Raw genomic sequence first — 113,232 nt, forward strand, 5'->3', positions numbered from 1 at the left:
GGCGATAGAACCGCGGGCGCGAGCGGGCGGCTCGGCAACCTTATCCTTAAAGTCGACCTTCATGGCGCACTGGCCGTACTGGCCTTCGCCGCCGTTCCACTGGCCATACATAAAGTTGGCGCGGTCGCCGTTAACTTCGCCCACCGCCGGCTGCAGGTTGTGCATATCGCTTTCCATCTTGCGATAGACCGGATCTTTGGCGCAGTTTTTCCGTCCGCCGTCCTGCCAGCACTGGCGCTGGTGGCCAAACTGCCAGGCTGGAACGACGTGTTCCCACTCGACCCGACTGGCGCGGTTTTCATTTTTACGCACTTTATAACCGCAGGACTCCAGATCGATAACGCCTTTTTTCCCCTGCCAGTCAATTTTACAGCCGCAGTAGAAATCGCCGGGGACATCGGCATTGACCTTTACCCCGGCGGCTTTCGCCTGGGAGAAACTGTTGATTCCTTCGGCCGCGACCTGGCCGCTACAGGCGGCGGTCAGAAACGCCGCGGCAAAAATATAAATACGGGACATCGTGAACTCCGTGTCAAAACGAGCCCGCAACGTAGCGAATGCGATTGTCAGATGCAATCAGTCAGATCAGAAAATTTCCAGTTGTACCCGATATTTACTCTTCAGCGACCAGCAGATCGCCGCAGCGAACGCAGCGGTAAGTCGCTTCTCCCCGCACGACGCGGTTGTGGCGACGGACGGTAAGCTGATGCTGCTGGCACTGGCAGCGGTAGGGAAAGGTGTTCTGGCGAACGGAGTCGAGTTCGAAACGATGGGTGCGGCGGGCGGCGACGCCGAGCACGCTCTCCATCATCCATTTCCACTCTTTGCCGTGCGGCGCCACGCGGCCGAAGTGTTTCCACACCAGCAGGTGCGCCAGTTCATGCGGGACGACCTCATCGATAAAGGCCTGCTGGTTTTCCAGCAGCAGTACCGGGTTGAGGCGAATTTCGTTCTTTTCCAGCCATGCGGTACCGGCGGAGGTGCCGCGCTGCTGATAGACCAGGCTCGGTTCCGGGTACTGACGGCCAAGCCTGAGGTTGGCCTGGGCGAGCTTTTCCCGCAGGCTGCGCATAATGGCCTGCTGAATGGCGATGGGAATTCGGGGCGTTTTCATAGCGCCAGAGGATAGTGCGCCGTGAAGGGGAGAGCAAGAGGCAGACGCTTCCTCCCGCGAGAGGAGGAAGCGTTAACGGTCAGTCGCGAGCGCCGATTTCGCGCAGCGGGCGGCCTTTCATCAGGTTACGTTCGATGTGTTCCAGCGACACGTTTTTGGTTTCCGGGATAAGCCACAGGGTCAGGAGGATGAACAGGACGTTCAGACCGCCGTAGACCCAGAAGGTGTTGGCGCTGCCCAGCGAGTTAAGCATGGTCAGGAAGGTGGCGCCGACGATCATATTGGCAATCCAGTTGGTTGCCGTAGAGCAGGTGATGCCGAAATCGCGGCCTTTGAGCGGCTGAATTTCGGAGCACAGTACCCAGATCAGCGGACCGGCGCTCATGGCGAAGCCAACGATAAACATCAGCAGCATCAGCACGGAGAAGTACTGAGCGGTGGCTGAGTGAATACCCACGTGCATCATGGTGCCCAGAACGCCCATGCCGGTGGCCATGACGATAAAGCCAAGGATCAGCGTCGGTTTGCGGCCCCAGCGGTCAACCAGCCCGATAGCGATGAAGGTCGCCAGCACATTGGTCAGACCGACGATCACGGTCCCCCACATCTGTTCGGTGGTGTTGGTATAACCCGCCAGTTCAAAAATCTTCGGCGCGTAATACATGATGACGTTCATCCCGGTGAACTGTTGCATCACCTGCAGCAGGATGCCGAGGAATACGGCACGGCGGAAGTTGCTGTTTTCTTTAAACAGTTCCCAGCCAGACTGCTTGATCTTCAGGCTTTCACGAATCTCATCCAGTTCACGTTTGGCTTCGGCGCTGGTATCACGCAGGCGCATCAGTACGCGTTCCGCATCAACAAAGCGGCGTTTGGCTGCAAACCAGCGCGGGCTATCCGGCAGAAAGATAACGCCAATCAGCAGCAGAATCGCCGGGATGATAATCACGCCCAGCATCCAGCGCCATGCGCCGCTGTAGCTGAAGGCGGTGTCCGACAGATAGGCGCCGAGGATCCCGATGGTGATCATCAGCTGATACATGGAGATCATGCTGCCGCGGATTTTTTCGGGTGCAATTTCCGACAGGTACAGCGGAGCGGTGTACGACGCGACGCCAACGGCCAGGCCGAGCAGCACGCGGGAGACGAGCAGCACTTCAACGTTCGGGGCGGCAGCAGAGAACAGCGAACCGGCGACGAACAGGATCGCGCCGATCATCAGGCTCTTTTTCCGACCGAGACGGAAGGAGAGCCAGCCGCTGCCGACGGCGCCGACCGCAGCGCCGAACATCATGGAGCTTACCACCCACTCCTGAGTGTGAGCGCTAATCTGGAACTCGTTGGCAATAAAGGGTAAGGCACCCGCAATAACACCGATATCAAGGCCGAAAAGCAGACCTGCCAGCGCGGCGAGGAAACAGACAAAGAACGTCATCGTTTTGTTCGAGCGCCCTTGTTTTTTGTTGTCAGGCATAACGCCCTCCAGTTGAGTTATTGATTCTGTCGATGCTTAGGGTAGGGGAGTCTATCGCAAAAAAACGTGATATCAGTCACGGCTGTGTAATCGGTTACACTAAGGTAAAGAAACGTAATCTATTAAAATAGATTAATTTCAAATAGATAGGTGATTATAAAACCTCCTGAGGAAAGCGATAATCAGATAACCCTGAAACATAATGCAATATGGTGAAAAATTGTTTCACTAACTCATTATCGTGCATGATTTCTGGCTACAGCTCTAATGTAATCGCTTTCATTGAATGGTGGAAAGGTTCGGCGGCAATGCGGGAGTGGCGGGCGTAAGGGGGAAAGTGTGGAAGGGGGGAAAACAAAAAGGCCAGCGCGAGGCTGGCCATGGCAGGAGAAAAACGTCGGGATTATTTCAGGCCGGCAGCTTCACGCAGCAGAGCGGCTTTGTCGGTTTTTTCCCACGGGAAATGTTCACGACCAAAGTGACCGTATGCCGCCGTCTCTTTGTAGATCGGGTGCAGCAGATCCAGCATCTGGATCAGACCGTAAGGACGCAGGTCGAAGAATTCACGCACCAGCAGAGTCAGCTGCTCGGACGGCACTTTTTCGGTACCGAAGGTTTCCACCATAATGGAGGTCGGCTCTGCCACGCCGATAGCGTAGGAGACCTGAATCTCACAACGGTCAGCCAGGCCTGCCGCAACGATGTTTTTCGCGACATAGCGTGCGGCATAGGCTGCGGAACGGTCAACTTTAGAAGGATCTTTACCAGAGAACGCGCCGCCGCCGTGACGAGCCATGCCGCCGTAGGTATCCACGATGATTTTACGGCCGGTCAGACCGCAGTCGCCCATCGGGCCGCCGATAACAAAACGACCGGTCGGGTTGATGAAGAATTTGGTCGCGCTGCTCAGCCATTCAGTCGGCAGAACCGGCTTGATGATCTCTTCCATCACCGCTTCCTGCAGGGATTTCTGATCGATGTCTTCCGCGTGCTGAGTAGACAGAACCACGGCATCGATACCGACGATTTTGCCGTCGTCGTACTGGAAGGTCACCTGGCTTTTCGCATCCGGACGTAGCCACGGCAGCGTGCCGTTTTTGCGCACTTCAGCCTGACGCTGCACCAGACGGTGAGCATAGGTGATCGGCGCCGGCATCAGGACGTCGGTTTCGTTAGTGGCATAGCCAAACATCAGGCCCTGGTCGCCCGCCCCTTGCTCCAGCGGATCGGCGCGGTCAACGCCCTGATTGATATCCGGGGACTGTTTGCCAATGGCGCTCAGTACGGCACAGGAGTTGGCATCAAAGCCCATATCGGAATGCACGTAGCCAATTTCACGAACCGTATTACGGGTAATCTCTTCGATATCAACCCATGCGCTGGTGGTGATTTCACCGCCGACCAGCACCATGCCAGTTTTGACATAAGTTTCACACGCGACACGCGCTTTCGGATCCTGTTCGAGGATCGCATCCAGCACGGCGTCGGAGATTTGGTCAGCAATTTTGTCTGGATGCCCTTCTGATACGGACTCGGACGTAAAGAGGTGTTTTGCCATGTTTTATTTTACCTGTGGAGTATTCGTGTAGCTCATACTGTTGTGTGGATTAGCTGTGGTAGATGATTCTACCAAAACTTGCAGGTAGTGACACGAGCAGTCTGAGTGTTAATCAGTATAGACGGATTAACTTCTGGATGGCTATTTTAGGTCAAATCTTAATCCCATTTCCAGCCTTTTTTGATGCAGATCGCATTGACGAAAAATAGAGGGTGGCAATTTTTCCTGCCATTCGCGGCAACTCGCCCATTTTTATTTTGCATTTTAGCCGGCTTATCGGTATAAAACGCCGCGCGCGGCTCATTAAAAAAGCGCACGAAGCCCATCTCGTGACGCCACTTCCAGCCGGGTTAAGCAGTCTGTTTTTACAGAAATCTGCAGCGGTGTTTTGGCACCTGCTGTGGTATGTCTAGCTTTGGCTTATCGCTGGCCCGTATCGGGGCAGTGTGGAGGTGATATCAGATAATGAACCCACGTTTTTCATCCGACTCGTCGCGTCGTTCCGTCGCGCGTCGCTATCCCGCAATCTGCATCTCTTTCATGCAAATCAGCCGATGTTCTACCCGTCTCGGCGCTTCTCAGGATTCCAGGGCCGGCAGGCTATCTGAAAACTGAACAAGGGCGCTCTTGCTGTCGCAAGGGTTTTCTCGTGGTTTCTCCGGACTGTCATACTACGTTCGGGTATGTGTTTTACTATGATATGAATAAGAAACCGGTCGCGCAGTCGCAAAGCCAGCACTATCTGCTGGGGTTTAGGACTGTTCATGGGTTGTTATCGCGTCTTCGGACTGCGATAGTAGTCAATATTACAATTTGAGGTTCGCTATGTCTGACGACATTTCTTCAGTTTCGCCTTCGTCAGCAGGCGAACACGGCGTACTACGTTCCATGCAGGAGGTTGCGATGAGCTCCCAGGAAGCCAGCAAAATGCTACGTACTTACAATATTGCCTGGTGGGGTAATAACTACTACGACGTTAACGAACTGGGCCATATCAGCGTTTGCCCGGATCCTGACGTCCCGGAAGCGCGCGTTGACCTTGCAGAATTAGTGAAAGCACGCGAAGCGCAGGGGCAGCGCCTGCCGGCACTGTTCTGCTTCCCGCAGATTCTGCAACACCGCCTGCGTTCGATTAACGCCGCGTTTAAACGCGCGCGTGAGTCCTATGGCTATAACGGCGACTACTTCCTGGTCTATCCGATCAAGGTTAACCAGCACCGCCGCGTGATTGAGTCGTTGATCCATTCCGGTGAACCGCTGGGTCTGGAAGCCGGTTCCAAGGCGGAGCTGATGGCGGTACTGGCGCACGCCGGTATGACCCGCAGCGTGATTGTTTGTAACGGCTACAAAGACCGCGAGTATATCCGTCTGGCGCTGGTCGGCGAAAAGATGGGCCACAAGGTCTATCTGGTCATCGAAAAAATGTCGGAAATCGCCATTGTGCTGGAAGAAGCCGAGCGCCTGAATGTCGTGCCGCGCCTTGGCGTGCGTGCGCGTCTGGCCTCGCAGGGCTCCGGTAAATGGCAGTCTTCCGGCGGTGAAAAATCGAAGTTCGGCCTGGCGGCAACGCAGGTTCTGCAGCTGGTTGAGATTCTGCGTGCGGCAGGGCATCTGGAAAGCCTGCAGCTCCTGCACTTCCACCTCGGCTCGCAGATGGCCAACATTCGCGATATCGCCACCGGCGTGCGTGAATCGTCGCGTTTCTATGTTGAGCTGCATAAGCTCGGCGTTAATATTCAGTGCTTCGATGTCGGCGGCGGTCTCGGCGTGGACTATGAAGGTACCCGCTCACAGTCTGACTGTTCGGTGAACTACGGCCTGAACGAGTATGCTAACAACATTATCTGGGCGATTGGCGATGCCTGTGAAGAGAACGGCCTGCCGCACCCGACGGTGATTACCGAATCCGGGCGCGCGGTGACCGCTCACCACACCGTGCTGGTCTCCAACATCATCGGCGTTGAACGTAACGAATACACCGAAGCGACCCCGCCTGCGCAAGACGCGGCGCGTCCGCTGCAGAGTATGTGGGAAACCTGGCAGGAGATGCACGAGACCGGCAACCGCCGCTCGCTGCGCGAATGGCTGCACGACAGCCAGATGGATCTCCACGATATTCATATCGGCTACTCGTCCGGTACCTTCAATCTTCAGGAGCGCGCCTGGGCAGAACAGCTGTATCTGAACATGTGCCATGAAGTACAGAAACAGCTCGACCCGAGCAACCGTGCGCATCGACCGATTATCGACGAACTGCAGGAACGGATGGCGGATAAGATTTACGTCAACTTCTCGCTGTTCCAGTCGATGCCGGATGCATGGGGTATCGATCAGCTGTTTCCGGTGATGCCGCTGGAAGGGCTGAACATGGTGCCTGAACGCCGCGCGGTGCTGCTGGATATCACCTGCGATTCCGATGGCGCGATTGACCACTATGTGGATGGCGACGGGATTGCCACCACCATGCCGATGCCGGAATACGATCCTGAAAATCCGCCGATGCTGGGCTTCTTTATGGTTGGCGCCTATCAGGAGATCCTCGGGAATATGCACAACCTGTTCGGCGATACCGAAGCGGTGGACGTATTCGTCTTCCCTGACGGCAGCGTTGAGGTTGAGCTCTCCGACGAAGGGGATACCGTGGCGGATATGCTGCAATATGTGCAGCTCGATCCGAACACGCTGCTGACCCAGTTCCGCGATCAGGTGAAAAACTCCGGTCTCGACGAAGCGCTGCAGCAGCAGTTCCTCGAAGAGTTTGAAGCGGGGCTGTACGGATATACTTATCTGGAAGACGAGTAACCGTTGTTGCCCGGCGGCGCTGCGCTTGCCGGGCCTACGGACGCTGGCCGGATAAGACGAAGCGTCATCCGGCAGCAACAAGCTACGGTTCGGTATTTGCTATACTCTCTTGAACCCGTAGACATTAACGGCGATAATTCGCCTATATAAGCAGCAACCCTATTCAAACCCTTCCTCGTCGGGCCTAACGACGCGGAAGGGTTTTTTTATATCTGTAGTTACATACACCGACTGTAAAAAGAGGTCATACCCATGAGCACCTTAGGTCATCAATACGATAACTCCCTGGTATCTAACGCGTTTGGTTTTCTGCGTCTGCCGCTGAATTTCCAGCCGTACGACAGCGATGCTGACTGGGTCATTACCGGCGTACCTTTCGATATGGCGACTTCCGGGCGCGCGGGCGGCCGTCATGGCCCGGCGGCGATCCGTCAGGTCTCTACCAACCTGGCGTGGGAACATAACCGCTTCCCATGGAACTTCGACATGCGCGAGCGCCTGAACGTGGTTGACTGCGGCGATCTGGTTTACGCCTTCGGCGACGCGCGTGAGATGAGCGAGAAGCTGCAGGCGCATGCGGAAAGACTGCTGGCGGCCGGTAAGCGTATGCTCTCCTTCGGCGGCGACCACTTCGTGACCCTGCCGCTGCTGCGCGCCCACGCGAAGCATTTCGGTAAAATGGCGCTGGTGCACTTTGATGCCCATACCGACACCTACGCCAACGGCTGCGAATTCGACCATGGCACCATGTTCTTCACCGCGCCGAAAGAAGGGCTGATCGATCCGAACCACTCTGTGCAGATCGGTATTCGTACTGAGTTCGACAAGGATAACGGCTTTACCGTCCTGGATGCCGGCCAGGTGAACGATCGTACCGTCGATGACATCATCGCCCAGGTGAAGCAGATCGTCGGCGATATGCCGGTGTACCTGACCTTCGACATCGACTGCCTGGATCCGGCGTTTGCCCCGGGCACCGGTACGCCGGTGATCGGCGGGCTGACCTCCGATCGCGCGATCAAGCTGGTACGCGGTCTGAAGGATCTGAACATCGTCGGGATGGACGTGGTGGAAGTGGCTCCGTCTTACGATCAGTCCGAGATCACCGCGCTGGCAGCGGCGACCCTGGCGCTGGAAATGCTCTACATCCAGGCGGCGAAAAAAGGCGAATAAACCTTACGCGCTCACTGCTGCTGCGCGACGCATGCGCAGCAGCAGCATTCCCCCGGCCAGCAGCGTTATCACCTGCGAGGCCACCAGCACGGAAAATCCTGAACTCACCGATCCCGCCGACTTCATCACCATTCCCATTAGCAGCGGAATAAATGCCGCACAGATGTTACCCACGCCGTTAATAATGCCGTAGGCGCTGCCCACCGCCTGGCGCGGCGCATGATGCTGTACTACCGCCGGTATCGCCGCCCCCTGCAATCCCCAGAAGATATTGGCCGACAGCATGAACAGCGCCAGCAGGGCCGGCTGCTGGCTAAGCATCAGCGCCACGACCGAGCAGGCGGTCAGCGCGCCGCCGATGATAAACAGCAGCGGCGCCTGTTCCGGGCGTAACTTATCGAGCAGCACGCCGCCGAGAAATTTTGAACCGAGGCTGAGCAGAAATGGGATCGCGGCCAGCAAACCGGTGGCCTGCAGCGAAAAGTGGTGTTCATCACGTAGCCAGGCCGGCAGCCAGGCGCTGCTGCCCCACAGATAGCTGAGAGTGGCAATCTCAACCAGCAGGATCCAGCCGAGAAGCGGCGTATGCCAGGCCAGCAGAAAGGTCCGCTGCAAGCCGGGACGCGCGCTGTTTACCGGGGCTGCCGGCGCCGGCAAAAAGCGCCAGATAGCTCCGCCGCCGAGTACCAGGTTGAGTCCCGCCAGGCTATAAAACGATCCCATCCACCCCTGGTGCTCGACTAAAAAAGTCACCAGCGGAAAGCCCACCGCCAGGCCCAATGAGACCCCCAGGGCGGTGACGGCGTTCGGCTTGCCGATCTCTTCGGCAGAGAAGTTATCGCTGATAAAGCGCGTTTTAAGGGAAAACAGCGGACCTTCCGCGATCCCAAGGATAATCCGGGCCAGCAGCATCCCCATTAGTGAGCCCAGCAGCGGCGAGATGGCGCAGACCAGCGCCCATATCACCACGCTGCTTAACAATCCCTGTCGGTAATGCAGCTTACTTTCTATAACTGGTGTTAATAATAACGCCGAGAATCCATAACCCAGAAGAAAGCAGGTCATCAGCATTCCCTGTAACATTCTGTTTTCATTTAAATGAAAGTGGGCGGCGAAATCGGGGTTAAGAATCATGACCGAAATATTTACCCGGTCAATGTAAGAAATAATGATAAGTAACAATAATGCGATTGTTCCCTGCCATTTTGCGGTCATTGTTATTCTTCTTCCTCGCTCATTGATGGATCGTTCTTGTTATTTTTAAATCGCAGTGATAATCACGGGTGTAAAATGGTTCATTAGTGAAACTAGTTGATTTAAATGAATAATTTAATCTTTTGTTTCACCAGTGAAACTTGATGGCGCGCTGCCTTTATCATTTTTAATGATCATTGAGAACGAAAGTCAATAGCTATTAACGAGGTTTTTAGCGACAGCTTAATTTAATTTCATATCACTCTTTAAATATCACAATTTCATATTGCCACTTTTTTTCGTGATCAATTGCACACTTAGATAATTAAACAGCCTCTGGTTAACAAATTCTTCACATTGCCGCTTGACGAAAGATTGAACGCTTTTATATTGACCGTATTAAATAAGAAACAGAGTTTCATATATGAAACAAAAGCCTGGAGGATCGTGATGAGCTGGATAGGCGTATGTGACGCAGAGCAGGTACAGGAAGATTTCCCTTATAGCGGCAACATCGACGGTAAAGAAATCGGTATTTATCTGATTGATGGTGAGTACTACGCGCTGGAAGACGTGTGTCCACATGCCTATGCGCTGTTAAGCCAGGGGTTTGTGGAAGACGGCAAAGTTGAATGCCCGCTGCATGAAGCGGTATTCGACGTGAAAACCGGCCAGTGTCTGCATGGTCCCGGCGGGCGCAACCTTAATCGTTATCCGGTGCGGGTATACGACAATCAGATCCAGATTACCTTTATCGAGGAGAACGTGGCATGAGCGAATCCCTGGACTTTAACCCGGCGCTGCCGGAAAGCCGCCAGTTTACGCCGCCTGCGGAAGGCGGGAACGGCAACATCCATAAGCCTGGCGATTATCACAACCTTATCTGGCAAACCCGCAGTCGCGTTGCGGAAAGCTGGGAGCTGGAACTTATCGCGACCCTTGAAACGCTTTTCGAGCAGGGGGCGGAGAGCCTGACGCAGCTGGTGGACGGGCTGAATACCCTGAAGATGCACGATCGGCAAGGCGATGCCTGGAGCGAAGAGAGCTTTCGGGTGTTTTTGCAGGTAAACGGATACTGAGGGCACGGCGATGACGACAACGGTACAAAACTATCTCGATAAAGGTTTACGTGGCCTGTGGTATCCGGTTCTGGCGAGCTGGGAAGTGCAGTCCGCTCCGGTGGGCATTACCCGTCTCGGCGAACAAATTGTGGTGTGGCGTAATAAGGACGGAGAGCTGCAGGCGCTGGAAGACCGCTGCCCGCACCGTGGTGCTCGTCTGTCGATGGGCTGGAATCTCGGCGATCGTATCGCCTGCTGGTATCACGGCGTGGAAGTGGCAGGTAACGGCGAAGTGAAAGATGTTCCGGCGGTCGACAAATGTCCGCTGGTGGGCCAGCAGTGCGTGCGCAGCTACCACGTTCAGGAAGCGCATGGCGCGATATTCCTGTGGTTTGCGGCCACGGCCGACCAGCAGCCCGAACCGCTCACCTTCCCGGAAGAGCTGGCCGATAGCGACAAATACAGCAACTTCCTCTGTACCGCAGCGTGGAAATGCAACTATCAGTACGCGCTGGAAAATGTCATGGACCCGATGCACGGCACCTACCTGCACTCCTCTTCGCACTCAATGGCGGAAGGCGATCGCAAAGCCGACATGGTGCTGCAGCCAACGAAAACCGGCTTTATCTTTGAGAAAAAAGGCCAGAGCGGCGTCAACTTCGACTGGGTCGAGCTGGGCAACAGCGGCGCTTACTGGATGCGCCTGTCTATCCCGTACCAGAAGCGTTTTGGGCCGGGCGGCCACTTCTGGATCGTCGGCATGGTGGTGCCGGAAGATAACGACAACTGCCGGGTCTTCTTCTGGCGTATTCGCGGCGTGCAGGGCTGGCAGCGCGATCTGTGGCGCTTTATGTATCGCAACCGTCTGGAAAAACTGCACTGGGAAGTGCTGGAGCAGGATCGCGTGGTGCTCGAAAGCCTGGCGCCGAACGCCCGCGATCACGAATACCTGTATCAGCATGACGTCGGCCTTTCCCGTCTGCGCCGGATGATGCAAAAAGCGGCGAAAGAGCAGCTGGCAGCTCGGGAAGAGCAGCAGGGAGCGGCCTGATGAACGGGCTGTTAACCGGCAAACGTATGGTGATTACCGGCGCGGCACGCGGCCTGGGCTTTCATTTTGCCAAAGCCTGCGCGGAGCAGGGCGCTGACGTCGTGATGTGCGACATCCTGCAGGGCGAACTGGCGGAGAGCGCGCATCGTCTGCGCGAGCAGGGTTATCGCATTGAATCACAGACTATCGATCTGGCCGATGCCTCATCCATCGAGGAGGCGTTCCTCGCGATCGGCGAACGAGGAAAGATCGACGGCCTGGTCAATAACGCGGCGATGGCCACCGGCGTCGGCGGTAAAAATATGATCGATTACGATCCGGATCTGTGGGATCGGGTGATGTCGGTAAACGTCAAAGGCACCTGGCTGGTGACCCGGGCGGCGGTACCGCTGTTGCGTGAAGGGGCCGGGATCGTCAACGTCGCCTCCGATACCGCGCTGTGGGGCGCCCCCCGGCTGATGGCCTATGTCGCCAGCAAAGGAGCGGTGATCGCCATGACGCGCTCGATGGCCCGCGAACTGGGCGAAAAGCGTATTCGGATCAACGCGATCGCCCCCGGTCTGACCCGGGTTGAAGCGACGGAATATGTGCCTGCTGAGCGTCATCAGCTGTACGAAAACGGGCGCGCGTTAAGCGGCGCCCAGCAGCCGGAAGATGTCACCGGCAGCGTGGTGTGGCTGTTAAGCGACCTGTCGCGGTTTATTACCGGGCAGCTGATTCCGGTCAACGGCGGATTTGTTTTTAACTAAAGAGGCGAGGCGGTATGGCAAACGTTCAGGAAGTGAAATACCTGGTGCCGGGGCTGGAGCGGGGACTGCAGCTGCTGCTGGCATTTGGCGAGCAACATCGCGATCTGACCTTTGCCGAGCTGCATCGGCTGGTGGATATGCCGAAAGCAACCGCCTATCGCGTGGTGCAAACGCTGGAGTATATGGGGTTTCTGGAGCGCAACGCGCGTACCAATACCTTCTCGCTGGGGATGAATGTCCTGCGTCTGGGCTTTGAATATATTGCGTCGCTGGATGTGGCGCAGGTTGGCCAGCCGGTGATCGAGCAGCTGCGTGATACCAGTCAGTGCAGCAGTCATCTGGCGATCCGCGACGGTCGGGACATTATTTACATTGCCCGCGTCAGCGCCGCCGGTTCACGGATCAATCAGGTCAGTATCGGTACCCGCCTGCCGGTTCACTGCACCTCGCTGGGCCGCATGCTGCTGACCGATGTCTCGCGCGGCGAGTTTGAGCAGCTGTTTCCCGATGAACGGCTGCCGGGCAATACGCCGGGGCAACTTCACGATCGCGAAGCGCTATGGCAGATGGTGCAGCAGGATAAAGCGCGTGGCTATGTGATTGGCGAATCTTTCTACCGCCACGGCATCTCTTCCATCGTCTACCCGGTCTACGATCGCAGCGGTCGGGTAGCGGCGGTGGTCAGTATTCTGGTGCCGTCGGATGAGATCCCGCAAAGCGATCGGGAACGGCTGCAAAGCGATGTCAGCCTGGCGGCGGACAAAATTTCTGGCTTTTTAGGCTACCTGTCACAAGCTAGTTAAATCAATAACTTAACATCAGGCGCTTGCGTGCGTCGGGGATGTTTTACGCCCAAATCAGGGCGACAGAACGGTAAAGAGGCTACCAACGATGAGCGTAACCGGAATTGAAAAGCTGGAATTTGGCGTCGACGACCTGACTCATTGCGCCAGGTTTATGCGTGATTTTGGCCTGGCGGGCGACGCCAGCGGCCAGCGTTTTACCACCTTAAGCGGCGCGCGGGTGGAACTGAATCCGATCCATAGCCCGGATCTGCCGCCGGCCTTTGAAGCGGGTAACACCCTACGCCGTATGACCTGGGGCGTGGCGGATCGGGCGGCGCTGGATGCTCTGCGGCCCAAATTGTCCCGCCAGCCCGCCTTTCGTGAGATTGACGGTGCCCTCGAGTGCCAGGATCCCAACGGCATGACGCTGCGGGTGCAGGTCACTCAACAAGTCGCGGTGACGCTGAACGTTGAGCCGATTAACCAGTGGGGCGATATGCGGCGGATTGATACGCCAAGCCCGGTGTATGACGGCGCGCAGCCGATCAACGTAGGCCACGTGGTGTTCTTCGTCGAAGAGCTGGCGGCGGTCGAGGCCTTCTATCGTGAGGTGCTCGGTTTCCAGGTTTCCGATCGCTACATCAATCGTGCGGTATTCCTGCGCTGCGGCGTACGCGGTGGTCACCACAATCTCTTTTTATTGCAGCTGCCCAACCGCAAGCGCGGCCTGAACCACGTGGCCTTTACCGTGCGCGATATCCATGAAGTGATTGGCGGCGGCATTGCGATGAATAAAAACGCGTGGAGCACCTTTATTGGTCCCGGCCGTCACCCGGTCTCTTCCGCCTATTTCTGGTACGTCAACAGCCCGACCGGCGGCGCTTTTGAGTACTACACCAACGATGATTTCCTGACGGAGAACTGGCGCCCGCGCGAGCTGGAACACTCGCTGGTCTCCTTTACCGAGTGGGCGGTGGAAGGGGGGATCGACCACGATACCCGCCGCCAGCAGAAAAAGCCGGAGGCGGTATGACGGCGCGAATAGTCATTATCGGCGGTGGCCAGGCGGGCGGCTGGGCGGCGAAAACCCTGCGTGACGAAGGCTACGACGGCGAGATTTGCGTGGTGGCGGAAGAAGAGTGGGATTTTTACGAGCGTCCGCCGCTGTCAAAAGCGACGCTGCTGGAGGCCGATGCGCCGCTGCCGCGTCTGTTCAGCGAAGAGGTGCAGCAGGCGTTAAACCTGCGCTGGTTCCGCCCGCTGCGCGCTGAGGCCATCGATCGCCAGAGCAAAAGCGTTCATCTGAGTAACGGCGAACAGCTCGGCTATGACCAGCTGCTGATCGCCACCGGCGGTCGCGCCCGCCTGCCCGGCGAAGCCTGGGCGAAACAGCCGCAGGTTTACACGCTGCGCCACTGGCAGGACGCGCAGCGCCTGAAGCAACGGCTGGCGACCACCGCGCGGCTGGCGATTGTCGGCGGCGGCTGGATTGGTCTTGAGATTGCCGCCTCGGCGCGAAAAAGCGGCGTCGCGGTCACCTTATTTGAACAGCAGCCGCTGCTGTGCATGCGTTCGGTAAGTGCGGAAGTGTCGCAGGAACTGGCACGGATCCATCGCGATCGGGGCGTCGATATTCGTCACGGCTGCGGTGCGCTGGAGCTGGAAGATGATGGCGGTCTGCCGGTTATTCACTGCGACGGTCAGCGGGAAACCTTTGATGCGGTGGTGGTAGGGATCGGCGTCGATCTCAACCTCGAACTGGCGCGGGACGCGGGACTGGCTGTCGATCGCGGGATCGTTGTCAACGCCCTGGGACAGACCAGCGACCCGGCGATCTTCGCGGCCGGAGATGTGGCGCAGCATCACCAGTATGGCCTGTGCATCCAGTCGTGGGCCTTTGCCCAGAACCAGGCGGTGGCGACGGCGAAAGCGATGCTGAACCCGCAGGCGGCCGGCTACGCCGACGCGCCATGGCTGTGGTCGGATCAATATGCCGACAATATTCAGATCCTCGGCATTCCGCAGCCAGGCAGTCGGACGGTGACGCGCCGGGATCCGCAGGGAGCGCTATTTTTCTCGATAGACGCTGACGGTCGCCTGACTCAGCTGGTGGCGTTTAACGACGCTCGCACCGTCAAGCTGGCGAAACGCTGGATGGCTGCGGGGAGAGATCTTTCCGCCGTACCGCTCGATGACCTGGCCTTTTCGCTGATGTCATTGCGATAAGACCCGCGCACCCTTAAGGGGGAGAGATGACCACATTAGAGACAAACACCGCGCCGCTTGAGGCAGGCGGTGAGGGCGTCCATACGCCTGAAAAGGCGGTCCGCTGGGCGATTCCGCTGTCGCTGCTGGCCTGCGTACTGCTGGCGTTCTTCGACAAAATCAGCATTGCCGCCTTGTTTTCCGATAGCCATTTCCAGCAGGCGATGGGGATGGATTTTGACACCACGCGGTTGGGCATTCTGATGAGTGCCTTCCTGCTGAGCTACGGTTTTTCCTCGGTGCTGCTCAGCGGATTGGGCGATCGCATCGCGCCGCTGCGCCTGCTCACCGGCATGATGATGGTGTGGTGCGTTTTAATGGTGATGATGGGCTTCACCCATAACTACACGGTGATGGTCACCTTGCGCATTCTGCTCGGCATCGCCGAAGGGCCGCTGTTTCCGCTGGCGTTCGCCATCGTCCGCCACACCTTCCCGCAGCGGCTTCAGGCGCGGGCCACCATGCTGTGGCTGCTCGGAACACCGGTCGGCGCAGCAATTGGTTTTCCGCTGTCGATTTGGCTGCTCAATACCTTTGGCTGGCAGAGCACCTTCTTTGTGATGGCGATGCTGACGGTGCCGGTGCTGATTTTCGTGCGCATCGGCCTGCGCGGGGTGCAGCTGGAGAGCAAAGCGTCCGGCGAAAAGGTATCCCAGGAGGCGCGCCGCGCCGCGCGGCGGGAGCTGTTCGTCAGCGCGCATTTCTGGATGATTTGCGTGTTTAACATCGCCTTTCTGGCCTATTTGTGGGGCATCAACGGCTGGCTGCCGGGCTATCTGATTAAAGGTAAAGGGATCCATCTGGAGCATGCCGGTTGGCTGTCGTCGATGCCGTTTATCGCCATGCTGCTGGGCGAAATAATTGGCGCCTGGCTCTCCGATCGTCTTGATAAACGCGCCGCCGCCTGCTTTGTCTCGCTGGCCGGGGCGGCGGTTGGCCTGGCGGCGGTGATGCACTTCGCCACCCCGCTGACGGTCATTGCGGCGATGAGTTTCAGCACCTTTATGTGGGGCACCGGCGCACCCAATATTTTCGCCCTGCTGGCCAAGGCGACCCATCCCCGGGTCAGCGCCACGGCGGGGGGCATTTTCAACGGGCTGGGGAACTTTGCAGGCGCCCTGTCGCCGGCGGTGATGGGGGCGCTGATCGCCTTCACCCACAGCATGGATTCCGGGCTGATTTTTCTGGCGGTGATGGCGGCGGTGGGCTGCGTCCTGTTACTGCCGCTGCTGAGACGTTACTGAGGAGAAAACGATGACTGATTCAACCGTGACTGCAAAACCGGGTATCAAACCTGAACATCTGACGATGGAAGAGTGGGTAGAGTCGCGTATCGCGCGCTTTGAGGGACGGAAATATGACTGGAACGCGCTGAAGTTCCAGGCTGATTTCGACCCGAAATACCGTCGCGCTCAGATGCGCTATATCGGCACCGGCGCCACCGGCGTGGCGAGCGATACCAATACCGTGGCGGCGGAAAACTTCACCTTCTCCACCATGGTGCTGCCGGCGAAATGTGAGGGGCCGCTGCATCTGCATGATGATGTGGAGGAGGTGTTCTTCATGCTCAAAGGGCAGATAACGCTGATGATTCAGGATGGCGACAGCTATACCGAAACCGTGCTGCGCGAGCGCGATCTGATCTCCGTCCCGGCGGGCATCTACCGCGGGCTGTTTAACCACGGTGAGGAAGAGGCGCTGATGTGCGTGATGCTGGGCACCAGGAAGCCGAATATTCCGACCTATCCGGAAGATCACCCCCTGTCGAAAGTAAAACGTAATTAAGGAGGCGGTATGACGGGTTTTCGTGAACAAGGGCACGGCACGCCGCTGGTGCTGTTACACGGCATCAGCTCCGGCGCGGCTTCCTGGCATAAACAGATGGCGCTGTCCGGCTATCGTGTGCTGGCCTGGGATATGCCCGGTTATGGCGAAAGCCCGATGCTGCCGGTTGCGCAGGCGAATGCGGGTGATTATGCCGATGCGCTGGCGCGCATGCTGGACCACGCCGGCGTTGAGCAGGCGGTCGTGGTGGGGCATTCGCTCGGTGCGCTGGTGGCCAGCGCCTTTGCGGCGAAATATCCCCGCCGCGTGCGCTACCTGGTGTTAGCCGATGCCGCACAGGGGTACGGCCAGGCGGAGGCGGAACAGCGGGAAAAAGTCTGGCGCAGTCGCCAGCAGCAAATGGCGTCAGGAGCAGAGCGGCTGGCGCAAACCCGGGCGGCGAAGCTGCTGCATCCCTGTGCGGCGGAGGCCGATATCGCCACCGTTGCCGCCGGAATGCGCAAGCTGCGTCGTGAGGGCTATCTGGCCGCGGCGTGGATGCTGGCGCATGACGATATTCACCGCTGGCTTGGCGATTATCACGGCCGGTTTGAGGTGTGGTGCGGTGAGCAGGACGCTATCACTCAACCAGAGCTGGTGCGCGGTCTGGCGCTACGCTACGGCATGCCGTACACCGCGATTCCGCACGCGGGTCACGCCAGCTATCTCGATAATGAAACCTTTTTTAATCAACAGCTTTTACGGGTAGGGGAAGAGGTGCGCGATGAATGCACAAATTGAAGGCCGTGTAGCGGTAGTCACCGGAGGATCGTCAGGGATCGGCTTTGAAACGCTGCGTCTGCTGCTGGGCGAAGGGGCGAAAGTCGCTTTCTGCGGCCGCAATCCCGACCGGCTCGCCAGCGCGCATGCCGCGTTGCAGAACGAGTATCCCGGAGCGGAGGTTTTCTCTTACCGCTGCGACGTCCTGAAAGAAGACGAGGTGCAGGCCTTTGCCGATGCGGTGGCGGCACGTTTTGGCGGCGCGGACATGTTGATCAACAACGCCGGGCAGGGCTACGTGGCGCACTTTGCCGATACCCCGCGCGAGGCGTGGTTGCATGAGGCGGAGCTGAAGTTGTTTGGCGTGATCAACCCGGTAAAGGCCTTTCAGCCGCAGCTGGAGCGGTCGGATATCGCCTCGATTACCTGCGTCAATTCACTGCTGGCGCTACAGCCGGAAGAGCACATGATTGCCACCTCTGCCGCCCGCGCGGCGCTGCTCAACATGACGCTGACGCTGTCAAAAGATTTGGTGGGAAAAGGCATTCGCGTCAACTCGATTTTGCTGGGAATGGTGGAGTCGGGGCAGTGGCAGCGGCGCTTTGAAAATCGTGCCGATAAGCAGCAGAGCTGGCCCGAGTGGACAGCGGATATCGCCCGTAAACGTGGGATCCCGATGGCGCGTCTCGGCAAGCCGCAGGAGCCTGCGCAGGCGCTGCTGTTTTTGGCCTCGCCGCTGGCATCGTTTACCACCGGCGCCGCGCTGGATGTCTCCGGCGGTTTTTGCCGTCACCTTTAAGGAGCCATCATGAAAAAAATTATGCTTATCGGCTATGGCGCCATGGCGCAAGCGGTAATTGAACGGCTGCCCCCGCAGGTCACGTTAGGCTGGATTGTCGCCCGGGAAGCCCATCAGGCGGCGATTCGCGCCCGCTTTGGCGATGCGGTGACGGTGCTTGACGATCCGCAATCTTGTACGGAAACCCCGGATCTGGTGCTGGAGTGCGCCAGCCAACAGGCGGTTGCGCAATATGGCGAAGCCATTCTCGCCCGCGGCTGGCATCTGGCGGTGATCTCTACCGGCGCGCTGGCCGATAGCGCGCTCGAACAGCGTTTATATCAGGCGGGCGGTAGGCTGACGCTGCTCTCCGGCGCGGTGGCCGGCATTGACGGACTGGCGGCGGCAAAAGAGGGCGGTCTTGAGCGCGTGACCTATCAGTCGCGCAAAAGCCCGGCCAGCTGGCGTGGAAGCTACGCGGAAATGCTCATCGACCTCAATGCGGTCAGCGAGGCGAAAATCTTTTTTGAAGGCAGCGCCCGCGAAGCGGCACGCCTGTTTCCGGCGAATGCCAACGTGGCGGCAACCGTGGCGTTGGGCGGTATCGGAATGGACGACACGCGGGTGCAGCTGATGGTCGATCCGGCCACGCGGCGCAATACCCACACGTTACATGTTGAAGGCGCGTTCGGTGAGTTTCGCCTCGAGCTGAGCGGCCTGCCGCTGGCCGACAATCCAAAAACATCTACCCTGGCGGCACTGAGCGCGGTACGCGCCTGCCGTGAACTGGCGCAACGCTAAGAGGCGGCAATGGACGAATTAACGATCTTTATCGGCGGTCACTGGCGCCACGGCGGCGGCAATCTGATGCACAGCTACTTTCCGGCGGACGGCACGGTGAATGCGACGCTGCGGGCGGCCAGTCTCGACGATCTGCAGGAAGCGATAACCTGCGCCGAGCGTGCCTGGCGGGAACCAACGTGGCGCAACATGCTGCCGCATCTGCGGGCAAAGATCCTGCATAAGGTGGCGGATCTGATTGAATCTCGTCTGGATGAACTGGCGCGAATGCAAAGTCGGGACAACGGCAAGCCGCTGGCGGAAGCGCGGGGGCTGGTGATGAGTGCGGCGGCAAGCGCCCGCTATTTCGCCGCCGCCTGCGAGCTGCTGGAAGGGGAGCTGCCGACTCCGCGTCAGGCAGACCTGTTGACCCTGAGCCGCTACGAACCGCTGGGCGTGGTGGCGGCGATCACCCCGTGGAACTCGCCGATCGCCAGCGAAATGCAAAAAGTGGCGCCGGCGATCGCCGCGGGTAATGCGGTGATCCTCAAACCCGCGGAAGCGACGCCGCTGATGGCGCTGGAACTGGCGCGGATCTTCGAGCAAGCCGGTTTACCTGCGGGGCTGCTGAGCGTGCTGCCGGGGAAAGGATCGGTGATTGGCGACGCCCTGGCGCGTCATCCGCTGGTGCGCAAAATTTCGTTTACCGGCGGCACCCGCACCGGACGCCATCTGGCGCACGTGGCGGCAGAAAAACTGATCCCGGCATCGCTGGAGCTGGGCGGTAAATCGCCGACCATCGTGCTGGAGGATGCCGATATCGAACAGGCGGCGCGGGGGATCTGCTACGGCATTTTCAGCTCCGGCGGTCAGGCGTGCATCGCCGGTTCGCGGCTGTTTGTGCATGAAAAAGTTTACCCGCAGCTGATGGCGCGGCTGCTGGAGCTGACGCGCGGACTGCGGATTGGCCATCCGTTCAGCGACGATACCCACATCGGGCCGTTGATTAATGAACAGCACCGTGACGGCGTGCTCGCGTACGTCGAACTGGCGAAACGCGAAGGCGGGCGGGTGCTATGCGGAGGAGAGATTCCGGCCGATCCGGCGCTGGCGGCGGGGAGCTACTTCCAGCCGACGATCGTCGAAGGGCTGACGAATCAGGCGCGCGTCTGTCAGGAAGAGATCTTCGGCCCGGTACTGGTGGCGATGCCCTTTCGCGATGAAGCCCAGCTGATCCGCGAAGCCAATGACTCGGTCTATGGCCTGGCGGCGGGGATCTGGACGCGGGATAGCGGACGTGCCCTGCGCTTAAGCGAGCGTCTGGAAGCCGGGACGGTGTGGATCAACACCTACAAGGTTTTCTCCATTTCGACCCCGTTCGGGGGCTTTAAAGAGAGCGGTCTGGGCCGCGAAAAAGGTATTCAGGGGCTGAAAGCCTGGATGCAACAAAAGAGCATTTATCTGGCGACGGGTAATAGCGTGAATCACTGGTGCGATTGAGAGAAGGGTGAGCAATGAGCGAAATGATAACCGTCGGCGAAGCCATCGCCAGAACGCTGGAGCAGTACAACGTTGAGGCTATTTACGGCGTCATCTCTATTCATAACCTGCCGGTTGCCGATGCTATTGGCCAACGCGGCAACATCCGCTTTGTTCCGGCGCGTGGCGAAGCCGGTTCGGTGACCATGGCCGACGCCCACGGTCGCTTTTCCGGCCTCGGAGTCGCGCTAACCAGCACCGGTGCCGGGGCGGGGAACGCGGTCGGGGCGCTGGTGGAGGCGATGAATGCCGGTACGCCGCTGCTGCATCTGACCGGTCAGGTAGAGAAAACCTGGCTGGATGCGGATACCGGTTTTATTCACGAAACCCGCGATCAGCTGACCTTCCTGAAAGCCAGTTCGAAACGCGCGTATCGCATCAGTAACGCCAATCAGGCGATCGCCATTTTGCACAAGGCGATTCAGGAAGCGCGGACGCCGCCGTGCGGGCCGGTATCGGTGGAGATCCCGATTGATATTCAGGGGGCAAGCATTCCCCTGGCGCTGGTCACCGCCCCGCTGAACATCGCGCCGGCGGCGCCCGTCGCTCAGGCAACGGTGGATACCCTGTGGGCGCAGCTCAGGCAGGCGAAACAGCCGCTGCTGTGGCTGGGCGGCGGGGCTATCGGTAGCGCGGCGGCGGTGAAAAAACTGGCGGATGCGGGGATCACCGTGATCTCCAGTACCCACGGGCGCGGCGTGCTGCCGGACAGCCATCGCGCCAGCCTGCGCGCCTTCCATAATTCGCCTTCCGTTGAGGCGCTGATGGCGCAATGTGATTTCACCCTGGTCGCGGGCTCGCGTCTGCGCAGTAACGAAACGCGCTCCTGGACGCTGGAACTGCCTTCGCCACGCGTACAGATTGATATCGATCCGGCGGCGGCCAGCCGTAACTATCTGATGGACAACACGCTGATCGCCGATTGTTCGGCTTTACTGGCGGCGCTGGCGGCCAAAGCGCAGGGGCGTGAATGGGGCAATGGCCACTGGGACGCACAGGTCAAAGAGGCGGTGACGCAGGCGGAGCACGGGCTACGCGAACAGTGCGGCGCCTATGCCCAACTGAACGACGCTATCGAACAGGCGCTGCCTGATGACGGTATTCTGGTCCGCGATATCACCGTCTCCGGCAGCCTGTGGGGCAGTCGTCTGTTCCGTGCAAATGGCCCGCTGATGAACGTGCATTCGCTGGCGGGGGCCATTGGTATGGGGCTGCCGATGGCGATCGGCACGGCGATCGCCAACCCGCAGCGCAAGATAGTCGGCCTGGTCGGCGATGGCGGTCTGAGCCTGAACCTCGGAGAGCTGGCGACGCTGGCGCAGGAAAAGGCCAACGTGACGCTGCTGATCATGAACGATGGCGGCTATGGCGTGATGCGCGGTATTCAGGATAAGTATTTCGGCGGTCGCCAGTATTACAACGAGCTGCACACGCCGGATTTCACGCTGCTGGCGCAGGCTATCGGTCTACAGGCGTGGAGCGTTGAGCGAGCGGAAGATTTCACCGCGGTGATGACCGAAGCGCTGGCGACGCCGGGGCCGTCGGTGGTAGAGGTCAGGATGGGGCAGATTGGCGCGCTGCGTTTTGCCGGGCCGCCGCAGAAGACGCTGTACTAAGCTCTTTTCCCCTCTCTGCGGCGCAGAGAGGGGACGGCGAGATTATTTAATGCCGTCTGCCTTCATACGATCGCGGATATGCTGAGCACGTTCTTCGGAGGCCGGGTGATCGTCAAACATTGAGCTTTGACGCCCGGCTTCCAGCTTAGCCAGCTTCTCGAAGCTGGTGGCCAGTCCTCCTGGATTAATCCCGCGCTTACGCAGTAGATCGTAGGAGTAGTCGTCCGCTTCGGACTCCTGGCGCTGGGAGAACTGCGAGTTCACCAGCTTTTCGCCCAGATCGCCAAGCTGAGATTGCGACAGGCTGCCGACGATACCGCCCGCCGAGGCAGCGGCGGCGCGAACGGCGTTGGTGCCGAGCGCGACCTGCATCCCTTTCTTGACATGGCCGAGGGCGACGTGGCCCATCTCATGGCCGATGACCGCTTCAACTTCGTTATCGTTCATGATGTCCATCAGGCCGCTATAGACGCGGATGCAGCCATTCGCCATCGCGAACGCGTTGACGTCCTTGGTTTCATACACTTTGTAATTCACCGGCTGGCCGTTGATATTGTCGCCCAGCGCGGCGGCGATTTTGCTCAGGCGCTTGCTGTATTCGCTGCTGGCTGGCGAGAGGGTGGCTTTGCTATCCATCTCTTTGCAAGCCTGGTCACTTAAGCTTTTAACCTGAGCGTCGCTCAGGGAATAGGCCTGAAAAGCTTCGGCGCCCGAACTGAGAAGGGCGTTGGAGTCCATGTTCTGACATCCGGTGAGGGTTGCTGCGATCCCAAGGGCAAGAATAGTTGAGCGAATTTTCATTTTTATCTTCCACACTCGTTCGATGATCTGACTGAAAAAGGCAACAATAAGGCTGTCGCATCCTGTACAAATTATAAAGACTATTGCGCGACGCGGGCGAGAGGATTCCGGGGCAGCACAACGTGTTCCGGAGATTTCTTAAACCACAAAAGGATGCTCCATGTACATGCTTTCGCGCTTGGGTTACATTGTTGACACTTTTTTCTGGCGTAGCCCAAAACGCGCTCTCGTCAAGTCGTTAAGGGTATGGCCTTCAACAGTCCGAACTGGAGTCAAAATGTCCTCACGTAAAGAGCTTGCTAACGCTATTCGTGCGCTGAGCATGGATGCTGTACAGAAAGCCAAATCCGGCCACCCGGGTGCCCCGATGGGTATGGCTGACATTGCCGAAGTCCTGTGGCGTGATTTCATGAACCATAACCCGCAGAACCCGGCCTGGGCCGACCGCGACCGCTTTGTGCTGTCCAACGGCCACGGTTCCATGCTGATTTACAGCCTGCTGCACCTCACCGGTTATGATCTGCCGATCGAAGAGCTGAAAAACTTCCGTCAGCTGCACTCTAAGACTCCGGGCCACCCGGAAGTGGGCTACACCGCTGGCGTGGAAACCACCACCGGTCCGCTGGGCCAGGGGATTGCTAACGCCGTGGGCATGGCTATTGCGGAAAAAACGCTGGCTGCGCAGTTCAACCGTCCGGGCCACGATATCGTTGACCACTTCACCTACGCCTTCATGGGCGACGGCTGCATGATGGAAGGGATCTCGCACGAAGTGTGCTCCCTGGCCGGTACCCTGAAGCTGGGTAAACTGGTGGCGTTCTATGATGACAACGGTATCTCCATCGACGGTCATGTGGAAGGCTGGTTCACCGACGACACCGCTAAACGTTTCGAAGCCTATGGCTGGCACGTAGTGCGCGGCGTTGACGGTCACGACGCTGAGGCGATCAAACGCGCGGTAGAAGAAGCGCGTGCGGTCACCGACAAGCCGTCCCTGCTGATGTGCAAAACCATCATCGGTTTCGGTTCGCCGAACAAAGCCGGTACCCACGATTCCCACGGCGCGCCGCTGGGCGATGCCGAAATTGCCCTGACCCGCGAAGCCCTGGGCTGGAAACACCCGGCCTTCGACATCCCGTCTGATATCTATGCGCAGTGGGATGCCAAAGAAGCCGGTCAGGCGAAAGAAGCGGCCTGGAACGAGAAGTTCGCCGCGTATGCCAAAGCCTTCCCGCAGGAAGCCGCTGAGTTTACCCGTCGTATGAAGGGCGAAATGCCGGCTGACTTCGACGCTAAAGCCAATGAATTTATCGCTAAGCTGCAGGCTAACCCGGCGAAAATCGCCAGCCGTAAAGCGTCGCAGAATGCGATTGAAGCGTTTGGCCCGTGGCTGCCGGAATTCCTCGGCGGCTCCGCTGACCTGGCGCCATCCAACCTGACCCTGTGGTCTGGTTCTAAAGCGATTAATGAAGACACCGCCGGTAACTATATCCATTACGGCGTGCGTGAATTCGGTATGACCGCGATCGCCAACGGGATCTCTCTGCACGGTGGTTTCCTGCCGTACACCTCCACCTTCCTGATGTTCGTGGAATATGCGCGTAACGCGGTGCGTATGGCGGCGCTGATGAAACAGCGTCAGGTGATGGTCTACACCCACGACTCCATCGGTCTGGGCGAAGATGGCCCGACGCACCAGCCGGTAGAGCAGGTGGCGTCCCTGCGCGTGACCCCGAACATGTCCACATGGCGTCCGTGTGACCAGGTGGAATCGGCGGTGGCGTGGAAATACGGCGTTGAGCGTCATGACGGCCCGACCGCGCTGATCCTCTCCCGTCAGAACCTGGCACAGCAGGATCGTACGGCAGAGCAGCTGGCGAACATCGCCCGCGGTGGCTACGTGCTGAAAGACTGCGCCGGTCAGCCGGAGCTTATCTTCATCGCCACCGGTTCTGAAGTCGAACTGGCGGTGGCCGCGTGGGATAAACTGACGGCCGAAGGGGTGAAGGCGCGCGTGGTCTCCATGCCGTCCACCGACGCGTTCGACAAGCAGGACGCGGCGTACCGTGAATCGGTGCTGCCGAAAGCGGTCTCTGCTCGCGTGGCCGTCGAAGCCGGCATCGCCGACTACTGGTTCAAATACGTGGGCCTGAACGGCGCTATCGTTGGCATGACCACCTTCGGTGAGTCTGCGCCGGCAGAGCAGCTGTTCGAAGAGTTCGGCTTCACCGTCGACAACGTGGTTGCGAAGGCAAAAGCGCTGCTGTAATTACGTTTACAGGTGAAAACGGGTCGCTCAGGCGGCCCGTTTTTTTATGTGATTAAATTTATTTAAGTCTGCGCAACCCAATATTGTAGATCTGAATCACAAATATGATATTTATCAATGTTTGTTTTTTGTTATGAACATCACATAATTTGTATTGCTTTTTATATTTTTGTTAACAACCAATTGTTTTTAAAGGCTTCATGTAAAAGCATCCTGCGCTGTATGTGTTTTTCTCCTCGATTGATTTCATTTTGCCGCTCGAGTATTTTGTTTTTAACGCTCACTCGTACCCTAAAAATAAGGAAAATATATGCGGCTGATTGATTACTTTCCAGAAGCATCTATCTCAATAAAAAATTCCGCAAAGAACTGGCAGGAGGCAATTGACTTTTCTATGTCTTCCTTACTCGCTAATCATTATGTCAATTCAGGTTATATTCAGGCCATTAAAGATTCAACGATTAACAATGGCCCTTATTATATTTTAGCGCCTGGCGTCGCCATGCCACACGCTCGTCCGGAATGTGGCGCGTTAAAAACCGGGATGTCATTAACACTCCTCAAACAGGAAGTTAAATTTGCCGAAGATGATGAAGGTGTCCGATTATTAATCGGATTGTCGGCGGCAAATGCAGATTCACACATTGGCGCTATTCAGGCCTTAAGCGAATTATTATGTGAAGAGGAAGTACTGACCGCGTTGTTAGCGGCTAAATCAGAGAAACAATTGGCGGATATTATCGCCCACGCATAATTAACCGTTTCCTTTCAGGATATTATTATGGAAAACAAGTCTGCTCGTGCCAAAGTCCAGGCTTTTGGTGGGTTTTTGACTGCAATGGTCATCCCCAACATCGGCGCTTTTATTGCCTGGGGTTTTATAACCGCATTGTTTATTCCTACCGGTTGGATGCCGAATGAGCATTTCGCCAAAATTGTCGGTCCGATGATTACCTATTTACTGCCCGTCATGATTGGCTCCACAGGGGGGCATCTGGTGGGGGGGAAACGTGGCGCGGTAATGGGAGGTATTGGGTCTATTGGCGTGATTGTGGGCGCGGATATCCCGATGTTCCTTGGCGCGATGGTGATGGGACCGCTTGGCGGTTGGGTGATTAAGCATGTTGACCAGCTGCTGGAAAAACGCATTCCTGCAGGGTTCGAGATGGTTATCAATAACTTCTCACTTGGTATTGCGGGGATGCTTTTATGCTTGCTGGGGTTTGAAGTCATTGGTCCAGCGGTTCTCATTGCCAATAATTTTGTGAAGGAGTGTATTGAAGCGTTGGTTCATGCGGGTTATCTGCCGTTGCTGTCGGTGATCAATGAGCCTGCAAAAATCCTCTTTCTGAACAATGCCATCGATCAGGGCGTGTATTATCCGCTGGGAATGCAGCAAGCTTCAGAAACGGGAAAATCGATTTTTTTCATGGTGGCATCCAACCCTGGACCGGGGTTAGGTTTGTTACTTGGCTTTGCCATCTTTGGCAAGGGGATGAGTAAGAAATCTGCGCCAGGCGCTATGATTATCCACTTCCTCGGTGGTATTCATGAACTGTATTTCCCATATGTGTTGATGAAGCCTCTGACCCTGATTGGTATGATTGCCGGGGGAATGACCGGGACGTGGGTGTTCTATCTGCTGAACGGTGGGTTGGTTGCAGGACCGAGCCCCGGCTCAATATTCGCTTACCTGGCATTAACGCCAAAAGGTTCTTTCCTCGCAACTATTGCAGGAGTCACCGCGGGAACGATTGTCACCTTTGTTATTACCTCTTTAATCCTGAAAATGGAAAAGAACGTCGAAACAGAAAGTGAAGATGGCTTCGCTGAATCAGCCAGAACCGTCAAGGCAATGAAGCAGGAAGGTAAGTTTTCTTATAAAAATATTAAACGCGTCGCTTTTGTTTGTGATGCGGGAATGGGTTCCAGTGCCATGGGGGCAACCACGTTTCGTAAACGTCTGGAAAAAGCGGGATTGAATATTAATGTAACGCATTACGCCATCGAAAACGTTCCGCAAGATGCCGATATTATTGTCACCCATGCCAGTCTTGAAGGTCGTGTTAAACGTGTGAGTGACAAGCCATTAGTGCTGATTAAAAATTATATTGGTGACCCACTGTTGGACGATTTATTTAAACGCATTACTGCGAACTAACCCTATTCTATTATTGGAGTGAATATGAAAACGAAAGTTGCTGCCATATATGGCAAGCAGGATATTCGTATCCGCGAGTTTGAACTGCCTGCCATTACAGATAATGAATTATTAGTCAGCGTAATATCCGATAGCGTTTGTTTATCCACCTGGAAAGCGGCAGCCTTAGGGAGCGATCATAAACGCGTACCGGACGATCTGGAAAATCATCCGGTTATTACCGGGCATGAATGTGCAGGTATCATTGTTGAGGTTGGAAAAAACCTGACGGATAAATATAAGAAAGGTCAGCGTTTTGTTTTGCAACCCGCGATGGGATTGCCAAGTGGCTATTCAGCGGGGTACAGCTATGAATATTTTGGCGGCAATGCGACATATATGATTATCCCGGAGGTCGCGATTAACCTGGGATGCGTTTTGCCTTACCACGGATCTTACTTTGCCGCCGCCTCACTGGCAGAACCGATGTGCTGCATTATTGGCGCCTATAACGCAAACTATCATACGACGCCTTACGTCTATGAGCATCGTATGGGGATTAAGCCGGGGGGAAGCATTGCCCTTCTGGCCTGCGCCGGGCCGATGGGTATTGGCGCAATAGATTATGCCATTAACGGCAGTATTCAGCCGTCACGCGTGGTGGTGGTCGATATTGACGAAGCGCGACTGGCGCAGGCTAAAAAACTGTTGCCGGTTGAGCTGGCGGCAGAAAAGGGGATTGAGCTTATCTATGTGAATACTTCCGGCATGGATTCTCCGACAGCGATGCTGCGTGCGTTAACCAATGACATAGGTTTTGATGATATCTTTGTGTATGCGGCAGTGCCTGCAGTCATTGAAATGGCTGATGATTTGCTCGCGGAAGATGGTTGCCTGAACTTCTTTGCCGGCCCTACGGACAGTCACTTCAAAGTGCCGTTTAATTTTTATAACGTGCACTACAACAGTACTCACGTTGTCGGGACATCCGGTGGTTCAACGGATGATATGAAAGAGGCAATTGCGCTCAGTGCAACCGGCCAGCTGCAACCGTCGTTTATGGTGACGCACATTGGCGGCCTTGATGCGGTTCCGGAAACCGTACTGAATTTACCTGCGATCCCCGGGGGTAAAAAGCTTATATATAACGGCGTTACCATGCCGTTGACTGCCATTGCTGATTTTGCGGAGAAAGGGAAAACTGACCCATTATTCAAAGAACTGGCGCAGCTGGTGGAAGAGACGCACGGTATCTGGAATGAAAAGGCAGAAAAATACCTTTTGGCGCACTTTGGCGTTGATATCGGGGAGGCGGCGATATGATGTCGCTGGCATGGCCGCTATTTCGCATCACGGAGCAGGCTGCGCTGGCCGCCTGGCCACAAACCGGGTGCGGCGATAAAAACAAGATTGACGGTCTGGCCGTGACGGCAATGCGGGAAGCATTGAACAGTATTGGCATCCGTGGACGAATCGTCATTGGCGAAGGCGAGATTGATCGAGCCCCGATGCTGTGGATTGGTGAAGAGGTGGGAAACGGCGTCGGGCCTGAGGTAGATATCGCCGTCGATCCTATCGAAGGAACCCGAATGGTGGCGATGGGGCAAAGCAACGCCCTGGCCGTCATGGCGTTTGCACCCCGTGGCAGTTTGTTACACGCCCCAGATATGTACATGAGAAAACTGGTTGTTAATCGTTGCGCCAAAGGGGCGATTAATCTGGCGCTGCCGTTGGCAGACAATCTGCGTAATGTAGCAGAGGCGTTGGGCAAACCGCTGGAGCGACTGCGTATGGTGACGCTGGATAAACCGCGCCTTCAACCGGCGATTGCTGAGGCGACACGACTTGGCGTCAAGGTTTTTGCTCTGCCCGATGGCGATGTTGCCGCCAGCGTGCTGGCCTGTATGCAAGATAATCCCTATGACCTGATGTATACCATTGGCGGGGCGCCTGAAGGGGTTATTTCAGCCTGTGCGGTTAAAGCGCTGAGGGGCGATATGCAGGCTGAGCTGATCGATTTTTGCGAAGCGAAAGGGGATAGCGCAGATCATCGTCTGATTGCAACCCAGGAACGTCAGCGCTGCGCGGAGATGGGCGTTGAGATCAACCGAATCTATACGCTCGACGAACTGGTAGGGGGAAATGAGATCCTCTTCAGCGCGACGGGGGTCACGGGCGGCGATCTTGTTAAAGGGATCCAACAGGTTGCGAATGGTGTGCGCACGCAAACTTTACTGATCGGCGGCGCGGATCGAACGTGTAATATAATAGACTCCCTGCATTCATGGTGATTCATCGAGAAACGAATGACGACGCTGACAGAAGACGATGTGCTTGAGCAACTGGATGCTCAAAATAATTTACTCTCGTTTATGACGACGGCACATAACATTTTGCTCCAGGGCATTAAGCGCTTTCTACCGTCGCTGTTCGTCAATAACGATGAAGAGATCGTGGAATATGCAGTGAAGCCGTTACTCGCCCAGAGTGGGCCGCTTGACGATATCGACGTTGCGTTACGTCTGATTTATGCGCTGGGGAAAATGGATAAGTGGCTTTATGCCGACATTACCCATTTTTCTCAGTTTTATCAGTACCTGAACGAGCAGGATAATATCCCCGGTTTTGCCGATGACATTACCTGGGATTTTGTCAGCAACGTCAACAGTATCACCCGCAACGCGACCCTTTATGGTGCGCTGGAGTCGATGAAGTTTGCTGACTTTGCTGCGTGGTCTGAAGTGCGCTTTAGCGCAATGGTCAAGACGGCAATGACGCTGGCAGTGACGGCGATTTTAAAGGAATTAACGCCGTGAAAATCGAACTAACGGTGAATGGGCTCCAGGTTGAAGCACATTACCAGGATGATGAGATACAGAACGTTCACAAACCGTTATTGCAGCAGCTGTCAAAAATACATGCCGCTAACCCGCAGCGACGAACGATCGTTTTTCTCAGCGCACCGCCGGGGACGGGTAAATCGACGCTGACAAGTTTCTGGGAATACCTCTCTCGCCATGATCCTTGCTTGCCGGAGATCCAGACGCTGCCGATGGATGGCTTCCATCATTATAACAGCTGGCTGGATACCCATAATCTGCGGGCCTACAAAGGGGCGCCGGAAACCTTTGATGTGGGGAAACTTGCGCAGAATCTGCGCCAGATAAGGGAAGGGGAAGGATGCTGGCCGCAATATGACCGGCAAAAGCATGATCCGGTAGAAGCAGCCATCACAGTGACGGCGCCGATTGTGATTGTGGAAGGAAACTGGTTATTGCGCGATGACGAAAGATGGCGAGCGTTAGCTGCGTTTTGTGATTACTCGCTGTTTATTCGCGCCCCAGCCAATGCGCTTCGTACACGACTGGTGGGCCGTAAACTGGCTGGTGGATTATCGCGAGCTGATGCTGAGGCATTTTATGAGCGTACCGACGGACCGAATGTTCGTCGGGTCCTGGAAACTAGCCGGCCTGGCGACCTGACGCTGGAGATGCTGGAATCAGGTGAGTATCGGATTGCGTGAAGGTAAATTATTCCAGTTATGCCGTAATGATTATTACGACTTACTGGGATAATTGCCCCCCGTCTCAGTAGGTAAAATGTGACGTACGTCAGATAACTGCCTTCTTTGGCTGGACAGTCATTCCTTTTATTCCCTGATTCGCTTATTCTAGCTGAAGCGTTTCAGTCGATTAAATGTTCGACAATTAATCAATCAGTCGCAGTTTGCGACGGGTAAGGTTTCCCTTCGGGCGTGGCTGGATTACTCTGTCAGCCATCTCAAATCAGGGACAACCTTGCAGGAGACCTATGACCATACGCATCGCGATTAATGGCTTCGGTCGCATAGGACGCAACGTGGTTCGCGCTTTATATGAATCCGGGCGTCGTGCGGAAATTACCGTGGTGGCAATCAACGAGCTGGCGGATGCCGCGGGCATCGCGCATTTGTTGAAATATGACACCAGCCATGGGCGCTTTGCCTGGGATGTTCGCCAGGAGAGAGAGCAGCTGTATGTCGGCGATGATGCCATACGCCTGCTGCATGAACCTTCGATTGAGGCGCTGCCCTGGCAGGAGCTGGCGGTTGATATTGTTCTCGATTGCACCGGTGTTTACGGCAGCCGTGAGCATGGCGAAGCCCATATTCGGGCAGGGGCAAAGAAAGTGCTCTTTTCCCATCCCGGCAGCAGCGATCTCGACGCGACCGTTGTATTTGGCGTGAACCATGATGAGTTGCGTACGGAGCACCGTATTGTCTCCAACGCCTCCTGCACGACCAACTGCATTATCCCGGTCATAAAACTGTTAGATGATGCCTACGGCATTGAGTCAGGAACGGTAACGACAATCCACTCCGCCATGCACGATCAACAGGTGATCGACGCTTATCATCCGGATCTGCGCCGTACGCGCGCGGCCAGCCAGTCGATTATTCCGGTTGATACCAAACTCTCTGCGGGGATCACGCGAATTTTCCCGCAGTTTAATGACCGTTTCGAGGCGATTGCGGTCCGCGTACCGACGATTAATGTGACGGCGATTGACCTTAGCGTGACGGTGAAAAAACCTGTAAAGGCTAATGAAGTCAACCAGTTGCTGCAAAAAGCAGCACAAGGTGCATTTCATGGTATAGTTGACTATACGGAATTGCCGTTGGTCTCGATAGATTTCAACCACGACCCGCACAGCGCCATCGTTGATGGCACCCAAACCCGAGTCAGTGGTGCTCATCTGATCAAAACATTGGTCTGGTGTGATAATGAATGGGGCTTTGCTAACCGGATGCTCGACACGACGTTAGCGATGGCCGTTATTGGTTTCAGGTGAGACATCCCTGCGCAACATTGTTCGCGATGGAGCGTATGGCGTCTGCAAAACTTTAAGAATCATTGAGAGGATTCACCATGTCTGTAATTAAGATGACCGATCTGGATCTGGCTGGTAAACGCGTTTTTATCCGTGCCGATCTGAACGTACCAGTCAAAGACGGGAAAGTAACCAGCGACGCGCGTATCCGTGCTTCTCTGCCGACCATTGAGCTGGCGCTGAAACAGGGTGCTAAAGTGATGGTCACTTCTCACCTGGGTCGTCCGACCGAAGGCGAGTACAACGAAGAATTCTCTCTGCTGCCGGTTGTTAATTACCTGAAAGACAAACTGTCTAACCCGGTACGTCTGGTTAAAGATTACCTGGATGGCGTTGAAGTTGCAGCCGGTGAACTGGTTGTTCTGGAAAACGTTCGCTTCAACAAAGGCGAGAAGAAAGACGACGAAGCGCTGTCCAAAAAATACGCGGCGCTGTGCGACGTGTTCGTCATGGACGCCTTCGGTACTGCACACCGTGCGCAGGCCTCTACCCACGGTATCGGTAAATTCGCCGATGTTGCGTGCGCAGGCCCGCTGCTGGCCGCCGAACTGGACGCGCTGGGTAAAGCGCTGAAAGAACCGGCTCGCCCGATGGTTGCCATCGTAGGTGGTTCTAAAGTTTCCACCAAACTGACCGTTCTGGATTCCCTGTCTAAAATCGCTGACCAGCTGATCGTCGGTGGTGGCATCGCCAACACCTTCGTTGCCGCTCAGGGCCACAACGTGGGTAAATCCCTGTACGAAGCTGACCTGGTTGACGAAGCGAAACGCCTGCTGACCACCTGCGATATCCCGGTTCCGACCGACGTTCGCGTGGCAACTGAGTTCTCCGAAACGGCTACCGCGACGCTGAAATCTGTTAACGACATCAAAGATGACGAGCAGATCCTGGACCTGGGCGATGTTTCTGCACAGAAACTGGCTGATATCCTGAAAAACGCTAAAACTATTCTGTGGAATGGTCCGGTTGGCGTATTCGAATTCCCGAACTTCCGTAAAGGGACTGAAATCGTGGCTAACGCCATCGCTGACAGCGAAGGTTTCTCCATCGCTGGCGGTGGTGACACCCTGGCAGCGATTGACCTGTTCGGCATTGCGGACAAAATTTCCTACATCTCCACTGGCGGCGGCGCATTCCTCGAATTCGTGGAAGGTAAAGTCCTGCCAGCAGTAGCTATGCTTGAAGAGCGCGCTAAGAAGTAAGTCTGATCAGGCGGGGAAATCCCGCCTGTTTTGCAAATAAAATTCAATTTGTTGCTCTAAATAATTCGTGTTGCCGGAAGGTGGCGACAGCGCGAACGCCAGGTTCTTACGTAACCGGGGTAAGCGAGGTAAGCCAGAGGACTGCCGCACGAATGATGGCGAGCATAAACGGCCGAAGATACAGGACTACGTAACATGTCTAAAATTTTTGATTTCGTAAAACCTGGCGTGATCACTGGTGATGACGTTCAGAAAGTGTTCCAGGTAGCTAAAGAAAATAACTTTGCTCTGCCAGCGGTTAACTGTGTGGGTACTGACTCCATCAACGCCGTTCTGGAAGCTGCTGCAAAAGTTCGTTCTCCGGTTATCGTTCAGTTCTCCAACGGCGGCGCAGCGTTTATCGCGGGCAAAGGCGTGAAAACTGACGTTCCTCAGGGCGCAGCAATCCTGGGTGCTATCTCTGGCGCACATCACGTTCACCAGATGGCTGCACACTACGGCGTGCCGGTTATTCTGCACACCGACCACTGCGCGAAGAAACTGCTGCCGTGGATCGACGGCCTGCTGGACGCGGGTGAAAAACACTTCGCTGCTACCGGCAAACCGCTGTTCTCTTCTCACATGATTGACCTGTCTGAAGAGTCTCTGCACGAAAACATCGAAATCTGCTCTAAATATCTGGCGCGCATGGCCAAAATGGACATGACTCTGGAAATCGAACTGGGTTGCACCGGTGGCGAAGAAGACGGCGTGGACAACAGCCACATGGACGCTTCTGCTCTGTACACTCAGCCGGAAGACGTTGATTACGCTTACACTGAACTGAGCAAAATCAGCCCGCGTTTCACTATCGCGGCTTCCTTCGGTAACGTACACGGCGTGTACAAGCCGGGTAACGTCGTGCTGACTCCGACCATCCTGCGCGATTCTCAGGAATATGTTTCTAAGAAACACAACCTGCCGCACAACAGCCTGAACTTCGTCTTCCACGGCGGTTCCGGTTCTTCCGCTCAGGAAATCAAAGACTCCGTAAGCTACGGCGTTATCAAAATGAACATCGATACCGATACCCAATGGGCAACCTGGGACGGTATCCTGCAGTACTACAAAACCAACGAAGCTTACCTGCAGGGCCAGCTGGGCAACCCGAAAGGCGAAGACCAGCCGAACAAGAAATACTACGATCCGCGCGTATGGCTGCGTGCTGCACAGACGTCCATGGTGACGCGTCTGGAGCAGGCATTTAAAGAGCTGAACGCGATCGACGTTCTGTAAGAAACGTCTGTTTCTTGCCAGAAAGCCCGCTGAATAGCGGGCTTTTTTTATGGCTGAACAACGCGATATCTCGCTGAGAATTGTGATCAACTTGGCAAATCATGTGCATATTGTTTACCCTTAGTTAACCTGTCGCTGTACAGGTTGGGTTTTTTATTCCCCCTACGGGTATTCATAAGGAAGATTAAATGGAAGAGTTGAACGTTGGCGATAGCCTACACAACGCCAGTTCCTGGCTGGTGCGCAATCAGGAATTACTGCTGAGCTATGCCGTCAATATCGTTGCCGCTATCGCGATTATTATCGTCGGTATGATTGTGGCACGGGTCATCTCTAATACGGTGAACCGACTGATGCTGGCGCGTAAGATTGATGCGACCGTTGCCGATTTTCTGTCCGCCCTGGTACGCTATGCCGTTGTCGCGTTCACCCTGATTGCCGCATTAGGCCGCGTAGGCGTGCAGACGGCATCGGTGATCGCCGTCCTCGGTGCCGCCGGTTTAGCCGTAGGTCTGGCGCTGCAAGGATCGCTGTCTAACCTGGCCGCTGGCGTACTGCTGGTGATGTTCCGCCCGTTCCGCGCGGGTGAGTATGTCGATCTCGGCGGCGTCGCCGGTACGGTATTGAGCGTGCAGATTTTCTCTACGACCATGCGTACGGCCGACGGTAAAATTGTGGTGGTTCCGAACGGTAAAATTATCGCCGGTAATATCATTAACTTTTCCCGTGAGCCGGCGCGGCGCAACGAATTTATTATCGGCGTGTCCTACGATGCCGATATCGATAAAGTCAAGCAGCTGCTCACCCGTATTATCGAATCGGAAGATCGTATTCTCAAAGATCGCGAAATGACCGTACGTCTGCATGAACTGGGGGCGTCGTCGGTGAACTATGTGGTGCGCGTCTGGAGTCTGAGCAGCGATCTGCAAAGCGTATACTGGGATGTGCTGGAGCGTATTAAACGCGAGTTTGACGCTAACGGCATCAGCTTCCCGTACCCGCAGATGGATGTTCATATGGTTCGTCCGCAGGAGAAAGTGGAGTAATTCAGCCGCTGATCCAGAGGCCAGCGATGCTGGCCTTTATTGCTACTGCTGTATTAGTTAAACTTATTAATGATTAAAATTTTCAATTTCCTCTAATGATTTTATCGCGCTATATTCCCCGGCATTAACGACCTACCGGAAAAAACACCATGTTATCGTATTACTTTCAGGGGCTTGCCCTGGGAGCGGCTATGATTTTGCCGCTCGGTCCGCAAAATGCGTTTGTGATGAATCAGGGGATTCGCCGGCAGTATCATTTGATGATCGCGTTGCTGTGCGCGTTGAGCGATCTGCTGCTGATTTGCGCCGGTATTTTTGGCGGTAGCGCGTTGCTGATGCAGTCGCCGTGGCTGCTGGCGCTGGTCACCTGGGGAGGCGTGGCCTTTCTGCTCTGGTATGGTTTCGGCGCCTTGAGAACGGCGCTGAGCAGCAACCTGGAACTGGCCAGTGCGGAAGTCATGAAGCAGGGACGCTGGAAAATTATCGTCACCATGCTGGCGGTTACCTGGCTTAACCCGCATGTCTATCTCGATACTTTCGTCGTGCTGGGCAGCCTGGGAGGGCAGCTGGCCGTGGAGCCAAAGCGCTGGTTTGCCTTAGGCACCATTAGCGCATCATTCCTGTGGTTCTTTGGACTGGCCCTGCTGGCAGCGTGGCTGGCGCCACGCTTACGTACCGCGCGAGCGCAGCGGATTATTAATGTGCTGGTCGGCCTGGTGATGTGGTTTATTGCGCTGCAGCTGGCGAAAGACGGTCTCCAGCATGTCCAGGCTCTGTTTTACCAGGCTTAGTCCGATGGACTTTCTCCGCGGACGCGTTAAGCTTGCAGACATGCGTCCGTAGACGGGCGACCCAATGTAAGATGGAGAAACGACAGTGAAGTTAAAACTCATGGCCCTGGCGGCAGCAATCGGATTGAGCGCGATGGCAGTACAGGCAAATGAATTGCCGAATGGCCCGCATATTGTGACTTCGGGGACCGCCAGCGTAGCCGCTGTGCCGGATATCGCCACCCTGGCAATTGAAGTGAATGTTGCCGCGAAAGACGCCGCGTCGGCGAAAAAGCAGGCCGACGATCGCGTGGCGCAGTATCTCTCTTTCCTCGAAAAGAACGGCATCGCCAAAAAAGATATTAACTCAGCCAACCTGCGCACCCAGCCTGATTACGACTATCAGAATGGCAAAAGCATCCTGAAAGGCTATCGTGCAGTGCGCACCGTCGAAGTGACGTTGCGCCAGCTGGACAAGCTGAACGGTTTGCTGGATGGCGCGCTGAAAGCGGGTCTGAATGAAGTGCGGTCTGTTTCGCTGGGCGTTGCGCAACCGGATGCCTATAAAGACAAAGCGCGTAAAGCGGCCATTGATGACGCGGTGCATCAGGCGCAAGAGCTGGCGTCAGGTTTCCACAGCAAGCTGGGACCGGTTTATAGCGTTCGCTACCATGTGTCGAACTACCAGCCGAGCCCGATGGTACGCATGATGAAGGCTGCCGATGCGGCCCCGGTTTCCGCACAGGAAACCTACGAGCAGGCGACCATTCAGTTTGACGATCAGGTCGATGTTGTTTTTGAACTGCAGCCCGCTCAGCCAGCCCCGGCCCCCGCAGCGCCGGCTAAGCAGCCTGATGCGGCACAGTAAGCCATAAAATAAAAAGCCACTTCAGATGAAGTGGCTTTTTTATTACCCGCGCTTAGTCCTGGCGCAGTACCTTGTGACCGTAATCGATCAGCGCATCGGTGACCCGGCGCATCATCCGGCTTTCCGGCGCGAAGCGATGCCAGTAGAGCATCCGCCGCTGAAACAGTCCCGGCGTGAGGTCGATAAGCTCGCCGCTGTTGAGCTCTTTTTCAATCTGCAGATGCGGGATCATGCAGCAGGTCGTGCCCTGGCGCGCAAGCTGCACAAAGGCTTCCGAAGAGTTAACGATATGGCACGGGACGCTGCCAGGCGGCAAATCGAAGTTCTGCTGTAAAAACGCCTGATGCATATCATCCAGATGATCGAAAGCGACAACCGGCGCTTTCAGCAGCGCTGAGCGGGTGACGCCGTTAGGGAAATAGCGTTGCGCAAACTCTTTCGAGGCGACGAACAGATAGTCCAGCGCCCCGAGCTGATCCACCAGGCAGCTCGGCAACGCCTGCGGCTGAATACTCACCGCGCCGACCACTTCACCGCGACGTAAGCGTTCCTGAGTGCGGGTTTCATCCTCCACCTGCAGATTGAGGCGGATAGGGGAGTCGGAAAGGACATTAGACAGCGCGGGCAGCAGCCAGGTGGCCAGACTGTCGGCGTTGACCGCCAGCGACAGCAACAGCGGTGTAGAGCCGGTCTGTTCATCGCCCAGCCACTCCTCTTCCAGCAGCTCAACCTGACGCAGCAGGGCCAGCAGTTTCTGCCCTTGTTCGGTCGGACGCGGCGGCACGGTACGCACCAGCAGCGGTTGGCCGAACATATTTTCCAGCTGTTTAATACGCTGAGAGACGGCGGACTGTGTAATGCAGAGCTTCTGCGCGGCGCGCTCAAACCCACGTTCTCTTATCACCGCATCCAGCGCCTGTAGTGTTCTGTAGTCCGGTCGTTTCATTATTCTGGCGTACCCCTATCACTTTTCATTAACTCGCACTATGACATAAATTCGTTTTTGATGAAGATGAAAAATGGTCTGTTCAGTTGTGTGACCCTGCCGCAGGGACAATTCCCCTCCCGGTGTTCTATAATGCGCCACAGGTATTCACATCTCGGACCATAATCATGACGCAAGATGAACTGAAAAAAGCAGTAGGCTGGGCGGCATTGCAGTATGTACAACCGGGCACCATCGTCGGTGTCGGTACGGGCTCCACGGCCGCGCATTTTATCGATGCGCTGGGCACCATGAAAGGGCAGATTGAAGGCGCGGTCTCCAGCTCTGATGCCTCCACCGAAAAACTGAAAAGCCTTGGCATTCCGGTTTTCGATCTGAACAGCGTTGACCGCCTGGGGATCTATGTTGATGGCGCCGACGAGATTAATGGCCATATGCAGATGATCAAAGGCGGTGGGGCGGCGTTAACTCGCGAAAAGATTATCGCCTCGGTAGCAGACAAGTTTATCTGCATCGCCGATGCCTCCAAGCAGGTGGATATTCTGGGCAAATTCCCGCTGCCGGTCGAAGTCATTCCGATGGCGCGTAGCGCTGTCGCGCGCGAGCTGGTGAAGCTGGGCGGCCGTCCGGAGTATCGCCAGGGGGTGGTGACCGATAACGGTAACGTGATTCTTGACGTCTTCGGCCTGGAAATTCTTGATGCCATCGCTCTGGAAAACAAAATTAACGGTATTCCTGGCGTCGTCACCGTCGGCCTGTTTGCCAACCGCGGAGCGGATGTGGCACTGATTGGAACCGCCGATGGCGTAAAAACCATCGTAAAATAATATAATCGGGGGAGCGAATGGCTCCCTCGCAAATATTTTTTCTCCAGGCTAAATTTGGTGACTTCTGTCACATTTATGCAACCAGGCTTAGTAACAATCTACCTTTTCTTTTCTTTCTGGTGTTTTGTCCTGCCATTTCCCTCTGCGTGATATTTCTTCAGGTCGTCGACGCAAACGTTCATATTGCCGCGATAGTTTTTTTTGATATGTTGCTGAGAAGAACTTTCGTTCAGCACGACATCAGATAAGACAAAACAGGACGGGGAAATGGCTAAGGTATCACTGGAAAAAGACAAGATTAAGTTTCTACTGGTTGAAGGTGTGCATCAAAAAGCGGTGGAGAATCTCCGCGCGGCGGGCTACACCAACATCGAATTTCATAAAGGCGCGCTGGACAGCGAAGAGCTGAAAGCGTCGATCCGTGATGCCCATTTCATTGGCCTGCGTTCCCGTACTCATCTGACTGAAGAGATCTTCGCCGCCGCGGAAAAACTGGTGGCGGTCGGCTGTTTCTGCATCGGCACCAACCAGGTTGATTTAGACGCGGCAGCGAAACGCGGGATTCCCGTTTTCAATGCGCCGTTCTCAAATACCCGCTCCGTTGCCGAGCTGGTCATTGGCGAACTGCTGCTGATGCTGCGCGGCGTACCGGAAGCTAACGCGAAAGCGCACCGCGGCGTGTGGAACAAGCTGGCGGTAGGCAGTTTTGAAGCGCGTGGCAAAAAACTGGGGATCATCGGTTACGGGCACATCGGTACGCAGCTGGGTATTCTGGCTGAATCTCTGGGGATGCACGTCTATTTCTATGATATCGAAAGCAAACTGCCGCTGGGCAACGCTACCCAGGTCCAGCACCTCTCCGACCTGCTGAATATGAGCGATGTGGTTAGTCTGCATGTGCCGGAAAACGCCTCCACCAAAAATATGATGGGCGCGCAAGAGCTGGCGCTGATGAAACCCGGCGCGCTGTTGATCAACGCCTCGCGCGGTACGGTCGTGGATATCCCGGCGCTGTGCGATGCCCTGGCGCGTAAGCATCTGGCGGGCGCGGCGATTGATGTGTTCCCGACCGAACCGGCGACCAACAGCGATCCGTTCAGCTCGCCGCTGTGCGAGTTTGACAACGTGATCCTGACGCCGCACATCGGCGGCTCAACTCAGGAAGCGCAGGAGAATATCGGTCTGGAAGTGGCCGGTAAGCTGGCGAAGTATTCCGATAACGGTTCGACCCTTTCAGCGGTGAACTTCCCGGAAGTTTCTCTGCCGCTGCACGGCGGTCGTCGTTTGCTGCACATCCACGAAAACCGTCCCGGCGTGCTGACCGCTATCAACCAGATCTTTGCCGCGCAGAGCATCAACATCGCAGCACAGTATCTGCAAACCACGCCGCAGATGGGCTACGTGGTTATTGATATTGAGGCCGAAGAAGATGTGGCCCAGCAGGCGCTGCAGGCCATGAAGGCGATTCCGGGCACCATTCGCGCCCGTCTGCTGTTCTGATTGACGCAAGGATCCCTGCGGGGATCCTTTTACATGATGAGCACATCGCTACAGAATACCGGTGTCTTCCTGCTGTTGCTGATTCTGGCATGGACGGGGTTTGGCACCCACGATAGCCTCACCTGGCTGATGGAAGTGACGCCGGTCATTATCATCGTTCCGCTGCTGCTTGTGACGCGTTCACGCTACCCGCTCACGCCGCTCCTCTACACGCTTATCTTCTTCCATGCCATTATTTTGATGGTTGGGGGGATGTATACGTATGCGAAAGTGCCGATTGGATTTGATGTGCAGGCGTGGCTGAATTTAAGTCGTAATCCGTACGATAAGCTTGGCCACTTTTTCCAGGGGTTGGTTCCGGCGCTGGCGGCGCGGGAAATTCTGCTGCGCGGCGGCTATGTGCGCGGGCGCAAGATGCTCTCGTTTCTGGTGTGCTGCATTGCGCTGGCGATCAGCGCCACCTACGAGCTTATCGAATGGTGGGCGGCACTGGCGATGGGGCAAGGGGCGGATGATTTTCTCGGCACCCAGGGCGATCCGTGGGACACGCAGTCGGATATGTTCTGCGCGTTGCTGGGGGCGCTGACGACGATCTTGTTGCTTAGCGGATGGCATAACCGGCAACTGAAGAAGCTCGGTACGCCATAGCTTATGGCCACTGCCACAGCGCCGAGGGGGTAATCACCGCGGGCAGTGGAATATCCCAGTGCTCAGTGGGCAGTGCGTCGACCTGCTGGCAATCGTGGGCATAGCCAACAGGCTGCAGGGAATAATCCTGCCAGTTCTGTAATGTTCGGTCGTAGAAGCCGCCTCCCATCCCCAGCCGCTGTCCGGCGGTATCAAAGGCAACCAGCGGGACCATCAGGACATCGAGCCGGCCCAGCGGCAGGACGTCGCGTACATCGAGCTTCGGCTCGTCGATTTTCAGCCGGTTGGTCACCAGTTCGCTGCGCGGGTGATAGCGCAAAAACAGCAGATTTCCCGGGCTGAACGGGTGGAGTACGGGCAGATAAACCTGCTTGCCGGCCCGCCACAGCCGATCAATCAGCGGTCGGGTATCGAGTTCGCCATCAAATGACAGAAACAGGGCGACGGTTTGCGCCTGCGCGACGGGCGGATATGCCATCACGCGATCGGCACCCTGGCGGGCGAACTGCGCCTGCTGTTCTGCCGTCAGCGCGCGTCGTCGCTGGCGAATCTGTTGACGAATCAGCTGTCGGGTAGTTTGCGTGTCAGAAAGTTGAGTCATGACGGGTCGCCTGATTTAGCATGAGCACGATAATACGTGGGTCAGTTGCCTGTAGGCGTAGTGTAATACACAAGGTGATAAAAACCGAAAAGGAAGCACGAGGGATGGAACTGAAAAGAAGGGAATCTCCGAGATGCCGCCGCAGGCTGTAACCCTTGAACCCTTGGTTCAAGGTGAATGCGTCGTCACAGTTTTAAGGCTTCTCGGACGGACCGAGCATGCTCACCAACCATGGAGCGCCACATTCTTGTGGTATGAAATATCGGCTCAGGGGACTGGCCCGCTTGCAAACATCTCAGAGAAATTTTGTTCTTGCGCTTACTCTAACACAGTTAACTGCAAAGTGTTATTCAAACTTCGGCCCGGTTCTTTCGCTTATGCGACCTTGCTCAAGCAACGCTTGTTCGATGGTCTGCTGTAGCATCCGAATACGCTGTTCCATGCTGGAGGCGTAATCGCGGGTTTTCGCTTTTTCCTGAGTCAACTCATAGCTGATGTTCAACGCGGCGATGAAGACCAGCTGCTCAGTATTTGTGACTCTAGTGCGTTCTTTTAAATCTTGCAACCGCTGATTCAGGTCATCAGCTGCCTGATTCAAGGCATCCCTTTGTTCAGGCGGGCAATTCACGCGGAGTGAACGGCCAAAAATTTGGAGATCGACGGGTTGTGCAGACATGCCACCTTCCTGCTGATTGACTGCGCGGCCTTCACACCCGAATCCGGGACTGCAAAGGGGCGACACTATAGCTACCCTGGTGCGAAGGTACAAGCCCTATTCTGGTTCACCAGGGTCCAAAGTGGTAGCATACCATGAATATTCCTCCCAACGATGACGAATGCGCATGTCTATACAGAACGAAATGCCTGGTTACAACGCTGTAGACCAGTTACTGAACCAACAGGGCGTGGGCTTAACCCCGGCCGAAATGCACGGTTTGATCAGTGGGATCCTGTGCGGCGGCAATAAAGACAGCAGCTGGCAGCCGCTGGTGCACGACCTGACAAACGAAGGCCTCGCATTTGGTCACGAGCTGGCCGAGTCTCTGCGCACCATACATTCCGTGACCAGCGACTCGCTGGAAGACGACGGTTTCTTGTTCCAGCTCTATTTACCGGAAGGTGACGCGGTAAGCGTGTTTGAACGCGCCGACGCGCTGGCCGGTTGGGTTAACCATTTCCTGCTCGGCCTGGGCGTTACGCAGCCTAAACTGGATAAAATCAAAGACGAAACCGGTGAAGCCATCGACGACCTGCGTAACATTGCGCAACTGGGGTACGACGAAGACGAAGATCAGGAAGAGCTGGAGATGTCGTTGGAAGAGATTATCGAGTACGTGCGCGTCGCTGCGCTGCTGTGCCACGAAACCTTTTCTCGCCAGCAGCCAACCGCACCGGAAGTTCGCAAGCCAACATTACACTAACGATAATTTGTTGAGGGGGCGTCATGACACAGCAGGAATTTCTTTCTCGTCGCCAGGCATTGCTGGCGCAGATGCAGCCAGGCAGCGCCGCGCTGATTTTCGCCGCACCGGAAGCGGTCCGCAGCGCAGATTCAGAGTACCCCTACCGGCAGAACAGCGATTTTTGGTACTTCACGGGATTTAATGAGCCGGAAGCCCTGCTGGTGTTGATTAAAAGCGACGACACCCACAACCATAGCGTGCTGTTTAACCGCGTCCGCGATCTGACCGCAGAGATCTGGTTCGGCCGTCGTCTGGGGCAGGAGGCCGCGCCGTCGAAGCTGGGCGTCGACCGCGCTCTGGCGTTCAGCGAAATTAACCAGCAGCTATTCCAGCTGCTTAACGGCCTTGATGCGATCTATTTTGCCCAGGGCGAATATGCCTATGCTGACAAAATCGTCTTCAACGCGCTGGAAAAACTGCGTAAAGGCGTGCGCCAGAATCTGCAGGCGCCCGGTTCGGTGATTGACTGGCGGCCGATGGTGCATGAGATGCGCCTGTTTAAATCGCCGGAAGAGCTGGAGGTGATGCGCCGCGCTGGCGAAATTTCCGCGCTGGCTCATACCCGCGCAATGCAGAAATGCCGTCCGGGCCTGTTCGAATACCAGCTGGAAGGGGAAATTCTGCATGAATTCAGCCGCCACGGCGCCCGTTTCCCCTCCTATAACACCATCGTGGGCGGTGGAGAAAACGGCTGTATTCTCCATTACACGGAAAACGAATCCGAGCTGCGCGATGGCGATTTGGTGCTGATTGACGCCGGCTGCGAATACCGCGGCTACGCGGGCGATATCACTCGCACCTTCCCGGTGAACGGTAAATTCAGCCCGGCGCAGCGCGAGATTTACGATATTGTCCTCGAGTCGCTGGAAACCGCGCTGGAGCTTTACCGTCCTGGCACCTCCATTCAGCAGGTTAACCAGGAAGTGGTGCGCATTATGATTACCGGTCTGGTGCGTCTCGGCATCCTGAAAGGGGATGTCGACGAGCTGATGGCAAACAATGCCCACCGTCCGTACTTTATGCATGGCCTGAGCCACTGGCTGGGACTCGATGTCCATGATGTCGGCCACTACGATGTCGATCGCTCGCGTCTCCTTGAGCCGGGCATGGTGTTGACCGTTGAGCCGGGTCTCTACATTGCCGTCGACGCCGATGTGCCGCCACAGTATCGCGGCATTGGCGTGCGTATTGAAGACGATATCGTCATCACCGAAGACGGCAATGAAAACCTCACCGCCGGCGTGGTGAAAAAAGCTGATGATATTGAGGCGCTGATGGCGGCGGCACGGCGGTCATGAGCATCCTGATTGTTGGCGGAGGGATGACCGGGGCAACCCTGGCGTTAGCTATCTCGCGCTTAACCCACGGCGCGCTCCCGGTGCATCTGGTCGAGGCCGCGCAGCCGGACTCGTCGCAGCATCCGGGGTTTGATGCCCGTGCGATTGCGCTGGCGGCGGGGACCTGCCAGCAGCTGGCGCGTACCGGCATCTGGCAAGGCATTGCCGATTGCGCGACGCCGATTCAGCGTGTTCACGTCAGCGATCGTGGGCATGCGGGATTCGTGACGCTCGATGCGCAGGACTACGGACTGGCGGCGCTGGGGCAGGTGGTCGAGCTGCACGATATCGGCCAGCGATTGTTTGCGCAACTGCGCGAAGCGCCGGGCATTACCTTACACTGCCCGGCGAAAGTCGAAGACGTCACCCGGTGGGAGGAGGGCGTCAGCATCACCCTGGACAGCGGCGAGACGATCGCCGGCCAACTGCTGGTTGCCGCCGATGGTTCGCGCTCGACGCTGGGCGCTCGCTGCGGCATGAGCTGGCAGCAGCAGCCTTACCAGCAGCTGGCGATTATTGCCAACGTCAGCACGGCGTTGCCCCATGAAGGGCGCGCCTTTGAACGCTTCACCGAACATGGTCCGCTGGCCATGCTGCCGATGTCACACGGACGCTGTTCGTTGGTATGGTGTCACCCGCAGTCGCGGCGCGATGAGGTTCTGGGTTGGTCCGACGCGCAATTTTGCGAGCAGCTGCAGCAGGCATTTGGCTGGCGGCTGGGGCGCATCACTCATACCGGGAAGCGCAGCGTTTATCCATTGACGTTGACTACCGCTACGCGCCCGGTTTCCCATCGCCTGGTGCTGGTCGGTAATGCGGCGCAGACGCTGCATCCCATCGCCGGGCAGGGCTTTAATCTCGGTCTGCGGGATGTGATGAGCCTGGCGGAAACGCTGGCCCAGGCCGGCGCTAACGGACAGGATCCCGGCGATTACTCACTTCTTTGTCACTATCAGGCGCGGCGAGCGGATGATAAGGCCGCGACCATCGGCGTGACCGATGGGCTGGTGCATCTGTTCGCTAATCGTTGGGCGCCGCTGGTGGCGGGGCGTAACGTGGGTCTGATGGCGATGGAATTATTTACCCCGGCGCGCGACGCGCTGGCGCAGCGTACCCTCGGTTGGGTTCCTCGTTAAGGAGTTGAACGTGCAAAGTGTTGATGTTGCCATTGTTGGCGGTGGCATGGTGGGTCTGGCGGTCGCCTGCGGTTTGCAGGGGAGCGGGCTGCGGGTTGCGGTGCTGGAACAAGCCGAGCCGCAGCCGTTAAACGCCGATGCGCCGCCGGCGCTGCGGGTATCCGCCATTAACGCCGCCAGCGAAAAACTGCTTACCCGGCTGGATGTCTGGCCGGAGATTGTCGCCCGGCGCGCCAGCTGTTATCACGGTATGGAAGTGTGGGATAAGGACAGCTTTGGCCACATCAGCTTTGATGACCAGAGTATGGGCTTCAGCCACCTTGGCCATATTATTGAAAATGCGGTCGTTCATCATGCGCTGTGGCAAAAGGCGCAGCGTTGCGCCGACGTCACGCTGCTGGCCCCGGCGCAGCTGCAGCAGGTGGCGTGGGGAGAAAACGAAGCATTTCTCAGCTTGCAGGATGGCAAGATGCTGACCGCCAGGCTGGTGGTCGGCGCCGACGGTGCAAACTCCTGGTTGCGTAACAAAGCGGATATCCCGCTGACGTTCTGGGACTATCGCCATCATGCGCTGGTTGCCACCATTCGTACCGCAGAGCCGCATCAGGCGATTGCCCGTCAGGCGTTCCACGGCGACGGCATTCTGGCGTTTCTGCCGCTGAGCGATCCGCATCTGTGTTCGATCGTCTGGTCGCTGTCGCCGCAGGAAGCACAGCGGATGCAGCAGGTCGACGAAGCGGCGTTTAATCAGGCGCTGAATATTGCCTTCGATAACCGGCTTGGCCTGTGCCAGCTTGCCAGCGAGCGTCAGACTTTCCCGTTGACCGGTCGCTACGCGCGCCAGTTCGCCGCGCATCGCCTGGCGCTGGTGGGCGATGCCGCGCACACCATTCACCCGCTGGCCGGCCAGGGGGTGAATCTGGGCTTTATGGATGCAGCGGAACTGATCGATGAACTCCGTCGTCTGCATGCGCAGGGCAAAGATTTTGGTCAGTACCTGTATCTGCGTCGCTATGAACGTAGTCGCAAGCACAGCGCTGCGATGATGCTGGCGGGGATGCAGGGTTTCCGCGAAATGTTCTCTGGCAGCCACCCGGCGAAGAAACTGCTGCGCGATATTGGCCTCAAACTGGCGGATACACTACCCGGCGTCAAACCGCAGTTGATTCGCCAGGCAATGGGCTTAAACGATCTTCCTGCCTGGTTACGTTAAGCGCGTCACACTTCTCTCTCCCGGCCCCGGCGCCGGGTTTTCTCCTCTCATTTGAAATAATCTAATCTCACCCATTTTTTCGCATTAGTTTTATTAATGTCTCTCTTTTTTTGAAACAGAAAACAGGCCCCTTTTTTCGCATAAAATACCATCATGCTCGGTATTATCAGTTCATGATGTTAATTTTATGTGGCATAAATCGCTTTTTTCCAGTCAATAACTCTGTAGTCTTTTTGGCGACTTTTAGTCATAAGCTAATGTGATGTCCTGATTTAGCTTATGGTTTAGCGCCGGGTTAGGTGGTAAGTTCAGGCAAAAGAGAACGTTTGCGTCGGCGTCCGGACATGGCGCCGACGGCGGATTTCGTGGGGCGAAATCGCCCCAATGACATCGCCCAACCCAGTAGCTGGTTCCGTTTTATTCGATGAGGAAAAGATGGCTCAACAGACTCCGTTGTATGAACAACACACGCTGTGCGGCGCTCGCATGGTGGACTTCCATGGCTGGATGATGCCGCTACATTACGGTTCCCAGATTGATGAGCACCACGCGGTGCGGGGCGACGCCGGTATGTTCGATGTTTCGCACATGACCATCGTCGATTTCCACGGCAGCCGCATTCGGGAGTTCCTGCGCTATCTGCTGGCTAACGATGTCGCGAAGCTGACGGTGCCGGGCAAAGCGCTATATACCGGCATGCTTACCGCGTCCGCCGGCGTCATCGATGACCTGATTGTCTATTTCCTTACCGAAGATTATTTCCGCCTCGTTGTTAACTCCGCCACCCGTGAAAAAGACCTCGCCTGGATTACCCGGCAGGCTGAACCCTATGGTCTTGAAATGACCGTTCGTGACGATCTTTCGCTGATTGCCGTACAGGGGCCGCAGGCGAAAGCGAAAGCGGCAACCCTGTTCACCGACGCACAGCGTCAGGCCGTAGAAGGGATGAAACCGTTCTTTGGCGTGCAGGCCGGCGATCTGTTTATTGCGACCACCGGTTATACCGGTGAAGCCGGTTACGAAATCGCCATGCCGAATGAGCAGGCTGCTGATTTCTGGCGTGGCCTGCTGGACGCTGGCGTGAAGCCGTGCGGTCTGGGCGCTCGCGATACCTTACGTCTGGAAGCGGGGATGAACCTGTATGGCCAGGAGATGGATGAAAGCATCTCTCCGCTGGCGGCGAATATGGGCTGGACCATTGCCTGGGAACCCGCAGATCGCGCATTCATCGGCCGCGAAGCGCTGGAACTGCAGCGTGAAAAAGGTACCGAGCAGCTGGTGGGGCTGGTGATGACCGAGAAAGGCGTCCTGCGCGGCGGTCTGCCGGTGCGCTTTAGCGATGCAGACGGTAATCAGCAAGAAGGTATTATCACCAGCGGCACCTTCTCCCCGACGCTGGGCTACAGTATTGCGCTGGCGCGCGTACCGGCCGGTATCGGCGAGACGGCCATTGTGCAGATTCGCAACCGCGAAATGCCGGTAAAAGTGACTAAACCTGTTTTTGTACGCAACGGCAAAGCCGTGGTGTGATTCCCCTTTTTTGGAGATTAATTGATGAGCAACGTACCAGCAGAACTGAAATACAGTAAAGAACACGAATGGCTGCGCAAAGAAGCTGACGGCACCTACACCGTCGGGATCACCGAACATGCCCAGGAACTGCTTGGCGATATGGTTTTCGTCGATCTGCCGGACGTTGGCGCAACCGTTGAAGCGGGTGACGACTGTGCGGTTGCCGAGTCGGTAAAAGCAGCTTCGGATATTTATGCCCCGATTAGCGGCGAGATTGTGGCGGTGAACGAAGAGCTCAACGACTCTCCGGAGCTGGTGAACAGCGACCCGTACGCGGACGGCTGGATCTTTAAAATTAAGGCCAGCGATGAAGCGCAGGTTGCGGCCCTGCTTGACGCGGATGCCTATGCGGCGCTGCTGGAAAACGAGTAAATATCTTGTCCCTTCACGCTGCGGGCATCTGCTGCCGGCAGCGTGAATGATTTTTGCCTGTTCAGGTAAGTAAAGACACATACGATTCACTGCACGTTTCAGGAACCATCGCTCATGACTCAGACTTTAGGTCAGCTTGAAAACCGCGGCGCCTTTATTGAACGTCACATCGGTCCGGATGCTCAGCAACAGCAGGAGATGCTGAACACCGTCGGCGCCGATTCGCTTAACGCCCTGATTGGCCAGATTGTGCCGCAGGATATTCAGCTGGCGACACCCCCTCAGGTGGGTGACGCGACTACCGAATTCGCCGCGCTGGCGGAACTGAAGGCGATCGCCGGTCGCAACAAGCGCTTCAAGTCTTACATCGGCATGGGTTATACCGCCGTGCAGCTGCCGCCGGTTATTCAGCGCAATATGCTGGAAAATCCGGGTTGGTATACCGCTTACACCCCTTACCAGCCGGAAGTTTCCCAGGGTCGCCTGGAATCACTGCTGAATTTCCAGCAGGTGACCCTCGATCTGACCGGGCTGGATATCGCCTCCGCTTCACTGCTGGATGAGGCGACCGCCGGCGCTGAAGCAATGGCGATGGCCAAACGCGTCAGCAAGCTGAAGAATGCGAACCGCTTCTTCGTTGCCGCCGATGTACATCCGCAGACCCTGGATGTGGTGCGCACCCGCGCCGCAACCTTTGGCTTTGACGTCATCGTTGATGAGGCGGAAAAAGCGCTCGACCATCAGGACGTTTTCGGCGTGCTGCTGCAGCAGGTGGGGACCACCGGCGAAATTCATGATTACAGCAAGCTGATCGCCGAGCTGAAAGCACGCAAAGTGGTGGTCAGCGTTGCTGCGGACTTCATGGCGCTGGTTCTGCTGACTGCACCGGGCAAACAGGGTGCCGATATCGTCTTCGGTTCCGCCCAGCGCTTTGGCGTGCCGATGGGCTACGGCGGCCCGCACGCGGCCTTCTTTGCCGCAAAAGATGAATTTAAACGCTCGATGCCGGGCCGTATTATCGGCGTATCAAAAGATGCCGCCGGTAACACCGCGCTGCGTATGGCGATGCAGACCCGCGAACAGCATATCCGTCGCGAGAAAGCGAACTCCAATATTTGTACTTCCCAGGTATTGCTGGCAAACATCGCCAGCCTGTACGCGGTGTTCCACGGGCCAGAGGGCCTGAAGCGCATCGCCAGCCGCATCCACCGGCTGACCGATATTCTGGCCGACGGGCTGCAGAAAAAAGGGCTCAAGCTGCGCCATGCCCACTACTTCGACACTCTGTGCGTGGAAGTGGTCGACAAAGCGGCGGTGCTGGCACGCGCCGAAGCGCTGGAAATTAACCTGCGCAGCGACATCCATAATGCCGTTGGCATCACCCTTGATGAAGCAACAACTCGCGAAGATGTGCTGAACCTGTTCCGCGCTATTATTGGCGACGACCACGGCCTGGATATCGATACCCTGGATAAAGACGTGGCGCTCGACAGCCGCTCGATCCCGGAAAGCATGCTGCGTAACGACGCGATCCTGACGCATCCGGTGTTCAATCGCTACCACAGCGAAACCGAGATGATGCGCTATATGCACTCACTGGAGCGTAAAGATCTGGCGTTGAATCAGGCGATGATCCCGCTGGGATCCTGCACCATGAAACTCAACGCCGCGGCGGAGATGATCCCGATCACCTGGCCAGAGTTTGCCGAGCTGCACCCGTTCTGCCCGGCGGAACAGGCGGAAGGCTACCATCAGATGATCGCCCAGCTCTCCGACTGGCTGGTAAAACTGACCGGTTACGACGCCGTCTGCATGCAGCCAAACTCTGGCGCACAGGGCGAGTACGCGGGCCTGCTGGCCATTCGCCATTACCACGAAAGCCGTAATGAAGGCCATCGCGACATCTGCCTGATCCCAAGTTCTGCGCATGGTACCAACCCGGCGTCGGCACAGATGGCCGGCATGCAGGTTGTGGTGGTTGCCTGTGATAAAAACGGCAACATCGATCTCGCGGATCTGCGCCTCAAGGCGGAGCAGGCGGGTGAGAACCTCTCTTGCATCATGGTGACCTACCCGTCAACGCACGGCGTTTACGAAGAGACGATCCGCGAAGTGTGCGAAATCGTGCATCAGTTCGGCGGTCAGGTTTACCTCGACGGCGCTAACATGAACGCCCAGGTCGGCATTACCTCTCCGGGCTTTATCGGCGCGGACGTCTCGCACCTTAACCTGCACAAAACCTTCTGCATCCCGCACGGCGGCGGCGGCCCGGGTATGGGGCCGATCGGCGTCAAAGCGCATCTGGCACCGTTTGTTCCGGGCCACAGCGTGGTACAGATCGAAGGGATGTTGACCCGTCAGGGCGCGGTTTCTGCCGCACCGTTCGGCAGCGCTTCCATTCTTCCAATCAGCTGGATGTATATCCGCATGATGGGCGCCGAAGGGCTGAAGCAGGCGAGCCAGGTGGCAATTCTGAATGCCAACTACATCGCTACCCGTCTGAAAGAGGCGTTCCCGGTGCTTTACACCGGCCGCGACGGTCGCGTGGCGCACGAATGTATTCTGGATATTCGTCCTCTGAAAGAAGAGACCGGCATCAGCGAGCTGGATATTGCCAAACGTCTGATCGACTTCGGTTTCCACGCGCCGACGATGTCCTTCCCGGTGGCCGGTACGCTGATGGTTGAGCCGACGGAATCCGAAAGCAAAGTCGAGCTGGATCGCTTTATCGATGCCATGCTGGCGATTCGCAGTGAAATCGACCGTGTGCAAGCGGGCGAGTGGCCGCTGGAAGATAACCCGCTGGTTAACGCTCCGCACACGCAGGGCGAGCTGGTTGCCGAATGGAACCATCCGTACACCCGCGAACTGGCGGTATTCCCGGCAGGTCTGGCGAATAAATACTGGCCGACGGTGAAGCGCCTGGACGATGTTTACGGCGACCGTAACCTGTTCTGCTCCTGCGTACCGATGAGCGAATACCAGTAATTCACTGACTGGACTATCTTTTAAAGGCGCTTCGGCGCCTTTATTTTTTGGGGGAAGAGGATGGCTATAGCACTGATTACCGGCGCCAGCCGCGGGATAGGTAAGGCGACGGCGCTGCTGTTGGCACAGGAAGGGTATACCGTGGTGGTCAATTATCATCACAACATCAGCGCGGCGATGGCGGTGGTCAATGAGATTGTCGTCCTTGGCGGCAAAGCCGTTGCGCTGGGGGCCGATATCAGCGATGAGGCGCAGGTCATGGCGATGTTTGACGGAATCGACCGTCTTGCGGAACCGCTGACCGCGCTGGTTAACAACGCCGGCATCCTGTTTGCGCAAAGCACCGTGGAACACCTGACCGCCGGGCGGATTAATCAGGTGCTGAGTACCAATGTCACCGGCTATTTCCTCTGTTGCCGGGAGGCGGTGAAGCGGATGTCATATCGACACGGCGGAAAAGGTGGGGCGATCGTCAATGTTTCATCAGCGGCATCGCGTCTGGGCGCGCCGGGGGGAATATGTGGATTATGCCGCCTCGAAAGGGGCGGTGGACACCCTGACCACCGGACTGTCGCTGGAAGTGGCGGCGCAGGGAATTCGCGTCAACGGCGTGCGTCCCGGCTTTATCTATACCGAGATGCACGCGTCGGGCGGTGAGCCCGGACGCGTGGATCGGGTGAAAGCGGGGCTGCCGATGCAGCGCGGCGGGCAGCCGGAGGAGGTCGCGCAGGCCATCGCCTGGCTGCTGAGCGACAAAGCCTCCTACGTGACCGGTAGTTTCCTGGAGCTGGCGGGCGGCAAATAAGATGTGCGAACGCTCTGCCTTATCCGGGCTACAACCGCTGGCCGGCGGTAAATAACCGCTACCCCACGGCACTTGTAGCCCGGCTAAGCGCAGCGCCAGTCGGGGGTTATGACGCCAGCCACAGCCGCAGGCGCATTCCCCAACCGCTGGTCCAGCCGGTCGTTACCGACTTAACCTCGCCGCGAGAGATGACAATAAGCGTTGGCGTGACCTGAACGCCCCACTGGCGAGAAAGTCCGCCGTCGGGGTCGTTCACCGTGGGCAGCGCCATTTTCTTATGCGCCAGCCAGTTGTACAGCGTGGCATCGTCCCCGGAACGGAGCGCGACGGTCATCACATTGCCGCCGTTGCTTGCCAGCGCCGCTACGGATGGCGTCGTATAACGACACACTCCGCACCAGGTAGCCCAGACGTAGATCAGCAGCGGACGCTGCTGGCTCATGGCGTGCAGATCGACCACGTTACCCTCCAGCGTCTGCAGCGGTGTCGTCGTCAGGTTCGGCGGTAGCGCAGGCCGACGCAGATAATCCATCCCCCCGATGAGTGCGCCGGCAAGCAGCAGCAGGATAATCAGCTCGCGCAGCCAGCGGCGTAATTTACTGACCATCGGCTTTTGCCAGCTGTTCTTTCACCAGCCCCTCCAGCTCCTGATAAGGAATCGCGCCAGCGACCATCTGATCGCCGATAATCGTCGCCGGGGTGCCCTGAATATTCAGCACCTGAGACAAAATCAGGTTCATCTTCAGCGAGTCCATTGTTTTATCATCGGTTTTCACCCCATCGGTGGCGGTTTTCTGCTGTGCGGCGAGAATACTCGCATCGTCGTGGTAGCCCTTTTTGGCCATCAGCCGCTGATGCAACGCCCAGAATTTATCCGGCTGCTGGCGCCATGTAGAGAGCGCGGCTTTGGCGGCGTTGACCGAACTTTGCCCCTTAAACGGCAGCAGTTTTACAATCAGCAGGACATCAGGGTTATCGTGAACGATCTTCTCCAGCATCGGATCGAACTGCTTGCAATACGGGCAGTTGTAATCGGTAAACGAGACGATAGTCAGGCGCGGCGCTTTGGCGCCCAGTCGCGGGCTGTCAGGATCGTTAAACAGCAGCTTTGCCAACTGGTCGTTGGCGGATGCCTCCGGCTGTTCTGCCGGAGCGGCAAGGCTGAAGGTTGCAACGCACAGCAGAAGGAGTGCAGCGATGATTTTCATGATTATTGACCTTTTGCAGCGGACAGAGTGGCGAGGAGTTCGTCGCGGCTGAGCAGCGGAGACAGCACGCGGCCCTGCGTTAATCCCGGTCCGTAAATTTGATTGAAGGGGACGGCGGCGCTGCCGCGAGTGGTCAGAAAACGGCTGATAGTGGCCGACGGGCGACTCCAGTCTCCGCGCAGGGCCACCACGTCTGGTTCAGAGAGTGCGCTCTGAACGTCATCGCGCAGCAATACGTTGTATTTATTGGCCTTGCAGGTGACGCACCAGTCGGCGGTGACGTCGATAAACAGTCGCTTGTTGCTTGCCAGCGCATCGCTAATCGCCTGTTCGCTCAGCGGCTGCCAGTTCACGCGGTCGCGTCGCAACGCCTGACCGTCAGGCGGTGACAGAAAAGCGACGACCCCGGCGACAACTAACGTCAGCGCGCCTGCTTTCAGCGTCGTGCGCCAGCGATAGCGCCAGAGCGTCGCCAGCAGAAGCGCGAGGGCCAGAAGTGCCGTCAGGGCGATAACCGACAGCCGACCAATATGCACCGTCAGCAGGCCGAGCAGCCATACGGCCGATCCCAGCATCATCAATCCGAGTATCACGCGCAGGACGTTCATCCAGCGTCCAGGGCGCGGCAGATGCCGGGCGAGGCCTGGCCAGGCGGCAACCAACAGCCACGGCAGACTCATACCCACCCCCATGGCGAAGAAAATACCCCACAGCAGCGGCAGCGGCGCGACCAGCGCGACCGAGACGGCGGTACCGAGAAACGGCGCCGTGCACGGCGTGGCCAGTAGCGTGGCGAAGGCGCCCTGCCAGAAATGGCCCATCAGACCCTTGCCGCCGCGGGTAGCCAGAAATGTACTGGCGCCGGAGGAGAGGCGAATCTCAAACAGCCCCAGCAGGCTGGCGCTGAACAGCACCATCACCAGCGCCATCGCGCCGATAAACCATGGGTTCTGAAACTGAATGCCCCAGCCCAGCGCCTGATTCCCCAGGCGAAGCAGAGTCATCATCAACGCCAGCGCCAGAAAGGACGCTACGATGCCACAAACCGAGGCCAGAAACTGCCGGCGTACGGTTGCGCGTTCGCGCGTCCCGGTCTGCACCAGCGAACCGAGCTTCATGGCCAGTACCGGCAGGACGCAGGGCATAACATTAAGAATCAGCCCGCCGGCAAGGGCCATCAGCAATACCCACCATAAAGCCGGCGCCTGCGCCGGGAGACCTTCGCTAACGATCGACGCGCTCTCCTGCGCCAGACCGCTGTCGGCAAGGACCAGCGACAGACGTTTGCCGCTGAGGTCAGGCGCCGCCTCACCCCAGCTGTCGGTGACCGGGATCTGTGCGACCAGCGTATCGCCGGTCAGTGAGAAGGTGGGTTTACCGAAATCGACATTCTCCACGCTGTCGATAAACAGCGACGGCTGTTGCCAGCCGGCTTCGCGAACGGCGGTCACCGTGAGCTTTCCGCCGCCATAGGACGAGGTCAGCCGGGACGTCAGGCCATCCGGGCGCGGAAGCGTGCCCAGCGCGCGGGTATAATCATAGCTAAAGCCATCTCCCGCAGGGACGGTCATATCCAGCGCAAAGGGATAGTCGGTCAGAATGCAGACATTGCTACAGGTGGAAAGCGTCAGCACGCCGCTTAAGGTCTGTGGTACCGGTCCGCGGATGTCCAGGGGAAAGCTGACGTTACCGTGATAGCCCTGGGTGGTGATCCCCGCGACGTCAAACCGCTGCGGCGTTGGCCAGTGCCAGGTGACATCCAGCGGCGTTTTCCAGGCGATAGCGGGCGCAATGCCGCCTTCCCCCGGGGAGCGCCAGTAGGTTTTCCAGCCTTTTTCCAGCGCCACATCGAGCAGCAGGCGCGTTGTGCCGCCATCGTCGTGTTGTGCGCGCAGCCGGACGCTGGCGTGTTGATTCTCGGCGGCGCGTAGCCAGCCGCTGTCGGCGGCCTGGCTGACGGGCAGCCATAGCCAAAGCAGGCAGACCAGCAGTCGCCTGAATACCATAAGCATAAATTTTCTCCGTAAATGATTGATTAACCTGAACTGTCAGGAAATCCTCATTCACGGAAGACGCACAATCGCAAATGCACCCGTAGCCGGGGAGGGGAAATAACGCGGGGAGGCCAGAGACGGACAATGCGCGGCGGTATTGCCGCCAGCAGCGTGAGCAATAGCGCGACGGCAAACAAGGCGCCTTCAAACAGCACCGGCGGTGCGGCGAGCAGTGATTTCGCGCTCAGCTCGCAGGGAGTAACCGGCGCTTCGGCCGTATCCTGACCCTGCTGGGCTGATTGCGTCACGGCGGTGGCATTCATGACCAGCGCATGCAGCCCGGCCATACGCTGCGCGGTGCATACCAGCACCACCAGACAGGCAAGGGCTACAAGAAGAATGGCTTTTCGCTGTTGCTTAATCATTTTCGCCTCTGTGATTCACGAGGCTTATCTTATCGGGCGAACGCGTTTTAGCAATGTTAAAGCTGTAAAGAAGTGTCTGTAAGACCGGCAATTGCCCTCTCCTCTGGCGAAGAGAGGGCGGTACGGAGAGGGAATCAGAGGTTTTCGCCGTTGCTGGCAATGACCTCTTTATACCAGTTGAAGCTTTTCTTACGCGAGCGGGACATATCGCCGGTGCCGTCGTCATGTTTGTTCACGTAAATAAAGCCGTAGCGTTTGCTGTACTGGCCGGTGGTAAAGGAGACGCAGTCGATACAGCCCCACGGGGTATAGCCCATCAGTTCGACGCCATCGTAAGTCACCGCTTTGATCATCTCTTCCACATGCGCGCGCAGGTAGTCGATACGGTAGTCGTCGTTGATGCTGCCGTCCTCTTCAACTTTATCGTAGGCGCCGAAGCCGTTTTCCACGATGAACAGCGGTTTCTGATAGCGTTCGTACAGTTCGCACAGCGAGTAGCGCAGGCCCACCGGGTCAATCTGCCAGCCCCAGTCGGAGGCTTTGACGTGCGGGTTCGGCACGCTGCCTTCGAAGCCGGAGATGGCATCACCGCTGCCGCCTTCCGCTTTGACCGCGTTGGTCATGTAGTAGCTGAAACCGAGGTAATCGCAGGTGCCTTCACGCAGGATCTGTTCATCGCCCGCTGCCATAACGATGTTAAAACCGCGGCGCTCCCACTCGTTGAGGACGTAGGTCGGGTAGTAGCCGCGCAGCTGCACGTCGGTAAAGACATAACGTTCACGCATGGACTCCTGGGCGAACATCACGTCTTCCGGCTTACAGGAGAACGGATAGAGCGCCACCATGGCCAGCATGCAGCCGACCTGCATCTGTGGATTGATCCGCCGCGCCGCTTTCACCGCCAGCGCGCTGGCAACGAACTGGTGATGCAGTACCTGGTACATGGTCTCTTCCGGGTTTTCGTAGTCGGTATAGACCACGCCGGAACAGCAGTAGCCGAACAGCGGGGCGCGCCAGTTGCGCTGGTTGTTGATCTCGTTGAAGGTCATCCAGTATTTCACTTTGTGCTTATAGCGCTCGAAGACCACTTCGGCGAAGCGCACAAAGAAATCGACCACTTTGCGGTTGGTCCAGCCACCGTACTGCTGCACCAGATGCAGCGGCATTTCGAAGTGGGAGAGGGTAATCACCGGCTCGATGTTGTACTTCAACAGCTCATCGAACATGTCGTCATAGAACTTCAGCCCCTCTTCGTTTGGCTGAGTTTCATCACCCTGCGGGAAGATACGGGTCCAGGCGATGGAGGTACGGAAGCATTTGAATCCCATCTCAGCAAACAGCTTGATGTCTTCTTTGTAGCGGCCGTGGAAATCAATGGCTTCGTGGTTCGGGTAGTACTTACCCGCTTCCACCTGGCGAGTAATCTCGCGCGGCACGCCGTGAGCGCCGCCGGTCAGCACATCGCAAATGCTTGGGCCTTTGCCCTCTTTATTCCAGCCGCCTTCAACCTGATGCGCAGCAACCGCGCCGCCCCATAAGAAGTCTTTCGGTAAGGTAATTTTTTTCATCCTGGCTCGTCTCATCAAATAGCATCTGTTGGCGAGTCTAACAAAGGGAATATAAATGTCACGATATAACAATTTCCCTCAGCTGGAATATGTTACATCGAAAAAACAGGGTGTTATTTTCAGGCGAGTTTACGCGCTAATTTACGGCCCAGGGACTCCAGAATATAAATAACCGGAATTTGGGTGGTAATATCATAAACGCCGCCGATGCGCGTTTGCGGGACGTGCCAGGAGAGGTTGAAGTCCGCCAGTTTCGCCAGTCGGGAGTGCTCATGGCTGGTGACCGACATCACCTTGCAGTTGTGCAGGCTGAACTGGCTGGCGAAGCGGAGAATCTCTTCGGTCTCCCCGGAAACGGAAAGAACGATCGCCAGCGCGTTACGCGCCATGTCGTTGGTGACCGGGAAATAAGGGTCGTCGATATGGTTGCTGAATTTCCCAACGTTGGAGAAAAACCGTGCGCCATATTTTGCCAGCGCCCCGGAGGTACCGGCGCCGACAAATATAATACGTTCTGATGCGAGAATAATATCGACGGCGCGCTCGAGTAAATTATCAAATTCGTCATTGTTGACGCTTTTAAAGAAACTCATAATTTCACTGGCGCCGATATTTGCCTGTTGAGGCTGATTCTGCTCGAGATATAATTTAAAGCGGAGGCGAAACTCCGAGTAGCCTTCGCACTGCAGTTTGCGACAAAAGCGCAGGACGGTGGTCGTAGAGACCCCGGCGGCTTCTGCCAGCTCGCGGATGGTCATATACATCACTTTGTCACGATTCTTAATGACGTAGTGGTAGACCATCATCTCAAGATTATTGAGACTGGCGATCGCGGCGTGGGAGAACATACTCACAGTAATAACTCACAATTCATAATGACCAGGATGGAATTATATCATGCAGCCGAATGACATAACCTTTTTTCAGCGCTTTCAGGACGACATCCTCGCCGGGCGCAAAACCATCACCATTCGTAATGCCGCCGAGTCGCATTTTAAAACCGGCGACGTGCTGCGCGTTGGCCGCTATGAAGATGACGGCTATTTTTGCACGATAAGCGTGGTGGCGACGTCCACGGTGACGCTCGATACGCTCACGGAACGCCACGCCGAACAGGAGAATATGACCCTGGCGCAGCTGCGGCAGGTGATTGCGGAGATTTATCCTGGCGAAGACCAGTTTTATGTTATTGAATTCAAAAGGCTTTGATAAAATAGCGAACGACTGTTAGTTGAAATTTTAATGTAACATTATGATTTTATAGTGTTTACAAATATTCATCTTTTTATTTTAGCTAACAGGTGTTCACTGGAATCATTCTCAGTTACCCTAGGTGAGCATTGAAAGCGTTCTTGTTTTCGGAGTCAAATATGGTTCGCAAACCATTAATCACACAGGGTTATTCTTTGGCAGAGGAAGTGGCCAACAGTATCAGTCACGGTATCGGACTGGTATTTGGCATCGTCGGCCTCGTCCTCCTGTTGGTGCAGGCGGTAGACAGCAACGCCAGCGCAACGGCGATTACCAGCTATAGCCTGTACGGCGGCAGCATGATTATGCTGTTCCTCGCCTCTACCCTCTATCATGCTATTCCCCATCAGCGAGCTAAGCTGTGGCTGAAAAAATTCGATCACTGCGCCATCTATCTGCTGATTGCGGGAACCTATACGCCTTTTCTGCTGGTCGGGCTCAACTCACCGCTCGCGCGCGGCCTGATGGTGGTTATCTGGAGCCTGGCGCTGCTGGGGATCTTGTTTAAGCTCACCATCGCGCACCGCTTTAAGGTCCTCTCTCTGGTGACCTATCTGACGATGGGCTGGCTGTCGCTGATTGTGGTATATCAGCTGGCGATCAAACTGGCGGCAGGGGGAGTAACGCTGCTGGCGGTCGGTGGCGTGGTGTATTCGCTGGGGGTTATCTTCTACGTCTGCAAGCGCATTCCTTATAACCATGCGATCTGGCACGGTTTTGTGCTGGGCGGCAGCGTATGTCACTTCCTGGCCATTTATTTGTACGTCGGCCAGGTGTAAATAAGATGCCGCATCAGCGGGAAATCCCCCGGCGGTGCGGCGCATGCCGGAGCTACAGCGCCGCACGGTCCGGGATGTTGTCGCCCGGAGAGCCTGGCAGCGCTAAGGCTTAACTCTCTTCCAGCGAATAGGGCAGCGGAACGATGCTTAAGGTGCCGGCATCATCGCGTACGCGGAATACGCTGTCTGGTTCCATATCGTTATTCATCACCACCTGCACCAGCAACTGCCCATCATCCAGCAGCACGGCGGCCAGCACGGTGCCGGTCCGGCGCCAGTTTTCACCCATCTTCAGCTCAAGATCTTCTCCGGCTTCCGGGACGCGGCTCGCCTTCCCGGCCAGATACCACAGCGCGCGTTTGTTCGCGCCGCGGAATTTCGCCCGGGCGACCATTTCCTGACCGGTATAGCAGCCTTTCTTAAAGCTGATACCGCCCAATGCCTGCAGGTTTGTTGCCTGCGGGATGAACTGCGCGCTATTGGCGCTGTCTATGACCGGCAGACCGGCTTCGATGTTGAGCGCCAGCCACTGCTGGCTGTTGTTCAACTGCGCGTCGCTGCGCAACGCGTCGGCCACGCGGGTGGCGGTTGCTACATCGGTCACCAGCAGAAAGCGCTCCGCCGGATGTTCAAACCACAGCAGGCTGGTCACGCCGTCGGTGACGAGCGGTTTGTCGCTGCCCGGAAGTTCGCTGAACAGCGGCGCCAGCGCGGCGCGGGCCTGGAAACCGGCAACGCCCAGCAGGACGTGTTCATCATCGGCGGCAATGGTCACTTTAGAGAACACCGCATATTTCTTCAGTTCAGCGAGCTGGGTATCGCGCAGGCTGCGGCGTTCAATCCAGGTAAAACCACCGTCGCGGCGGAAAACCCGCAGGTTGCTCCACATCTTGCCCTTGGCATCGCAGTGCGCGGCAAGCAGATGCCGATCGTCGGTTAATGCGCTGACATCGGCGGTAATCTGCCCCTGCAGATACTTCTCGCCATCCTGACCGGTAATCGTTGCCAGCGCCCAGTCATCCAGCGTCATCAGCGTTAACGGCAGACGAGAGGAAGAAGAAGGCTGACGCGGAGGAAAAGGTGTAAAAGCCATAGTCATGTCCTGAATAGCTTAACGCAGAGTGAATAGCTAATGGTAAAAGAGCTATGGTGCAATGCAAGCGCTTTTGGCAGGCCATTTGTGCCCTGAAAGCACAAACGGGGAAACAAAGGAGAAAGATAAAGCCATATTTTAAATGTGGTTTTTGTGGAATGGCGTTCTCTGTTCTCGATATTGCTGTAAAGTAAGTGCAAAAAACGGGTTAAACTAACCTATCAACGACGTCTTTTCAGGCTGCCCTTCGGCGACCTGAAGGGCGCGTAAGACTCTCTTTATGCTGGAAGGACAACATGGACATTACGAATAAAGCCCGCATCCACTGGGCATGCCGCAGGGGTATGCGTGAACTTGATATCTCCATCATGCCGTTTTTCGAGTATGAGTACGATACGCTCAGCGATGAAGACAAACAGCTGTTTATCCGTCTGTTAGAAAACGACGATCCGGACCTGTTTAACTGGCTGATGAATCATGGCGAACCGGCTGATGCACAACTGCAACGGATGGTAAAATTAATCCAGACTCGGAATCGGGAACGTGGTCCTGTGGCAATCTGATTTACGCATTTCCTGGCGCTCGCAGTGGTTCTCGCTGCTGCTGCACGGCATTGTGGCGGCTATTGTCCTGCTGATGCCCTGGCCGCTGAGCTACACACCGCTATGGCTATTGCTGCTGTCGCTGGTGGTGTTCGACAGCGTGCGCAGCCAGCGGCGGATCCACGCCTGCCGGGGGGAAATAAAGCTGATGACCGATTCGCGTTTGCGTTGGCAAAAAGCGGAATGGGAGATTGTCGGCACGCCGTGGGTGATTAATAGCGGGATGTTGCTGCGCCTGCAGGATATGCAAACGCGTCGCCGCCAGCATCTGTGGGTCGCTGCAGACAGTATGGATGCCAAAGAGTGGCGAGATCTGCGCCGGTTGGTTTTACAAAAACCGGCACAGGATTAAGAGCCTGTCAGGCGAACTGTTCAGCCATTTCGCCGAGGATTTGCTCGCACCAGTTCTGGATGCGATCGTCGCTCAGGTCATACTGGTTCGTCTCATCGAGTGCCAGGCCAACAAACAGCTGGCCATCGGCGATAATCGGTTTCTGGCTGGTGAATTCGTAACCTTCCGTCGGCCAGTAACCGATAAACTTAACGCCTTTGGCGCTCAGTTTGTCGTGCAGCATGCCCAGCGCGTCAAGGAACCATTCGCCATAACCCAGCTGGTCACCCATGCCATACAGCGCCACAATTTTATCCTGCAGATCCAGTGTATCCAGCTGTTGCCAGACGGCTTCCCAGTCTTCCTGAATTTCGCCGAAATCCCACGTCGGGATACCGAGAATCAACACGTCATACTGAGTCATCAGGGAAGGGGAATCATCTTTCAGATTATGCAGCGTCACTAATTCCGGGCCGATGATATCGCGGATCTTCTCCGCTGCCATCTCGGTGTAGCAGGTACTGGAGCCGTAAAAAAGACCTATGTTCATGGCGTAAACATCTCAATTCATGCGGTGATTTTGCGGCTAGTTTATCAGAAAGCCGCCGTCAGCCGCATACTTAAGCTGTGCGGCCAGCCAGTCGGGGAAAAACAGCGCAGCCGTTTTTGCCCAGCCGGGCCACTTATTTGGGTATACTGAAGCCGTTTTAACGAGCAAAGAGGGCGATGTGAAAGAGGATCTCGCACGAATCGAACAGTTTCTTGATGCCTTGTGGCTGGAGCGCAATCTGGCGGAAAATACGCTGAGCGCCTACCGTCGGGATCTGACGATGGTAGTGGAATGGCTGCATCATCGCGAGTCGTCGCTGGTTAGCGTGAGCGGCGAGGATCTTCAGGCGCTGCTGGCCGAGAGACAAACGGGCGGCTATAAAGCCACCAGTACCGCGCGGCTGTTGAGCGCCGTGCGCCGTTTCTTCCAGCACCTCTATCGGGAGAAAATTCGTCCGGATGACCCCAGCGCGCTGCTGGCGTCGCCGAAGCTACCGCAGCGGCTGCCGAAAGATCTCAGTGAAGCTCAGGTCGAGCGTCTGCTGCAGGCACCGCTGGTCGAGCAGCCTCTGGAACTCCGCGATAAAGCGATGCTTGAGGTGCTGTACGCGACCGGCCTGCGCGTGTCGGAACTGGTGGGCCTGACGATGAGCGACATCAGCCTGCGCCAGGGCGTCCTGCGGGTGGTGGGCAAAGGCAATAAAGAACGGCTGGTCCCGCTTGGCGAAGAGGCGGTGCTGTGGGTTGAGAACTACCTGGAGTACGGGCGCCCCTGGCTGCTGAACGGCGTGGCATCTGATGTGCTTTTTCCAAGTCAGCGCGCGCAGCAAATGACGCGCCAGACCTTCTGGCATCGGATTAAGCACTATGCCGTGCTGGCCGGGATAGATAGCGCGAAGCTCTCCCCGCACGTTTTACGCCATGCGTTTGCCACGCATTTACTTAACCATGGCGCAGATTTACGCGTGGTACAGATGCTGTTGGGACACAGCGATCTCTCAACGACGCAGATCTACACCCATGTCGCGACCGAGCGTCTGAGACAACTTCATCAACAGCACCACCCGCGGGCGTGAGTGCTGAATAAAAGGACTGAGTATGAAAAAAGGTTTATTGATGTTTACTCTGCTGGCGGCGACGCTGTCCGGTGCGGCCCATGCGGATAACGCGGCTATCAAACAGTCGCTGGCTAAACTGGGCGTACAGAGTACGGATATTCAGCCATCGCCGGTTGCCGGAATGAGCACCGTACTGACCGACAGCGGCGTGCTGTATGTGACCGATGACGGTAAACACGTCATCCAGGGGCCGATGTATGATGTCGGCGGCGCACAGCCGGTAAACGTCACCAACGCGCTGCTGGTGGGCAAGCTGAACGCGCTGGAAAAAGAGATGATTATCTATAAAGCGCCGCAGGAAAAACACGTTATCACCGTTTTCACCGACATCACCTGCGGTTACTGCCACAAGCTGCACGAAGAGATGAGCGACTATAACGCGCTGGGCATCACCGTGCGTTATCTGGCCTTCCCGCGTCAGGGGCTGCAAAGCCAGACCGAGCAGGATATGAAAGCCATCTGGTGCGCCAAAGATCGTAACAAAGCGCTGGATGATGCCATGGCCGGCAAAGGCGTACCGACGGCGAGTTGCAACCTCGATATCAGCAAACACTACACCCTTGGCGTGCAGTTCGGCGTTAATGGCACGCCGGCGATGGTGCTGAGCAACGGCTATGTGCTTCCGGGCTATCAGGGGCCGAAAGAGCTGAAAGCCTTCCTTGATGAGCATCAAAAACAGACAAGCGGTAAATAATTCGCGTGAAACCACAGATACAACTACGCCGCCGTGAGGTGGTTGAAGGGGCTGAGCTCCCCGCCGACCTGCCGCCGCTGCTGCAGCGGCTATACGCCAGCCGCGGCGTCCTGCATGCCCAGGAGCTGGAGCGCAGCGTCAAAGGCATGCTGCCGTGGACGCAGCTGAATGGCATCGAAAAAGCCGTTGAGATGCTCTACGGCGCATTCCGGCAAGAGCGGCATATCGTCGTGGTCGGGGATTTTGACGCCGATGGCGCCACCAGTACCGCGCTGAGCGTGCTGGCGCTGCGTGCGCTGGGCTACAGCAATGTCTCCTATCTGGTGCCAAATCGTTTTGAAGATGGCTACGGGTTAAGCCCGGAAGTGGTCGATCAGGCCCACACCCGCGGCGCGCAGATGATCATGACCGTGGATAACGGCATCTCTTCCCATGCCGGCGTCGATCGTGCCCACGCATTGGGGATCCCGGTGGTCGTGACCGATCACCATCTACCGGGTGAGACGCTGCCGGCGGCGGAAGCGATTGTGAACCCCAATCTGCGCGACTGCGATTTCCCCTCGAAATCGCTGGCCGGCGTCGGGGTGGCGTTTTATTTGATGCTGGCGCTGCGTACGTTCCTGCGCGATAAAAACTGGTTTGCAGAACGGGGCATCACGCCGCCGAATCTTGCCGAGCTGCTGGATCTGGTCGCGCTCGGGACGGTGGCTGACGTCGTGCCGCTGGATGCCAACAACCGCATTCTCACCTGGCAAGGGCTGAGCCGTATCCGTGCCGGTAAGTGCCGTCCGGGTATCAAAGCGCTGCTGGAGATTGCCAACCGCGATCCGCAAAAGCTGGCGGCCAGCGACCTCGGATTTGCCCTCGGACCGCGGCTGAATGCGGCAGGCCGGCTGGATGATATGTCGGTCGGCGTGGCGCTGCTGTTGTGCGATAACGTCGGCGAAGCGCGGATGCTGGCCAATGAACTGGATGCGCTGAACCAGACGCGCAAAGAGATTGAGCAAGGGATGCAGGCGGAAGCGCTCACGCTGTGCCAGCAGCTTGAACGCAGCGGCGACACGCTGCCTGGGGGGCTGGCGATGTATCATCCGCAGTGGCACCAGGGGGTGGTCGGGATTCTGGCGTCGCGGATTAAAGAGCGTTTCCACCGCCCGGTTATCGCCTTCGCCCCAACCGGCGATGGACTGTTAAAAGGTTCCGGCCGCTCCATCCAGGGTTTGCACATGCGCGATGCGCTCGAGCGCCTTGATACGCTGCATCCGGGGCTCATTCTCAAGTTCGGCGGCCATGCGATGGCGGCGGGACTGTCGCTGGAAGAGGCGCGCTTTGAGGAGTTTCAGCAGCGTTTCGGCGAACTGGTCACCGAGTGGCTGGATCCGGCGCTGTTGCAGGGGGAAGTGGTCTCTGACGGCCCGCTGGAAGCTGCTGAGATGAGCATGGAAGTTGCCCATCTGCTCCGTGAGGCGGGGCCCTGGGGACAGATGTTCCCGGAGCCGCTGTTTGACGGTCGTTTCCGCCTGTTACAGCAGCGCCTGGTGGGCGAGCGGCATCTTAAAGTGATGGTTGAACCGGTTGGCGGCGGCCCGCTGCTGGACGGGATTGCCTTCAACGTTGATACTTCGATTTGGCCGGATAACGGCGTGCGTGAGGTGACGTTGGCCTATAAGCTCGATATTAATGAGTTCCGTGGCAACCGCAGCCTGCAGCTTATCATCGACCATCTCTGGCCGGTGTGACGAAAAAGCCGTCAACAAACAGGCTCACGGAAAGCCGAAGTATATATAAAAGAGAGCGGGGATCCGGTACAATTCCGCTCTTATCACCGCATTTTGTCGAATCCATTAAAAGAAAATCGATCATGTTTGAAATAAATCCGGTAAAAAACCGCATTCAGGACCTCACGGAGCGCTCTGACGTTCTTAGGGGGTATCTTTGACTACGATGCTAAGAAAGAGCGTCTGGAAGAAGTAAACGCCGAGCTGGAACAGCCGGACGTGTGGAACGAACCTGAGCGCGCACAGGCGCTGGGTAAAGAGCGTTCTTCACTGGAAGCCATCGTTGAGACGTTGGATCAAATGTCCCAGGGGCTGGAAGATGTTTCCGGACTGCTGGAGCTGGCTGTCGAAGCCGAAGACGAAGAGACCTTCAACGAAGCCGTTGCCGAACTTGACGTGCTGGAAGAGAAGCTGGCGCAGCTTGAGTTCCGCCGCATGTTCTCCGGCGAGTATGACAGCGCCGATTGCTATCTCGATATTCAGGCCGGTTCCGGCGGTACGGAAGCGCAGGACTGGGCCAGCATGCTGACGCGTATGTATCTGCGCTGGGCCGAAGCGCGCGGCTTCAAGACCGAGATTATTGAAGAGTCTGAAGGTGAAGTGGCGGGCATTAAGTCCGTGACCATCAAGATTATCGGCGATTACGCCTACGGCTGGCTGCGTACCGAAACCGGCGTCCACCGCCTGGTGCGTAAGAGCCCGTTCGATTCCGGCGGCCGCCGCCACACCTCCTTCAGCTCCGCGTTTGTCTATCCGGAAGTGGATGACGATATTGATATCGAAATCAATCCGGCGGACCTGCGTATTGACGTTTACCGCGCCTCCGGTGCGGGTGGTCAGCACGTTAACCGTACGGAATCCGCGGTACGTATCACCCACATTCCGACCGGCTTAGTGACGCAGTGCCAGAACGACCGTTCACAGCACAAGAACAAAGACCAGGCCATGAAGCAGATGAAAGCCAAGCTTTATGAGCTGGAAATGCAGAAGAAAAATGCCGAGAAGCAGGCGATGGAAGATACCAAATCCGACATCGGCTGGGGCAGCCAGATCCGTTCTTACGTGCTGGATGACTCCCGCATTAAAGATCTGCGCACCGGGGTGGAAACCCGCAATACTCAGGCCGTGCTTGACGGCAGCCTGGATCAATTTATCGAAGCAAGTTTGAAAGCAGGGTTATGAGGAACCAACATGTCTGAACAACAAGCACAGGGCGCTGACGCGGCAATTGACCTTAATAATGAACTGAAAGCCCGTCGTGAAAAGCTGGCTCAGCTTCGTGAGCAGGGTATCCCGTTCCCGAACGATTTCCGTCGTGACCATACCTCTGACCAACTGCACGCTGACTTCGATGCGAAAGAAAACGAAGAGCTGGAAGCACTGAACGTTGAAGTCTCCGTTGCTGGTCGTATGATGACCCGCCGTATTATGGGTAAAGCCTCTTTCGTCACTCTGCAGGATGTCGGCGGTCGCATTCAGCTGTACGTCGCGCGTGACGATCTGCCGGAAGGCGTCTACAACGAGCAGTTCAAAAAATGGGACCTCGGCGATATCATCGCGGCGCGCGGTAAGCTGTTCAAAACCAAAACCGGCGAGCTGTCTATCCACTGCACCGAACTGCGTCTGCTGACCAAAGCCCTGCGCCCGCTGCCGGACAAATTCCACGGCCTCCAGGATCAGGAAGCGCGCTACCGTCAGCGCTACCTGGATCTGATCTCCAACGACGAATCCCGCAAGACCTTTAAGGTTCGCTCCCAGATTCTGGCCGGTATCCGCCAGTTCATGGTGGGCCGCGGCTTTATGGAAGTCGAAACTCCGATGATGCAGGTGATCCCTGGCGGCGCGTCTGCCCGTCCGTTCATCACCCATCACAACGCGCTGGATATGGACATGTACCTGCGTATCGCGCCGGAACTGTATCTGAAGCGTCTGGTTGTGGGCGGCTTCGAACGCGTGTTCGAAATCAACCGTAACTTCCGTAACGAAGGCATCTCCGTACGTCATAACCCAGAGTTCACCATGATGGAACTCTACATGGCGTACGCGGACTATAAAGATCTGATCGAGCTGACCGAATCCCTGTTCCGTACCCTGGCGCAGGATATTCTGGGCAACACCGCGGTTCCTTATGGCGATCAGACCTTCGACTTCGGTAAGCCGTTTGAAAAACTGACCATGCGTGAAGCTATCAAGAAATACCGTCCGGAAACCGAGATGGCGGATCTGGATAACTTCGATTCCGCAAAAGCGATTGCAGAGTCTATCGGCATTCACGTTGAGAAGAGCTGGGGTCTGGGCCGTATCGTGACCGAGATCTTTGAAGAAGTGGCGGAAGCGCACCTGATTCAGCCGACCTTTATCACCGAATACCCGGCGGAAGTCTCTCCGCTGGCGCGCCGTAATGACCAGAACCCGGAAATTACCGACCGCTTTGAGTTCTTTATCGGCGGCCGTGAAATCGGTAACGGCTTCAGCGAGCTGAACGATGCGGAAGATCAGGCGCAGCGCTTCCAGGACCAGGTGAATGCGAAAGCTGCTGGTGACGATGAAGCCATGTTCTACGACGAAGACTACGTCACCGCGCTGGAACACGGTCTGCCGCCGACTGCGGGTCTGGGTATCGGTATTGACCGGATGGTGATGCTGTTTACCAACAGCCACACCATCCGCGACGTCATCCTGTTCCCGGCAATGCGACCGGTTAAATAAGACCGACCGTCAAAAACGCAACCCCGGCTACAGGCCGGGGTTTTTTGTTGGTACCTCCGCACCCGCTGCGCGCGAGGATGCGGACAGGCGGCGGAGAACCGCTATCCGGCAATACGGCTAATAGCGCAGCTGCGCGACATAGTTTCTCAACGCGAGCCGGGCATTATCATCAGCCGCTTCGAGCACCATCCACGGACTGTAAGCCCACGGTGTGAGCGCCAACGCCTGCAGTAAATCCTCCAGCTCACACCACTGATAGTCCATGACCTCGTCGCTATTAGCCTGTACCGGGCTGATAATGCGTGCGGCGTAAACCGGGCAGACTTCGTTTTCGACAATCCCGTTGGGGGCCACCGCCCGGTAACGAAACGCCGGATGAACGGATGCGATGTTGGCAATGTTAACGCCCAGTTCAAAACGGCTGCGCCGCGTCACGGCCTGTTCAAAGGTCTCTCCGCTCTGGGGATGTCCGCAGACGGAGTTAGTCCAGACGCCGGGCCAGGCTTTTTTGCCCAGTGAACGACGCGTCACCAGTAGCTGGCCGTGGTCGTTAAATAACCAGCAGGAAAAGGCGAGGTGTAAAGGGGTATTGAGGGTATGGGCGGCATATTTTTCCAGCCTGCCAACAGGCTTATCTTGCTCATCGAGCAAAATGACATGTTCCCCGGTCATGACAACTCCTGATAATAAAAATGACCCGGCATACACTCGCCTGGTCACGCACTCGCCACTAGGGTAGCCGATAACCACGTGAAAGGCATTACCAAAACGCGCTTCTGGCGCTGCTGATGGAGGAACCCGAATCCGACAACGCCCGCGTATCGATTGGGGATCTGCCTGCGGGCTGGTATGATAGTCGTCCGTTGTGACGAGATGAGAGCTGTGCTGAGTGCAGGACGCCTGATGAGAAAACGCTTTTTTATCATGATGATGTTGGTCAGCAGCCTGGTGATTGCAGGATGTTCCAGTTCATCTGATTCCGGTTCCGTCTACACCGTTAAACGCGGCGATACGTTGTACCGTATTTCCCGGACGACCGGTACCAGCATTAAAGATCTGGCCCGACTGAATAATATCTCCCCACCGTATACCATTGAGGTTGGACAGCGTCTGAAGCTGAATCCGGCCTCGGGCTCCACCAGGGGCGGTGCATCCGGGAAGAGCAGCGCCGCTAAGCGCACCGCGGCCAGCAAGCCGCCGGCCACGCTGCCGCCGGTCTCCTGGCCACCGGTGGGGCAACGCTGCTGGCGCTGGCCGACCAGCGGTAAAGTTATCCTGCCTTATTCATCAAATGATGGTGGTAATAAGGGGATTGATATTGCCGGCACGCGCGGCCAGCCGGTTTATGCGGCCGGGGCGGGTAAAGTGGTGTACGTCGGTAATCAGCTCCGCGGTTACGGTAATCTGATCATGATTAAACACGGCGAGGATTACATCAGCGCCTATGCCCATAATGACAAAATGATGGTCAATAACGGTCAGAACGTGAAGATTGGTCAGCAGATAGCCACGATGGGCAGTAGCGACGCCGATTCCGTGCGCCTGCATTTCCAGATTCGCTACCGGGCGACGGCCATCGATCCACAGCGCTATTTACCGCCGCAGGGCAGTAAGCCAAAGTGCTAAGAGGTTATTTTATCAGCAGTTAGCGTGATTCAGTCTTGTAAGACGGTGCGTAAGGTCTATAATGGCCCTCGCACCTTAAAGCGGGCGTAGTTCAATGGTAGAACGAGAGCTTCCCAAGCTCTATACGAGGGTTCGATTCCCTTCGCCCGCTCCAGAATTTCTCTTGCGGTCACACATCTTAAATAAGACGCTGTTTTTGAAACAAGTTTCTTACCTCTTATAGCATGTCAGTCTCTCGTTCCACCCCTCAAAAATACACGGTTAGTTGTCACGGAAAGTTAACGGCTAGATGAACGTTTAACTTAACGTCGGCGGTAGTTCCAGAGTCACACCGCGATAGCAACACGTGAACGAAAAAGCCTGGCCGGGCATGGTCATTTCATCGACAGACTGATCACCCGCATTTAAGCCCGATATGTAGCCTTATGAGCCATGTAAACAGGTGAATAGCTCCGTCACTTATGTCTACCTTTGCGCTCCCGTCAGCTGTTGATAAAAAGAAGTGGTACTTATCTCCCACACCTTTCAGGAAAGCGTCTTGGGTAACTTCTGAAGGGACTAAATAACAGCATGTTGAAGTATTCAGCTTCCTGGCCTGCGTCGTTGATCTTGTACCATTTGAACTCAGCACGCTTTAGCGTTTGACCAGTGGCAACGGCTTTTCTCGACAAATAGCAATCTGAAACCCGGGTACAGTAGGGGCGGCGTTGTCCATTCCGGAAACCTATTTTAACCAGCGGGAGGCCCGTTATCATGTTCAGCCATATGCGTATTGCCAGACCCGTCACCGACCTGGCGCGCGCTTGCGCCATGTACAGCCAGGGATTAGAGCTTCAACGGATTGCTGATTTTACCGACCATGCCGGCTTTAGCGGGATCATGGTGGGCCGTCCGGAGCTGGCCTGGCATATTGAGTTTACCCACTGCCACGATCATCCGCGACAACCTGCACCGACCGATGAAGACCTGCTCGTGCTGTATTACCCCGATAAAGCAGACTGGCAGCGGGCGTGCGCCAGAATGACGGAGGCGGGTTTTCGTGCGATGAGTTCGTTTAATCCCTACTGGGATACCAACGGCAAAACATTTGTCGATAATGACGGCTATCGGGTGGTGCTGCAGAACCGGGACTGGCCATAGCTTGGGGGCTCTTGCGTGACAGAACGGCGGGCCCTGTCCGCAGACGAGGGCGGGCAGTATTCCATGCGCTGAGTGCGGATATTTGCTATTCTGTACCGCGTCAGGTTATTGAAGAGATTGAGAAATGGGGTCGTTTATAGCCATCGCCTGTGTCATATGGCTTTTGTATAAAGGCGTGAAAATGTTGGCCAGGACTCTGTACAAAACGGAACCCATAAGCGCCAAACCAGATCGCGATGCCTGGGGGCGCAAGGAAGGCGAAGGTCCGCTGTACCGTCGCATCAATCGCGCAACGAAAGATGAAGATGACGAGGGGTTGTTTCAGTCGATCAACCGGCGGCAACAGGCCACGGCAGAGGAAAAAGACGTGAGTGCCTCTGCTGCGTTCTACCAGTCCAGAGAGTGGCGCGCGCTTCGCTATCAGGCGCTCAAAAAATATGGCGGTGCCTGCAGCGCCTGCGGGCGTTCAGCGGCAAAACATGGGGTGGTCATCCATGTCGATCATATTCGGCCCCGCAGTAAATACCCGCATCTGGCGCTACGCCTGGATAACCTCCAGCTGCTATGCCACGACTGTAATCTTGCAAAAGGCAACCGCGACGAAATTAAATGGCGTTAGCCGCGGACTTTGCTGCTCTTTTTCAGCGCCCCGTTCGGGGTCAGAGGCTCTGCGAAATCGTTGGCTCCCCCCTGAACATATGTGCAAAGCGTAAGGTTTGATACTGCGGCAGCGTCATACTGGCGTCTGTCCAGCCCGCCATCGGTTGCCTGTGCGAGCTCACTCTGTGACTAAATAATCAAGAGCGTGACTTATCGCTACTTTCTCCTGTCGTTAAGACCAACCTCGTATTTACCCTACTTTTTATCGCGTTTTATCTGCAATGCGTATCCGCCATGAGCATGAATATCTGTTTGTCTAACATGTTGTTTATAAACATATAATTGTATTCATTGTTATCATTTGAGATGTCAATCACATTTTGTTGTCAGCCAAGTTTAAATCTATAAAAGTAGACGTTTGTCGACTTTTCATCTAAAAGATGGGGTTGAGGGGCTAGACAAAACCAGAAGCTGGTTATCAAATAGTTAAAAAATATCATGCCTCATGTAAATGATTGGCCAGTGTAAACATGGCTAACACGCTTTCCGCGGTCTCTCTGCACTGCGGTGCATCTTATCTGGAGAAGTTATGCATTCCTCTGTGAATAAAAATGAAAGCCGGACCTTCTTTGGTCATCCTTATCCGCTAGGTTCGTTGTTCTTTACCGAAATGTGGGAGCGATTCTCGTTTTACGGCATTCGCCCCTTATTGATACTGTTTATGGCCGCCACCGTTTACGACGGCGGCATGGGGCTGGCGCGTGAAAATGCCTCGGCGATCGTCGGTATCTTCGCCGGTAGCATGTACCTCGCGGCGTTACCGGGCGGCTGGCTGGCGGATAACTGGCTGGGCCAGCAAAAGGCGGTCTGGTACGGATCGATTCTCATCGCGTTGGGCCATCTGTCGATTGCCCTGTCAGCGGTGTTGGGTGACAACCTGTTCTTTATCGGGCTGATGTTTATCGTGCTGGGATCGGGTCTGTTCAAAACCTGCATCTCGGTTATGGTCGGCACGCTGTACAAGAACGGCGATGCGCGTCGTGACGGTGGATTCTCGCTGTTCTACATGGGCATCAACATGGGGTCGTTCATCGCGCCGCTGATTTCCGGCTGGTTGATTAAATCGCACGGCTGGCACTGGGGCTTTGGCATCGGTGGCATCGGGATGCTGGTGGCGCTGGTGATCTTCCGGGTCTTCGCGGTACCGGCGATGAAGCGCTACGACAGCGAAGTGGGCCTCGATTCAACCTGGAACAGCCCGGTGGCGAAGAAGAACGGCGTGGGCGCCTGGCTACTGGCGCTGGCGGTGGGTGCCGCAGTGATTATCACGCTGATTGCGCAGGGGGTGATTGTGGTTAACCCTGTTGCCGTTGCCAGCATGCTGGTATACGTGATTGCCGCTTCGGTCGTTCTCTATTTCATCTATCTGTTTGCCTTCGCCGGACTGAGTCGCAAAGAGCGTGCCCGTCTGCTGGTGTGCTTTATTCTGCTGGTTTCCGCTGCCTTCTTCTGGTCGGCATTTGAGCAGAAGCCGACCTCCTTCAACCTGTTCGCCAATGATTATACCAACCGTATGATCGGCAGCTTTGAGATCCCGGCGGTGTGGTTCCAGTCAATCAACGCGCTGTTTATTATTCTGCTGGCGCCGGTCTTTAGCTGGGCATGGCCGGCCATGGCGCGTAATGGCGTCCGTCCGAGCAGCATCAGCAAATTCGTCATCGGCATTCTCTGCGCCGCAGCGGGCTTTGGCCTGATGATGCTGGCGGCACAGAATGTGCTGAACAACGGCGGGGCCGGCGTATCACCGTTCTGGCTGGTAGGCAGTATTTTGATGCTGACCCTGGGCGAGCTGTGCCTGAGCCCGATTGGCCTGGCAACCATGACGCTGCTGGCGCCGGAAAGAATGCGCGGCCAGATGATGGGGCTGTGGTTCTGCGCCAGTGCGCTGGGTAACCTGGCGGCCGGCCTGATCGGCGGTCATGTAAAAGCTGACCAGCTGGATATGCTGCCGGATCTCTTCGCGCGTTGTTCGATTGCGCTGCTGATCTGTGCCGCCGTACTCTGCGTGCTGATCGTACCGGTGCGCCGGATGCTGGAAAACACTCAGAACAAAACCGCACAAAAACCGGTTACCCACGCCTGACGGCAACGGAAACGGGCACTCGGTAAGCTGGCGCGTAATGCGCCAGCTTTTTTTTCGTCTGAGGTTGCCAGGCCAGTCAGGACGGCGCGCGGGTACAGCGGTAGATCAACGGTACCGCGAAGACGTAGAGAACCACTACCGATAACCAGATAGCCCCGGGCCACCAGGTACGAAAGCCAAAATATAAGCTTGAGAACACCAGCGGGGCGACAATCGAGGCCAGGCTGACGGTTGACGCCAGCACCCCCTGAAGCTGCCCCTGGTTGTCGGCCTGTACCTGGCGGGTGGCCAGCGCCTGCAGGGCCGGCGTACCGATACCGCCGAGGGCAATCAGCGGCATCACCGCGAAAACTATCCAGCTCTGCTGGGCCAGCGACAGGACTATTAATGCCGTGCAGGAGCAGGCTATCCCGCCCAGTATCGCCCCGCGCTCTCCCAGCAGACGGGTTGCCGGGCCAGGTAAAAATGCCTGCGCCAGGGTCTGACACACCCCGAAGGCCGCGAGCGACAGGCCGATCCATAAACCGTTCCAGTGAAACATATCCTGGCCCCACAGCGCCCAGCAGATGCCATAGACCTCGCCGGTGGCGCTGAGGAAAAAGAACACCAGCGCGATAGTCAGCAGTCCTTTGACGGAGAAGAGCCAGCGCATGGGGCGCAGGGGATTAAGCCCGGCAAGCGCCATTTTCTGCCTGGCCGGCTGGCGCGACTCTTGTAAGGCGAAGAGGGCCAGCAGAACGTTCGCGCCGTTCAGCACCGCGGCGACGAAAAAGGGCAGCCGGACACCGTAATCTCCTAGTACGCCACCGAGCACCGGGCCGATAATAAAGCCTGCGCCAAACGTGGCGTTAAATAGCCCAAAACGGCTGGCGCGTTTCCCGGCGGGCGTAATGTCCGTCAGCCATGCCATCGCCACCGCGATATTCGCGCTGGTCAGTCCGGCAATGGCCCGCCCGAGCAACAGTAGCCACAGATGGCTGGCAAAGGCCATTATCAGGTAGTTAACCACCGCTCCGGCCAGGGAGACCAGCAGCACCGGCCGTCGGCCAAAATTATCGCTTAGCGCGCCAAGCAGCGGGGCGAAGATAAACTGCATCAGGGCATACAGCGCCGCCAGGATACCCATGTAATGGGCGATATCCGCGGTATGCATCACCTCTTTGAGCAACTGTGGCAGAATCGGAAAAATCAGCCCGATGCCCACCGCATCGAGCCAGATGGTCATAAAAATAACGCTAAGGGTTCTGTTCATAATGGCGTTCAGTATTTGCCGCGTGGCTCAGGCATAGGGCGTATCCTGGGCCGCCGCTTCAGCGGCGCGAAATCCGTTTTCCAGCAGTGTCAGAAAGCGCTGGCGAACGGCGGGGGCAAGATGTTCGGGCTGGCGCAGTGCGTCGCTAAAAGCGATACGCCAGCTATTCAGGATGATGCTGGCAATCAGAGCGGCAACGGGATTGTGCTCAGGCGCAGAGAGGCGCGCAGCGAGCATGTTACTGAGCGCCTGCGTCAGTTCGGCAAACTGTTCCAGGGCATATACCCGCAGTGCCGGGCTTGCGGCCACTCCTTGCCAGAAGTCGGCAACCCGCCGATCGATCCTGATAAGCGGATGCTCCTGCTCAATCAGTTCCCGGGTCAGGGCCCTGAACACCGCCACCGGCGCCAGCGTACGGTGACGTTCCAGGGCGTCCTGCAGTAACTGGTGGATTTCGTCGATGCGATCGAAGTAGAGCTCTTCCTTGCGTGGGAAGTAGTTAAATACGGTCATTTTCGATACCTTCGCCGCGGCGGCAATATCGCTTACGGTGACGTTATCAAAGCCCTGCTTGATAAACAGTTCGGTGGCGGTATTGGAAAGCTGCTGGCGCGTAAGGCGCTTTTTTTGCTCACGCAATCCTTCCGCTTTTTGCCGGGTACTCATTGATGCGCTCCCTCAACAGGTCTCTGCTGGCGATTTAATTTTTACCTGGTAAAAGTTTATGATCGGTATAAAATTAAATCCAGCACTTTTGCTGCTGCGTTGACACAGGGCGAGTACGGTTACGAATGCTAAGAGAAGAGAGGAGACAAAACGGAGTGGGCGGTTGACCGGGCTGGCACAAATGACAACCCGGGTCGAGGATTAACGGTAAACAATCCCGCCATCGATCAGGATCGACTGACCGGTAATATAGTCGGAATCCGGGCCGGCCAGATAGGAGACCAGGCTCGCCACATCGTCCGGCGTTTCCGCACGGCCGAGCGCAATCCCTTCCACATATTTTTTATAGGTCTCACCGACCGGCGCACCGGTAATTTCGGCAAAACGCTTATCGATTTCGGTCCACATGCCGGTCCCCACAATCCCCGGGCAGTAGGCGTTCACGGTGATCCCGCGGCTGGCATACTCTTTCGCCGCCGCCTGGGTCAGGGCGCGAACGGCAAATTTAGTGGCGGAATAGATCCCCAGCAGAGCAAAACCGTCGTGTCCGGCAATGGAGCAGGCGTTAATGATTTTGCCGTTTTGCTTACGGTCGATGAATTTTTTCGCCGCGGCCTGAATGCCCCATAGCGTCCCCTGAACGTTGATACGCATGATGCGATCGACCTCTTCAGGGGTCACGTCGGCGAGCGCCTGCACCTGGGCAATCCCCGCGTTGTTCACGATGATATCAAAGCCGCCCAGCTCTTTTTCCGCCCGATCAATGGCGGCATACACCTGGTCACGTTCAGCAATATTCGCCACGAAGGTGGCGGCCTTACGGCCCAGCGCTTCAACTTCGGCGGCGACCGCCGCAATCCCTTCCGGGTTCACGTCGACAAGCATCAACGACGCACCCTCTTTGGCCAGACGTAAAGCAATACCGCGGCCAATGCCCTGACCGGCGCCGGTGACTAATGCAACTTTATTTTCGATAGCCATTTCTGTACATACCTTGTACTGATTAAGAAACGATGGATGCCTGATGGAGAAAAGGTTCGCTGCACGCAGGCGCAGGCCTGGCGTACTGCCCATCGGCGGCAAAGGATAAAACTACTTTATAGGTATGGATAAACGTGGCCTACCCCCCGGTTGGGGGGGATAATGGCGTATGCACGGGATGAGGAGGTTATGGCGCTATGGAATTATTACCCCCGAGGGATGACGCATTGAGCGGGTTTGTTCATCAAGAACCGTTCCGCCTTGCGCGCACCTTGCCGCTTATCGCGACTCGCTTTACGCCGCCGCGCTCACCGGGGGTATTGCAGCCGCGCGATCGTCTGCTGCAGCGGCTGGACGCCGCGCTCACCAGCACGCTGACGCTGGTATGCGCCCCCGCCGGGTTCGGCAAAACCACGCTACTGGCCCAGTGGTATCAGCATCGGCAGCAGCAGGGCGATACGCTGGCCTGGCTGAGCCTTGACGAAGATGACAGCACGCCCTTGCTGTTTATGCGCTATCTGCAGGCGGCGCTGCGACCGCTCTGGCAAGCGGCGAATACTCTGCCGGAAAGCGCCCCCGGAGACGACTTCCGGCTGTTTCTCGCCGGGCTCGTCAACCAGCTGCACCGTTATCCGATTTCGCTGTCTCTGATCCTCGATGATTACCAGAATATTGCTCACCCGGAGATTGATGATGGTCTGAACTGGCTGCTGAACCATGCGCCGCCGTCTCTGCATCTGATTATTGCCAGCCGCAGCCAGCCGCACCTGGCGCTGAGTCGCCTGCACATGGAGGATCGGCTGGTGGAGATCGATGACCATGCGCTGCGGTTTAATGCTGAGGAGGCCAGAACCTATTTTGCAACGTCGATCTCCCCGGCACCGGACCCGCAGGAGATTCCGCGCTTGATTGCCCGCACGGAAGGATGGGTTGCCGGTATGAAAATGGCGGCTTTAGCAAGCGGCAGCGCCCATTGTTGCCCGAGCGACGGCAAGCTGAATACCACCTCCCGCGCCCTCTTTCGCTATCTGGAAGAGGTGATCTTTGCGCCATTGCCCGCCGGGGTATTGGACTTTCTTCTGCAAACCTCAATACTCAACCGCCTGCATCCATCGCTGTGCGATGCTGTGACCGGGAAACGCAACGGGGAAGCCATGCTGGAATGGATAGCCCGGCACAATCTGTTTCTCTCGGCCCTCGATGCCGACGGGTTCTGGTTCCGCTACCACCCGCTGATGCGCGAAGCGCTGCTGTATCGTCTGCAGCACAGTGCGGAAGTGGATATCCGCGTGCTGCATGAACAGGCCAGTAACTGGTTTGCCGGCCAGCAGCTGTGGGCAGAGGCGATTCGCCATGCGCTGGAAGCCGGGAAAACGGGAGCCGGGCATGCGGAGGCCGGCGTGCAGTCGCTGGCGGAAGAGGGCGATATCGAGACGATGGTGCGCTGGATCCGCTATCTGCCGGCAAATCTGGACCCTTCCCGCATCGAGCTGCAAACGAACCTCGCCTGGGCGCTCGCGCACCGCTTTCGTTTCCACGATGCCCGCCAGCTGCTGGACGCCATTGAGTCGCTGGCGGTCGCCAACCGCAGCGCGATGGCCCACAGTTCGTGGGTGAAGCTCCGCGTCGTTCGGGCGATCTGCGAAGCTTTCGCCGATAATATTGCCCAGAGTATTGCTATCGTGGAACCGCTGCTGCACGAGGTGCCCTGCGGCGATATCTGGGTGGATGGCCTGGTGTGCAATATTCTCAGCTACTGCCATCTGGCGAACGCCCGGCCGCAACAGGCGCTGGATGTCCAGCAGCGGGTGTCGGGTGTGCGGGTGGCGAACCGCAACCTGTTCGTGGAGGTCTACCGGGCGTTTGTGATGGCCCAGGGATACCTGCGTCAGGGCAATCTGGCCGAAGCGCAGCGGCAGGCTGGGCGGGCGCTCCAGTATGCTGAACAGCAGACCGGCCCTCACTCCAGCAGCGGCGCCACCCTGGCGCCGATTCTGGCCGAAATCGCCTGGGAGCAGGGGGAAGTGCAGCGCATCCCCACTCTGCTAACGCTACGTCTTGAGATGATCGATGACTTTTGCCCGCCGGATGGGTTTAGCCGCTGCTATATCGTGCTGGCGAGGCTGGCGCAACGTCATGGTCAGACGGATGAGATGACATCGCTGCTGCTGCATGCCGAAGGCCTGGCGGTTCAGCGTGGATGGCTGCGGGCGCAGGCGCCGCTGCTGGCTGAGCGTATTGCCAATGCGCTCCACGCAGGCGATCGCACGGCGGCCGACAGTTTGCTTCTTCGCCTTCAGGGGCTGACCCTCGGCGCGGAGAAAAATGATGTGGTCAGCGCCTGTTTAACCCTCAGTCAGAGCCGGGTGCTGATGGCCGGCGGACAACCGCTGGCGGCGGCGCGGCAGCTCGATACGCTGGCCGCTGAGCAGGAGCGCGGCGGCGAGTGGCTGTTTGCCGTACGCCTGCGGCTTATTCAGACCGTCGCCCTGTGGCGCGCCGGGGAACGGGAGAGGGCGATAACGCTGGCGATCCCGACGCTGCGTCGCGCTTTTCAGCAGAAGCTGTGGCGCAGCCTGTTTGATGGTGGAGAAGAGATGGCCTCATTACTGGCGGCTATCCAGCAACGCGGGGGGCACGACGAGGTCTTCAGCGACGCGCTGGCGCAGCATCTCGCCAGATTCAGCGCTGCCGGGATCTTGCCGACCATCAGCCGTCGGGCGCCCGCGCAGCTTCGCCTCACCGAGCGGGAGCAGCAGACGCTGGGGCTGATCGCCGAAGGCTACTCCAACAAAGAGATCGCGCGGGCCCTGGGAATTACGGCCGAAACCGTGAAGTGGCATCTCAAGCAGCTGTACGAAAAGCTGCAGGTCAATGGCCGGATTCAGGCGGTGAACCAGGCGCGCGAGTGGCAGTTATTCAGCTGACCCCGCTCGCCGGTACGCAAGGGGCGCCTCAGCGCGTCTCTTTCCCCAGATTCTCCAGCGCCGGGCCGCGGTAGTCTCCGCCTAATGCCTTAATCAGCGTAATGTCGCTGCTCAGCCGCTGCGCCTCGATATCCAGCAGGAGCAATTGCTGGGCGATGACGGGCCGACGCGCTTCCTGAGCCGCATAGTAGCTGACCAGCCCCCGCTGATAGTGGGCGCTGGCGCTGCGGGAGGTGGCCATGGCGGCCGTCACCTTCAGCTTCTGCAGCACCACCTGCTGATTAAGATCGTTCAGCTCGCTGGAGCCGATCGCCACATCGCGCACGGCATCCAGTACCGCCTGGTTGTACTGTTTGATCAGAATATTGCTGGCGGTACGGACCGATTGCAGATTGGCATTCAGCCGGCCGCCGTCGAAGATCGGCAGATACAGCCCCGGCAGCAGGTTGATCTGCTGGAAGGACGATTTAAACAGATCCCCGACGCTCAGGGCGTTGTATCCCCAGAAGGCCTTGATATCAAAGTGCGGGTAAAACGCCGCCTTCGCCGCATCGACCTGGCTTAATGACGCCGTGACATAGCCGCGCAGCGCCTGGAGATCCGGGCGGCGGGCCAACAGTTCAAAGGAGAGCGAGTCGGGCAGCGTTTCCTGTAGCGTCGGCAGGGGGACCGGGTGGATCTCCGGCATGCTGTGCGCATCGGCGCCGATCAGCGCCCGCAATGTTTCCCGGTACTGCGTCAGCGTCCCGTTTGCCGTAATGACCTGCTGCTGCGCCGCCAGCAGCTCGGCCTGGGCATTGGCGATATCCACGCTATCCTCAACGCCGCGCTGGGTACGGTGCTCATGGGCCTGCACAGAGAGACGGGCAATCTCTTCCAGCTGATTCAACAACGTCATCTTCTGGAAGGTGGCCTGCATGGCAAAGTACAGCTGCGCCACGCTGCTGGCGAGATCCAGCTCGATTCCCGCCGTTTCAGCCTGACGCGCATTTTTCTCGCCAATGGCGGCGGCAACGCGGGCGCGATCGGCACCCCATAAATCAATATTCAGCGTGGCACCGACGCCGACGGTGTTCAGGGTGTACCACGGACCGTTTTTATCGACCGGCAGCGAGTAAGAGTAGGGCCAGGTGAACTGCTTGTTGGTAACCCGCAGCCGGTTCTGGGCCGCCACGGCGGTGGCCTGGACACCCATTGCCGACTGCGCCAGTTCTACGGTGGACTGCGATTGCGCAATCCGCAGCCGGGCGGCCTGCATGGTCGGGGAGTTTTGCAGCGCACGGTTGACCAGCATATTAAGCTGGGCATCGTGATAACCCTCCCACCATCTGGCTGCTGGCCAGCCGCTGTTGGCCAGGTGAATCACCTGCGCGAGTTCAGCCTGCTGCGGGTTCACGATAGTGACCTGGCCCGGATCGTCCTGAATTAACGCGCAGCCGGTGACCAGCGTCAGGACGAAGGCGAGCGGTGAGTAGCGCAGGAAGCGGGCTGCGGTGTCCATTTTTGTCATGACTTATCTGCCTGTCGCAAAAGCGGTGAAGGTGCGGACGACCAGCTCGGTAATGTCGTCAGCAGGGTGACCAGCGGGGGGCCAAAAGGATTACCGGGGGCGGGTCGAAGCTCGCCGAACGGCACGGGCGCCCGCTGCTGGTCGATATCATCGGCATAGGCCTCGAGCGACCCGGCGCAGTGGCGCAGAACGGTATCTTCCGGGGCAGCGTACAGCCGGTACCCTTCGCTGAAGCGTACGATTTCGAGGGCCTGCGTCCAGGTGGCCTTCACCGGCCAGGTTTTTGCCTCGGGATGCGGGTGAGCATAAGCATTCAGCGGTTCAGCCGCCACCCGATGCATCAGCGTTTCGGCGCTGTTCAGGGCGTGAAACAGCGGCACTAATTTTACCTCATCGCGACTGGCGCGCAGGTCATCCGCAATCCGCCGGTAGAGATCGGCCAGCCGCGATTTGAGCTGCGGGGCTTCGCTATCCGGCCACAGGTAGAGATGGACAATCGAAGAGACCAGCACGCCGAGTAAAATACCGATGACGCGATCGCGCAGCTCGGTCAAATTGGTCAGCGGGCCAAACCAACTGAGAAACGCCAGCGAGAAGGTAAAGCCTATCTGAATCCCTGCATAGGCGATGCGTTCAGACCCCGCAGCTATCCAGGCCGACAGCGCCATCACCGGCAGAGTCATCGCCAGCAGGCCGACGAGTGATTCGGTATGCGGCTGAATAAAGACGATCATTAACAGCGCCAGCAGGGTAGCGAGCAGAGCGCCGCCTGTTCGCAGCCAGGTTTTCTGCAGCGTTGCGCCGAGCCCCGGCTGGGCGACAATCACACAGCTGAGCATAATCGTATGGATCCCCTGCCAGTCGGCGGCGGTATAAAAAACGTAGCACAGTAGCGTTGCCAGCAGCGTTTTGAGCGCGAAGTGCAAATACGCGGGGTTCGACCAGGCGTCAGGCAGCAGCAGGGGGGCTTTTTCCTCTTCGCCCGCCGGCAGCGGCACCGGTTCGCCGCGCGCCAGCCGGCTCAGCGTGGTGACCATCTCCTGCAAAATTACGCCGTTCGCCGTATCCCGCGCGCTGGCCTCCGGCAGGGTTGCCGGAAGCGTGCTGACGTCCAGATTCTGCGCCAGCGTCGAGAGCGCGGCGGCAAGCTGCAGACGCCCGGCGGAAGGGGATGCTTCCGGCTGCAGCAGCGCGGCCAGATGATAGCAGTGAAGCGTGGCGGCCATCAGGGATTGCCACGCCTGCGGGCTATCGGCTATCTCGGGGCTGGAGCGGGTCGCCTGCTGATACAGAGACTGAAGCTGGGCGAACTGTTCGGCAATTTCTTTGAACGTCGGCGGAGAACGGGCGTCCGGACGAGCGAGAAGCGCCGCCACCTGGCGGAGCAAGAATACCATCCTCGCTTTGAACTGATAGCCGGGAAAAGCCTGCTGAAAACCGGCGTTGACCAGCAGCGTGACCACGATGGCGAGGTTGATGACCACCCATAGCCAGAGCAGCAGACGTACCAGAATCTCACTTTGGCTGGTCATCGAAGGGAAAGTCTGTGCGTAAATAACGACCAGGGCGACCACGAAAAAGGCCAGCCCCAGCTTGCCCAACACCCGCATCAGATAGATGGCGCCGAAAAACAGCGTTACCGAGGCGACCAGGCGGATCAGCGGATAGTCATAAGTCCATTTGATGATCAGCAGCACGCAGCCCAGCGCCACGCTGACGGTGAGGAAAAAGACCACGCTCACCAGCTTTATCATCAGCACATTAGGCTGGCTGACGTAAAACACCACGATCAGCGCCACGGCTAAAAAAGGGATCTGCAGGGTCATAAACAGGACGATCAGCACCGCGCAGCTCAGGGTCAGGCGCAGGGTGTAGTTTGCTCGCCCCGGCGCGTCGCGGAGTTCCCGGTGCAAAAATGACCAGACGTTCTGCATAGCGCCTCCTTACTGAGGCTGAAGAACGGCGCTGGCAGAGGCGCCCATACGGAAGAGTTCAGGGTCAGGATCTTTCACCGCGATCTTCACCGGGAAACGCTGCGAAACATGAACCCAGTTGATGCTCTTCTGAATAATCGGCAGACCTTCAATTACGCTCCCGCCTTCAGGCAGCACGCCGGAGCCGACGGAATCGACTACGCCGGCGAACGATTTATCATGATTGGTCATGATGGTGACTCTGGCCGCTACGCCGGGGCGGACATTTTTAAGATCGGTTTCGCGGAAGTTGGCGATGACATACCAGCGGTCGTCATCCATTAAGGTAAATACCGGTTTTAACGCCGAGGCGTACTGGCCGACGGTGGTTTTCAGCGCCACCACCACGCCGTTAAAAGGCGCCCGGACTTCGGTAAATTCCAGGTGCAGTTCCGCCAGCGCGATCTGCGCCAGTATCCCCGCCCGCTGGGCAACCATGGCATCAACGCCGGTAACGGCGGCCGAAGCCTGTTTCGCTTGCAGCAGAGTGGCGTCGAGTTCCGCGCGGGCGGCTTTTTCGGCGGTTCGCGCCTGGTCGAGATCTTCTTGTGAAGCAAAGCCCTGCGGGACTAACGGTTCAAGACGCGTGCGTGACGACGTGGTCTGTTTTACCAGCGCCTTCGCGCGTTCTACCGCGGCGGCGACGGACTGGGCGTTGTACTCCTGCGCCTTAATTGTGCGCCGGGTCAGCATGATTTGCGCATCCAGCGTGGTCAGCCTGGCCCGGGCGTCATCGAGCATCGCCTGATAAGGGCGCGGATCGAGACGAAACAGCAGATCGCCTTTTTTCACCCGCTGGTTGTCGCGGATGGGCATCTCTACGATCCGGCCGCTCACTTCCGGCACCACGTCGATGGTATCGGTGTAGACGTAGGCGTCGTTAGTTTCCGGCGAGGTCTGAAGCTGCCAGATAACCAGGATAAGCGCCACGATCGCGGCGAGGACGAGGGCCAGCAGAGGCCACTTTTTCCGTAATACGCTTGGGCTGGAGTTTGTCATAGGGGCTTAGTAAACAAAGAAAAGGAACCACAGGAGCGTGGCGAACAGGAACATCAGAGCCAGGTAGCTGAATACCAGCGGAGAAAAACGTGATTGCCAGCCTTTGCGGACGATCAGGATATGACAGGGAATGAGTAACAGCACGCCGCCCAATAAACAGAAAAACCAGCCAGGAAATGCGGCGCCTAATACCGGAATCGCTGGTGATAATGAACAACCAGAGAGAAATAAGAACATGAATAATAGCACCGGACGTGCCAGCTTCACTCGATAATTCAAAGGATAATTCCTGAGCGCTCGTACCATTGTGGAGTGAGTTTAATCGCCCTTTCGGGGAAATAAAAGCAAAGGGAAGAGACGGGCTGTCTATTTTAGGGGGACGTCAGTGCCGCTCCCGCAGGAAAAGTGAATATAAAATCGTTTATTTCGCATCAATGCGATAAATCTTATGACATATATGAAGGTGATTTTTGATCTCACCATAGCTGGCGTTCCGCGGCGGGGCTATGCTTAGCTGCTGAACAAGAAAAATAACTGAGGCAATGTCATGGATAAGGAATTACTGGAGGCGGGCTACCGCGCATACACCGGCGAGAAGATTGATGTCTACTTCAACACGGACATCTGCCAGCACTCGGGGAACTGCGTTCGCGGTAGTGCAAAACTCTTCAACCTGAAGCGTAAGCCGTGGATCATCCCGGATGAAGTGGATGTTGCCACCGTCGTGCGCGTGATCGACACCTGCCCGAGCGGCGCCCTGAAGTATCGCCAGAAATAAGTGAGGAAATGATGGAAATACTGGAAGGCCATAACAAGTTTTACGTCAACGATGCGGCAGGGAATCAGGTCGCGGAAATTGTGTTTGTTCCCACCGGCGAGCATCTCAGCATTATTGAACATACCGATGTCGATGAGAGCCTGAAAGGACAAGGTGTAGGCAAACAGCTGGTAGCGAAAGTGGTGGAAAAGATGCGCGGAGAACAGCGTAAAATTATCCCGCTATGTCCGTTCGCGAAACATGAGTTTGATAATACCCGCGAGTACGATGATATCCGGGCCTGAAATAAAAGCACCGGTCTAAGCCGGTGCTTAATTTTAGATGATGAAGGGCTCCTGCATCCGGGGTGCCTGTTATTGGCGATGATGGCGAATAATATTCTTGCGCCAGCAGGGTTTCGGCATGCCGCCTGACGTCTGAAGTCGCGACCGGGAGCATTTCTGTCGTCAGCCCGGCCCTTCATTTTCCAGCTTCTGCCTTTTGCGCAGGTGTGGGAAAATGGTCATCCATATAGCCACTACCACCAGCGTGCCAATCCCGCCAAGCGCCGCGGCCGGTACGGCGCCCATCCACGCTGCCAGCAGACCAGATTCAAACTCCCCAAGCTGGTTTGAAGTATTAATGAAGATGGCGTTCACCGCATTGACCCGGCCGCGCATATCATCAGGCGTATCCAGCTGCACCAGCGCGCCGCGAATCACCATGCTCACCATATCAAACCCGCCCAGCGCGGCCAGCGCCAGCAGGGAAAGCCACAGCTGAGAAGAAAGCGCAAACACCAGCGTCGCCAGGCCAAAGCCGGCCACCGAGGCGAACATGATCAGGCCCACGTTCTTTTCCAGCTTGTGGCGGCTGAGCCAGACGCCGACCAACAGCGCGCCGACCGAGGGCGCGCCGCGCAGCATCCCCAGTCCCCAGGGGCCGGTATGGAGAATATCCTGGGCGAAGATCGGTAACAGCGCCGTCGCGCCGCCAAGGAGGACGGCAAACAGATCGAGCGAGATCACGCCCAGCACATCTTTTCGCTCGCGGATAAAATGCACGCCGGCAAACAGGTTAGTGAGATTCATCGGCAGACGGGTTTGCGGCGGCCGCTCGTAGCGCAGCTGGCTAACCAGCACAATAGAGAACAGATAGAACAGCGCAGATACGGCATACACGACTTCCGGACCCGCCACGTACAGCAGACCGCCAAGCGTTGGGCCGATAATGACCGCCGCCTGTCCTCCGACGGAACTGGCCGCCATCGCGCGCGCGAGGATCGGCGGCGGCACCAGGGCTGGCAGCATCGAGGTGATCGCCGGCCACTCCAGCGCTTTTGCCACCGAGATTAAAAAGACCAGTCCCCAAATCTCAATCTTGTCCGCCCAATGCAGCAACGTCAGCGCGACCAGTCCGAGTAACGCCACCCATTCAATGAACTGGCCAAGCAGCACAATCCGCCGCCGATCGAACTGATCCGCGAGGTGTCCCGCAGGGAGAGCCAACAGGACCGAGGGTAAGAATTGCATCAGACCGATCATCCCGAGCGCCATCGCGCTATGGGTGATGGCATAAATTTGCCAGCTTACGGCCACCGAAAACATTTGAAAACCGAACGATGAACAGGTGCGCGCCAGCCAAAAGGTGACGAACGCCCTGTGCCGCAGCAGTGAATCATCCGCTGCGGATACCTGTGAACCCATAGTCTTATCCCATTTAAAGCCAATATTCCGGCCAGCATCGTCGTACCGGCCTGGTGCGAAGTCCGTCAGGGACTTTTATTTTTTTTACCGCCTGACAAGGTGCGATATCTTGTGAGTTCGGGCAGTGGCAAGGCGTGCGCTTTGCCACCTGGACTTAGCGTAAACTTGAAGGCGAGGTTGACTTTATTTTGTGTTGCTCATTCGATTCAACCAGAGCAAAACGCCGACCGCTCCCAGACTGAACAACGAAACACTGTAGAGTGCGTTAAATGCGCCAAAGTATTGCGCTATCACGCTGGTTATACCGGTGGAAACAGCGGCGGTCAGTACCTGTCCGCGCCATGCCATCGCACTGGCTTTCGCAACGTGTGTTTGCGGGAAGTTTCTAAGAATACCGAAAGTACCCAAAGAAAATACAATATTCGATGCCATATGCGCACTGAAGATCAGACTTAGCCCGACGCAGGGATATCCGGCGGATAGGGGTAATAAAAAATAGCTTCCGATAAATGTCCCCAGGCATATAAGCAATATGCCGTTATTCGCGCTAAATTGCTGCAATTTACGGGCATCAAGCATGAGCGGCCCGCAGAGCTGCCCCAGGCTGCGCGCAAAAAGTAGCGGTAATGCCAGTCTGGCTGAATCCTCAGGCCGGATTTCTTGTGCCAGTGCAGGTAAAAGCGCCATTGCTGGTGATCCCACAGCGGCAAGTGCGGGTAACAGCATAATGCTTCTTTTTTGCAAGGGAGATATGGCGTGCCAGAGCGGTTTCTTTCGGCCAGACGTAGCCTCTGCAGGTTGCGGTTGTGCTCCGCGAAAGGTAGAAACGGACATCATAAGCAGAACCACTGAAGCCGTAAAACTGAGGGCATCAATGGCGAGTAGATGCACAGGCGTAATCAAGTCAAACAGGAGAACCCCCAAGCCGGTACCCAACAAAACCTGTGAGGCAAAAATGATGGTTTCCATGGCCGTTGCAGCAGGGAGTTGATCATGACGTAATCCGCGTTTAAACAATAACGTCAGCGCCGGGTAGCTTATGCCGCTGAACAGTGCTTCCGCACACTGCACGACCAACAGGGCCGGGACGTTATGATGCAGCAAACCATACAATGGAAAAACAAGCGCAAGCAGACCAAGTATCTCAGTAAAAATCAGGATCAGCAGTGGTGAGGTTGTCTTACACAGCATTTCGCCCCAGATGCTGCCAACAAAGCTGGGCAGCATCGATAGCATATACACCAGGGTAAGCGTTGCAGAAGAAGCCTGCCAGTGTAAAAGCTGGCCGAAAATAATGACCTGAGTAAGCCCATTGCCCAGCGATGACAGGATATAGGCAAAACCAAGCAGGCGTAGCCAGCGATGGCTACGCAGTGCGCCAATGAGCGCAAACAGCAACGTGTTCATGCAGAAAGATTCTCATCTTAAATAACAGAAACCCACGTAGCCGACAGGCAACGCGGAAGATAAGCACTGTTAAAAAGAGAAAATCGTTACATCGGAAACGGTACGCTACTGGAAACGGAGATAACACTTTAGCACAGAAAAAATCAGATAATGCCCTTGAAGTTGAATACCCACTCCTCGCTCAAACCTACCCTCGGACTCATTGCTTCTGCCGTCAAATGCCTCTTTGAAATGTGCCGTCGATCTCACAAGGTGAGCGGCCTGATACGTAACCAGACTGAGAAACGGAGACGGCTGAGCAGCCTCGCCCCGCTACCAACAGCCCGCTGCTGCTCATCAAGAGCTGGCGGACTACCCCCGTAATTCCCGCCGCGCCAGGGGTTCTGCCATCGATCCCAATGGCGGTTTCAATCGGCATCGGGGCTGAGGCTTAACGGAGAATCCCGACCCGGATGGCCGGGGTTTTTCATGCAGGACGGAGCTGAAAATGGGCGGGATTTACCCGGCAATGCTGGTGGGATAGCGCCCCGGCGAAAAACGCTGAATAAGATCCGCCAGATTATCGCCGGTGATCGGCGGTGAGATCAGATAGCCCTGAAAGCGATCGATCCCCAACGCCTTCAGCATATTAAATTTTTCCAGGCTATCGACCCCTTCGGCAATGCAGCGGCTACCGGAGAGCTGGCAGTAGTAGATCAGGCTTTTGATCAGCGCCAGAGCATGGGGATCCCGCTGCAGATCGTTCACGATACTGATATCCAGCTTGTACTCATTAAAGCGCACGGTGCGGACCGGAAACAGGACGCTGCTACGCGAAAAGCAGTCGTCGAGCATGATGCGAAAGCCCTGCTGCTGTAAGCGGGCGATCGTGTCGCCCGTTTTACTGTGACGATTGAGATCGACAGTTTCGGCAAATTCCAGTACCAGCCTCTCCCCCTGCTGCGGTTCCTGCAGCTGCTGACGGGCCGCCTCCATCATCCGGATAATGTTGGCGTTGTTGGCGATGACCGGCGGGATGTTAACCGCGAAATAATAGTCGCCCGGATATTGATTGATATTCTGTACGGCCTCCTGCAGGACAAATGCCGTGAGCAGCAGCCAGGCATACTCCGAGCGTATCTGCGGCAGAAACTCGCCAGGCAACAGCACATCGCCATTGCGTCGCCAACGCGACAGCACTTCGATGCCCTGTAATATCAGGCGGCCATCGGTAATGGGCTGAAACACAGGAAAAACTTGCCGGCAGTGAATGGCATGGATGAACTCGCGTTCAAAAGCGGAGAGCGCGGCAACCGCGCTCGTTTTCTGTCCTTTGGTCTGGCTGCCGGGAAAACGGCTGGCCAGATGGGGATGATGTTCCACCATCTTTTTCAGTCCTGAGCTTCTCTGGGTGTAGAGGGTTTTGTGGCTAAGCCCCCGACGTTGCGCCTGATGATTGATGCTGAATCCCCGCAGCCAGTCCAGCGCGGTGCTCAGTTCCGGTTTGCTCACGCCGGCGGCCGGTTTAGCGCAGATGACACTCTCCTGAGACGCCAGCTGCGCCAGCAGGGGATAGCTTTGTCCGGCGTCGGGGCTGAGCAGTGCCGCCAGCTGTCGACAGGGTAAATCAGAGGCCACGGCCCGTACCCTGGCCAGATGGCGCGGCTTGCCGACCTGATGTAACAGCGTTTGCCACAGCCAGTTGGCCGGGCTGCGGCTGAGGATCAGCATCGGCAGCGGAACGGCGCTGTGTTTCAGCAGCAGCCCCGCCTGTCGCAGAGTGAGCAGCAGCCAGAACGGATCGTCGGGTAAAAAAACCACGATACGCCTGACGGTCACAATATCGGGGATTAACAGCGCCTCGTGAAGCTGAGGGAACAGGTGCCTGGGCCGCAGCAGACCGCCGTCGTCCATCATGGAAGAGAGCCCCTCGGCGGCGATCGCACAGGGCGAAAGAATATAGTCCACCGGCGGGGAGGCCTGCGTCGCGCAGCCATTACTGGTAGACAAACGTCACCCCAATAATGGACTGCACATTACCTGCCGTCACCTGACCCGTGGTTCGCGCATAGGTGGCGGTTAGCCCCAGATTGACCGGCGAAGTACCGACCGTACCCAGCGACACCGTGCTGTTGGCGGGCACGATGCTGCCGTTACGCGTCATCTGTACGCCAATCCCCTGCGCCGCCGATGTCGAAGCGGTATTGCTGAAGATCGAATTGGCGGTATCGGCGGTGGTGCCGGAAAGGTAGTAGCCAAGATTCTGGTTTTGCGCGCAGTGCACCGTCACCGGAACGGCCATAGAGCCAGGGTAATCCGGAAGCGTTACCGTAACATCGCGAGCGGAGACATCGCAGCCGCCGGTCGGCACCACGACATCATTGTTGGCGTAAATGTTCCAGACAAACTGATAGGAGTCGCTGTTATAGTTGTTGGTCTGGTGAAGAATGAGCACCGCGATCAGGGAACCGGAGGTGATCGCCACCCCGCCAGCGGTGCTGACCGGCGTCAGATAGAGCACGGTAGGCCACGGTTTATCGGTGGTTGAATCATAGATGACCCGCGCGGTTTCCGTGGTGGTGGGGAAGGGGTAGGAGGTACCGTTGTACTTTACGGTGCCGGAAAAGCTCGACAGCACCCCGCCATAGGCGGAGCCTCGTTGCAGGGTCACGTAGTCGGTAATGGTTTGCGGATAGTCGTTATGGCAGAAGATTTGCGTGGAGAGATCGACCACCAGGTTCTGCCCGACGTTCACCGCCGGCGTCAGGTTGACGTAGACGTTCGCGCTGCCGCCGCCGATGGGGATTGTCGCCCCGGTCGCGGTTTTGCAGGCAAAGGACCAGGCATTAACCGACCAGCCCAACAGCAGCAGCGTGGTCAACAGGGTAATCATTTTTTTCATCAACTTACTCTCCTGATTCAGGCGTAGGTGTAGGTGACGCTAATCACCGCCTGAATGGTTCCCTGGGTGGCGCCGCCGTTGACCGTCAAGGCTCTGACCTGCAGCGGGAAGCGGGCGGACTGCGTGGAATCATCGACCTGGACTGATTTAGTGGCGCCGTTGTTCAACGTCGTTCCGCCGTCATCCTGCAGCTCCAGCTGGATATTGCCGGCGGTGCCCTGGTTTTTGTAATACCCGGTGGCGTCTGCGGTGCCGCTAAAGCTGGCGGTGACGCGCGAGGTGCCGACGGGGCAATTGCTCAGATCGAGCGACACCCCGTGCCAGGCCGAAGCGGCGCCTGCCGAGACCAGGCTAAAGGTATACAGGTCGCCGAGATCGACGGTGGCATTCGTGGTCGAGACCGTGCAGGGTTTGGCGACCACTTTGCCGTTAACGGTGATCGTGATATCGGCCGCCTGTAGAGGAGAGCAGGCCAGTATCAGCGCGCTCGCCAGAAGCCATTCTCGGGGAATCCATTTCATCTCAACCTCCGGTTACTGAAATTCCAGCGTGAATGTCGCTGTCGCGTTGACGTGCCCGGCGGTAACCGGCACCTGGGTGGCCATCAACCGCGCATAAAAGTTCAGGGTATTGGTCTGCCCGGGCGTCAGCGTCGTCCAGGCGATTGCCGTTGAGGGGGCGTTCAGCGGCAGCATCGTCTGCTGACCATTGAGAATCTGCACCCCCATGCCCGCCGCGGCCGACGCGCCGCTGTCCAGCTTCAGCAAGCTGGTGTTGTCGTTATCCGCCACGCCGGTGAAGCCCACTTTGACCGCAGTCACCGAGCTGCCGCAGGGCGACAGCACGATGCGAAACGGCACCACCGGCGTTGTCGCGCCGATGGTGTTGAACTGCTTAGCGGCGTTATCCATCAGGTCGACGGTAAAGTCTTTCGACTCGCCCGCCACCGCGCAGGCGTTATCCCGGACATATCCGCTGATGGTAATGGTACTGTCGGCCGCGAAAGCGTTGGCGATGGTCAGCGACAGCACGGCCCCCAGCAGATACAGCGATTTGGTCATCATTATTTCTTCCTTAGCGACAGACGGCGGACAGCTGGCTCAGCGCCTGCTGCTGGCTCTCTTGCGGCAGCTGATACTCGGCCACGCAGCTGGCATCGGGGCCTTCACCCCATGTCACCTGCACTTTGCCGGCCAGCGGCATACCGCTCAGATAGACCTGCCCGTTATCGGCCACGATACTGCCGCTCTGGTTATTGGCTGAGGTCACCATGGCGCCAAACGGGACCGGCTTGCCATGACGGGTTAGCGTCATCAGCAGCTTCATGCCGACGTGCGCTTTGAAATCTGCGCGCACGATGGCGCCGTGCGTGGGCACCACGCTGACCACCGCATCATCCAGGTCGACGTTGTCCGCCAGCGTGTTGGTGTCCAGCGCCACGCGGTTCTCACGATATTCGGTGGCGTACGGCAACACCGCATAGCCGCGCCAGTCGGTACGTACCCCGGTCTGGTTTTCCACCTTCACGTTGTCGGCGCCCGGGGCTTTAATCAGCACCACCGTATCGTTCAACGGCTGGCTCAAGGTGACGCCGTTGCCATGAGCCAGCACGCCGCCGCTCACGCCGTAGTACAGCTGTTTCAGGCCATCGCTGCGGCTGTAGCCGACGTTGGCGTTACCGTAGCCGCCGCGATAGTTCAGCGCCGCGTATCCGGTGCCGCCGCTCCCACCGTTGCCGCCGCCGGCATAACCGGTCTGCACGCTGTAGCTCAGGTTATTGTCCTCCAGCAGCGTGCCGTACAGCCCGGCCAGGTTGGTCATCCGGCCATCGAGATCGTGCGACATGCTGTAGCTGGCGCTGGCGTGGCGCCAGACTGATTTGCTGTCTGAGCGCAGCCAGTGGCTGAACGGAATGTTGACGTTGACCGCCAGCATCTGGTCGCGCCCCTGCTGCCAGGCGTTTTTGGTCAGGCTGTAGCTCAGCGTCCAGTTGATATCGTCCACCGCGGCGTTCAGCCCGGCCTGCAGCTGCTGGTCCGCTTTGCCGGTTGACCAGTAGGTCTGATGGCTGCCGCTCAGGTAGAGCGTGGCGGTGCGTCCCAGCTGCTGGGTGACGCTGACCTGCACCTTGCCGCGTTTGCTGTAGGCGAGGTTGTAGTAGTCGGTAAATTTGGGCTTCACCTGGATAACGCCGTCCTGGGTCTCGACGTCGTAGCCGCTCATCCGGCTATAGGTGGTATCGGCAAAGCTGTAATAGCCCCGCGTGGAGTAGCGGTAGCCGACCAGCTGAATATTGGTGCCGACTTCGTTAAGCGATTTGTTATAGAGAAAACGCAGCGACTGCCCCTGATGCTTGCTGTCGTCAGGTAGCGTGGCGTTTGCCTGGGTCACGTCCAGCGATACGGCGCCGAACTCGCCCATGTTTTTGCCGACGCCGAGGTTAAAGGCACGGTAGCGGTCGGCAAGCTGGGAGCCGCCGTACAGCGTCCAGCCCGCCGCCAGGCCATGCAGCAGCGTCCCCTGGAAGAATTTCGGCTTCTCCTGCTGGTCGTTGCCGCTGCGATATTCCCCCGCCGTCAGGGCGAAGCGCGAATGGCCCTCACGCTGCAGCACCGGCACCGTTGACCACGGCACGGTAAAGACCTGGCGGGTGCCGTCGGTCTCTTTGATGGTGACCTGCAGATCGCCGCCGTTACCGGCGGCATAGAGATCGTCGATCGTAAACGGTCCCGGCGGCACCGTACTTTGATAGATCTCATAGCCGTTTTGCTTGATCGAGACCTGCGCCGTGCCACGGGCAATTCCGTGGATCACCGGAGCAAACCCCTTCTGACTATCCGGCAGCATATTGTCGTCAGAGGCCAACTGGGCCCCGCGGAAGTTGATGCCATCGAACACGTCGCCGTTGGTATAGCTGTCGCCGAGCGTCAGGCGCGAGCGTAGGGGGACAATATCCCTCTCCAGCCAGCTGTTGACGTGCTGCCACTTATTCTCGTTGCTCGATGAACTGCCGCCGCTGCTGTAGCTCCAGGTGGTGTTATCGCGCAGGCGCCAGGCGCCGAGGTTGAGGCCGCTTTGCAGATTCAAATAGGCATAGTTGCTGCTGCCGCCGATATCGTTATGGACATTGTTGCCGGTAAAGTTGTAGTTCAGCAGCCCGGCGGTGATGCCGTCATCCCACAGTTCGGGCGGGATATATCCGCGCGCACGATTGCCCATAAAAGCCTGCGGCACGGTGAGGTACAGGCGCTGTTGGCCGACGTCGAAACGGCTGGTCGACTCTTTGATCATCTCCGCCATCGGCACGCAGGCATCGGCCGCGAGGGCATTCATACCGGCCACGGCGGCGGTATTGACGCCCATGCTGGCCAACTGGCCGCGGGTCAGGCAGGGGGCCAGGCCGTGGTGGTTCTCTCCGCTCTTAAAGGTGACATCGCGGGTGGTCATAAAGCCGTTATTCAGGTAGATATCGACGCGATAGGTGCCCGGCGGCACCTCTTGACCCTTTTCGAAACTCGACAGATCTGCCACCGCGGCAGGATCATCGGCGAGGAAACGCGGGTTAAAGTAAAGTTCCGCCTGCGCGGAAAAGGCCTGCATGGCAAGCAAAAGGGCCAAAGGGAACCGGGCAAATACGCGAGCCGATCCCGACGCGCGGCGCCGCGCATGCCGGGCACCCAGGCGGTCCGATCCATATTTCAGATGTGACATAGTCCCTCCGGTCCGAAGTCGCCCGGCTGTCAGTTCTTTTTATATTTCAGGGGATAACGCTATTTCCCCGTGGTTATTGCAGTACGCCCTTCATCCGTGGGGTCAGTGCGCCGTAGTCGTTAATCGTCCGGTAGGTGATGTCGCGTCCGGCGTCGGACGGGATTTTGACCGAGGCTTCCCCCATCGGTGGGACCAGCGCATTTTCCAGCACCCGGGTGCCGGCATTGAGTTCGGTCACCGTCAGGTAGTAGGGCGTGGGATTGATCAGCGTCAGCGTGTTGGCACTACGGCGAAACGTCAGCTTCTCCGCCGCCTGATCCGGCGACAGCGCGAGTTTCCCCGGGCGGTAGTAGAGCTTGATGCGGCTGATAATCGCCAGCTGCAGCGTGTTATCGCTAAGCTTTGATTTATCCATCGAGGGGATGGCCTTCACGTTCATCCAGAACAAACTTTCTCGATCCTGCGGCAGCTTGTCGTTGGTCGCATCGATTATGCGCAGCGTATTCTCTTTTTTGCCCTGCATAGCGAACAGCGGTGGGGTTATCACAAAGCGCCCGTCTTTTTGACCGTCGGCGTTTTCGACCCACGACTGAATCAGATAGGTGCTGTTGTCGTCATTGTTGGTCACCGCCAGCTGAACCTGTTTTTGTCCGGCGGGATAAATAACTCGGGTGGCTCCCAGCGCCACGCCCGCTTCGGCACGCGCAGCGAAACCGGCGGTCGCTATCATCAATAAGCCCGCCAGTAAGCAGCGTGTCATCCCCAGTGTTTTTCTCACGTTTTCCCCTTTTATACTCACCGTTATGTCCTGCATCCGGTATGCCTGCTGGTTAATTACTGATAGGTCAGAGAGAACCAGGCCTGAGCATTTGCGGCTCCGCCGGTAACCTGATGTCCGGTCGCCCGATATTTAGCGACAAAATGGAGCGTGGTGGGGCCGGTATACAGTCGTGACCAGGCGCCCGCTGGGCTGTTGAGCGGAATCAGGCGATCTTCTTTGTCGAACAGCGCGACGCCGATACCGGTTGCGATGCCGGGGCCTTCGCCAACCGAGAGCACGTCCGGATTTTTGCCATCGGCGACGCCATGAAAGGCGACACCAACCCGTTGACTGACGGCGGTGCTGCAATCCTGGAGATGAATATCGAAAGGAACAGGGTCAGTATCTTCCCCTGGCGAATGAAACCGATTGCTGCTGATCTGTCCCATGTTGACCGTCAACTGCTGGTCTCCTGCTTCAACGCGGCAGGATTCGGCAATAATGACGCCCTGAAAGCGCATATTTCCGCCGGGTAACGTCACATTCCAGTGGTTTCCGGCCAGCGCGAGCGGCGACAGTAAAAAAAACAGCAGGCCAGATTTCATTCCTTGCATCGTTATCACCCCAGTCCTGTTGTGGATAACGGGCCATCCTGGCCCGAGCTGCGTCCTTGCGTGATGAGTGAATTATTCGTATTGCACTTTGAAGGTCGCGTCGGCGTTAGCGGTACCTGCTGTTGCCGCGCCAGTCGCGTAGTAGCGAGCCTGGAAAGGAATGATGTTGGTGCCGTCGTTCAGCGTGGTTGCTGCACCGAAGGTTGCACCATCCAGCGCCAGCGGAGTCCCGGTGCTGTCGAGGATCTGTACGCCGACGTTCGTCGCGCCACCGGCCGCAGAGTTCTGCAGTGCCAGAACGGTGGTGTTGGTGCTGTCTACGGCAGTACCGGAGAAGGCAACGGAAGCTTTGGTTGCGACGGTAGTATCGCAATCATCCAGCTGGATGTTAAAACCGACCGCAGAGCTGGTGCTGCCTGCAGTAGCGAGTTTGGCTGAACGAACCTGGCCCAGTTGAACGGTCTGATCGATAGAGCCAGCATCAACGGCACAGGCCGCGTTGACCACTTCCCCTTTAAAATGCACTGTGCCGCCATTAACCGTGGTGGTGTCAGCCAGGGCCGCCGCGGAACTCAGAGACAGGGCTGACAGAACAACGATAGCCAGTGTTTTGATTTTCATGCTGTTTTCCTTTAAACAATGTCGATATTACGAACCGAAATTGGCAGTCGTCGTGCCTTCCAGGCATTCCATATATCAGCCGAATGGTTCGACTGCCGGCTCTGCGCAGTTTTCGCCCAACTGATGAGTCAATTGGGGCCATTTTGACTCATTGAGATAAATGACTTATTTTTTGGTTTTTTGAGATTTTTGTTGGTGTATTGGTCTGTTTTATTGGTTTTTGTTGGGTTTATTGTCTGGTTTTTTGTTTTGAAGAAGGGCGGTCATCGGGCGAGGTCAGGGCGGATGAGATGACGGGTAAGCGGAAAGGATGAAGAGATAAGTAAAGTTTCTTAATGGTAAAATGTGATAATAATCAATCAGATGAATTTAATTTGTGAGAATATATGTACTTGCCGGTTGCAAAAGTTTGCAAAACATTTTTATGATATAAACAGTTTGGCCCCAATTGACTTGTTCATTTTTAAATTTATCCTTATTTATCAAATGAATATGTCATTTCTTTGTGCCGTGAGAATTTTCTTCAAGCAGGTTATTTCTTTCCCACAATCCCGCGAAACGCGCGGCATTGCTGGCGGTATAACGCACTGTATGCCGAATATTGCGATGACCCAGATAATCCTGAATTAAACGTGTATCTGTGCCTCTTTCCGCAAGTTCATAGCCGCAGGCATGGCGCAGCATATGCGGGTGAGTATGGGTGGCGGTTCCGGCCTCTTCGCCGGCGCTACGAATAATCCGATAGGCCTGCTGGCGGGAAAGCTGAGTGCCCCGGAGGGAAATAAAAATCGCATTGGTTTTTTGTGCCGCCTTCCAGCCGGCGCGAACCTGGGTCCAGCGCGCAATGGCTTCCAGCTCGTCGAATCGCAGCGGGTGGATGGTCGAAAATCCATTCTTCAACCGACGGACGTTGATGCGACCCTCATTGAGGTCAAGATCGCGATAGTGCAGATCGAGCAGTTCGCTGATGCGCATCCCGTGACGAAAGGCCAGCAGGATAAGACAATAATCCCGCTCTCCGGTTGGACCCTGCCGTGCCGCCTGCATCATTGCCTGAACTTCTTTGGCGGTAAGAAAACGACGTCGATTCACAATACAATGCTCCTGAAATTAATTTGCACAAAGACAGCGCCCTGAAGCAATTATCAGGACGGTTAAAAAATAATCCGCAGTGTTAAAGGCGTATTATATGAAGGCACAGATACAGTTCATTCTTCACGTTGCCATGATGTTGGCGCTGCAAAAATAGATGGTCACATTACATTTACACATAGTTAAAATATAGCTACACGACAATTCTTATTTTTATAGATTTTATGGCATATCACAATAGCGGCATCAAGGCTTCTCGCCAGGTACATCAAATCACAGGGAAAAAAGTTAATGAAGAGATGGCTTTGGACGGAAAATATAATGCTGAATGGTTTAACCAAACAATAAATAACGAATTGAAATCCTGAATATTTACAAGGATATCAGCAGGAAACGTATTATGAATGAAGTAAGAACTTGTGGGAACAATAATCGTAACTAACGCATGGTTAATATTTATTAATGTGTTCAGCGACAGCTGGTCATTTTCACGCCATCGCGAGTATCAGGCGTCAACTCCTTTTGACGCCCGGACCGTCATTGCAAAATGCTGTGACGCTGCTTCTCTTTTGCATTGTCCCAGATGCCGTAAAAACGCCCGGCATTGCTCGCGGTATACCAGACGGTATGGCGGATATTTCGGTGGCCAAGGTAGTCCTGAATAAGGCGGGTATCGATACCCATATTCGCCAGCGCAAATCCGCATGAATGGCGAAGCATATGGGGATGAATTTCAATCGTTAATCCGGCGGTGTCTCCGGAGGAGGATATAATCTGGTAAAACTGTTGGCGGGAAAGAGGATTACCTTTGCGCGATAAAAACAGCCATTCACTGTCGGCATGCGGATAGGCTTTTCGAATATCCAGCCAGTTTTTCAATGCCTGTATTTCTTTATTGAGTAAAGGATGAGTAGTGGAAAAACCTTTTTTAAGACGATGGATGTAAATACACTTAGAACGTAAATCAATATCAGAGATTTGCAGGCGACAAATTTCACTGGCGCGAAATCCATGAATAAAACAGAGTAAGGTCAGGCAATAGTTTCGGGCAGCATGTGCCCCGGTGTTCGCTGCTTTAAGAAGCGACTCAATCTCATTCTGAGTAAGGAAGTTCCTTTTTTTGATATCGGCATTATTCTTCATTATATTCCCTTTTAATTGCAGGCGTGCATTACGAACTATTCGTTGTCGTCAGGCCAGTATTGTTGTCCGATTGAACATCTTTTCGCTTATATTTCGCCATCGCGCCAGGTGCTTTTAAAACGTGTAACGTACTCCAGCTTGTATCAAGCTGAACCGGGTCATCAGAAGGCAGGTATTTAGTTGAATCATGAAGTATCTCCATGCTCTGGAACCAATGACTTCATGTAATGCAATGAATTAAATCTATTTTTGTTAAACAATGACGCTGTTCCTGGGGGGGAGCATGTCCCGATCATCCTTCATTCCTCCTGGTTGCGCACGCCGGGGATACAGGGGCGCAGGGCATCGCTCTGGCGCTAGCCCAACGGATATCGACATCCTGATACATGCCGCGCTGCCATGAGCTATCACGATTGGCGGATCTCTCAGCAGCCGGGAATGGATAAATCATCTCCGGGTTCTCCCTTGTCGCCTCAGCGCAGGTTGAATGATTTTTGTGTCTGGTCTGGTAATAATTAAATGCCCGTTAACCGCTGCCATTCCTCACAAAAGTGAATTCGGCTCTGGCCTGGTGAATATTCCGCGAAGCACTTCGCAGAACGCGAAGAACGATATACTCGCCTGGGTAGCATTCACCGCATCACTACAACAGCGATTAAACCATACTGCAAAATTATGTTTGAGAATAGTAATAATAAGCCCGGAGACACCAGCGTCCCCTCACCACGGGGCTTAATTTCGGCACAGGGCCGGAGGGCGATTTCGTAAGCGTAGCGCGCTGAAAATGGCGGAGGTCAGGGGTTTACTGGAGTTATTTAACGCCTTTTGCTTGAGGGTTTTGGCTATCTTGTTGTTTGTTAAGCCGGTGTTTTGGGGGGTTATGAGGATTACTGGAGTTATCTGGAGTCTTTCCCCGGTATCTGAGGGAAACGATGTTTTCCACGGCGAATAGATTCAAATCCTTGCCGCGAAATATTCAGACAGAGCGATGGCCCCCTGTCGAGAGGGCACAAATAACTTAAACCGGCGTGAATCTATTTTGTTCATCCGACGTCGGCGGCGTTATTTCAGCTGGCTGCAGAATAGCAGGATGGCTATCGCCACCATCATCGCTCCGGAGGTCATGCTGACTCTTCTTGCCACCTCTGGCCGGTGGGTTAATAGCCTTTTTGACCCGTAGCCAACCAGGAAATAGATCAGTGTACAGGTCAACAGGTGAATGCTTCCCAGGGCCGACATTTGCAGCGCAACCGGCCAGCGACCTGCAGGATCGGTAAATTGTGGCAACAGGGCGAGGAATAAGAGAAAGACTTTTGGATTCAGCCCGCTAATACATAACCCTTTTAGCGCCCAACGGTTCCAGCTTCCGGCCTGCTGTGTTGCGGCGCCAGGCGTGGCGGGGTGACGCAAAATCGCGATCCCCAGCCACAGCAGATAGGCTGCGCCCAGCAGAGTGATCAGCGACAGCACCAGCGGGTGGCCGGTGACGGCTACGCCGATCCCGGCGATCACGATAATGGCCGCCAGCAGATGCCCGGACATCAGCCCGATCACCGCAGGAAGCACCCGTTGTCCGTGGATGCCGGCGCTAATGGTATAGGCCCAGTCGGCACCGGGGGTGATGATCAGCAGGAAGGAGACAACCCAGAACCCGGCGATAAAACTCATCTCCATGACCGGCTCTCTCCACCGTGTTTCAAGGTATTGCGCATAACGATCTCCCGTCCGTATCCGTGTGCTGTAGAGGAAAAGAATATCGGGATTTCCGGGAAATAAGTTTTCAATGTTATGCTTAAAACCCCCTGTTTAAGAGAAAATCTTCCAAATGGATAGCATAGATCGAAAAATTATTGCTGAGCTGCAATCCGATGGTCGTCTGTCGATTACCGAGCTGGCTGAACGGGTCAATTTGAGCCTCTCTCCCTGTCATCGACGGCTGCGGGCGTTAGAGCAGGATGGGGTTATTACCGGCTATCGGGCCAACCTCGATCCCCTGAAAATGGGCTTTAATTTCCTGGCCATCGTGTTTGCGACCTTAAAAGAGGGTGATAAAAAAGCGGTGAGCGCGTTTGAAGAGGCGGTTGAAGAGATCCCCCAGATCGTGCTGGCTCAGCGGCTGTTTGGCGATCCGGACTATCTGATGCACGTGGTCACCCGGGATCTCCCGGCGTTTCAAAAACTCTATGATGACAAGCTCTCGGCGATGCCCGGCGTGCAGCATTTGCGATCGACGCTGGTGATGAAAACCGTGGTCCAGGATCGCCCCTTTCCCCTGGAAAGCTTAAACCTGACGCGTTGATCCGCCCGCAGGCAGGCTGGCATTGCTGATAAGGGGGGAGGCGTTGCGCTGAATCTCAAGGGCAGGGGAAGGCGGGCGCGGTAACCACGCCTGCCCGTTCGCGCTTAACTTACCATTTTTCGTCGCGCGCATCCTGGCGGCCATCGCGGCGGTTATCGCGTTTATCCTGGCGGCAGCTGGCGTTGCTTTGATTGTTATCTCTGACGCACTGCTGTTTGGCATCGCGTCCGCCCTGGCGTGAATCCTGGCGGATGTCGCGTGAGTCCTGACGGTTATCACTGCGGTAAGTCGCCTGAGCCGAGAGGGTCGGCAGCAACAGCGCTGCGGTAACCAGAGTGAGAATGAGTTTTTTCATAAATATTGCCTTTCTGATAAACCAAACATACTGATATATGAATAATAATTAGGCGTTATTGTGGCGTGGATAGATTTTTTATCTCTCGGCAATAAGTGCCTGTTTATCCATTGTTTTGTTTAAAATTAAATTTATCAGAGCGGCGACAGGCGTTAGCCTCAGCCGGCGGTTCGGGTTGCCGGATCAGCGCGCATCCCTGCGGACCGAACCGCGGATGTTTACAGCGCCGGCTGCTGTTGGCGCGGCGTCGCGGGCTGACGAATACTGAACAGCGCCACCAGGGCCAGCAATGCAAAGGCCAGCAGCATCAGCGCCACGGGGACGTAGCTGTCCCATTTCATTAAAAATGCGACCGCCAGCATCGGACTTATCCCGCCGGAGATAACGGCGCCAATCTCGTGGCCCAGCGCCAGACCGGTATAACGGACTTCTACCGGAAACAGTTCCACCATCATGCACGGCTGGGCGGCGATCATCGCCCCGTGACACACCGGCAGCGCCAGCAGCATCGCCAGCAAAATCGCCGGGAAGCTATGCATGTGTAGCAGCCAGAAGAACGGGAAGGCGACCAGCGCCATGCCCGTCACGCCAATATAGTAGAGCGTTTTCCTGCCGATACGGTCCGACAGCCAGCCCCAGCCGAGAATCGTGGCGATCTCCACCGTCATGGCAATGGTCACGGCGGCGATCACCTGACTGGTCTCAATGCCGATATGTTTGCAATAGACCACGGAAAAGGTGAAAAAGATGTAGACCGCGCCGTTTTCCGCCAGCCGCAGACCAATGGCCTGCAAGATCGCTTTCGGGTGATGTTTAAAGGCGCTGAGCACCGGCAGCTGTATCTCCGTGGACTCATTTTTTCGGGCGACAAACTCGGCATTTTCCTCAATGTTGCGCCGGATATAGACGCCGACCAGAAAGATAAACAGGCTCAGCAGGAAAGGGATGCGCCACGCCCAGGCCAGCACATCGTCCTGCGGCAGCAGTTGCACCAGATAAAAAGCCAGCGAAGAGAGTACAAATCCGCCGGACACCCCCACCTGGCTCCAGGCGGTGTAGTAGCCTTTTTGCTGCGCCGGGGCATTCTCACTCAGCATCAGGACGCCGCCGCCCCATTCGCCGCCGGAGGCGACGCCCTGGATAAAACGCAAGGTAATCAGGGCGATCGGCGCCAGAATACCGATGTGTTCATAGGTTGGCAGCAGACCAATCAGAAAGGTACTGGCGCCCATTAACGTCAGGGTGATGATCAGGGTCATTTTACGGCTGTATTTATCCCCGAGATGACCAAAGGCGATGCCGCCCAGCGGCCTGGCGATAAAGCCGATGGCAAAACCGGAAAAGGCCAGAAAGGCCCCGAGCAGCGGATCATCGGTTGCCGGAAAGAACAGGGGACCGAAGACCAGCGCCGCCGCCGTGCCGTAAAGGAAAAAGTCATACCATTCCAGGGAGTTACCCAGAAAAGAGCCGATAATCAATTTGCGCATTGATTGGGGAGTGCTCACCGGCGTATCGCTTGCAGTTCCAGACATCACATCTACTCCAGTACAGGTGAAAAGAGGGCGCCGACGAGCTGGCGCCATGATGCAACCCGAAGCTTATGGGGCGGCATTATGCGATAGGGTATTTTTCGTCAGGGTGAACCTTAGCGGTACGGCTGCGCGCTAAGGGTATGGAACTGGCGATTGAACCACACCAGCCCGTCGCCGGCCTGGTGATGACGAATCTGTCTGACCTCGCAATAAAACACGCTGTGACTGCCCACTTCATGGCTGGTGGATAGGGTGCAGTCGACGCTGGCGACGGCAGTAGCCAGCACCGGCGAACCGGTTTCCAGCGTCAGCCACTGCTCGTGTAAAAAACGCTCTTCCGAACGCAGCTGGCTATTGGCGAAGATAGCGGACAGGTTTTGATGCTGACCAGAGAGCACGTTGACGCACAGCACGCCGTTCTCTTTAAATTTGGCATGGGCGAAAGAAGAACGGTTCATACAGACCAGCAGCGTGGGGGGGGAATCGGTGACGCTGCATACGGCGGAGGCGGTAAAGCCAAAGCGGCCTGCCGGGCCATCGGTGGTGATAATGGTGATGGCGCTGCCCAGCTGTGCCATGGCGTTACGGAAATCAGATGTCAGGTTCATAGCAGTATCCGTTATTTCAGTTTGACGTATTCGAAGCTTTCGATAACCAGCCGGGGCGTTTTGGCCCGCGAACAGCACAGCAGAATCTGGTCGTTATCTTCGCGTTCTTCATCGGTTAAATACTCATCGCGGTGATCCGGCACGCCGCTGCACACATTGGCGAGACAGGTTCCGCAGACCCCCTGTTCGCAGGAGACTTTGACCTTGATCCCCGCTTTCTGCAGCGCGGCGACAATGGTTTCGTCCTCCCCGACGGTAACGGTGACGCCCAGCCCGGGGACATCGACGGTAAAGCTGGCGCCGCCGGTTTCCACTTCCCGGTTAAAAAACTCCTGATGCAGTCGTTCGGGCGGATAACCGCAGCCGCGCGCCGCATCGGCGATATCGTCCATAAACCCTTCCGGGCCGCAGACGTAAACGTGAGCGGCGGAGTGGTGCGGGGCCAGCACCTCGTGAGGACGGATTTTTTGCCCTTCCTCGCTGATGTGCAGATGGACGCGGTCGCTAAAAGGGCAATCCGCCAGCTCGTGCAAAAAGGCCATCCCGTCGCGGCGCCGCCCGCAATAATGGATAGCGAAAGATTTTCCGGCGCGGAACAGCGTATCCGCCATCGCCAGCATCGGCGTAATCCCGATCCCGCCGCCAATCAGCAGGCTGTGGCTGGCATCCATCTCAAGCGCAAACAGATTGCGCGGCGGGCCGATGGTCACCGTGGCGCCGACCTGGAGCCGATGTGCCGCCAGCGATCCCCCGCGCGATGTCCGATCCTTGAGAATGCCCAGGCGATACTGCTGCGGGTGATGAGGGCTGCCGCACAGTGAATACTGGCGGACGATCTCCTCCCCGAGATAGAGATCGATATGCGCCCCGGCGCTAAATGGCGGCAGGGGCGCGCCGTCCAGCGAGGTCAGGGTCAGGACCACCACATCGGTGCCCTGGATTTCGCGTTCTGCGACGCGTACGGTCAATGTTTCAGCCATCTTTCTTCTCCACCCTGACAGGGCTTAACGCATATAGATGCCGCCGTTGATATCCCAGGTCGCCCCGGTGATAAAGGTGGCGGACGGATCGGCCAGGAGTTCTACCGCGCGGGCGACCAGCAGCGGATCGCCCAGGCGTTTCATCGGGATCATTTCCAGCAGCGCCGGCATTTTTTCTTCCGGCACCGCCGCATGAACGGACGGTAAATCGAGCGGGCCGGGGGCAATGGCGTTGACGCTGACCCCGGCGGCGCTCAGCGCGCGGGCAAACACTTTCGTCAGCGTCAGGATGCCGCCTTTCGAGGCCGCATAATGGGCGCCGGAGGCGGTGCCACCGTTTTGTCCCGCCAGCGAGGCGAGATTGATAATGTTGCCCTGTCGGCGTTGACTAAAATAACGGCCGACAATCTGACAGCCGAGAAAGGTGCCCCGCAGATTGGTGCTGGTGACGCGATCGAACTCCTCAACGGAGATCTCCATGATCGGCGTGGTCAGCGTGAGCGCCGCGTTGTTAACCAGCACATCCAGCCCGCCAAATCGTTCGTCGATCCACGCCAGCGCAGCGTGAAAGTGTTCGGGTTCGCGGATATCCAGCGCCAGGGGCAGCAGGCGCTGCCCCTCGGCATCGATCTGCCGGGCGCCCTCGCCCGCGGCGTCGATGGCGATATCCGCCATCGCCACCTGATAACCCAGCTGCCACAGATGGCGGCTAATCGTCAGCCCGAGGCCGCTGCCGGCGCCGGTTATGAGTACGGTTCTTGTCATTGCAGCCTCACAGGATGTAGCCAATGCTATGCAGATAATCGTCGCCGTTAATCAGCCGGATGACCTTCTGCGCGATAAGAAAGCGCTCGCCCTGCGGCACCAGGGTGTAGCTCAGGTCGGCGACGTAATGGTGTTCTTTGCCTTTGCGGTACTCATACAGAAACTGGGCGCAGCGGATCTCGACACGCTGGTCGCTGGCCTCGATCAGGCGGTGGCGGCCGGTCATGCGGATGGTACGTGCGCGGGGTGTCGTCGAGATCGACTCGCCGCTGTACAGACGATGGACGCGCTTCTCGCGCATGGCCTGGTTGTCATAGGCGTAATTCAGCGCGTTGGCGAAATCGGTCGTCTGCCGATCGACAGGAATGATGTACATTCCCTGCGGCTGCCACAGCGCCAGCCACTCACGGAATTCGCCCTGGTCGAGCAGGTCCGCCTCCTGATTAATAAAGTGAATGGCGGCGGTTAAGGTCCGTTGTGCGCTCATTTTTGCCCCCGGTTTTCTGCGGTCATGTACTTTTTCCACTGCTGATAGGCGGCACGCATGCCGGTTTCGGCGCTGACGTCGCTGCGCAGCCCATCGGCGGTGCGCGTCTCTCCAGGCAGGCCGCGATTGAGCATGATCCACAGATCGTTGCCCGCGCCGCCGCCGCGCTGGACGCGCTCCCAGGCTTCAGAATCATCCGGCGTGCCAAAGCCCATTGGCCCCTGGAAGTGTTCATGCATCCGCAGTCGCGCCTGGTTGGCAATCGCCGGGCCATCTTTCATCGTCAGCACCACGTGGTGGATTTCGGTCTCTTGCACCGAGACGGGTTGCAGCACGCGAAAGAACGCCATCGAGCAGGCAACGTTGGGGAACAGGTTCAGGTTGAAGCCGCTGCCGCCCACTGCGCGGACGATGCGACGCACCTGCTGCTCTTCGTGGCCCTCTTCGCGCAGCGCCTGAGCCAGTTCAAGGAAGCGATCCGGCACCGGCGCATCGAGATTCTCTTCAAGGTCAATCAGTTCCGGGATCATCACCATTACGCTGTGGCCGTTCCCGAGGTCTTCGACAAAACCTTTGCCGTCAACGAAGTTGAGCATCTCTTCCGTCTGCTTATCGACGGAGCTCAGGAAGGACTTATGTACGACGGGAAAGTGATAGCCATCGGTGGTATTTTCCAGCTGAATCTTCCAGTTGCCGGGGAAGCGGAAGCGGTGGGCGGTGGTGGCCTGCAGCGGGTAGCCGGCCCCTTGTTTCATAAACAGATCCATCCACTTCATGGCCGGTCCGAGGAAATCGGTCAGCGGTTCCATCTGTCGGTTGAAGGTGGCGAAAATCATCCCCGCGTAGCTTTCGCTGCGTAGGCGCACCATGCCGAGCTGCTCTTTCTCCAGGGTATCGCCGTAGCTTTCCGGATGCGGTACGCCGCGCAGGGCGCCGTCGAGACCGTAACCCCAGCCGTGATACGGGCAGACAAAGCTGTTGGTTTTGCCGCTGCGGTGTTCGCAGACGGTGGCGGCGCGGTGGCGACAGCGGTTCAGCAGGACGTTGATATTGCCTTTGCGATCGCGTACCACGATGACCGGCTGCGTTCCGACCATGGAGGACTTAAAGCTGCCCGCGTCGGGGACTTCACTTTCGTGCCCGACCCAGACCCAGGTCTGGTTAAAAATCTTCTCAATCTCCAGGGCGAAAATGTCGCCGGAGGTGTATAGCGAGGTATGAACCCGGTCGGACTGAACCAGGGCGCCTAGCGTGGCGGCGTCGTAGCCGCTCTCAATATTTTTTACCGGAATACATTCAGACATTGCTTAATCTCCTGAGTCTCGGTGATGCTTCAGTGGGCAGATGTATCGGCTGCGCGCTGAATCATTCCGGGGACCGCGTAGCGTCGGGTACGGGTAAATCCACCGGCGAGTGCCAGTAATCCACCGGGCGACTCAATAAGTTACGGGTGGTGAAATGGTCTATGAGCCAGCGTTCGCCTGCTTTTTTAAAGCGAATCACCAACTCTGCGCTGTTGAGATGCGACCCTCCGGCGCGAAAGGTGGAAACCTGCAACATTTTCCAGCGCCCAATGGCCTCATTCTCCGCACCAATATCAATATGTTCGGACGTTAAATAATGAACGTTGATGGCAAAGTGTGCGGGCTCGCTAATATAACGAGCCATCATTTGGGCAATGTTTTTTCGCCCGGAATAACGCCCCAGTTTGTTTTGGTATAAACTGCCGAGGCCTTCCCAGATAGCATCTTCACAAAATAAGTTCGCAATTTCCTGAGCGATATCCGGATAAGATAAATCGTCACATAAATGCATATATTGACTCATCAGGTTGCGAATTTGATTGGCCGCTTCGAGTTTATCCAGACGCTGCAGACACTTTTCCAGATTCATGAGTTACGCCTGAATAATTAATTCGCGCCCGGTTCGGGCTTCAACTTTGCAATATTTCCACAACCGGTCTGGCCCCGGGCCGACCTGAATGCTGCGGAACAGATTGCAGGCGGCGGTGACGGCGTCAAAATCATGCGCATCGGCGAGGACGTAGGTGGTCCACGGCCAGCCGGTAGACGGCCCGACCATCACCCGATCGTCATCCATATTGCCGATCACCTGAATACCGTCAGTGTGTTCGATACCTTTCATCATCTCGCCAAACGCGGCCCAGACCTGTTTGCCGACCTCCGGGGTGGCATCGAAAAAGTTTTGATTTACGCCAATACAAAACAGAACGCGGATCATCGTCATACTCCTTAAAGGGTTATAAATAGCCGGGCAGCGGCGGGTGGCCGAAGAACATATTTCCGGCGTTGATATAGGTCAGTTCGCCCATAAAGGCGTGCTGAGTGATGACCATGGTGTCGCGGGCGTAGCGCTGGAGCGGGCTGCGCATGGTAATACCGGGCATTCCGGCCAGCCTGAGCGCGCGGGTGGTCACCGATGAAGAGACGCGGGTCACGTGCGTCGATGACAGGCGCAGGGCGTTGATCATCCCTGCATCGGGCTCATCGCCGCGTAAAATGACCTGCCAGACATCGTCGATGGCATCGTAAAACCAGCAGCGGGCCGAGCGCAGCTCCGCTTCACAGTGGGCAATATCCATCTGCGCAAACTGGCGATCGGCCAGACAGGGGGCGCCGGTGACCGAACTCTGACGTTCGGCGATGGTATAGATTTCGGACAGCGCGGCGCGGGCGATGCCCAGCGCCACCACCGAGAGTACCTGCGTCGCCAGCGACAGCACCGGGTAGCGGTAGAGGGCGCCGTCGAGATTGAGTTCGCCGCCGCGAATAAAGGTCCACTCCTCGGGGACAAACGCCTCCTTGAGCACCACATCATGACTGCCGGTCCCCGCCAGACCGACGGTATTCCACACCGGATCGATGGTGAAGCGACCGGCGGGGAGGACCGCGATACGCGGCAGCGGGCGAGCGGAGCCGTCGTCAGGCAGAATGCCGACGCCAATCAGTTCGGCGCCGGTACAGCCGCTGGCGAAGCTCCAGCGCCCGCTGACCTGAAAACCGCCGTCCTGAGCGATGGCTTTCTGCGGGGGAAAAATAGCGCCGGCAAACACCACGTCCGGGCCGTGGCGATAGATCTCATCCAGCGTACTGAGCGGCAGGCCGCCGAGGTAGAAGGGGTTCATGCCAAAGCTGGCGACCCATCCGGCGGAACCGTCGGCGGTGGCGATGGTCTCAATCAACTGACAGAACTCGGCAGGCGAGATTTCATCGCCGCCATATTGCGCGGGCACCAGCGCACGATAAACTCCAGCCTGTTTAAAATGCGAAATAATATCGTCAGAGATATAGCGTTGTTGTTCGAATTCCTCGCTGCGCTTTTTTAATTCGCCGAGCAATGCGCTGAATTCACTATTACTGGCGTACGGGGTCTTTTCCGCACGCAGAGTTGCAGATGGGTTTAACATGCGGCTGTGCCTCTTCCAGTTAAATAGAATAAATATTTATCTCCGTCATATTGCTGATTGCCGGTGCGCGGGCGATATTTATTTCACTTAGCCATGGAGTGGCCGCGGCACGGTAAAGCAGATTATTCAGGATGTATTATTTTATTTGCTCTGCGAGTCTGACGGGTATTGCAGTTTTGCCATCAGAGATTCAGCAAAACAGAGTAATTCATATTCTTTATTTTTCCCGGCAACTATTTGCAGGGCGACCGGCCGCTGGTTTAACTCGCCAACGGGAAGCGTCAGCGCCGGATGACCGCTTAAATTGAACGGACGCACCAGCCGGGTCAGGTTCACTACATTGAGTGGATTCGCCGCCTCTTCCAGCGTCGGCGGGCAGGCCGGCAGCGTCGGCAGTAAAAGAAACGGCGTGCGGGCGAGTTGCGCATCGACAGCCTCGGTAAAGGTCTGACGAATGCGCTCTGCCGCCTGGCGCTGGTGCGGACTGATTTCCGCGCCGGCACGCAGGCGCACGGCGACATCTTCGGCCAGTTCGGGCTTCTCAGCGAGAGACTGAAACGCCTGCCAGTTCTCCTGGGAGATGATCGTCAGCCCTGCCTGATGCGCCTCGGCGAATGCCGGCAGCGTCGCGTCTGCGGGAAAAATTCCCGCCTGCGCCAGACGGGCGCGAATCAGCTGTTCAATGTCCGCCGTGGCGTGGCCGAAGAGAAAGGCCGTGGCCGTCTGGCACGCGCTGACGGCCGGGGTGATTTCGCCTGGGAGCCGCGCCAGCACCTGCCGTAACGTGGTGACATCGCGACTGAAAAATCCCACGCAGTCCAGCGAACTGTCGGTCGGCATCACCCCTTGACGGCTCACTCGCCCCCAGGTCGGCTTCAGGCCGACGATGCCGCAGCAGGCGGCAGGCATCCGCACGGAACCCCCGGTATCGGTGCCAATCGCAAAATCAACCTCTCCGGCGGCCACCACGGTTGCCGAACCGCTCGACGAACCGCCGGGAATCAGCGCCGGGTAGCGCGGGTTGATCGGCGTTCCGCTCCAGGCGTTGATCCCGGTCACGCCAAAGGCCAGCTCATGGAGCGTCGTTTTCCCTCGCAGCTGACAACCGCTATCGAGCAGCTGTTGAATCACCGCCGCATGCGCCGTCGCCTCCGGGGCATCTTGCAGCACCGGGCTGCCGGCTCGAGTGGGATAGCCGGCGATATCGAGAGTATCTTTGGCAGCAAACGTCAGCGCGCCGCTACCCAGCGTAAAGCGCGAGATAAACCCGGAACGGGCGGATGTCATGCCTGCACGATGTTCATTAGCCATGGTTCACTTTTCCGTTTAACGATGACGAGTGAAGGACGAATGTATAAAAAACAGACTGAATTGAATCTGAGATAATCTTGTCATTAAAACTTGAAACTTCAAGTAATTTGTAACGTATTTTTCACATCATTTTTGGCTATAAGAACATTTTATAAACAAATAAAAAATTTTAATTTATTGATTTTTATATATATTTTCAGTGTCTATATTTTAATCTCTTGAGGGGGCTCACAAAATAAACCGCAAAATATAAGTTAAAAAAATGATAAAAAAGCGTGCGAAAAACGAAGGGTAGGGGGAGAAAACGCTAATAGCCTTTTATTTAAAAAGGCTATTAGCGTGCCTGCGGAAGAGGGCGATCAGTCATTGAGGTTGTGCAGCAGCAGGGAGAGAACGTGGTTCATTTTCTTTTCTTGCGCGGGGGTAATGCCCTTAAATGCCCGGGCGAACACTTTTTGACTCAGTACTTTGGCCTCGGCGACCTTTGCCTGGCCTGCGGGGGTGAGTTCCGCTTCCGTGACCCGACCATCGCTGGCGCTGACGTGGGTCGTCAGCAGCCCATCTTCACGCAGGCGCCCCACGATTTTGGTGACGGTGGGCATTTTACTGACGGCGTATTCGGTGATGCGGGAGATACTGGCTCTGTGGTACTGATGGACCAGCATCAATACCCGGAAGCGGGAAAGATCGATGTCGATTTTTTTTAATTCGATTTCCATCAGCTGCGTATACTTTGCATAAACATTGACCACCCAGAAGAAGGGGAACTCTTCTTTATGAAAGCGGCTCTCGTGGCTGTCTGGTTGCGCTGATGCGTTATTATGTTCCACAAGCCTCTCCTTGCCCGACGACGGTAGAATGGGCAGATGGTATGCGTATTTGACGGGCATTGCAAAATGCAATCTACGGACAATATAGCAGGCTGGCGGCGCCGCTCACCGCTACCGCCAGGCGGAAATTCAGATTCATTTAATGGTAAAAATGATGACAACTCGCACGCTACCCGCGTGAACGAGCGATCGGCCCGTTTGCCTGAAATGGCTGCTGGCGGCGGTAAAAATTGCCGGCGGCGTCCTTCTGATTCTCTTTGCCTGCCTGCTGTTTCTGACCGTCAACCCGATGAGCGCCAACGGCGATTATATTGCTGCCGGTTGTCAGGGCTCTTCCAGCAGGCGCATAAAGACCTTCAGCGCCCGATCCAGCTGCTGGCGCTGCTCCGTGGAGAGTCCGGCCAGCAGCTGGCGTTCGTTTTCCACGTGGCTTTCCACAGCCTCATCGATCCGCTCGCGCCCCGCCTCGGTGAGGGCGACCAGCAGGCTCCGCGCATCGTCAGGGGCCGGTAAACGGGTAATAAAGCCGCGTTTTTCCAGCGCCTTAAGCCGATGCGTCATGGTGCCAGAGGTGATCATCAACGTAGAGAAAAGCTGGGTCGGGGAGAGGATAAACGGCGAGCCTGCCCGACGAAGGGTGGCCAGCATGTCAAACTCCCAGCGCACCAGATCGTGACGGATAAAGGCGGACTCTACGCGCGGCTCCAGCAGCAGAGCGCAGCGCTTCAGGCGCCCGATGGGGCCCATCGGGCTGCAGTCCAGATCCGGGCGCTCCCGTTTCCACTGTTCAAGAATACGATCGACGGCGTCAGCCTGAGATGATTTGTCCAATTGTGCCCACTTATCTTGATATCAAGACATCTGTCGTTACATACTTTGGCGACTAATTTACCTTGATG

General features: G+C 56.8%; 109 protein-coding genes, 1 tRNA gene, 1 other RNA gene and 3 pseudogenes (1 of these 114 running past the window's edge). 61 read left to right on the top strand and 53 right to left on the bottom strand.

Annotated elements, in window-relative coordinates:
• The 4 genes from endA to metK all read right to left on the bottom strand — a co-directional run.
• A protein-coding gene (gene endA, locus GRPL_RS17395) for a deoxyribonuclease I (protein ID WP_032697619.1) crosses the window boundary here: on the bottom strand, positions 1-519 show its 5' portion. Its footprint begins 189 nt before the window's first position; only the first 519 of its 708 coding nucleotides appear in the window; its start codon is at positions 517-519; its stop codon lies off the left edge, out of view.
• 94 nt (positions 520-613) lie between these two features.
• Positions 614-1,114, bottom strand: coding sequence for a SprT family zinc-dependent metalloprotease (locus GRPL_RS17390; RefSeq protein ID WP_032690771.1), 501 nt, complete (start codon positions 1,112-1,114; stop codon positions 614-616).
• 79 nt (positions 1,115-1,193) lie between these two features.
• Positions 1,194-2,588, bottom strand: coding sequence for a sugar porter family MFS transporter (locus tag GRPL_RS17385; RefSeq protein ID WP_032690772.1), 1,395 nt, complete (start codon positions 2,586-2,588; stop codon positions 1,194-1,196).
• A gap of 403 nt (positions 2,589-2,991) precedes the next feature.
• On the bottom strand, positions 2,992-4,146 hold the full coding sequence (gene metK, locus GRPL_RS17380; protein WP_032690773.1) for a methionine adenosyltransferase: 1,155 nt from the start codon (positions 4,144-4,146) through the stop codon (positions 2,992-2,994).
• Positions 4,147-4,611: 465 nt separating this feature from the next.
• Between metK and GRPL_RS28560 the strand changes: the two genes are divergently transcribed.
• The 4 genes from GRPL_RS28560 to speB all read left to right on the top strand — a co-directional run bounded on the left by GRPL_RS28560 (position 4,612) and on the right by speB (position 8,121).
• Complete coding sequence (locus tag GRPL_RS28560; protein WP_418324751.1) at positions 4,612-4,761, top strand: hypothetical protein; 150 nt, start codon at positions 4,612-4,614, stop codon at positions 4,759-4,761.
• Positions 4,762-4,846: 85 nt separating this feature from the next.
• Positions 4,847-4,963 carry an acid stress response protein YqgB gene (gene yqgB, locus GRPL_RS27705; protein WP_015585756.1) on the top strand — a complete coding sequence of 39 codons (117 nt, stop codon included), beginning with the start codon at positions 4,847-4,849 and terminating at the stop codon, positions 4,961-4,963.
• Between the two features lie 8 nt (positions 4,964-4,971).
• Positions 4,972-6,948, top strand: a complete 1,977-nt coding sequence (speA, locus tag GRPL_RS17375) for a biosynthetic arginine decarboxylase (RefSeq protein WP_004867474.1) — start codon at positions 4,972-4,974, stop codon at positions 6,946-6,948.
• Positions 6,949-7,200: 252 nt separating this feature from the next.
• On the top strand, positions 7,201-8,121 hold the full coding sequence (gene speB / locus GRPL_RS17370) for an agmatinase (protein WP_032690775.1): 921 nt from the start codon (positions 7,201-7,203) through the stop codon (positions 8,119-8,121).
• A 3-nt stretch (positions 8,122-8,124) separates the two neighbouring features.
• Here the strand turns inward: speB and GRPL_RS17365 are convergent, their stop codons facing one another.
• The gene (locus tag GRPL_RS17365; protein WP_032690776.1) at positions 8,125-9,336 is read right to left on the bottom strand and encodes an MFS transporter; all 1,212 of its coding nucleotides are present in this window, start codon (positions 9,334-9,336) and stop codon (positions 8,125-8,127) included.
• A gap of 429 nt (positions 9,337-9,765) precedes the next feature.
• Here GRPL_RS17365 and GRPL_RS17360 point away from each other — a divergent pair, with 429 nt between their 5' ends.
• The 14 genes from GRPL_RS17360 to GRPL_RS17295 all read left to right on the top strand — a co-directional run bounded on the left by GRPL_RS17360 (position 9,766) and on the right by GRPL_RS17295 (position 22,483).
• Complete coding sequence (locus GRPL_RS17360) at positions 9,766-10,089, top strand: Rieske (2Fe-2S) protein (RefSeq protein ID WP_004151769.1); 324 nt, start codon at positions 9,766-9,768, stop codon at positions 10,087-10,089.
• The gene (locus tag GRPL_RS17355) at positions 10,086-10,394 is read left to right on the top strand and encodes a recombinase-like helix-turn-helix domain-containing protein (protein ID WP_032690777.1); all 309 of its coding nucleotides are present in this window, start codon (positions 10,086-10,088) and stop codon (positions 10,392-10,394) included. Before GRPL_RS17360 ends, GRPL_RS17355 begins: the two co-directional genes overlap by 4 nt.
• A 10-nt stretch (positions 10,395-10,404) precedes the next feature.
• Positions 10,405-11,427 carry a Rieske 2Fe-2S domain-containing protein gene (locus GRPL_RS17350; RefSeq protein ID WP_032697622.1) on the top strand — a complete coding sequence of 341 codons (1,023 nt, stop codon included), beginning with the start codon at positions 10,405-10,407 and terminating at the stop codon, positions 11,425-11,427.
• The gene (locus tag GRPL_RS17345; protein ID WP_032690779.1) at positions 11,427-12,176 is read left to right on the top strand and encodes an SDR family oxidoreductase; all 750 of its coding nucleotides are present in this window, start codon (positions 11,427-11,429) and stop codon (positions 12,174-12,176) included. The genes GRPL_RS17350 and GRPL_RS17345 overlap by 1 nt, the downstream gene beginning before the upstream one ends.
• A gap of 14 nt (positions 12,177-12,190) precedes the next feature.
• Positions 12,191-12,979 carry an IclR family transcriptional regulator gene (locus tag GRPL_RS17340; protein ID WP_004867460.1) on the top strand — a complete coding sequence of 263 codons (789 nt, stop codon included), beginning with the start codon at positions 12,191-12,193 and terminating at the stop codon, positions 12,977-12,979.
• 88 nt (positions 12,980-13,067) lie between these two features.
• A complete protein-coding gene (locus GRPL_RS17335; RefSeq protein ID WP_032697624.1) occupies positions 13,068-13,994 on the top strand; it encodes a VOC family protein in 927 nt (308 codons plus the stop codon).
• Complete coding sequence (locus GRPL_RS17330; protein ID WP_032697625.1) at positions 13,991-15,187, top strand: NAD(P)/FAD-dependent oxidoreductase; 1,197 nt, start codon at positions 13,991-13,993, stop codon at positions 15,185-15,187. Before GRPL_RS17335 ends, GRPL_RS17330 begins: the two co-directional genes overlap by 4 nt.
• 26 nt (positions 15,188-15,213) lie before the next feature.
• Positions 15,214-16,470, top strand: a complete 1,257-nt coding sequence (locus tag GRPL_RS17325; RefSeq protein ID WP_032690782.1) for an MFS transporter — start codon at positions 15,214-15,216, stop codon at positions 16,468-16,470.
• Positions 16,471-16,480: 10 nt separating this feature from the next.
• Positions 16,481-17,011 carry a cupin domain-containing protein gene (locus GRPL_RS17320; RefSeq protein ID WP_032690783.1) on the top strand — a complete coding sequence of 177 codons (531 nt, stop codon included), beginning with the start codon at positions 16,481-16,483 and terminating at the stop codon, positions 17,009-17,011.
• A gap of 9 nt (positions 17,012-17,020) precedes the next feature.
• Positions 17,021-17,791: an alpha/beta fold hydrolase gene (locus tag GRPL_RS17315; protein ID WP_032690784.1), complete on the top strand. Its 771-nt coding sequence runs from the start codon at positions 17,021-17,023 to the stop codon at positions 17,789-17,791.
• Positions 17,775-18,569, top strand: coding sequence for an SDR family oxidoreductase (locus tag GRPL_RS17310; protein WP_032697629.1), 795 nt, complete (start codon positions 17,775-17,777; stop codon positions 18,567-18,569). The genes GRPL_RS17315 and GRPL_RS17310 overlap by 17 nt, the downstream gene beginning before the upstream one ends.
• Before the next feature lie 9 nt (positions 18,570-18,578).
• Positions 18,579-19,349, top strand: coding sequence for an aspartate dehydrogenase (locus GRPL_RS17305; protein WP_032690786.1), 771 nt, complete (start codon positions 18,579-18,581; stop codon positions 19,347-19,349).
• Positions 19,350-19,358: 9 nt separating this feature from the next.
• The gene (locus tag GRPL_RS17300) at positions 19,359-20,828 is read left to right on the top strand and encodes an aldehyde dehydrogenase (RefSeq protein WP_032698804.1); all 1,470 of its coding nucleotides are present in this window, start codon (positions 19,359-19,361) and stop codon (positions 20,826-20,828) included.
• 14 nt (positions 20,829-20,842) lie between these two features.
• Positions 20,843-22,483: a thiamine pyrophosphate-binding protein gene (locus GRPL_RS17295; RefSeq protein ID WP_032698805.1), complete on the top strand. Its 1,641-nt coding sequence runs from the start codon at positions 20,843-20,845 to the stop codon at positions 22,481-22,483.
• Between the two features lie 42 nt (positions 22,484-22,525).
• Here GRPL_RS17295 and loiP read toward each other — a convergent pair whose 3' ends face one another.
• A complete protein-coding gene (loiP, locus tag GRPL_RS17290; RefSeq protein WP_032690789.1) occupies positions 22,526-23,284 on the bottom strand; it encodes a metalloprotease LoiP in 759 nt (252 codons plus the stop codon).
• A 277-nt stretch (positions 23,285-23,561) separates the two neighbouring features.
• Here loiP and tkt point away from each other — a divergent pair, with 277 nt between their 5' ends.
• From tkt to GRPL_RS17225, 13 genes are all read left to right on the top strand, one after another.
• Complete coding sequence (gene tkt, locus GRPL_RS17285; RefSeq protein ID WP_032698806.1) at positions 23,562-25,553, top strand: transketolase; 1,992 nt, start codon at positions 23,562-23,564, stop codon at positions 25,551-25,553.
• 310 nt (positions 25,554-25,863) lie between these two features.
• A complete protein-coding gene (gene cmtB / locus GRPL_RS17280) occupies positions 25,864-26,307 on the top strand; it encodes a PTS mannitol transporter subunit IIA (protein WP_032698028.1) in 444 nt (147 codons plus the stop codon).
• A gap of 27 nt (positions 26,308-26,334) precedes the next feature.
• Positions 26,335-27,714, top strand: a complete 1,380-nt coding sequence (locus GRPL_RS17275; RefSeq protein ID WP_032698807.1) for a PTS mannitol transporter subunit IIBC — start codon at positions 26,335-26,337, stop codon at positions 27,712-27,714.
• A gap of 24 nt (positions 27,715-27,738) precedes the next feature.
• A complete protein-coding gene (locus GRPL_RS17270; protein WP_032698808.1) occupies positions 27,739-29,016 on the top strand; it encodes a zinc-binding dehydrogenase in 1,278 nt (425 codons plus the stop codon).
• Positions 29,013-29,984, top strand: coding sequence for a class II fructose-bisphosphatase (gene glpX / locus GRPL_RS17265; RefSeq protein WP_032698809.1), 972 nt, complete (start codon positions 29,013-29,015; stop codon positions 29,982-29,984). Before GRPL_RS17270 ends, glpX begins: the two co-directional genes overlap by 4 nt.
• Before the next feature lie 15 nt (positions 29,985-29,999).
• Complete coding sequence (locus tag GRPL_RS17260; protein ID WP_016154381.1) at positions 30,000-30,509, top strand: MltR family transcriptional regulator; 510 nt, start codon at positions 30,000-30,002, stop codon at positions 30,507-30,509.
• Positions 30,506-31,216: a nucleoside/nucleotide kinase family protein gene (locus tag GRPL_RS17255; RefSeq protein WP_032698024.1), complete on the top strand. Its 711-nt coding sequence runs from the start codon at positions 30,506-30,508 to the stop codon at positions 31,214-31,216. Before GRPL_RS17260 ends, GRPL_RS17255 begins: the two co-directional genes overlap by 4 nt.
• A gap of 287 nt (positions 31,217-31,503) precedes the next feature.
• The gene (gene epd / locus GRPL_RS17250; RefSeq protein WP_015585767.1) at positions 31,504-32,523 is read left to right on the top strand and encodes an erythrose-4-phosphate dehydrogenase; all 1,020 of its coding nucleotides are present in this window, start codon (positions 31,504-31,506) and stop codon (positions 32,521-32,523) included.
• 77 nt (positions 32,524-32,600) lie between these two features.
• Positions 32,601-33,764 carry a phosphoglycerate kinase gene (pgk, locus tag GRPL_RS17245; RefSeq protein ID WP_032690798.1) on the top strand — a complete coding sequence of 388 codons (1,164 nt, stop codon included), beginning with the start codon at positions 32,601-32,603 and terminating at the stop codon, positions 33,762-33,764.
• A gap of 195 nt (positions 33,765-33,959) precedes the next feature.
• Positions 33,960-35,039: a class II fructose-bisphosphate aldolase gene (gene fbaA / locus GRPL_RS17240; RefSeq protein WP_004867428.1), complete on the top strand. Its 1,080-nt coding sequence runs from the start codon at positions 33,960-33,962 to the stop codon at positions 35,037-35,039.
• Positions 35,040-35,227: 188 nt separating this feature from the next.
• Positions 35,228-36,085 carry a small-conductance mechanosensitive channel MscS gene (gene mscS / locus GRPL_RS17235; RefSeq protein WP_032698022.1) on the top strand — a complete coding sequence of 286 codons (858 nt, stop codon included), beginning with the start codon at positions 35,228-35,230 and terminating at the stop codon, positions 36,083-36,085.
• Positions 36,086-36,234: 149 nt separating this feature from the next.
• Positions 36,235-36,876 carry an arginine exporter ArgO gene (gene argO, locus GRPL_RS17230; protein WP_032690799.1) on the top strand — a complete coding sequence of 214 codons (642 nt, stop codon included), beginning with the start codon at positions 36,235-36,237 and terminating at the stop codon, positions 36,874-36,876.
• 85 nt (positions 36,877-36,961) lie between these two features.
• Positions 36,962-37,723, top strand: a complete 762-nt coding sequence (locus tag GRPL_RS17225; RefSeq protein WP_015585769.1) for an oxidative stress defense protein — start codon at positions 36,962-36,964, stop codon at positions 37,721-37,723.
• A 52-nt stretch (positions 37,724-37,775) separates the two neighbouring features.
• On the opposite strand, the gene argP is transcribed toward GRPL_RS17225, so the two are convergent.
• A complete protein-coding gene (argP, locus tag GRPL_RS17220) occupies positions 37,776-38,669 on the bottom strand; it encodes a DNA-binding transcriptional regulator ArgP (protein ID WP_004867418.1) in 894 nt (297 codons plus the stop codon).
• Positions 38,670-38,836: 167 nt separating this feature from the next.
• Here argP and rpiA point away from each other — a divergent pair, with 167 nt between their 5' ends.
• The 3 genes from rpiA to GRPL_RS17205 all read left to right on the top strand — a co-directional run bounded on the left by rpiA (position 38,837) and on the right by GRPL_RS17205 (position 41,644).
• Positions 38,837-39,496, top strand: coding sequence for a ribose-5-phosphate isomerase RpiA (rpiA, locus tag GRPL_RS17215; protein WP_004867416.1), 660 nt, complete (start codon positions 38,837-38,839; stop codon positions 39,494-39,496).
• A 267-nt stretch (positions 39,497-39,763) separates the two neighbouring features.
• A complete protein-coding gene (serA, locus tag GRPL_RS17210) occupies positions 39,764-40,996 on the top strand; it encodes a phosphoglycerate dehydrogenase (RefSeq protein ID WP_032690800.1) in 1,233 nt (410 codons plus the stop codon).
• 33 nt (positions 40,997-41,029) lie between these two features.
• Positions 41,030-41,644, top strand: a complete 615-nt coding sequence (locus GRPL_RS17205) for a DUF2238 domain-containing protein (protein ID WP_032698811.1) — start codon at positions 41,030-41,032, stop codon at positions 41,642-41,644.
• A gap of 1 nt (position 41,645) precedes the next feature.
• Here the strand turns inward: GRPL_RS17205 and GRPL_RS17200 are convergent, their stop codons facing one another.
• The 3 genes from GRPL_RS17200 to zapA all read right to left on the bottom strand — a co-directional run bounded on the left by GRPL_RS17200 (position 41,646) and on the right by zapA (position 42,921).
• Positions 41,646-42,245 carry a 5-formyltetrahydrofolate cyclo-ligase gene (locus GRPL_RS17200; RefSeq protein WP_032696670.1) on the bottom strand — a complete coding sequence of 200 codons (600 nt, stop codon included), beginning with the start codon at positions 42,243-42,245 and terminating at the stop codon, positions 41,646-41,648.
• Between the two features lie 121 nt (positions 42,246-42,366).
• Positions 42,367-42,550: non-coding RNA, 6S RNA (ssrS, locus tag GRPL_RS26695), on the bottom strand.
• 41 nt (positions 42,551-42,591) lie between these two features.
• Positions 42,592-42,921 (bottom strand): cell division protein ZapA, encoded by a 330-nt coding sequence (zapA, locus tag GRPL_RS17195; protein WP_004867406.1) that lies wholly within the window; start codon positions 42,919-42,921, stop codon positions 42,592-42,594.
• Positions 42,922-43,087: 166 nt separating this feature from the next.
• Between zapA and GRPL_RS17190 the strand changes: the two genes are divergently transcribed.
• The 8 genes and pseudogenes from GRPL_RS17190 to GRPL_RS0125585 all read left to right on the top strand — a co-directional run bounded on the left by GRPL_RS17190 (position 43,088) and on the right by GRPL_RS0125585 (position 53,131).
• Positions 43,088-43,666 carry a YecA/YgfB family protein gene (locus GRPL_RS17190; protein WP_015585772.1) on the top strand — a complete coding sequence of 193 codons (579 nt, stop codon included), beginning with the start codon at positions 43,088-43,090 and terminating at the stop codon, positions 43,664-43,666.
• 23 nt (positions 43,667-43,689) lie between these two features.
• On the top strand, positions 43,690-45,006 hold the full coding sequence (gene pepP / locus GRPL_RS17185) for a Xaa-Pro aminopeptidase (protein WP_032698813.1): 1,317 nt from the start codon (positions 43,690-43,692) through the stop codon (positions 45,004-45,006).
• Positions 45,003-46,181 carry a 2-octaprenyl-6-methoxyphenyl hydroxylase gene (ubiH, locus tag GRPL_RS17180; protein ID WP_032690803.1) on the top strand — a complete coding sequence of 393 codons (1,179 nt, stop codon included), beginning with the start codon at positions 45,003-45,005 and terminating at the stop codon, positions 46,179-46,181. Before pepP ends, ubiH begins: the two co-directional genes overlap by 4 nt.
• Positions 46,182-46,191: 10 nt before the next feature.
• On the top strand, positions 46,192-47,394 hold the full coding sequence (gene ubiI, locus GRPL_RS17175; RefSeq protein ID WP_032690804.1) for an FAD-dependent 2-octaprenylphenol hydroxylase: 1,203 nt from the start codon (positions 46,192-46,194) through the stop codon (positions 47,392-47,394).
• Positions 47,395-47,829: 435 nt separating this feature from the next.
• A complete protein-coding gene (gene gcvT / locus GRPL_RS17170) occupies positions 47,830-48,924 on the top strand; it encodes a glycine cleavage system aminomethyltransferase GcvT (RefSeq protein ID WP_032698815.1) in 1,095 nt (364 codons plus the stop codon).
• A 24-nt stretch (positions 48,925-48,948) separates the two neighbouring features.
• Positions 48,949-49,338 carry a glycine cleavage system protein GcvH gene (gene gcvH, locus GRPL_RS17165; protein WP_004867393.1) on the top strand — a complete coding sequence of 130 codons (390 nt, stop codon included), beginning with the start codon at positions 48,949-48,951 and terminating at the stop codon, positions 49,336-49,338.
• A 114-nt stretch (positions 49,339-49,452) separates the two neighbouring features.
• The gene (gene gcvP, locus GRPL_RS17160; RefSeq protein ID WP_032690806.1) at positions 49,453-52,326 is read left to right on the top strand and encodes an aminomethyl-transferring glycine dehydrogenase; all 2,874 of its coding nucleotides are present in this window, start codon (positions 49,453-49,455) and stop codon (positions 52,324-52,326) included.
• Positions 52,327-52,386: 60 nt separating this feature from the next.
• Positions 52,387-53,131: pseudogene (locus GRPL_RS0125585) on the top strand (SDR family oxidoreductase).
• A gap of 106 nt (positions 53,132-53,237) precedes the next feature.
• Here GRPL_RS0125585 and GRPL_RS17155 read toward each other — a convergent pair.
• The 6 genes from GRPL_RS17155 to GRPL_RS17130 all read right to left on the bottom strand — a co-directional run bounded on the left by GRPL_RS17155 (position 53,238) and on the right by GRPL_RS17130 (position 59,174).
• Positions 53,238-53,738, bottom strand: a complete 501-nt coding sequence (locus GRPL_RS17155; RefSeq protein ID WP_032698816.1) for a protein disulfide oxidoreductase — start codon at positions 53,736-53,738, stop codon at positions 53,238-53,240.
• Positions 53,728-54,339 (bottom strand): DsbA family protein, encoded by a 612-nt coding sequence (locus tag GRPL_RS17150; protein WP_032690809.1) that lies wholly within the window; start codon positions 54,337-54,339, stop codon positions 53,728-53,730. Before GRPL_RS17150 ends, GRPL_RS17155 begins: the two co-directional genes overlap by 11 nt.
• A gap of 2 nt (positions 54,340-54,341) precedes the next feature.
• Positions 54,342-56,351 carry a protein-disulfide reductase DsbD family protein gene (locus GRPL_RS17145; RefSeq protein WP_032698818.1) on the bottom strand — a complete coding sequence of 670 codons (2,010 nt, stop codon included), beginning with the start codon at positions 56,349-56,351 and terminating at the stop codon, positions 54,342-54,344.
• A gap of 47 nt (positions 56,352-56,398) precedes the next feature.
• On the bottom strand, positions 56,399-56,758 hold the full coding sequence (locus GRPL_RS17140) for a hypothetical protein (RefSeq protein ID WP_032696676.1): 360 nt from the start codon (positions 56,756-56,758) through the stop codon (positions 56,399-56,401).
• Between the two features lie 134 nt (positions 56,759-56,892).
• Positions 56,893-58,326: a 6-phospho-beta-glucosidase gene (locus GRPL_RS17135; protein WP_032690812.1), complete on the bottom strand. Its 1,434-nt coding sequence runs from the start codon at positions 58,324-58,326 to the stop codon at positions 56,893-56,895.
• 119 nt (positions 58,327-58,445) lie between these two features.
• Complete coding sequence (locus GRPL_RS17130) at positions 58,446-59,174, bottom strand: MurR/RpiR family transcriptional regulator (RefSeq protein ID WP_032690813.1); 729 nt, start codon at positions 59,172-59,174, stop codon at positions 58,446-58,448.
• A 49-nt stretch (positions 59,175-59,223) separates the two neighbouring features.
• On the opposite strand from GRPL_RS17130, the gene yqfB reads away from it, so the two are divergent.
• On the top strand, positions 59,224-59,535 hold the full coding sequence (yqfB, locus tag GRPL_RS17125; protein WP_004867365.1) for a N(4)-acetylcytidine aminohydrolase: 312 nt from the start codon (positions 59,224-59,226) through the stop codon (positions 59,533-59,535).
• A gap of 161 nt (positions 59,536-59,696) precedes the next feature.
• Positions 59,697-60,356 carry a PAQR family membrane homeostasis protein TrhA gene (trhA, locus tag GRPL_RS17120; RefSeq protein ID WP_004867362.1) on the top strand — a complete coding sequence of 220 codons (660 nt, stop codon included), beginning with the start codon at positions 59,697-59,699 and terminating at the stop codon, positions 60,354-60,356.
• A 109-nt stretch (positions 60,357-60,465) separates the two neighbouring features.
• Here trhA and ygfZ read toward each other — a convergent pair whose 3' ends face one another.
• A complete protein-coding gene (gene ygfZ / locus GRPL_RS17115) occupies positions 60,466-61,449 on the bottom strand; it encodes a tRNA-modifying protein YgfZ (protein WP_032690814.1) in 984 nt (327 codons plus the stop codon).
• Between the two features lie 296 nt (positions 61,450-61,745).
• Here ygfZ and sdhE point away from each other — a divergent pair, with 296 nt between their 5' ends.
• The gene (sdhE, locus tag GRPL_RS17110; protein ID WP_004867358.1) at positions 61,746-62,012 is read left to right on the top strand and encodes an FAD assembly factor SdhE; all 267 of its coding nucleotides are present in this window, start codon (positions 61,746-61,748) and stop codon (positions 62,010-62,012) included.
• Positions 61,993-62,403: a protein YgfX gene (locus GRPL_RS17105; protein WP_032690815.1), complete on the top strand. Its 411-nt coding sequence runs from the start codon at positions 61,993-61,995 to the stop codon at positions 62,401-62,403. The genes sdhE and GRPL_RS17105 overlap by 20 nt, the downstream gene beginning before the upstream one ends.
• A gap of 7 nt (positions 62,404-62,410) precedes the next feature.
• Here GRPL_RS17105 and fldB read toward each other — a convergent pair whose 3' ends face one another.
• Positions 62,411-62,932: a flavodoxin FldB gene (fldB, locus tag GRPL_RS17100; protein WP_032690816.1), complete on the bottom strand. Its 522-nt coding sequence runs from the start codon at positions 62,930-62,932 to the stop codon at positions 62,411-62,413.
• A 178-nt stretch (positions 62,933-63,110) separates the two neighbouring features.
• On the opposite strand from fldB, the gene xerD reads away from it, so the two are divergent.
• From xerD to lysS, 5 genes are all read left to right on the top strand, one after another.
• A complete protein-coding gene (gene xerD, locus GRPL_RS17095) occupies positions 63,111-64,007 on the top strand; it encodes a site-specific tyrosine recombinase XerD (protein WP_032690817.1) in 897 nt (298 codons plus the stop codon).
• A gap of 22 nt (positions 64,008-64,029) precedes the next feature.
• Positions 64,030-64,743, top strand: coding sequence for a bifunctional protein-disulfide isomerase/oxidoreductase DsbC (gene dsbC, locus GRPL_RS17090; RefSeq protein WP_032690818.1), 714 nt, complete (start codon positions 64,030-64,032; stop codon positions 64,741-64,743).
• A 5-nt stretch (positions 64,744-64,748) separates the two neighbouring features.
• Positions 64,749-66,482 (top strand): single-stranded-DNA-specific exonuclease RecJ, encoded by a 1,734-nt coding sequence (recJ, locus tag GRPL_RS17085; RefSeq protein WP_032698819.1) that lies wholly within the window; start codon positions 64,749-64,751, stop codon positions 66,480-66,482.
• A 122-nt stretch (positions 66,483-66,604) separates the two neighbouring features.
• Positions 66,605-67,703 (top strand): peptide chain release factor 2 gene (gene prfB, locus GRPL_RS17080; protein ID WP_099001586.1). Its coding sequence is split into 2 segments (ribosomal slippage): positions 66,605-66,679 and positions 66,681-67,703, totalling 1,098 coding nucleotides; the frame shifts between segments, so codons are not numbered across the junction.
• A gap of 9 nt (positions 67,704-67,712) precedes the next feature.
• Positions 67,713-69,230, top strand: a complete 1,518-nt coding sequence (lysS, locus tag GRPL_RS17075; protein WP_004867343.1) for a lysine--tRNA ligase — start codon at positions 67,713-67,715, stop codon at positions 69,228-69,230.
• Positions 69,231-69,347: 117 nt separating this feature from the next.
• On the opposite strand, the gene idi is transcribed toward lysS, so the two are convergent.
• Positions 69,348-69,902 carry an isopentenyl-diphosphate Delta-isomerase gene (gene idi, locus GRPL_RS17070; RefSeq protein WP_032690820.1) on the bottom strand — a complete coding sequence of 185 codons (555 nt, stop codon included), beginning with the start codon at positions 69,900-69,902 and terminating at the stop codon, positions 69,348-69,350.
• Positions 69,903-70,133: 231 nt separating this feature from the next.
• Between idi and actS the strand changes: the two genes are divergently transcribed.
• Complete coding sequence (gene actS, locus GRPL_RS17065) at positions 70,134-70,856, top strand: amidase activator ActS (protein ID WP_032698820.1); 723 nt, start codon at positions 70,134-70,136, stop codon at positions 70,854-70,856.
• Between the two features lie 80 nt (positions 70,857-70,936).
• A tRNA-Gly gene (locus GRPL_RS17060) sits at positions 70,937-71,010 on the top strand.
• A gap of 409 nt (positions 71,011-71,419) precedes the next feature.
• On the opposite strand, the pseudogene GRPL_RS28565 reads toward GRPL_RS17060, so the two are convergent.
• Positions 71,420-71,518: pseudogene (locus GRPL_RS28565) on the bottom strand (type VI secretion system tube protein Hcp); the annotation flags it as partial.
• 91 nt (positions 71,519-71,609) lie between these two features.
• Between GRPL_RS28565 and GRPL_RS17055 the strand changes: the two are divergent.
• The 3 genes from GRPL_RS17055 (at position 71,610) to GRPL_RS17045 (ending at position 74,739) form a co-directional block, all read left to right on the top strand.
• Positions 71,610-71,996 (top strand): VOC family protein, encoded by a 387-nt coding sequence (locus tag GRPL_RS17055; protein ID WP_032698821.1) that lies wholly within the window; start codon positions 71,610-71,612, stop codon positions 71,994-71,996.
• 181 nt (positions 71,997-72,177) lie between these two features.
• Positions 72,178-72,615 (top strand): HNH endonuclease, encoded by a 438-nt coding sequence (locus tag GRPL_RS17050; RefSeq protein WP_227507592.1) that lies wholly within the window; start codon positions 72,178-72,180, stop codon positions 72,613-72,615.
• 570 nt (positions 72,616-73,185) lie between these two features.
• Positions 73,186-74,739 (top strand): peptide MFS transporter, encoded by a 1,554-nt coding sequence (locus GRPL_RS17045; protein WP_032698823.1) that lies wholly within the window; start codon positions 73,186-73,188, stop codon positions 74,737-74,739.
• Positions 74,740-74,815: 76 nt separating this feature from the next.
• Here GRPL_RS17045 and GRPL_RS17040 read toward each other — a convergent pair whose 3' ends face one another.
• The 3 genes from GRPL_RS17040 to GRPL_RS17030 all read right to left on the bottom strand — a co-directional run bounded on the left by GRPL_RS17040 (position 74,816) and on the right by GRPL_RS17030 (position 77,638).
• Complete coding sequence (locus tag GRPL_RS17040; RefSeq protein WP_032698824.1) at positions 74,816-75,991, bottom strand: TCR/Tet family MFS transporter; 1,176 nt, start codon at positions 75,989-75,991, stop codon at positions 74,816-74,818.
• A gap of 27 nt (positions 75,992-76,018) precedes the next feature.
• On the bottom strand, positions 76,019-76,657 hold the full coding sequence (locus tag GRPL_RS17035; RefSeq protein WP_049266593.1) for a TetR/AcrR family transcriptional regulator: 639 nt from the start codon (positions 76,655-76,657) through the stop codon (positions 76,019-76,021).
• A gap of 201 nt (positions 76,658-76,858) precedes the next feature.
• Positions 76,859-77,638 (bottom strand): acetoin reductase, encoded by a 780-nt coding sequence (locus GRPL_RS17030; protein WP_032690828.1) that lies wholly within the window; start codon positions 77,636-77,638, stop codon positions 76,859-76,861.
• Positions 77,639-77,835: 197 nt separating this feature from the next.
• Here GRPL_RS17030 and GRPL_RS17025 point away from each other — a divergent pair, with 197 nt between their 5' ends.
• Positions 77,836-80,565 (top strand): winged helix-turn-helix domain-containing protein, encoded by a 2,730-nt coding sequence (locus tag GRPL_RS17025; protein ID WP_032698825.1) that lies wholly within the window; start codon positions 77,836-77,838, stop codon positions 80,563-80,565.
• A 28-nt stretch (positions 80,566-80,593) separates the two neighbouring features.
• Here GRPL_RS17025 and GRPL_RS17020 read toward each other — a convergent pair whose 3' ends face one another.
• Genes GRPL_RS17020 through GRPL_RS17005 form a run of 4 tightly spaced genes read right to left on the bottom strand, consistent with a single transcriptional unit; the run spans position 80,594 to position 85,284 of the window.
• A complete protein-coding gene (locus GRPL_RS17020; protein ID WP_172619927.1) occupies positions 80,594-82,066 on the bottom strand; it encodes an MdtP family multidrug efflux transporter outer membrane subunit in 1,473 nt (490 codons plus the stop codon).
• A gap of 5 nt (positions 82,067-82,071) precedes the next feature.
• Entirely contained in the window at positions 82,072-84,009 is a 1,938-nt protein-coding gene (locus GRPL_RS17015; RefSeq protein WP_032698826.1) for an FUSC family protein, read from the bottom strand.
• A gap of 9 nt (positions 84,010-84,018) precedes the next feature.
• Positions 84,019-85,047, bottom strand: coding sequence for a multidrug transporter subunit MdtN (gene mdtN / locus GRPL_RS17010; RefSeq protein WP_015585795.1), 1,029 nt, complete (start codon positions 85,045-85,047; stop codon positions 84,019-84,021).
• A 6-nt stretch (positions 85,048-85,053) separates the two neighbouring features.
• Complete coding sequence (locus GRPL_RS17005; protein WP_369974010.1) at positions 85,054-85,284, bottom strand: YtcA family lipoprotein; 231 nt, start codon at positions 85,282-85,284, stop codon at positions 85,054-85,056.
• A 310-nt stretch (positions 85,285-85,594) separates the two neighbouring features.
• Here GRPL_RS17005 and yjdI point away from each other — a divergent pair, with 310 nt between their 5' ends.
• Both yjdI and GRPL_RS16995 read left to right on the top strand, forming a co-directional pair.
• Entirely contained in the window at positions 85,595-85,825 is a 231-nt protein-coding gene (gene yjdI / locus GRPL_RS17000; protein ID WP_015585797.1) for a 4Fe-4S mono-cluster protein YjdI, read from the top strand.
• Between the two features lie 11 nt (positions 85,826-85,836).
• Entirely contained in the window at positions 85,837-86,109 is a 273-nt protein-coding gene (locus GRPL_RS16995) for a GNAT family N-acetyltransferase (protein WP_004867312.1), read from the top strand.
• A gap of 162 nt (positions 86,110-86,271) precedes the next feature.
• On the opposite strand, the gene GRPL_RS16990 is transcribed toward GRPL_RS16995, so the two are convergent.
• The 13 genes from GRPL_RS16990 to GRPL_RS16930 all read right to left on the bottom strand — a co-directional run bounded on the left by GRPL_RS16990 (position 86,272) and on the right by GRPL_RS16930 (position 101,413).
• Entirely contained in the window at positions 86,272-87,510 is a 1,239-nt protein-coding gene (locus GRPL_RS16990; protein ID WP_032698827.1) for an MFS transporter, read from the bottom strand.
• A 183-nt stretch (positions 87,511-87,693) separates the two neighbouring features.
• Positions 87,694-88,917 carry an MFS transporter gene (locus GRPL_RS16985; RefSeq protein ID WP_032698828.1) on the bottom strand — a complete coding sequence of 408 codons (1,224 nt, stop codon included), beginning with the start codon at positions 88,915-88,917 and terminating at the stop codon, positions 87,694-87,696.
• A gap of 498 nt (positions 88,918-89,415) precedes the next feature.
• Entirely contained in the window at positions 89,416-90,864 is a 1,449-nt protein-coding gene (locus tag GRPL_RS16980; protein ID WP_050500292.1) for an EAL domain-containing protein, read from the bottom strand.
• A 28-nt stretch (positions 90,865-90,892) separates the two neighbouring features.
• On the bottom strand, positions 90,893-91,798 hold the full coding sequence (locus GRPL_RS16975; RefSeq protein WP_032690837.1) for a fimbrial protein: 906 nt from the start codon (positions 91,796-91,798) through the stop codon (positions 90,893-90,895).
• A gap of 17 nt (positions 91,799-91,815) precedes the next feature.
• Positions 91,816-92,319 (bottom strand): type 1 fimbrial minor subunit FimG, encoded by a 504-nt coding sequence (gene fimG / locus GRPL_RS16970; RefSeq protein ID WP_032690838.1) that lies wholly within the window; start codon positions 92,317-92,319, stop codon positions 91,816-91,818.
• Between the two features lie 12 nt (positions 92,320-92,331).
• A complete protein-coding gene (gene fimF / locus GRPL_RS16965; protein ID WP_032690839.1) occupies positions 92,332-92,862 on the bottom strand; it encodes a type 1 fimbrial adaptor subunit FimF in 531 nt (176 codons plus the stop codon).
• 10 nt (positions 92,863-92,872) lie between these two features.
• Positions 92,873-95,509 (bottom strand): fimbrial biogenesis usher protein, encoded by a 2,637-nt coding sequence (locus tag GRPL_RS16960; RefSeq protein ID WP_032698831.1) that lies wholly within the window; start codon positions 95,507-95,509, stop codon positions 92,873-92,875.
• A 73-nt stretch (positions 95,510-95,582) separates the two neighbouring features.
• A complete protein-coding gene (locus GRPL_RS16955; protein WP_032696874.1) occupies positions 95,583-96,308 on the bottom strand; it encodes a fimbria/pilus periplasmic chaperone in 726 nt (241 codons plus the stop codon).
• A 35-nt stretch (positions 96,309-96,343) separates the two neighbouring features.
• Positions 96,344-96,883 carry a type 1 fimbrial minor subunit FimI gene (gene fimI / locus GRPL_RS16950; protein ID WP_032690841.1) on the bottom strand — a complete coding sequence of 180 codons (540 nt, stop codon included), beginning with the start codon at positions 96,881-96,883 and terminating at the stop codon, positions 96,344-96,346.
• 72 nt (positions 96,884-96,955) lie between these two features.
• The gene (gene fimA / locus GRPL_RS16945; protein ID WP_032690842.1) at positions 96,956-97,504 is read right to left on the bottom strand and encodes a type 1 fimbrial major subunit FimA; all 549 of its coding nucleotides are present in this window, start codon (positions 97,502-97,504) and stop codon (positions 96,956-96,958) included.
• Positions 97,505-97,999: 495 nt separating this feature from the next.
• A complete protein-coding gene (gene fimE / locus GRPL_RS16940) occupies positions 98,000-98,596 on the bottom strand; it encodes a type 1 fimbria switch DNA invertase FimE (RefSeq protein WP_032690843.1) in 597 nt (198 codons plus the stop codon).
• A 537-nt stretch (positions 98,597-99,133) separates the two neighbouring features.
• Positions 99,134-99,739, bottom strand: a complete 606-nt coding sequence (locus GRPL_RS16935; RefSeq protein WP_032698832.1) for a tyrosine-type DNA invertase — start codon at positions 99,737-99,739, stop codon at positions 99,134-99,136.
• Between the two features lie 1,062 nt (positions 99,740-100,801).
• Positions 100,802-101,413 carry a LysE family translocator gene (locus GRPL_RS16930; protein WP_032698833.1) on the bottom strand — a complete coding sequence of 204 codons (612 nt, stop codon included), beginning with the start codon at positions 101,411-101,413 and terminating at the stop codon, positions 100,802-100,804.
• 151 nt (positions 101,414-101,564) lie between these two features.
• Between GRPL_RS16930 and GRPL_RS16925 the strand changes: the two genes are divergently transcribed.
• The gene (locus tag GRPL_RS16925; RefSeq protein WP_032696695.1) at positions 101,565-102,038 is read left to right on the top strand and encodes an Lrp/AsnC family transcriptional regulator; all 474 of its coding nucleotides are present in this window, start codon (positions 101,565-101,567) and stop codon (positions 102,036-102,038) included.
• Between the two features lie 109 nt (positions 102,039-102,147).
• Here the strand turns inward: GRPL_RS16925 and GRPL_RS16920 are convergent, their stop codons facing one another.
• The 12 genes from GRPL_RS16920 to GRPL_RS16865 all read right to left on the bottom strand — a co-directional run bounded on the left by GRPL_RS16920 (position 102,148) and on the right by GRPL_RS16865 (position 112,333).
• Positions 102,148-102,393: a hypothetical protein gene (locus GRPL_RS16920; RefSeq protein WP_032696696.1), complete on the bottom strand. Its 246-nt coding sequence runs from the start codon at positions 102,391-102,393 to the stop codon at positions 102,148-102,150.
• A gap of 218 nt (positions 102,394-102,611) precedes the next feature.
• Positions 102,612-103,880, bottom strand: a complete 1,269-nt coding sequence (locus GRPL_RS16915; RefSeq protein ID WP_032696697.1) for an MFS transporter — start codon at positions 103,878-103,880, stop codon at positions 102,612-102,614.
• A gap of 158 nt (positions 103,881-104,038) precedes the next feature.
• The gene (locus tag GRPL_RS16910; RefSeq protein WP_032696699.1) at positions 104,039-104,533 is read right to left on the bottom strand and encodes a flavin reductase; all 495 of its coding nucleotides are present in this window, start codon (positions 104,531-104,533) and stop codon (positions 104,039-104,041) included.
• A gap of 11 nt (positions 104,534-104,544) precedes the next feature.
• Positions 104,545-105,513 (bottom strand): PDR/VanB family oxidoreductase, encoded by a 969-nt coding sequence (locus GRPL_RS16905; protein ID WP_032698835.1) that lies wholly within the window; start codon positions 105,511-105,513, stop codon positions 104,545-104,547.
• 24 nt (positions 105,514-105,537) lie between these two features.
• Positions 105,538-106,278, bottom strand: coding sequence for an SDR family NAD(P)-dependent oxidoreductase (locus GRPL_RS16900; RefSeq protein ID WP_032698836.1), 741 nt, complete (start codon positions 106,276-106,278; stop codon positions 105,538-105,540).
• Between the two features lie 7 nt (positions 106,279-106,285).
• Positions 106,286-106,765 carry an aromatic-ring-hydroxylating dioxygenase subunit beta gene (locus GRPL_RS16895; RefSeq protein WP_032698837.1) on the bottom strand — a complete coding sequence of 160 codons (480 nt, stop codon included), beginning with the start codon at positions 106,763-106,765 and terminating at the stop codon, positions 106,286-106,288.
• A complete protein-coding gene (locus GRPL_RS16890; RefSeq protein ID WP_032698838.1) occupies positions 106,762-108,069 on the bottom strand; it encodes an aromatic ring-hydroxylating oxygenase subunit alpha in 1,308 nt (435 codons plus the stop codon). Before GRPL_RS16890 ends, GRPL_RS16895 begins: the two co-directional genes overlap by 4 nt.
• Before the next feature lie 61 nt (positions 108,070-108,130).
• Complete coding sequence (locus GRPL_RS16885; RefSeq protein WP_032698839.1) at positions 108,131-108,658, bottom strand: nuclear transport factor 2 family protein; 528 nt, start codon at positions 108,656-108,658, stop codon at positions 108,131-108,133.
• Between the two features lie 3 nt (positions 108,659-108,661).
• Complete coding sequence (locus GRPL_RS16880; protein ID WP_077267059.1) at positions 108,662-109,006, bottom strand: IacB protein; 345 nt, start codon at positions 109,004-109,006, stop codon at positions 108,662-108,664.
• Positions 109,007-109,025: 19 nt separating this feature from the next.
• Positions 109,026-110,192, bottom strand: coding sequence for an acyl-CoA dehydrogenase family protein (locus GRPL_RS16875; RefSeq protein WP_032696708.1), 1,167 nt, complete (start codon positions 110,190-110,192; stop codon positions 109,026-109,028).
• Between the two features lie 141 nt (positions 110,193-110,333).
• Positions 110,334-111,503, bottom strand: a complete 1,170-nt coding sequence (locus GRPL_RS16870; protein ID WP_032698840.1) for an amidase — start codon at positions 111,501-111,503, stop codon at positions 110,334-110,336.
• A gap of 359 nt (positions 111,504-111,862) precedes the next feature.
• Positions 111,863-112,333, bottom strand: coding sequence for a MarR family winged helix-turn-helix transcriptional regulator (locus tag GRPL_RS16865; protein WP_032698841.1), 471 nt, complete (start codon positions 112,331-112,333; stop codon positions 111,863-111,865).
• A 217-nt stretch (positions 112,334-112,550) separates the two neighbouring features.
• On the opposite strand from GRPL_RS16865, the pseudogene GRPL_RS28225 reads away from it, so the two are divergent.
• Positions 112,551-112,658: pseudogene (locus tag GRPL_RS28225) on the top strand (nickel transporter); the annotation flags it as partial.
• Here GRPL_RS28225 and GRPL_RS16860 read toward each other — a convergent pair.
• Positions 112,658-113,164, bottom strand: a complete 507-nt coding sequence (locus GRPL_RS16860; protein ID WP_032698845.1) for a MarR family winged helix-turn-helix transcriptional regulator — start codon at positions 113,162-113,164, stop codon at positions 112,658-112,660. The pseudogene GRPL_RS28225 and the gene GRPL_RS16860 overlap by 1 nt on opposite strands.
• Positions 113,165-113,232: the final 68 nt, after the last annotated feature.

The sequence above is a fragment of the Klebsiella planticola ATCC 33531 genome (genome assembly GCF_000735435.1).
Taxonomy (GTDB): domain Bacteria; phylum Pseudomonadota; class Gammaproteobacteria; order Enterobacterales; family Enterobacteriaceae; genus Klebsiella; species Klebsiella planticola.

What these genes read in the sequence shown, in the direction of transcription:
- GRPL_RS17390 (WP_032690771.1), bottom strand. Translation starts at nt 1,114, where the DNA reads ATGAAAACGCCCCGAATTCCCATCGCCATTCAGCAGGCCATTATGCGC.
- GRPL_RS17385 (WP_032690772.1), bottom strand. Translation starts at nt 2,588, where the DNA reads ATGCCTGACAACAAAAAACAAGGGCGCTCGAACAAAACGATGACGTTC.
- metK (WP_032690773.1), bottom strand. Translation starts at nt 4,146, where the DNA reads ATGGCAAAACACCTCTTTACGTCCGAGTCCGTATCAGAAGGGCATCCA.
- GRPL_RS28560 (WP_418324751.1), top strand. Translation starts at nt 4,612, where the DNA reads ATGAACCCACGTTTTTCATCCGACTCGTCGCGTCGTTCCGTCGCGCGT.
- yqgB (WP_015585756.1), top strand. Translation starts at nt 4,847, where the DNA reads ATGAATAAGAAACCGGTCGCGCAGTCGCAAAGCCAGCACTATCTGCTG.
- speA (WP_004867474.1), top strand. Translation starts at nt 4,972, where the DNA reads ATGTCTGACGACATTTCTTCAGTTTCGCCTTCGTCAGCAGGCGAACAC.
- speB (WP_032690775.1), top strand. Translation starts at nt 7,201, where the DNA reads ATGAGCACCTTAGGTCATCAATACGATAACTCCCTGGTATCTAACGCG.
- GRPL_RS17365 (WP_032690776.1), bottom strand. Translation starts at nt 9,336, where the DNA reads ATGACCGCAAAATGGCAGGGAACAATCGCATTATTGTTACTTATCATT.
- GRPL_RS17360 (WP_004151769.1), top strand. Translation starts at nt 9,766, where the DNA reads ATGAGCTGGATAGGCGTATGTGACGCAGAGCAGGTACAGGAAGATTTC.
- GRPL_RS17355 (WP_032690777.1), top strand. Translation starts at nt 10,086, where the DNA reads ATGAGCGAATCCCTGGACTTTAACCCGGCGCTGCCGGAAAGCCGCCAG.
- GRPL_RS17350 (WP_032697622.1), top strand. Translation starts at nt 10,405, where the DNA reads ATGACGACAACGGTACAAAACTATCTCGATAAAGGTTTACGTGGCCTG.
- GRPL_RS17345 (WP_032690779.1), top strand. Translation starts at nt 11,427, where the DNA reads ATGAACGGGCTGTTAACCGGCAAACGTATGGTGATTACCGGCGCGGCA.
- GRPL_RS17340 (WP_004867460.1), top strand. Translation starts at nt 12,191, where the DNA reads ATGGCAAACGTTCAGGAAGTGAAATACCTGGTGCCGGGGCTGGAGCGG.
- GRPL_RS17335 (WP_032697624.1), top strand. Translation starts at nt 13,068, where the DNA reads ATGAGCGTAACCGGAATTGAAAAGCTGGAATTTGGCGTCGACGACCTG.
- GRPL_RS17330 (WP_032697625.1), top strand. Translation starts at nt 13,991, where the DNA reads ATGACGGCGCGAATAGTCATTATCGGCGGTGGCCAGGCGGGCGGCTGG.
- GRPL_RS17325 (WP_032690782.1), top strand. Translation starts at nt 15,214, where the DNA reads ATGACCACATTAGAGACAAACACCGCGCCGCTTGAGGCAGGCGGTGAG.
- GRPL_RS17320 (WP_032690783.1), top strand. Translation starts at nt 16,481, where the DNA reads ATGACTGATTCAACCGTGACTGCAAAACCGGGTATCAAACCTGAACAT.
- GRPL_RS17315 (WP_032690784.1), top strand. Translation starts at nt 17,021, where the DNA reads ATGACGGGTTTTCGTGAACAAGGGCACGGCACGCCGCTGGTGCTGTTA.
- GRPL_RS17310 (WP_032697629.1), top strand. Translation starts at nt 17,775, where the DNA reads ATGAATGCACAAATTGAAGGCCGTGTAGCGGTAGTCACCGGAGGATCG.
- GRPL_RS17305 (WP_032690786.1), top strand. Translation starts at nt 18,579, where the DNA reads ATGAAAAAAATTATGCTTATCGGCTATGGCGCCATGGCGCAAGCGGTA.
- GRPL_RS17300 (WP_032698804.1), top strand. Translation starts at nt 19,359, where the DNA reads ATGGACGAATTAACGATCTTTATCGGCGGTCACTGGCGCCACGGCGGC.
- GRPL_RS17295 (WP_032698805.1), top strand. Translation starts at nt 20,843, where the DNA reads ATGAGCGAAATGATAACCGTCGGCGAAGCCATCGCCAGAACGCTGGAG.
- loiP (WP_032690789.1), bottom strand. Translation starts at nt 23,284, where the DNA reads ATGAAAATTCGCTCAACTATTCTTGCCCTTGGGATCGCAGCAACCCTC.
- tkt (WP_032698806.1), top strand. Translation starts at nt 23,562, where the DNA reads ATGTCCTCACGTAAAGAGCTTGCTAACGCTATTCGTGCGCTGAGCATG.
- cmtB (WP_032698028.1), top strand. Translation starts at nt 25,864, where the DNA reads ATGCGGCTGATTGATTACTTTCCAGAAGCATCTATCTCAATAAAAAAT.
- GRPL_RS17275 (WP_032698807.1), top strand. Translation starts at nt 26,335, where the DNA reads ATGGAAAACAAGTCTGCTCGTGCCAAAGTCCAGGCTTTTGGTGGGTTT.
- GRPL_RS17270 (WP_032698808.1), top strand. Translation starts at nt 27,739, where the DNA reads ATGAAAACGAAAGTTGCTGCCATATATGGCAAGCAGGATATTCGTATC.
- glpX (WP_032698809.1), top strand. Translation starts at nt 29,013, where the DNA reads ATGATGTCGCTGGCATGGCCGCTATTTCGCATCACGGAGCAGGCTGCG.
- GRPL_RS17260 (WP_016154381.1), top strand. Translation starts at nt 30,000, where the DNA reads ATGACGACGCTGACAGAAGACGATGTGCTTGAGCAACTGGATGCTCAA.
- epd (WP_015585767.1), top strand. Translation starts at nt 31,504, where the DNA reads ATGACCATACGCATCGCGATTAATGGCTTCGGTCGCATAGGACGCAAC.
- pgk (WP_032690798.1), top strand. Translation starts at nt 32,601, where the DNA reads ATGTCTGTAATTAAGATGACCGATCTGGATCTGGCTGGTAAACGCGTT.
- fbaA (WP_004867428.1), top strand. Translation starts at nt 33,960, where the DNA reads ATGTCTAAAATTTTTGATTTCGTAAAACCTGGCGTGATCACTGGTGAT.
- mscS (WP_032698022.1), top strand. Translation starts at nt 35,228, where the DNA reads ATGGAAGAGTTGAACGTTGGCGATAGCCTACACAACGCCAGTTCCTGG.
- argO (WP_032690799.1), top strand. Translation starts at nt 36,235, where the DNA reads ATGTTATCGTATTACTTTCAGGGGCTTGCCCTGGGAGCGGCTATGATT.
- argP (WP_004867418.1), bottom strand. Translation starts at nt 38,669, where the DNA reads ATGAAACGACCGGACTACAGAACACTACAGGCGCTGGATGCGGTGATA.
- rpiA (WP_004867416.1), top strand. Translation starts at nt 38,837, where the DNA reads ATGACGCAAGATGAACTGAAAAAAGCAGTAGGCTGGGCGGCATTGCAG.
- serA (WP_032690800.1), top strand. Translation starts at nt 39,764, where the DNA reads ATGGCTAAGGTATCACTGGAAAAAGACAAGATTAAGTTTCTACTGGTT.
- GRPL_RS17205 (WP_032698811.1), top strand. Translation starts at nt 41,030, where the DNA reads ATGATGAGCACATCGCTACAGAATACCGGTGTCTTCCTGCTGTTGCTG.
- GRPL_RS17200 (WP_032696670.1), bottom strand. Translation starts at nt 42,245, where the DNA reads ATGACTCAACTTTCTGACACGCAAACTACCCGACAGCTGATTCGTCAA.
- zapA (WP_004867406.1), bottom strand. Translation starts at nt 42,921, where the DNA reads ATGTCTGCACAACCCGTCGATCTCCAAATTTTTGGCCGTTCACTCCGC.
- GRPL_RS17190 (WP_015585772.1), top strand. Translation starts at nt 43,088, where the DNA reads ATGTCTATACAGAACGAAATGCCTGGTTACAACGCTGTAGACCAGTTA.
- pepP (WP_032698813.1), top strand. Translation starts at nt 43,690, where the DNA reads ATGACACAGCAGGAATTTCTTTCTCGTCGCCAGGCATTGCTGGCGCAG.
- ubiH (WP_032690803.1), top strand. Translation starts at nt 45,003, where the DNA reads ATGAGCATCCTGATTGTTGGCGGAGGGATGACCGGGGCAACCCTGGCG.
- gcvT (WP_032698815.1), top strand. Translation starts at nt 47,830, where the DNA reads ATGGCTCAACAGACTCCGTTGTATGAACAACACACGCTGTGCGGCGCT.
- gcvH (WP_004867393.1), top strand. Translation starts at nt 48,949, where the DNA reads ATGAGCAACGTACCAGCAGAACTGAAATACAGTAAAGAACACGAATGG.
- gcvP (WP_032690806.1), top strand. Translation starts at nt 49,453, where the DNA reads ATGACTCAGACTTTAGGTCAGCTTGAAAACCGCGGCGCCTTTATTGAA.
- GRPL_RS17155 (WP_032698816.1), bottom strand. Translation starts at nt 53,738, where the DNA reads ATGGTCAGTAAATTACGCCGCTGGCTGCGCGAGCTGATTATCCTGCTG.
- GRPL_RS17150 (WP_032690809.1), bottom strand. Translation starts at nt 54,339, where the DNA reads ATGAAAATCATCGCTGCACTCCTTCTGCTGTGCGTTGCAACCTTCAGC.
- GRPL_RS17145 (WP_032698818.1), bottom strand. Translation starts at nt 56,351, where the DNA reads ATGCTTATGGTATTCAGGCGACTGCTGGTCTGCCTGCTTTGGCTATGG.
- GRPL_RS17140 (WP_032696676.1), bottom strand. Translation starts at nt 56,758, where the DNA reads ATGATTAAGCAACAGCGAAAAGCCATTCTTCTTGTAGCCCTTGCCTGT.
- GRPL_RS17135 (WP_032690812.1), bottom strand. Translation starts at nt 58,326, where the DNA reads ATGAAAAAAATTACCTTACCGAAAGACTTCTTATGGGGCGGCGCGGTT.
- GRPL_RS17130 (WP_032690813.1), bottom strand. Translation starts at nt 59,174, where the DNA reads ATGTTCTCCCACGCCGCGATCGCCAGTCTCAATAATCTTGAGATGATG.
- yqfB (WP_004867365.1), top strand. Translation starts at nt 59,224, where the DNA reads ATGCAGCCGAATGACATAACCTTTTTTCAGCGCTTTCAGGACGACATC.
- trhA (WP_004867362.1), top strand. Translation starts at nt 59,697, where the DNA reads ATGGTTCGCAAACCATTAATCACACAGGGTTATTCTTTGGCAGAGGAA.
- ygfZ (WP_032690814.1), bottom strand. Translation starts at nt 61,449, where the DNA reads ATGGCTTTTACACCTTTTCCTCCGCGTCAGCCTTCTTCTTCCTCTCGT.
- sdhE (WP_004867358.1), top strand. Translation starts at nt 61,746, where the DNA reads ATGGACATTACGAATAAAGCCCGCATCCACTGGGCATGCCGCAGGGGT.
- fldB (WP_032690816.1), bottom strand. Translation starts at nt 62,932, where the DNA reads ATGAACATAGGTCTTTTTTACGGCTCCAGTACCTGCTACACCGAGATG.
- dsbC (WP_032690818.1), top strand. Translation starts at nt 64,030, where the DNA reads ATGAAAAAAGGTTTATTGATGTTTACTCTGCTGGCGGCGACGCTGTCC.
- lysS (WP_004867343.1), top strand. Translation starts at nt 67,713, where the DNA reads ATGTCTGAACAACAAGCACAGGGCGCTGACGCGGCAATTGACCTTAAT.
- idi (WP_032690820.1), bottom strand. Translation starts at nt 69,902, where the DNA reads ATGACCGGGGAACATGTCATTTTGCTCGATGAGCAAGATAAGCCTGTT.
- actS (WP_032698820.1), top strand. Translation starts at nt 70,134, where the DNA reads ATGAGAAAACGCTTTTTTATCATGATGATGTTGGTCAGCAGCCTGGTG.
- GRPL_RS17055 (WP_032698821.1), top strand. Translation starts at nt 71,610, where the DNA reads ATGTTCAGCCATATGCGTATTGCCAGACCCGTCACCGACCTGGCGCGC.
- GRPL_RS17050 (WP_227507592.1), top strand. Translation starts at nt 72,178, where the DNA reads ATGTTGGCCAGGACTCTGTACAAAACGGAACCCATAAGCGCCAAACCA.
- GRPL_RS17045 (WP_032698823.1), top strand. Translation starts at nt 73,186, where the DNA reads ATGCATTCCTCTGTGAATAAAAATGAAAGCCGGACCTTCTTTGGTCAT.
- GRPL_RS17040 (WP_032698824.1), bottom strand. Translation starts at nt 75,991, where the DNA reads ATGAACAGAACCCTTAGCGTTATTTTTATGACCATCTGGCTCGATGCG.
- GRPL_RS17035 (WP_049266593.1), bottom strand. Translation starts at nt 76,657, where the DNA reads ATGAGTACCCGGCAAAAAGCGGAAGGATTGCGTGAGCAAAAAAAGCGC.
- GRPL_RS17030 (WP_032690828.1), bottom strand. Translation starts at nt 77,638, where the DNA reads ATGGCTATCGAAAATAAAGTTGCATTAGTCACCGGCGCCGGTCAGGGC.
- GRPL_RS17025 (WP_032698825.1), top strand. Translation starts at nt 77,836, where the DNA reads ATGGAATTATTACCCCCGAGGGATGACGCATTGAGCGGGTTTGTTCAT.
- GRPL_RS17020 (WP_172619927.1), bottom strand. Translation starts at nt 82,066, where the DNA reads ATGGACACCGCAGCCCGCTTCCTGCGCTACTCACCGCTCGCCTTCGTC.
- GRPL_RS17015 (WP_032698826.1), bottom strand. Translation starts at nt 84,009, where the DNA reads ATGCAGAACGTCTGGTCATTTTTGCACCGGGAACTCCGCGACGCGCCG.
- mdtN (WP_015585795.1), bottom strand. Translation starts at nt 85,047, where the DNA reads ATGACAAACTCCAGCCCAAGCGTATTACGGAAAAAGTGGCCTCTGCTG.
- GRPL_RS17005 (WP_369974010.1), bottom strand. Translation starts at nt 85,284, where the DNA reads ATGTTCTTATTTCTCTCTGGTTGTTCATTATCACCAGCGATTCCGGTA.
- yjdI (WP_015585797.1), top strand. Translation starts at nt 85,595, where the DNA reads ATGGATAAGGAATTACTGGAGGCGGGCTACCGCGCATACACCGGCGAG.
- GRPL_RS16995 (WP_004867312.1), top strand. Translation starts at nt 85,837, where the DNA reads ATGGAAATACTGGAAGGCCATAACAAGTTTTACGTCAACGATGCGGCA.
- GRPL_RS16990 (WP_032698827.1), bottom strand. Translation starts at nt 87,510, where the DNA reads ATGGGTTCACAGGTATCCGCAGCGGATGATTCACTGCTGCGGCACAGG.
- GRPL_RS16985 (WP_032698828.1), bottom strand. Translation starts at nt 88,917, where the DNA reads ATGAACACGTTGCTGTTTGCGCTCATTGGCGCACTGCGTAGCCATCGC.
- GRPL_RS16975 (WP_032690837.1), bottom strand. Translation starts at nt 91,798, where the DNA reads ATGAAAAAAATGATTACCCTGTTGACCACGCTGCTGCTGTTGGGCTGG.
- fimG (WP_032690838.1), bottom strand. Translation starts at nt 92,319, where the DNA reads ATGAAATGGATTCCCCGAGAATGGCTTCTGGCGAGCGCGCTGATACTG.
- fimF (WP_032690839.1), bottom strand. Translation starts at nt 92,862, where the DNA reads ATGATGACCAAATCGCTGTATCTGCTGGGGGCCGTGCTGTCGCTGACC.
- GRPL_RS16960 (WP_032698831.1), bottom strand. Translation starts at nt 95,509, where the DNA reads ATGTCACATCTGAAATATGGATCGGACCGCCTGGGTGCCCGGCATGCG.
- fimI (WP_032690841.1), bottom strand. Translation starts at nt 96,883, where the DNA reads ATGCAAGGAATGAAATCTGGCCTGCTGTTTTTTTTACTGTCGCCGCTC.
- fimA (WP_032690842.1), bottom strand. Translation starts at nt 97,504, where the DNA reads ATGAAAATCAAAACACTGGCTATCGTTGTTCTGTCAGCCCTGTCTCTG.
- GRPL_RS16935 (WP_032698832.1), bottom strand. Translation starts at nt 99,739, where the DNA reads ATGAAGAATAATGCCGATATCAAAAAAAGGAACTTCCTTACTCAGAAT.
- GRPL_RS16930 (WP_032698833.1), bottom strand. Translation starts at nt 101,413, where the DNA reads ATGGAGATGAGTTTTATCGCCGGGTTCTGGGTTGTCTCCTTCCTGCTG.
- GRPL_RS16925 (WP_032696695.1), top strand. Translation starts at nt 101,565, where the DNA reads ATGGATAGCATAGATCGAAAAATTATTGCTGAGCTGCAATCCGATGGT.
- GRPL_RS16920 (WP_032696696.1), bottom strand. Translation starts at nt 102,393, where the DNA reads ATGAAAAAACTCATTCTCACTCTGGTTACCGCAGCGCTGTTGCTGCCG.
- GRPL_RS16915 (WP_032696697.1), bottom strand. Translation starts at nt 103,880, where the DNA reads ATGCGCAAATTGATTATCGGCTCTTTTCTGGGTAACTCCCTGGAATGG.
- GRPL_RS16910 (WP_032696699.1), bottom strand. Translation starts at nt 104,533, where the DNA reads ATGAACCTGACATCTGATTTCCGTAACGCCATGGCACAGCTGGGCAGC.
- GRPL_RS16905 (WP_032698835.1), bottom strand. Translation starts at nt 105,513, where the DNA reads ATGGCTGAAACATTGACCGTACGCGTCGCAGAACGCGAAATCCAGGGC.
- GRPL_RS16900 (WP_032698836.1), bottom strand. Translation starts at nt 106,278, where the DNA reads ATGACAAGAACCGTACTCATAACCGGCGCCGGCAGCGGCCTCGGGCTG.
- GRPL_RS16895 (WP_032698837.1), bottom strand. Translation starts at nt 106,765, where the DNA reads ATGAGCGCACAACGGACCTTAACCGCCGCCATTCACTTTATTAATCAG.
- GRPL_RS16890 (WP_032698838.1), bottom strand. Translation starts at nt 108,069, where the DNA reads ATGTCTGAATGTATTCCGGTAAAAAATATTGAGAGCGGCTACGACGCC.
- GRPL_RS16885 (WP_032698839.1), bottom strand. Translation starts at nt 108,658, where the DNA reads ATGAATCTGGAAAAGTGTCTGCAGCGTCTGGATAAACTCGAAGCGGCC.
- GRPL_RS16880 (WP_077267059.1), bottom strand. Translation starts at nt 109,006, where the DNA reads ATGATCCGCGTTCTGTTTTGTATTGGCGTAAATCAAAACTTTTTCGAT.
- GRPL_RS16875 (WP_032696708.1), bottom strand. Translation starts at nt 110,192, where the DNA reads ATGTTAAACCCATCTGCAACTCTGCGTGCGGAAAAGACCCCGTACGCC.
- GRPL_RS16870 (WP_032698840.1), bottom strand. Translation starts at nt 111,503, where the DNA reads ATGGCTAATGAACATCGTGCAGGCATGACATCCGCCCGTTCCGGGTTT.